Here is a 115343-nt window from a genome sequence, read left to right on the forward strand (position 1 = left end):
ACCCCCCAATTCCGCGCGCCCCCCCTTTTTTTTAAACCCCCCCCCCCGCCCCCCCCCGGGCGGGGGGGGCGCGGGGGGGGCCGGCGGCGGCAGCAACACCGCCGGTGCAGGCGGTGGCGGCGGTACCAACTCGGTCGGCGCAGCCACTGGCGGCGCTGGCGCGGGCGGTACCGGCGGCGCGGGCGGCGATGTGACCGTGAATGCGGGCACGTTCAATATGTCCAACACCATGAGCAATGTCGGCCAGTCGGCCGCGGGCATCATGGTCACGGCGCAGAACAGCGGCATCGCCTCGCTGGTGCAGCAGAGCGTCAACGTGCAGGCCAATCTGTCGGTCGGCAGATAAAAAGCTGCAAGCGGGATGCGCGCGCCTCCGGGGCGTGGCGCATCCCGTCATCGACAGGGGGTACGGTATGCAACTATTCAGTATGAGCTTGTGTGCGGCGCTGCTGGCGGCGCCGGCGATCGCTCCGATCGAGGAGCCGTCCGCGCGGCCTTTGCCGCCGCTGGTGCGGGACATCGTCATCACGGCGGCCGATCCCGCCGGTTTTGACGGCACGGCCGTGTCGGCCGACAGGCTGGCAGGCAAACGCGCCGGCACCGACACGGTGACCAGCGACATGCAGTTGAACGGCGCAGTCAGCGGCAATACGGCGGTTAATGTTTTCACCGGCGCCAATTCGATCAGTACCGGCTCGTTCAGCAACGCTTCCGGCCTGCCGGTGGCGATACAGAACTCCGGCGCCAATGTGCTGATCCAGAACGCCACCATCATCAACATCCAGATGCAATGAAAAAACTCGTCAGCGCCTTATTGGCTACCTCACTGGCCGCCGTGTGCGGCCAGGCTGGCGCGGTGGACTTGCCCGGCGTGACAGGCGGCAGCTATGCGCTGCATGTCACCAGCATGAAGGAAGCGCGCTTCCGTTCCACCGTGCGCCAGCAATTCGATTTCAGTTGCGGCTCGGCGGCGGTGGCAACGCTGCTGAGCTACCACTACGACACGCCGGTCAGCGAGCGCCAGGTGTTCGACGCCATGTACGCGCTTGGCGACCAGCAGAAAATCCGCCGCGAAGGCTTTTCGCTGCTGGACATGAAGCGCTACCTGGCGCAGCAGGGCTTTATCGCCGACGGCTATCAGCAGCCGCTGCAGAAGCTGGCCGAGGCCGGCTTCCCCGCCATCGTGCGGGTCGAGGAAAACGGCTACCGGCACTTCGTCGTCATCAAGGGCATGGACGACGGCCGCATCCTGCTGGGCGATCCGGCCGGCGGCACGCGCGCGATGACGCGCTCGGCCTTCGAAGCCATCTGGCAGGACCGGCTGCTGTTCGTCATTCACAACTGGCGCGGCCAGCCGCATTTCAACCAGGCGGCTGACTGGAGCGTCGCGCCGCGCGTGCCGCTGGGCGAGGCGATCAGCCGCGCCAGCCTGACCGACATCACGCTGCCGAAAAACGGCAACGGCAACTACTGAACGGAGGCGCCATGCGCATCGCTTTAATGATACTGCTGCTGGGCTTTGGCGCCGTGCATGCGGACCCGACCGACGGCTGGACCGCGGTCGATGATGCCCAGCTGGAACAAGCGCGCGGCGGCTATGACCTCGGCAATGGGCTGCTGGTCTCGCTAGGTGTCGAACGTTTGGTTTCGATCAATGGAACTGTTGTAGCAAACAGTAGTTTTGCGATCGCCGATGTGACAAAGTTGAGCGCTGCGGAAGCACAGATGGCCAGCGATGCGCTGGCCGCCGTGGTGGTGCAAAACGGCGCCGGCAATGCGATCGATCCGGTGCCCGCCATGCAGGGATTGGGCGCGCTGTTGATACAGAACAGCGTCAACGACCAGGCCATCCGCAGCCAGACCACGATCAGCACCACCGTCACTAACCTGGCGATGCTCAAGGCCGTCAATTTTGAAAGCATGTTGCGCGATTCCTTGAGTGGTGCGGTGGGCCCGAAATGAAACCTGCTGCGGAGGGTGGTAATGCGAAGTGCTCGATGGAGGATGAACGCGATGGCCGGCGCGATGGCCGGTCTTGCCTGCGTGATTGCGCAGGCCCAACAACAGGGAAGTGACGCGCGGCCGCCGGCGGTGGCGCCGCTGTTCGAACAGCCGGGCGTGCTGACGCCGCGCGGCAAGTTTGTCTTCGAGCCGTCGGCGCAGTTCGGCTATTCGTCGAGCAACCGCGTGGTGCTGGTCGGCTACACCATCATTCCAGCCCTGCTGATCGGGCTGGTCGATGTGCGCGAGGTCAAGCGCAACACGCTGACCGGCACGGCCAGCGTGCGCTACGGCCTGAGCAACCGCGCCGAGCTGGAACTGAAGGTGCCGTATGTGTACCGCAGCGATTCGACCGTCAGCCGCGAAATCTTTACCGGCACCGGCGTCGACAATGTGTTTGAAACCAGCGGCAAGGGCGTCGGCGACGCCGAAGTGGCGCTGCGCTACCAGCTCAACCAGGGGGCGGCCGACAAGCCGTATTATGTGGCGGGCTTGCGCGTCAAGTCGCGCACCGGCACCGATCCGTTCAGCGTCATCACCGATTGCAGCAAGCGCTGCGTCGGGCCGAACGCCACCGGCACCGGCCTGCCGCTGGAATTGCCGACCGGCTCGGGCTTCTATGCGATCCAGCCGAGCCTGACCTGGCTGTATTCCAGCGACCCGGCCATCCTGTTCGGCAGCGTCAGCTATCTGCACAACTTCAAGCGCAGCAACGTCAACCGCAAGGTGCTGAACGGCGAGTGGGAGCCGCTGGGCACGGTCGAGCCGGGCGACGTGGTCGGCTTCAACTTCGGCGTCGGCCTGGCGCTGAACGACAAGGCGCTGATGAGCTTTGGCTACGACCACAGCTCGGTCGCGCGCACGCGCCAGAACGGCTTGCCGGTGCCCGGCTCGGTGCGCACGCAACTGGGTACCTTGCTGTTGGGGTTCTCCTACCGCATCAACGACAAGCGCACGCTCAACGTCGCCGTGGGGGCGGGGCTGACGCGCGACACGCCCGACGTGCAGCTGTCGGTGCGCCTGCCGATGACTTTCTAGCGAGCGCCGGCCAAAAAGTTAATTTTGCGGTATCGTAGCGATTCTCATAATTCACAACAATAAGGGAAGCTATGATCACGACCAAATTGACCCGCTCGGCCGCGCTCTTCGCGGCCGTGGCCGCTGCGTGCTCGCTGGCGCAGGCCGCCGCGCCGATGGCCAAGTTCCAGGCGCCGGGATTTTACCGCACCACGCTGGGCGATTTCGAAGTCACCGTGCTGAACGACGGTACCCTGGATTTGCCGGTCAACAAGCTGCTGAAGCAGCCGCCGGCAAAGACCGACGCGGCGCTGGCCAAGGCGTTCGAGAAAAGCCCGATACAGACCTCGGTCAACGGCTTCCTGATCAATACCGGCAGCAAGCTGGTGCTGATCGACACCGGCGCGGCCAGCCTGTTCGGTCCGACGCTGGGGCAGTTGCTGGGCAATCTGAAGGCGTCCGGCTACAAGCCGGAGCAGGTCGACGAGATCTACATCAGCCACATGCACGGCGACCACGTCGGCGGCCTGGCGGCCAACGAGCAGCGGGTGTTTCCGAACGCCATCGTGCGCGCAGGCAAGCTGGACGCGGACTACTATCTGAACCAGGCCAACCTGGACAAGGCGCCGGCCGAGGCCAAGGATAATTTCCAGGGGCCGATGGTGTCGATCAATCCCTATGTCAAGGCGGGCAAGTTCCAGCCCATCGTCGCCAACAGCGAGCTGGTGCCTGGCATCAAGTCGTATTTCAACGGCGGCCATACGCCAGGGCACATCACCTACGTGATCGAGAGCAAGGGGCAGAAGCTGGTGCTGCTGGGCGATCTGCTGCACGTGCAGGCGGTGCAGTTTGACGATCCGGGCGTCGGCATCGAGTTCGACACCGACAGCAAGGTGGCGATTGCCGAGCGCAAGAAAGCGTTCGCCGCGGCGGCCACGGGCGGCTACCTGATCGGCGCGCCGCACCTGTCGTTCCCGGCGCTGGGCCATGTGCGCGCCAACGGCAAGGGCGGTTACGTGTTCGTGCCGGTCAATTACACGCAGCCGCGTTAATGAACAAGGGAGCCGAGGCTCCCTTGTTTCATTACGCCAGGGCAGGGTAGTCCGTGTAACCCTCTTCCGCCGGCGCGTAGAACGTTGCGGCGTTCCATGGGTTCAGCGGCGCGCCGGTCTGCAGGCGGCGCGGCAGGTCGGGATTGGAAATGAAATCCTTGCCGAAGGCGATGGCGTCGGCGGTGCCGGCTTCCAGCACCTGCTGCGCGGTCTGCTTGTCCATCTTTTCATTGGCGATGTAGACGCCGCCAAATTCCTTCTTCAGCAACGGGCCCAGGCTGTCTTCGCCGACGGCTTCGCGCGCGCAGATGAAAGCGATCTTGCGCTTGCCCAGTTCGCGCGCCACATAGCCGAAGGTTTCCGCCGGATTGGAATCGCCCATGTCGTGCGAATCGCGGCGCGGCGCCAGGTGCATGCCGACGCGGTTGGCGCCCCATACTTCGATGCAGGCATCGGTGACTTCCAGCATCAGGCGGGCGCGGTTTTCAATCGGGCCGCCGTAGTTGTCGCTGCGCTGGTTGGTTTTGTCCTGCAGGAATTGGTCCAGCAGATAGCCGTTGGCGCCGTGGATTTCCACGCCGTCGAAGCCGGCTTTCTTGGCGTTTTCCGCGCCTTGCTTGTAGGCGGCCACGATGCCGGCCAGCTCTTCGGTATCGAGCGCGCGCGGCACCGGGTAAGGGCGTTCCGGACGCAGCAGGCTGACATGGCCCTTGGCCGCGATCGCGCTGGCCGATACCGGCGCTTCGCCGTTCAGGAAGCTTGGATCGGAAATGCGGCCCACATGCCACAGCTGGGCGAAGATCACGCCGCCGGCCTTGTGCACGGCCGCGGTCACTTGCTTCCAGCCTTCGACCTGCTCGTCGGACCACAGGCCCGGGGTGTCGGCGTAGCCCACGCCCTGCGGCGTGACGGCGGTTGCTTCGCTCAGGATCAGGCCGGCGCTGGCGCGCTGCTCGTAGTACCTGGCCATCAAGGCGTTCGGCACGCGGGCGCCGCCGACTGCGCGGGCGCGGGTCAGGGGGGCCATGACGATGCGGTTTTTCAGCGTGATGTCGCCGATGGTGATCGGGTCGAAGAGATTTGCCATGATAAGTTTCCTATAGTGACATTTGATCGATGAAAGCCTGGATAAGGGCTTCATCGCGTTTAAAGTAATTCCACTGGCCGACGCGGTGCGAGGTGATCAGGCCGGCCTTGAGCAGGGTGGCCAGATGCGCCGACACGGTCGACTGCGACAGTTCGCAGCGGCGGTCGATCAGACCGGCGCACACGCCCAGGCTCAGCGGATGCTGCTGGTCGGCGAAATACACCTCGGGTTCCTTCAGCCACGCCAGGATCTGGCGCCGCATCGGGTTGGCGAGGGCTTTGTGTATAGCGTCTATGTCCATCTGCATGTAACGATATATAGATCGTGTTTTTCCGATTTCAATATCGTTATCTTACGATATAAAAGAAAAACGTGCTGGCGGCCGAAAAATCCTTTATGTTACGGGAACATTGTTTGAATCCTAACGAGGCTCATATGACCAGTCATTATCTGGATGTGGCGATCGGGCTGTCCTACACCTTCCTGGCGGTGAGCCTGCTGTGCAGCGCCACGCGCGAGGCGATCGCCTCGTTGTTCCAGACCCGCGCCAAGGTGCTGCTGGACGGCGTGCTGACGCTGCTGCACGAGCAGGGCGGCAAGCCGCGACTGCGCGGCATCGTGCCGTCGATCAAGCGTTTCCTGCGGCGCGACGACGGCTTCGGGCTGGCCCGGCTGGGCGCGCATTCGCTGTCGGCCGCCGTCATGACCCATCCCCTGATCACCGGCATGGCACAACAGGGACGCATGCCGTCGTATATTCCCTCGTCGATCTTTGCGCGCGCCTTTGTCTCCACGTTGACGACCAGGTACGGCAAGGCGCAAACGGCCGCCATCCTGCTGGCCAATGTCGGCAACGAAGGCTTGAGCCGCACCTTGCTGGCGATTATGGGCGAGGGGCCGGACGACCTGGCGGCGCTGGAGAATGCCGTGCGTATCTGGTATGAGACGGTTATGGAGCGCATCACCGGCTGGTACAAGCGGCGCTCGCAGTTCGTGCTGTTTTGCGTCGGGCTGTTTTATGCGTGCGCGATGAATATCGACGCGCTGGACCTGAGCCAGCGGCTATGGCGCGACGACGGCGCGTCGGCCAGGCTGGCGCAGCAGGGCGCGGACAGCGTCGCGGCCGGCCGCGTGACGCCGCCGCCTGCGGCGCCCGCCGGCGCGCCGCCCGCGGACCCGCTGGCCAAGGCCATGGAAGTCAAAAAAGATGTGCAGGCGGTACAGGCGTTGCCGATAGGCTGGCCGTCGCCGCGGTTTGAAGGCGCCGGCGGCAAGAGCGTGGGCGCCTTCCTGGCGGCGCTGGCGTTCGCGTTGATGGGCTGGATCGTCACCGCGTTCGCCTCGTCGCTGGGCGCGCCGTTCTGGTTCGACGGCATCGGCTGGCTGCTGGCCCTGCGCGGCACCGGCGCCAAGCCGCCCGCCGAAACCGCCCCGGTGGTGATCGAAGCGATCAAACTGCCGCCGCTGTCCGCCGGCAAACCGTCGGCTTAGGCGGCGAAGTGCAGGGCCAGGCCGATCAGGGCCGGCAGCGTCTGGATCAGCAGGATCGAGCGCTTGACGGTTAGTCCACCCCACACGCCGGCCACGGCCACGCAGCTCAGGCCGAACACCGTGAACGCGGAAGCGATCGCCGGAACCGGATGTACGAATCCCACCACCAGCGCGGCGACCAGGAAGCCGTTGTAGCAGCCCTGGTTGGACATGGCCGGCTGCACGATGTCGGCCTTTTCCTGGCTCAAGCCGAACACGCGACGGCCGCGCGTCTGGAACAGCACGGTTTCCAGTAAAACGATGTAGACGTGTATCAGTGCCACCAGGCCGGTGACAATCTGTGCCAGTAACTGCATGGGCGCTCCTCTTCTTGTAGTTGAAGGAACATTATCACCCATTTGTTGCTGATGATATAGTTTCGGCCCTGGAATGGAGACACTAATAATGACCTGGATTATCCTCATCCTGGCCGGCCTGCTGGAAGTGGCATGGGCGGTCGGACTCAAATATACCGACGGCTTCAGCAAGCTGGTGCCGACGGTGCTGACCTTGTCGGCGATGGCCGGCAGTGTCGGCCTGCTGGGCCTGGCGCTGCGCGCGCTGCCGCTGGGAACGGCCTACGCGATCTGGACCGGCATCGGCACCGTCGGCACAGTGATCTACGGCATCGCGGTGCTGAACGAACCGGCCGGCGTGCTGCGACTGGCCTGCATCGCGATGATCATCGGCGGCATCATCGGCCTGAAAGTATCGACCGTTTAAAAAGCCGGATTGGCGCGCGTCAGGTAATACCACTCGCTGTTGGCGCCGGCCGCGCTGTCGGGGAACAGGATGCGGCCGTCGAACTCGGCCAGCACCGGCGTGCCGTCCGCGCGGGTGCCGATCAGTTCGCCCTGCTTGACTGGATCAAAGCTGGACCATGGCTGGCTGAAGGCATCGTCCGCGTGCTGTTTGTCGTAGACGGCGGCCATGCTCAGCGCTTCCATGGCGTCGTCGGAGATCGGCTGCGGCTGCGGCGCGTCAATCAGGCCGAGGAAGGCCAGCGTATTGACGATCGCGCGGTAGCCCACTTCCGGCGCCTGCGGATCGGCGTGCTGGCCGCACTCCAGCGTCAGCGCGTAGCCGCCGGTGCTGCGCATGTATTCGGTGGTGCCCATGCCGTAGCGCAGCACGGTTTCAAGCTGGCTGTCGCCGCGCAGGCGGCGTTGCACGCCGGCGCCGTAGGTGCGCAGCCAGCCGTCGACAAACCTCCTGACCCCGAGCCGGCGCGCCATCGCGCGCTCCTGCTGCTCGTGCTTGAACGGTTCCAGCGGACCGTCGTTGTTGCGCGGGCCGACCATGACGAAGGGCTCGCTGGCGGCGTTGAACGAGTGCAGGTCCAGCAGCACGTCGTGCTGCGCCAATAGCGGACACAGCCAGTTGGCGATGCGGTCTTCGAAATCCTGCGGGTTCGCATTCGGGAACAGGTTGCGGTTCAGGTTGCGTTCGCCGGAGCGCTCGCCCTTGGCGTAGGCCAGCGGATTGGTGACCGGCACGAAGGTGACGCTGCCGCTGCGTATCAGCAGCCGGCCGCTGTCGAGCTCCTGCATCACGCGGCCGATGGCCTTGGTGCCGCAGGTCTCGTTGCCGTGCACGGCGCCGGTGACGATCAGCCGCGTGCCGGGCTGCTGGCCGCCGTATTGGATGGATTTGAATTGCAGCGTGCTGGCGTCGATCATGCGGATTCCGGTCTGTGGCAAAAGCCGCAGTGTAGCGCAACTTCCCCAAGGGCTAAGTTGCACCAGCGCGGTCCTGTAGACATCCGCGCCGGTACTATACATTGGGAAACTATAGGTATCAGATCTGCGGATCGTTCTGCACCTGTGGATCGTGCGAGAATTCGACGCCGTCTGCGTCCTTGAAATTCAGCGTGAACGCTACTGTGACCTTCGACGTATTGGCATCGCTGAACGTCAATTGCTTCCCGCTGATGCTGACGCTGGCGGCACTCAATTGGTCGTTGCCCAAAGTCTTGATCGTCATGCCGGTAAAGATAATGTCCTGGCCGTCGTCGTTGTAGATTTGATAGTTGATGACAGTATCTTGTTGCGTCACATATGGCGTTTCCGGGGCCGTGTGAACGTCATACGTGCCTTGTGTGGCAGCGGCCTTGACTTTCACCATGACGTTGATGAATTGCGTGGAGGCTTTGATTTTGCTCATGAGTTCGCTTTCTTTGCGGGGTGGGTGGAAAGATAGTACAGATAGGTTACATCTCGATACGGCATCGCTTCCAGCTGCTTTTTCACGGCGCCTACATGCTCGCTTTGATCCAGACAGGCATGGGCCTTGGCCCACGGTGCCAGCAGGTGGAAATCGGAACTGCCGCTTACCAGCGGGCGGAGCAGTGCACGTACTTCGGCGCAGGATTCTCGCGCTGAGGCATCGTCCTGTTGAGCGCGCAGATCGGCGTTCAACAACAGTGCGTCGTTGAGTGCATTCAGGAACACTTGTTCGGCCGGTACGGCGGTATGTAACTCCCGCAGTTTGTCCAGCGCTGGTTGCAGCACACTGGCGGCGGAACTGGTCTGGCCTTGCTGGAGCAATTGGGTTGCCTTGCGGAGTTGTACCACCGCGACCAGGGCCTGCAGATTAAGCCGCTTGGGCTCCAGCCGGCTCAACTCGGAGCTATGGATCTGCAGTTGCTCCAGTTGCGCCAGCGCCTGGGCCGGCGTGCGTTTCCGGGTGTCGGTGTCGAACATGCGCAGTTCGGCGATGTACAGATTGCGCTGCCAGTTTTTGTTACTTAAGTCTTTTGCCACGATGGTCCGCAGGAGCTCGTGAGCATTCTGGGCGGCATTGTAAGCGGCATCAAGCTGGCCGCGAGCCTGGAGCAGATCGGACTGATGCGACCATCCCGCAGCCAACTGGTTGACCCATGAGACGTCGTTCGGATAGGTGTCATGCAGCGTTTGCAACAGCGCCAAGCCGCGAACGTACAGAGCCTCCGCTTGCGGAAGTTTTCCTTGCTGCATTTCGGCACTGGCCAGCCAGGACAGGCTGTCGGCCAGGTCTGCGATGATTTGCTTGTCTTGGGGCTTTTGCGCGTGTGCCCGGCTTTTCAATTCCACAGAGAGCGCAAACTCGCTTGCGGCGCGCGCCACGTCACCGCGCCGCAAGGCTACTGTCCCGAGGCTGTTGTGGGCAAATGACTGTTCGATCCAGCTGTCGACATCGGCTGGAGCCGCTGCCGCTAGACGGTCGCTGTGATCTCGATACTCGCCGAAATAGCGCTGAGCTTGGTCCCAATCCTTCTGGTCCAAGTGGATCTGGCCCAGCCAGAACGCGTTTTCACCCGCGCTCTTGATCATGGCCAGGTCGGATGAATGGGTCTTTAGCTGTTGTTGCAGGATGGCGCGGCCCGCCAGCAGCGCTGTGGTGGCACCGGCTGGGTCGGCGCGCGCAATTCTCACCTCGGACAGCACCTGCAGCGATTTGGCGCGCTGTGCCAGCGCGGTATCGGTGTCGCCGGGCCTTGCCGGGTCGGACAGATATTTGAGCGCGCGGTTGCTGACGCTGTCGAGCAGGTCCAGCTTGCCCAGCGGGCGCAACTTGTCGACGAATTCTCCCAGCATGTAGCCCATCAGGCCCTCGGCCTCGGTGCGGTGCTGCTCGGCCGCCTGCTGTGCCGAGCGCGCCATCAGGAACAGGCCGCCGGCCAGCAGCGCCAGGCCGGCCATGACCACGGTGATCGTCAGCCGCAGCCGTTCGCCGCGCCGCACGCCCAGCAGCGAGGCGTGGACAAACGCCTGCTCCTGCGGCGTGAAGCTGAAGCCGGCCGTCTTCATCAATTGGCGCGCCTGGTTGGTCTGGGTGCCCGACGGCAGCAGCATGTCGCGCGCGCGGCCGCTGTCCTGCCAGCGCTTGGCCTGCGCGCTGATGCGGCTGCGCACTTGCAAGGTCTGCCGGTGTTCTTCGATCCATGCCACCACCCGCGGCCAGCGCCGCAGCAGCGCCTCGTGGGCGATGCCGAACGCCGGCGCGCCGCCTTGCAGATCGCTGACGAACAGATGGGCGTCGACCAGCGCCTGCACCAGCCTGGTCTCGGCATCGCTGCGCAGCGCCGACCATGGCACGCGGCGCGAGGTGACGGTGGCTTCGTCCTCGGCCACCAGCACCAGTTGCGACAGCACATGGGGCAGGGCGGCGATCTGCGCCGGGCCCAGTGCCGAGATCACCTGTTCGGCGCGGGCGCCGATCGCGCCTTCGAGTCCGCCCAACTGGTGGAAGCTGGCGTGGCTCAACTCACCGTCGGCCGAACGCAGGCGGTACAGCTCCTGCAGACAATATTGCAGCAGAGGCAGAGTGTCCGGGCCGGACCGCGCGGCGCTGATCAGCAGCTCGTCCAGGCTTTCGCCCCGCTCGTCGGTCGTGTAGCGCAGTTGCGCCACTTGCGCCGGGTGGCGGATGATCTGGGCGATGTCGACGCTGCCGGGCGGCGCCAGGTCGAAGTGGCCGCCGCGCAGCTTCAAGTTCATCAGCGCCGGGTAGGCGGACAGGTGCGGGTAGAAATCGTTGCGGCAGGCCAGCACCAGCAAAACGCAGCCGGAACGGGCCAGCTGGTCGAGCACATTGATGAACACGGCGCGCTCTTGCTCGCCCACGTGCGGCAGCCTGAACACGGCTTCGAAGCGGTCGATGAAGACCATCAGCTGGATGGCCGGCATTTGCTTTTGCAATTGCTCGATCACACCCGGCAGGTCTTGCGCCAGCCGCTGGGCCAGGGCCACCGCGCTGGTGTTTTCAAACAGTTGCCGGCCATCGAACTCGGCATCCAGCAGCACGCTGGCGAGGGTGTCGAGCAGGCCGGCCTGGCCCATGTCGGCGCAATCGAGCTGCAGATGGGCGCTGATCGCCAGACCGGCGTCGGCCGGAGCGGCGCCCGCCTTCAGCGCCGGGATCAAGCCGGCCTGCACCAGCGACGTCTTGCCGGCGCCGGACGGGCCGAGCACCAGCACCATCGCGCAGGCGGCCTGGGCCTGGGCGACCACCACCTGCACCAGCTGGTCGACGTTGAGCTTGCGGCCAAAGAAGATGGACGCGTGTTCTTCCTCGAATGCTTCCAACCCGCGGAACGGCGAGGCGTGCAGCCAGCTGCCGTTGCTGACGTCGTCGTCGTAGCTGAGTTCGGCCAGCAGGCGGTAGCCGCGCTTGCGGATGGTTTCGATATAGCGCGGTTCCACCGCCGAATCGTCCAGCGCGCGGCGCAGCTGGGTGATGATTTTGTGGATGGCGTTGTCGCTCGGCGCGACGTTGCCCCAGCACGCGTCCAGCAATGTTTCGGCGGAAATGACCACGTGCGGGTGGTGGCATAAATACAATAAAACATCCATGGCCCGCGGCTCCAGCTGCCGGTTGAGCTCACCGCAGCTGAGTGTATTGGTGGCGGGATCGACCCGCCACTGCCCGAAACGGAAGCTTTTGTGGTTCACACGCACCTTCTTCTGCTTAGAAATAGTACTTCGAAATCAATGACTTGGCCTTCGGAAGGTTTTCGGAAGGCCATTTCTATACTAAATGACTACAGTTGTTTCATAACTACACCTTTTGCAAATATTAACATTTTCGGGTGGAAACGCCACCCCCAACTTTGAGGAGCCGACATGGTTGTCCTGACTGGACTGAAAGCGCCGTTTGAACTGACGCAGCATGCAATTGCAATCAAGCAACAAGGGATAGATTTCGCCATCCGTTACTACAGTCACCATGCAGGCAAGAGCTTGTCGCTGGCCGAGGCGCGCTCGCTGACCGACGCCAGCATCCAGATCGGCGCGTTGTGGCAGGCCGGCGGCGACCATCTGAGCTATTTCAGCCGGGCGCAGGGATGCGCCGACGGCGCGGCCGCCTACCTGATGGCGCACTCGGTCATTACCCAACCGTCCGGTTCGGCGATCTACTTCGCGGTGGATTTCAACCCGGGCGACGAAGATATCGACGGCGCGGTGACCAGTTATTTCGAGGGCATCAACCAGGCGTTCCAGGCGGCCGGGCCGGGCGAGGCCAGCTACAAGATCGGCGTCTACGGCTCGGGCGCCTGCTGCCGGGCGATGACGGACCGGGGGCTGGCGGCGCTGAGCTGGCTGGCGCCGTCGGCCGAGTTCCATGGCTCGCGCGACTACGCCAACTACAACCTCAAGCAGCTGGCAGCCACCACCTTGCCGGTCGACGACGGCAAGCGCATCAGTGTCGACCTGGCACGCACGAACGACGGCTACCCGGCAGGCCTGTTCAGGGTGCTCTGATGATGACGATAGATTTCACCGAAAAGACATCGATGAAGACGGTCAAGCCTTGCAAGACCATTTTCCTGAACAATACGGGGCAGGATGTGGTGCTGAAATTCGTCACCGCGCCGGACATGCTGCTGGCCGCCTACACCATCAGCACCGGCATCAGCGCGGCGATCGACAGCATCCGGCTGGGTACCGTCGATTACTACTCCAGCCATGGCCACAACGTGGCGATCGCGGCGGAGAGCACGGCCGTGCTCAGCTTTGCCAACCGCGTTGTTACCATGTTGATATCGCCATGATTTGTTAAAATGGCGGCATGGATCCATCTTTAACGGGCCGCAACGCCGGCCTCGACACCCTGCGCGCGCTGGCCATTGTGCTGGTGTTCACCAATCACTACATATTGTTCGTCAGCGGCGGTCCGACCTTCGGCTGGTTCGGCGAGATCGGCTGGACCGGCGTCGACCTGTTCTTCGCGCTCAGCGGCTATCTGATCGGCAACCAGATCCTCGGCGGCATCCGCCGCCAGCAGGGGACGGGCGGCGAGTGCTTTTCGCTGGCACGGTTTTACGCGCGGCGGCTGCTGCGCACCTTGCCGAATTTTTATGTGGTGCTGGCGCTGTATGCCTTGTGGCCGTATTTTCGCGGCAACCTGGTGCTGCCGCCGCTATGGAAGTTCCTGACCTTTACGCAGAACATCGCGCTGGTTCCCGGCACCGCGTTCTCGCACGCATGGTCGCTGTGCGTCGAGGAACAGTTTTATTTCCTGCTGCCTGCCGTGGCGCTGGCGATCGCCGCCTGCCGCCGCTCGCTGCTGCTGGCGTGGCTGACAGTGGCCGGCGCGCTGCTGGCCGGCATGGCGATACGCAGCTATCTTTGGACTCACCATGTCGGCCCGGAGGAGCAGGGCGGCTTCAACTATTACACGCTGATCTATTATTCGTCGCTGTGCCGCTTCGATGAGCTGGTGGCGGGCGTGGCGCTGGCGCTGCTGAAAAACCATCACGCCGGCATCTGGACGCGCATCACCTCGTTCGGCAACTGGACGCTGGCCGCCGGCGCGGCGCTGCTGGCGCTGACCTGGACGCTGTTCCTCGAAGACCATTACGGCTATGCGATGACGGTCGTCGGCTATCCGATGCTGGGCCTGAGCTTTTCGCTGCTGCTGGTTGCTGCGCTCAGCCCCGGCTCGCTGCTGCAGCGGCTGCGGGTGCCGGGCGCCGCCAGCATCGCGCTGTGGTCGTACGCGATCTACCTGACGCACAAAACCTTGTGCGTGCTGCTGCGCGCGCCGTTGCAGGACGCGGGCTGGGGGCCGGATTCGTGGCAGGCCATCGTCCTGATGAGCGCCGCCAGCATCCTGGCCGGCTGGCTGCTGCACCTGCTGGTGGAGACGCCATTCATGAAGCTGCGCGACCGTTTCGTGCCGGGCAATTTCTCCCGGCCGGCGGCGCCGGCGGGGGCGGTCGCCTAGTTGAGTTCGATGACGTCGAACGGCGACTGCATCGATCCCAGGAAGGCCATCACGCTGCGCGCCCGTTCGGGCATTTCCTCGTGGCGGGTGGCGGCGATGGCCGCGCGCAGGCCGGGCACGACTTCGGTGATGTGCGGGCTGTCGTAGGCTGCCACCAGCAGCGCGGCCAGTTCGGTGGCGCGGCCGCGGTTGTTGCGCATGCGCTCCTCCAACATCGCCAGCAAGGCGCGCTGCATGCGCGGCGTGGGGTTGGTGATGTAGCCGAAGACCAGCGGCGTGTTGCCGATCGCCTCGCACAGCCTGCTTTCAATCTGATCCGGCTTGACGTCCGACGCGATGTCGAAATACGCGCCGTTCCAGCGCGTCCGTTCGTACGGATGGCCGGGCGGGAAGGAGTCGGCCGTCTCAAAGCCGAGGATGTGGCTGAGGTAGCGCAGCCATTTGATTAGTGTGGGCATCATGGCCACATTTTAGCCTGAGACGCTGTACTCTGCGGGGCCATGATGTGAGTCAACCGCCCCCAGCGTTGGATATATATGCTTGGACCAGCGGCAAACCGAGCCGTCCTTCAGCGGAGGAAATCATGTCATCCGATCTCTTGCAGTGGCCAGGTATCTATCGGCAAGACCAGAAATCGCGGAAGAATTACAAATTTGCGTGGAGCCGGTGATGGTCGATCGCTTTGCTTTGTTGATCACAGGGCTTTTTTGCGCTGTGCTGGCCTGGGCCTCCTGGCACTTTGCAGGAGAGTTAGCCAGCGGCGTCACGGTGTCTGTCCTGCTGATCGCTTACGCGGTCGACAATTTTCAACTTCGACGTCAACTACGCGGCCTGCTCGCTGACAGGGACAAGCGCGAGGCGCGGGAAAGGGAAGCTGGACTCAGGCGCTTAATGCGCTGCTTGCTTGCCGCGCGTGACAAGCGCAGGGGCGGTTAATACGGGAAAACAGCCCCGGGCGTCACGCGCCCGGCGGCTGTTGTAAAGCTTAAGCGTGGGCTTCCTCGCCCAGCTTGCCGGCGCGGAAGTCCTCGACGGCGGCGAAGATTTCAGCCTGCGTGTTCATCACGAACGGGCCGTACTGCGCGATTGGCTCGTTCAGCGGCTGGCCGGCGATCAGGATCAAGCGGCTGGCCTCGGAAGCATGCACGGTCACGCCATCGGCTCCCGGCGTGTTCGCCAGGATCGCCATGCGGCCCGACGCCACGTCCTTGTCGCCGATCTTCACCGAACCGCGATAGGTGAAGATGAAGGCGTTGTGACCTTCCGGCACCAACTGGCTGAAGCTGGCGCCTGCGGGCAGATGGATGTCGAGATAAATCGGCTCCGTCACTTCGCGCTGCACCGCGCCGGCCACGCCGTGGCTGTTGCCGGCGATGACTTTCACCGCCACGCCGTCGGCCGTGGTGTAGGCCGGCACGTCGGCGCCGTTGAAATCGCGGTACCACGGCGCGCGCATCTTGTCCTTGGCGGGCAGGTTCAGCCACAGCTGGAAGCCTTCCATCACGCCTTCTTCCTGCTCCGGCATTTCCGAATGGATCACGCCGCGGCCGGCGGTCATCCATTGCACGCCGCCGTTGGTCAGCAAGCCTTCGTTGCCGGCGCTGTCTTTGTGGCGCATGCGGCCTTCGAGCATGTAGGTCACCGTTTCAAAGCCGCGATGCGGATGGCTGGGGAAGCCGGCGATGTAGTCGTTGGCCTGGTCGCTGCCGAAATTATCCAGCATCAAAAATGGATCCAGACGGCGCTGCAGGGGCTGCGTCAACACGCGATTGATCTTGACGCCCGCGCCGTCCATGACGGCCTGGCCCTGGATGATGCGTTCTACGCTGCGTTCGTTTTTTACTTGATCAGTCATGACACTCTCCTATGTGGTTTGCTGCGCCGCCCGTCGGTTATACCAGAACGGCGTTGATTTCCGCTTCGGCCTGCGCTTGCGCCTTGGCCACTGCTTCCGGACCCATGCCCAGGCCTTCGGCAAAGATGTATTGCACGTCGGTCAGGCCCACGAAGCTCAGGAACATCTTGATGTGAGCCAGCTGGGTGTCGGTCGGACCATCGCGGTGCATGCCGCCACGCGACAGGGCGACGTAGACTTTTTTGCCGGTCAGCAGGCCAACCGGGCCGGTTGGACCGTACTTGAAGGTCACGCCGGCGCGGGCAATCGCGTCGAACCAGCTTTTCAGTTGGGCGGTGATGCCGAAGTTGTAGGTCGGTGCACCGATCACCACCACGTCTGCCGCTTGCACCTGGGCGATCAGCGCGTCGTCCAGCGCCACGCGGGCCGCTTGTTCGGCTGTGCGCTGGTCGGCCGGGGTGAATAGGGCCTGCAGCGTAGGTTCGTCGATCACCGGATGCGGATCGGCGGCCAGGTCGCGGCGGGTCAGGGCGGCGGTCGGGTGGGTGGCGCGCAGTTTGGCGACGATGGCGTCGGCCAGGCGGGTCGATTCGGAACCGGTGCTGCGGGCGCTGGAATTGATTTGCAGGATGTTCATGGTGTTGCTCCTTCGTGTCGGGTTGGTTGCTGCGATGGAGTAACTTTAGCAGTTCCAATTTCGATGCGGAAGGCGTTAAAATGGATAACATTAATCCACTGATGGAACAATGAGGGAGGAAATGCGTGGAAATCGATCCTGGCGACCTGCTGCTGTTTGCCCGCATCGTCGAATGCGGCAGCTTCAGCCTGGCGGCGCAGCGGGTGCAGCTGCCGAAATCGACGGTGTCACGCCGGATTTCGCTGCTGGAGGCGCACCTGGGCGAGCGCCTGCTCCAGCGCACCACGCGCAAGCTGGTGTTGACCGAGTTCGGCGCCAGCCTGCTGGAACATGCGCGCCGCGTGGCCGATGAAACCGAACTGGCCGGCGCGCTGGCGCAGCACCGGCAGGGCGCCCCCAGCGGCTTGCTGCGCGTGTCGATGCCGGCCGACTTCGCCAATATGGCGATGGGCACGGTGATGGCGCGCTTTCTCAACGACTATCCGCAGATCGCGCTGGAACTGGATTTGTCGCCGCGCCGGGTGGACCTGGTGGCGGAGAACTTCGACCTGGCCATCCGCATGGGCAATCTGCCGGACGATTCGTCTTTGGCCGCGCGCCGCGTCACGCTGAGCAAGATCGCGCTGTATGCCGCGCCAGCCTACACCTCGTTGCGCGGGCTGCCCGAGCATCCGGACGACCTGTTCAAGCACGATTTGCTGAGCCTGCCGCCGCGCCTGAACGGCCTGATACGCTGGAAGCTGTTGCGCGCCAAGACCGAATGGGAGCGCGAGCTGCCGGTGCGGCTGCTGGCCAATTCGCCGGAGTTGCTGGTGCGCATGGCCACCACGGGCGTGGGCATCGCCGCGTCGACGGAGATGTTTGCCAAGGAATACCTGGCGTCGGGGGAGTTGGTGCGGGTGCTGCCGGAATGGTCGTTCCCGACAGTGACGGGCTGGGCCGTGTTCCCGGGCCGCCGGCTGATGCCGGCCAAGACCCGGGTCTTTCTCGATATGCTGCAGGCCGCGTTTGACGACGGCATCACGCAGTTCGGCGGCGTGTAATTACTTCTTCAGGTTGGCCATCATCTCGCCGAGGCGCACCGGGCCGGCCGGTTGCCAGGCCGGGTTGAAGCCCAGCGTATCTTTCGGGAACAGCATGACGACGGTGGAGCCGAGCAGGAAGCGGCCCAGCTCCTCGCCTTTTTTCAGCACGATGTTCTGGTCGCCATACTGCCATTCGCAAATCTGCGGCGCGCGCGGCGGGTTGACCACGCCGTGCCAGACGGTGGCCATGCTGCCGACGATGGTGGCGCCCACCAGCGTCATGACGAACGGACCGTTGGCGGTGTCGAACACGCAGACCACGCGTTCGTTGCGGGCGAACAGGCCGGGTATGCCGCGCGCGGTGGTCGGGTTGACCGAGAACAGCTCGCCCGGGATATAGATCATGCGGGTCAGCTTGCCGTCGCAAGGCATGTGGATGCGGTGGTAGTCGCGCGGGCTCAGGTACAGGTTGGCGAAGCTGCCGTGCTGGAACTTGGCGGCCAGCGCGGCGTCGCCGCCGACCAGCGCGGTGGTGCTGAACTTGTGGCCCTTGGCCTGGAAGATCTGGTCGTCCTCGATGGCGCCGAACTGGCTGATGCGGCCGTCGACCGGACAGATGAAGTCGGCGTCGGCCAGCGGGCGGGCGTCCGGGCGCAGCGCGCGGGTGAAGAATTCGTTGAAGCTGGCGTAGTGGCTGATGTCGGGATCGAGCGCCTCGTCCATGTTGACGTCGTAGCGGCCGACAAACCAACGGATCAGGCGCGTGGTCATGGCCCCGCCCTTGGCGCCGGCAACGCGGCCGGCGAAGTTGGTCAACGCTCCCTTGGGAAGCAGGTATTGCGGCAGCACGGCAAGGCGAGACACGATAGGGGATCCTGGCAATTAACGATCGCGCATTATAGCGCCCACATTTATCTTTTCCTCCATGGCAGTTTATGAAATTGGGCTAAACAGCGCGCCGAACTTGTTTTTTTCTGAACATTTTAATAAACCAAGGCATAATGCAAACTCCCCTACTTGTCTGACAACTTGCCCCCTTTTGTACTGAGCCATGAAGCCACCACGCCTGACGCCGATCGCCGCCGCCGTTTTTTCCATCTGTTTCTCCGCCGCCGCGCATGCCGACGAGGCTCAGGCAGCCAAGGAGGCCGCGCCACCGGTCATGCAAAAGGTGGAGATCAAGGGCGCCGCCGCCAGCTATGACGCGCGCCGCGATGATACCGCTAGCAAGACCGTCGTCGGCAGCGAGGAAATCCAGAAATACGGCGACACCTCGGTCAACGACGTGCTCAAGCGCCTGCCCGGCATCACCGTCGGCGGCGCGGCCGGCCGCGGCGGCGGCGAGATCCGCATGCGCGGCCTCGGCAGCGGCTACACCCAGATCCTGATCAACGGCGAACGCGCGCCGGCCGGCTTCGCCATCGACAGCCTGGCGCCGGACGTCATCGAACGCATCGAGATCCTGCGCGCCGCCAGCGCCGAGTTCAGCACGCAGTCGATCGCCGGCACCATCAATATCGTGCTGAAGAAGGCGCTCAAGGCGGCCCAGCACGAGGTCAAGTTCAGCGAGAGCAAGGGCAGCAAGTTCAGCTCGCCGTCCGTCAGCCTGCAGATGTCGGACAAGGACGGCCGGATGTCGTATTCCTTCGGCGGCAACGCCTGGCGCTATATGTACAACCGCATGACGCCGTCGTTCGACACCGGCACCGACGCCGCCGGCATCCCCAACCTGGACCGCTCGGCCACCTCGCGCGACCAGGGCCGCTCGGACGGCTTCAACCTGTCGCCGCGCATCAACTGGACGCTGGACGGCGGCGATACGCTGACCTCGCAATCGTTCTTCAACCTGAACCAGTTCGCCGGCAACAGCCACCGCCGCATCACCACCGACCTCGGCGCGCCGCCGGACTACGACCGCGTCGACAGCACCTTCAGCAACCACAACGGTTTCGGCCGCACCGACCTGAACTGGGTGCACAAGCTGGCCGAGGGCGCCAAGCTGGATCTGAAGGCGGCCGTCAGCGAAAACCGCAACACCGCAGATTCCTTCCAGCTTGGCGGCAACAACGGCCTGCCGGCGACGCTGGCGCGCACCGTCGTGTCGGAAAGCAAGGAGACCGGCTTCAGCACCCAGGGCAAATATTCGACGCCGCTGACCTTCGGCTCCGCGCCGGCGGACGGGCAGGGCGAGGCGCCGACCGAGCACGCCCTGGCGCTGGGCTGGGATGCCGGCGTCACCCAGCGCGACGACGTCCGCAACCAGCGCGAAGCGCCGCTGCCGGGCAGTTCGCCGGTCAACACCGACGAGGGCTTCGGCGCCAAGGTCACGCGGCTGGCGCTGTTCGGCCAGGATGAATGGAATGTCACGCCGCTGTGGTCGGTCTATACCGGCCTGCGCTGGGAAGGCCTGGACACCCGCAGCGACGGCAACAACTTCGACGCGGTGAGCCAGCGCTCCAGCGTGCTCAGCCCGCTGATGCAGACCTTGATCAAGCTGCCGAACAAGAAGGACCAGGTGCGCCTGGCCCTGACGCGCACCTACAAGGCGCCGTCGACCGCCGCGCTGATACCGCGCAAGTTCACCTCGACCAACAACAGCCCGACCGAGCCCGACCGTCGCGGCAATCCGAACCTGAAGCCGGAGCTGGCGCTGGGCCTGGATGCGTCGATCGAGCATTACTGGGGCGAGGGCGGCCTGCTGAGCGCCAGCGCCTCGGTGCGCCGCATCGAAAACTACACCCACCAGGGCTTGCTGTATGAAGACCAGCGCTGGGTCTCGACCTCGATCAACGACGGCCGCGCCGAAACCCGCGGCATCGAACTGGAAGCCAAGTTCCCGATGCGCGCGCTGCTGGACACGGCGCCGGCGCTGGACCTGCGCGCCAGCGTCAGCCGCAACTGGTCGCGCGTGGAAAGCGTGCCCGGTCCGGACAACCGCCTCGACCAGCAAACGCCGATCAGCGCCACCCTGGGCGTGGACTACAAGAGCCCGAGCGGCGTGCTCAGCACCGGCAGCAATTTCAGCTTCCGCAACGGCGGCCTGGCCCGCCTGAGCGGCACCCAGGGCGGCTATTCGTCGGTGCGGCGCGACCTGGACGTGTATGCGCTGTGGAAGCTCGATCCGCAAAACAACCTGCGCGTGGCGGTGTCCAACCTGCTGGCCCAGGACTACACCACCGAAAGCCTGTACAGCGACGCCAACGGCACGCAGAACCGGATGTCCGTCGCCAGCGGCGAAACCCAGCTGCGGGTAACGGTAGAGAAGCGATTCTGAGGGTGGTATGATGCGGCGGTGAACTTATTTGCCGTGGGACTATCCTGAAAAAGCCTAAAGTTACCGAGATCATCCAGGTCGACGACGACAGTTTGCGTCTGGCGCTGGCCGAGGTGCGCGATTTGCAGCGCACCGTGGTCGTGCTGCGCTCCGAACTGGAGGCGGCGCACCAGGAACGCCAGCGCGAAGTGCAGGACGCGCTGTCGTCGGCGCACAGCGAATCGCAGCAGGTCAAGGCCACCGTGACCTCGTTGCGGACCACGCTGGAGCAGGCGCAGGCCGAGCGCGAACTGGCGGTCAAGGCCGCCACCGCCGCCGCCCAGGGCGAGATCGCCCAGTTGCGCGACACCGTTTCCGCCTTGCGCACCAGCCTGGAAAAACTGACGCAGGAAAAAATCGACGCGCTGCAGCAGGCCCATACCGCCCATCACGCCGAGATCGCCCAGTTGCACGAGACCATACGCGCGCTGCGCGACGAGCTGGAGGCTCGCGTATGAGCGCCAAGCCGACCATCCGCAGCGTGGGCGAAAAAGCGGCGAAGCCGGTCGCCATCCGCGCGGCGGCCAAGACCGCCGCCAACGGCAGCGACGCCGCCTCGGCCCAGGCCGTCGCCGGCGCGCAACGCAAGCGCCTGCGCCAGGTCGAGCTGCTGCTTGAAGTGTCGCGCCGCATGGCCGCCTACGACACGCTGGACGAAATCCTGACCGCGCTGGTCGAAGTCACCACCGAAGAGCTGGACGCCGAACGCGGCACCTTGTTCCTCAACGACGCCGAAACCGGCGAGCTGTTCTCGCGCGTCGCCCAGGGCAATATCCAGCGCGAAATCCGCTTCCTCAACCATACCGGTATCGCCGGCCACGTGTTCACCACGGGCGAAGCGGTGATGATCGCCGACGCCTACGCCGACGCCCGCTTCAACCGCTCGATCGACGAGCAGACCGGCTTCGTCACCCGCAACATCCTGTGCGTGCCGATCAAGACTTTCAAGGGCGAGATCATCGGCGTGTCGCAAACGCTGAACAAGCGGCGCGGCAAGTTCACCCGCGCCGACCTGCAGTTGCTGGAGGCGCTGACCACCCAGGGCACGCTGGCGCTGCAAAGCGCGCGCTTCCTGGAGAGCATGAAGAAGATCCGGCGCCAGGAGATGGAGTTCATCGACGTGGTGTCCGAGGTCACGGCCGACATCAAGCTCGGCTCGCTGCTGCAAAAGGTGATGGGCGAGGCCACGCGCCTGCTCAACGCCGAGCGCTCGACCCTGTTCCTGAACGACGAGAAAACCGGCGAGCTGTGGTCCGAGGTGGGGCAGGGCCTGGAGTCGCTGCAGATCCGCCTGCCGAACACGGCCGGTATCGCCGGCGCCGTCTTCACCTCCGGCAAGACCATCAACATCCCGTACGCCTACGCCGACCTGCGCTTCAACCCGGCGTTCGACAAGCGCACCGGCTATTTCACGCGCTCCATCCTATGCGTGCCGATCGTCAACAAGGCCGGCAAGATCATCGGCGTGACGCAGGTGCTCAACAAGCGCGGCGGGCCGTTCACCCATGAAGACGAATCGCGGCTGCGCGCGTTCACCGCGCAAATCTCGATCGCGCTGGAAAACGCCAAGCTGTTTGCCGACGTCCAGCAGATCAAGAACTACAACGAAGCGATGCTGGAGTCGATGTCGAACGGCGTGATCACGCTGGACAGCCAGGAAAAAATCGTCACCTGCAACGCCGCCGGCCTGCGCATCCTGCGCACCGACAGCGGCAGCATCGTCGGCAAGAGCGCCGCAGATTTCTTTGGCGCGGCCAACACCTGGGTGATGGACAAGCTGCACCATGTCGAGGAAAACCAGTCGGCCGAGCACCTGATGGACGCCGAACTGGCGGTCGAGGGCGAGACGCTGTCGGTCAACTTCAGCGTGCAGCCGCTGCTGTCGATGGAGAAGAAACGCATCGGCTGGATGCTGATGATCGAGGACATCTCCAGCGAGAAGCGGCTGCGCTCGACCATGTCGCGCTACATGGATCCCGGCATCGCCGACCAGATGGTGGCCAATGGCGCCGAAATGCTGGGCGGTAAAAACGTGCTGGCCACGGTGCTGTTCTCGGACATCCGCAGCTTCACCACCATCACCGAGCAGCTCGGCGCGCAGGGCACGGTGACCCTGCTGAACGAATACTTCACGATGATGGTCGATTGCATCCAGCGCGAAGAGGGCATGCTCGACAAGTTCATCGGCGACGCCATCATGGCCGCCTTCGGCATCCCGGTCGGCCACGACGACGACGCCGACCGCGCCGTGCGCAGCGCCATCGCGATGATGACCGAGCTGCGCGCCTGGAACCAGGTCCGCGTGCGCGAGGGCAAGCTGCCGGTGGAAATCGGCATCGGCCTGAATTCCGACCAGGTGGTGTCCGGCAATATCGGCTCCAAGAAGCGCATGGACTACACCATCATCGGCGACGGTGTGAACCTGGCGGCGCGGCTGGAATCGGCCTGCAAGCAGTACGGCGCGCACATCCTGATCAGCGAATTCACCTACCGCGCGCTGCGCGGCACCTACCGCATGCGCGAGGTGGACATCGTGGTGGTCAAGGGCAAGACGCAGCCCGTGTCGATCTACGAAGTGATGGATTACCACAGCGAGGAAAGCTATCCGCAGCTGATCGACGCCATGGGCCTGTTCCGCAACGGCCTGCAGAGTTACCGCAGGCGCAACTGGGCGGCCGCCAGCAAGCTGTTCGAGGAGGTGCTGGCGTTGAATCCGAACGACCAGGTCGCCATTCTCTACATCGACCGTTGCGCCCACATGGCCGACAACCCGCCGCCGGACGACTGGGACGGCACCTTCGTCATGGAATCCAAGTGAAGATACCGCGCAGTACGCTGGAGCAGTGGCAGGTGTTGCAGGCGATCGTGGAATGCGGCGGCTACGCGCAGGCTGCCGAGGCGCTGCACCGCAGCCAGTCGTCGGTCAGCTACATGGTGGCCAAGCTGCAGGAGCAGCTGGGCGTCGAGCTGCTGGAAATCGATGGCCGCCGCGCGCGCCTGACCAGGAACGGCGAAGCCTTGCTGAACAAGGCGCGTGAGCTGCTGGGCGACGCCTTCCAATTGGAGCAACTGGCCGGCAGCTTGGCCGAGGGCTGGGAGCCCCAGGTCAGCATCGCCGTCGACAGCCTGTTCCCGGTCGAGCTGCTGGTGCAGGTGCTGCGCGAGTTCGAGCCGTGGGCCAAGCATACGCGCGTCAACCTGGAGGAGACGGTGCTGTCCGGCTCCGAGGACGCGCTGATTGAAAAGCGCGTCGACATCGCCATCGCTAGCCGCATTCCATCGGGCTTCCTCGGCGATGCGCTGATGGATATCGAATTCATCGCCGTGGCCCATCCTTGCCACCCGCTGCATGCGCTGGGACGCGAGCTGGAGGTGGACGACCTGAGCCGCAACCTGCACATCGTCGTGCGCGACTCCGGCACCCTGAATCCGCGCGACCACGGCTGGCTCAACAGCAACCAGCGCTGGAGCGTCACCAGTCCGCACACGCGGATGGAAATGATCTGCAACGGCATCGGTTTCGGCTGGCTGGCCGAGCACAAGATCCGCAGCCAGCTGGAGCAGGGCTTGCTGAAGCCGCTGCCGCTGCGGGTCGGCCAGCGCCGCAAACTGTCGCTGTCGCTGGTGGTGGCCAATCCCGAGGTGGCCGGCCCGGCGACCTGCCGCCTGGCCAACCTGATCCGCAAGGTGGTGCACGAAGGCCCGCAGCCGCAGGCGCTCTGCGGTTGATCTGCGGTGAGAATTACGCGCACCTTCACTCATCGCCCACGCCGCAGCCTGCGCCGTGTCATCCGCCCGACCGTGCAATGGTTGCACCGCTGGCTGGGCCTGACCCTGGGATTGCTGCTGGTGCTGGCCGGCCTGAGCGGCAGCCTGCTGGTGTTCAACCATGAACTCGACGAGCGCCTCAATCCGCAGCTGTTCCACAACCGCGTGCCATGCGCGGCGCCGCTGGATGTGGCCGGCGCGGTCGCCAGCCTGCAGCGGCAATGGCCCCAAGCCAAGGTCGGCTCGGTCTACCTGCCATCCCACCCCGGCGCCAGCTACGGCCTGTATTTCAAGGCGCCCGGCGTCGGCGATGCCGAGGCGATGCTCGATTCCTGCAGCGGCGCCGTGCTGGGCAGCCGCAGCCGCGAGGAGTTCGGCCTCGATGCGCCGCGCCTGATGCCCAGCCTGCAGCGCTGGCACGCCAATCTGCTGCAGGGCAAGCCCGGCCGCGCCGCGCTCGGCTGGCTGGCGCTGGCCTGGGTCGCGCTGCTGGCGGCCGGCCTGCTGCTGGCATGGCCGACGCCGGCCCAGGGCTGGAAGCGGGCGCTGAACGTACGCTGGCGCCAGAACGCCTACCGCGCCAATTTCGACCTGCACCGCTCGGCCGGGCTGCTGGCGATCGTGCTGATGCTGGTGACGGCGGTGACCGGTTTCTACAACGGCCTGCCGGAACTGGCGCGCGCGCTGGTCGGCCAGGTGGCGCCGGTCAGCGCCGAGCACCGCGCCATCGCCTTGCCGGCGCTGGCCAAAGGCGAAGCCGGCATTTCGTGGAACGACGCCAAGGCCATCGCCGAGCAGCACCTGAGCGATGGCGCGATCCTGCTGGCGCTGAATCGCTTGCCCGACCGCGGCCTGTACCAGGTGCGTTTGCGCCGCGCCGACGACTGGCAGCGCACCGGCACGCTGCGCCTGCTGATTGATATCCGCAGCGGCGCGGTAATTGAAACAGTTAATCCTTTGGCCGGCCCGGCCGGCGACCGCTTCCTGGCCGCCTTATTCCCGCTGCATTCGGGCCAATTCGGCGCCGCGACCGGCCGCGCGGTAATGGTTGGCGCCGGTTTGCTGCCGGCCTTATTCTTTATTACCGGACTATCGACCTGGATAATGCGGCGCCGTCGTAAAACCGCCTGAACTGCGTTCCGATTGAACGACAGTTGTGGAAAATATTCATTTTTCTAGCTATATTGGTATTTATCACGACTATCTCTGGAGAATTTTCGTAAAGTTATGGTAAATTGCGGATATAAATTCTCACACATTGTCACAAGTGGTTTTTATTTAATCTAACCCGCCGATACGAAGGAAATAAGATGACGACTTACCAGGAATACAAAGCCAAGATCGCCGAGCTGGAAAATCTGGCCGAGAGCGCGCGAAAAAATGAAATCGCACAGGCCAAGGAAAAGGTTACCGCCATCATGCGTGAATACGGCCTGACCGTGGCGGACCTGGGCGGCGTGGCCAAGGTCAAGCCCGTTAAGACCCGTGCGCCGGTGCCGACCAAGTACCGTGACGATGCCACCGGCCAGACCTGGACCGGCCGTGGCCGCGCGCCAAAATGGCTGGAAGGCAAGGACAAAGCGCAGTATCTGATTAAGTAATTTCTCCGCAAAGCCGGGGCGCCAGGGTTTATATCGATTAAACCCGGCCCCGGCTTTTCTTTTTTCGGACGCCATCCATGATGAGTAGCCGCGCCGCAGTCTTATTCTCCGCTTTCGTCTCCGTATTCTCCGCGTTTGCGCCTGCCGCGCGCGCTGCTGACATATTATTAAGTCCGGACCGCGTATGGACCGGCGACGGCCAGCCGCATGCGAATTGGGCCGTGCTTATCGCGGGCGGCAAGATCGCGGCGGTCGGGCCCGCCGATAAAATGAATATCCCGGCCGGCGCCGAGCGTATCGGCCTGCCGGGCACCACGCTGATCCCCGGATTAATGGATTTGCACTCCCACGTGCTGCTGCATCCGTATAACGAGACCTCGTGGGACGACCAGGTGTTAAAGGAATCGGTGGAATACCGGACCTTGCTGGCCGGGCGCCATGCGGCCGCCACATTACAGGCCGGATTTACCACGCTGCGCGATTTGGGCACGGAAGGCGCGCTGTATGCGGATGTCGCGATTAAAAAGGCGATTGAAGACGGCATTATTCCCGGTCCGCGTTTATTCATCGCCACGCGCGCCATCGTCGCCACCGGCAGCTACGGCCCGTCGCCGCGCGGCTACCGCGCCGATGTCGATTTGCCGAAAGGAGCGCAGGAGGCCAGCGGCGTCGACGAGGTGACCCGCGCGGTGCGCGAGCAGGGCGCCCGCGGCGCCGACTGGATCAAGGTCTACGCCGACTACCGCAGCGGTGCCGACGGCAGCGCCCACGCGACCTTCTCGCAGGCCGAATTGAATGCGCTGGTGGCCGCCGCCCACGAATCGGGCCGCAAGGTTTCAGCGCATGCGAGCACTGACGAGGGCATGCGCCGCGCCACCTTGGCCGGGGTCGACAGCATCGAGCATGGCTACGGTGGCAGCGAGGCCACCTTCCGCCTGATGGCCGAGCGCCACGTCGCGTATTTCCCGACGCTGACGGCGCCGGAAGCGACCAGCGAATACTTCCAGAAGTACCAGCGCGGCGGTCCGCCGACGCCGTCCATGCAGGCTGCGGCGCGCGCCTTCCAGCTGGCGCGCAAGCTGGGCGTGACGATCGGTAACGGCAGCGACGTCGGCGTGTTTGCGCATGGAAGCAACGAGCGCGAGCTGGAGTGGATGGTCAGGCTGGGCATGACGCCGGTGGAGGCGCTGAAGGCCGCCACCGTGGTCAACGCGGCCGTGCTCGACAAGGCCGCATCGCTGGGCCAGATCCGCGACGGCTACCTGGCCGACGTGGTGGCGGTGCAGGGCGATCCCACGCAGGATATCGCGGCGCTGCGCAGCGTTGCTTTTGTGATGAAAGCAGGCGTGATTTATCGCCGTCCCTAGGTTTGCGGCAAGGATAGTGGCCGCCGTCTAATCCGATCTCGGCAATTTCATGCGATGATAGCGGAATGTCATCGATTCCGCTCTTTCCGCTCAATACCATCCTGTTCCCGGACGGGCATTTGCCATTGCAAGTGTTCGAAGTACGCTACCTCGACCTGATCAAGCGCTGCATCGCGCGCGGCGAGGAATTCGGCGTGGTGCCGCTGCTCGAAGGCAGCGAAACCCGCGTGCCGGACAAGCAGGAAACCCTGTCGGGCGCCGGCACCATGGCGCGCATCCTGGACTGGACCGCGCCGCTACCCGGCCTGCTGCAAATCTCCTGCGTCGGCACCACGCGCTTCCAGATCAAATCGGCCGAGCAGCTCAAGCACGGCCTGTGGATGGCGGAAGTCGACGAGGTGGCCGAGGACATGGTGGTGCCCGTGCCGAGCGAGCAGCAGGATGTCGCCAACGCGCTGGGCGCGCTGATACGGTCGCTGCAGAAGAAGCAGATCTCCACCGCCAACATGCCGCTGGCGCCGCCGTACCGGCTGGACGAAGCCGGCTGGGTGGCGAACCGCTGGTGCGAGCTGCTGCGGCTGGACCTGGAAGAGAAACAGCGCCTGCTGCTGCAGGAGAATCCCGTGCTGCGGCTGGAGCTGATCCAGGACGTGCTGAGCGAAAACGGCCTGCTGGATTGAACCGCGCATGTACTTGCCCGCCGCCTTTGCCGAAGACCGCCTTGAAGTCCGCCATGGCCTGATGCGCACCCGGCCGCTGGCCACCTTGATCCTGGCCGGCGCCGACGGCGTCACCGCCGACCTGATTCCGTTCATGCTGTACGCCGATGAAGGACCGAATGGCCTGGGCTTGTTGCGCGCCCACGTGGCCCGCGCCAATCCCTTGTGGCGCAAGCTGGAAGCTTCCCCGCAATGCCTGGTCGTGTTCCAGGGGCCGGAGGCCTACATCAGCCCGACCTGGTACGAAACCAAGCGCACCACGCACAAAGTGGTCCCGACCTGGAACTACGCGATGGTGCAGGCGCGCGGCGTGGGCCGCACTGTCGACGATCCGCTGTGGCTGCGCCGCCAGCTGGACGACCTGACCGCCTCGCAGGAAGGCCGCATGCCGCAGCCCTGGGCGCCGGCCGACGCGCCGGCCGACTTCCTGGCCGCGACCATGAAGGGCATCGTCGGCATCGAAATCCCGATCGACAGCCTGGTGGGCAAATGGAAGGTCAGCCAGAACCGCGGCGCGGAAGACCAGCGCGGCGTTGTCGAAGGCTTGAAGGACGGGGCCATGGCCGCATTGGTGGCCGAGCGCATCAAGCCGGACTAGCCGGCGTGGGGCTCGCTGTTTTCGTCCAGCGCATGCACGCGCAATGACCACATCACGCCGGCGGCCAGCAGCACCATGGCCGCCACCTCCAGCCCGCGCGGCAGCTGCTGCTTGTAGATAAAGCCGTACAACAGCGCGAACAGCGTCTCGAACAGGATCAGCTGGCCGGACAAGGTCAGCGGCACCTTGCGGCTGGCGACGTTCCACAGGTGATTGCCGATCACCGATGCGCCCAGTGCCAGCAGCGCGTTGACGATCCAGAACAGCGTCCAGTCACGCCCGCTGGCCACGGCGCCGGCGCCGGTCACGTCGGCATGGAACAGCGCCAGCGCGGCCAGCGCGATGGCCAGCGCGATCAAGCCGCTCGACACGCCGTACAAGGCCGACCACTCGCCGCTGCTGAAATGGGGATTGCGCTTCAGGTAACGCGCGTTGTCGACCGAATACCAGGTCCAGCACAGCAGCGCGCCGATGGCGCACAGCACGCCGACGATCTTGTCGAACAGCGGCGCGGCGTTGCCGGTGTCGTGGGTGAACACGTCGAGGTTGATGCAGGCGATGCCCGCCGCCACCAGCAGCAGCGGCAGCGTCAGCTGCTTGAGCGGCACCGAGCCGTGGTCCTTCTGGCCCATCAGCGTGACGGAGATCGGCAGCACGCCGATGATCAGCGAGGTCGCCGCCACGCCGGCAAACTTCACGCCCAGTGCGAGCAGCATGTAGTAGACGATGTTCCCGGCCAGCGCATGCTTGATCATCGCGATCACGTCGCCGCGGTCGAGGCGGCGCAGCAGCGCGGGCAGGCGCGGCGCCATCAGGCCGCCGGCGATCAGGCCGTAGGCGATGTAGCGGCCGCAGGCCATCTCCAGCGGCGTGAACGCCGTCAGCAGCTCGGGCACGATGAACACCATGCCCCACATAGCGCCCGCCAGCAAACCGCATAACACGCCATGCCACATGATGGAAATCCTTAGTCGAGAGTGCGTAGCCACAGCAGGCCGGCGACGGCGGCGATGTTCACCACCACGCTGGCCCAGTAGGCGATCCGGAACGACGGCTTGACGGTCTTGTGCCGCAGCCACCGTTGCGCCAGCCAGCCGCCGGGCCAGCCGCAGGCCAGGCCAAGCAGCAGCAAGGTGCGCTCGGGCGTGCGCTGGCGCTTGTGGATGGCGGCCGACTTGTCGACCGCGTAGGCGATAAAGCAGATGATGCTGGCGACGCCATAGACCGCCGCAAGCCACAGCGCCAGCTGCGGCAGGGCGTCCGGCGTCACCGGGTTCAGAAGTAGCTCAGGCCGAGGGCGGCCTTGACTTCGTCGGCCGTCCGCGCCGCCACTTCGCGCGCGTGCATCGTGCCTTCTTTCAGCATCTGCATGATGTAGCCCTTGTCCTGCGCCAGTTCCTCGCGGCGCGCGCGGATCGGCGCCAGCATCTCCTGCAGCACCAGTTCCAGGCGCTTCTTGACGATGGAGTCGCCCAGGCCGCCGCGCACGTAATGCGCCTTCATTTCCGCCAGCTTGTCTTGTTCAGGATCGAAGGCGTCCAGGTAGATGAAGGCGACGTTGCCTTCCAGATGGCCCGGGTCTTCCACGCGCAGGTGCAGCGGATCGGTATACACCTTTTTGACGGCGGCGGTGATTTCGGCCGCGGTGGCGCCCAGGTTGATCGTGTTGCCCAGCGATTTGCTCATCTTGGCCTTGCCGTCGGTGCCTGGCAGGCGGCCGATTTCCGGCACCAGCGCCTTGCACTCGACCAGCACTTCCTTGTTGGCGATGCGGTTGAAGCGGCGCACGATTTCGTTGGTCTGCTCGATCATCGGGATCTGGTCGTCGCCGACCGGCACGATGGACGCCTTGAACGCCGAGATGTCGGCCGCCTGCGAGGCAGGGTAGGTCAGGAAGCCCGCCGGGATGTCGCGCTCGAAGCCGCGCAGCGCGATCTCGGTCTTGACGGTCGGATTGCGTTCGAGGCGGGCCACGGTGACCAGGTTCAGGTAATAGAAGGTCAGCTCCGCCAGCTCCGGGATCTGCGACTGGATCAGGATGGTCGACTTGGCCGGGTCGATGCCGACGGCCAGGTAGTCCAGCGCCACTTCGACCACGTTGCGGCGCACCTTGTCGGTATCGTCCATATTGTCGGTCAGCGCCTGGGCATCGGCCAGCATGATGAACTGCTTGTATTCGTGCTGGTAGGCGACGCGGTTGCGCAGGCTGCCGACGAAGTGGCCAAGGTGCAGCGGGCCGGTGGGGCGGTCGCCGGTCAGGATGACGGTCGGTCCCTTCGGCGAGGCGGGGGCGGTGGAGATTACTTCGGACTGTTCGGTCATGCTCATCAGGGTTCCTTTACGTTGCCCCGGTCCGGCGCGACGAATATAAAAACGCCACCAGACGAGGGCGGCGTAGGTGGTGCAAAAGCAGCAAAAAACGTATGGTTGCAGTTCAGGGACGGTCTGTCAAGGTGCTGAGCGCCCGCAAGGCGGCGCGGCGGTTTCGGAACTAGATTGGTGATTCGGCGGTCTAAGCAAACGAGGGCTAAAATGAGCGATATTTTCGACGCGGTGACGTTTATGGATACGCTGATTGAAGGCGGCATGCCCGAGAAACAGGCCAAGGCGCTGGCGTCGGCGATGTTCCAGCTCATCGAAAGCCATCTGGTGACAAAAAACTATCTCGACATGCGCCTGGCGCAACTCAAGTCAGAATTGATACAGTGGGTGGTCGGTGTGATGCTCGTGCAGACCGGCGTCACGGCTGTCCTTTTCAAGCTCATGCATTAAACCCAACATTCGGTTAGTATGCTCCTTTCTGGGTGATCCCTTTCTGGAGCGGTTATGCGCGTACCTGCAGTTGCCTTGTTGGCCACATTGATAGCCACCGCCGCCTCGGCGCAAACGCCTCCGATGGCGCCCGACATCCCCGCCAAGTTCGAGCCCCAGATCCCCAACGCCGACTACATCAAGCGCGAAGTCATGATACCGATGCGCGACGGCGTCAAGCTGCACACCGTCCTCGTCATCCCCAAGGGCGCCCAGCACGCCCCCATGGTCCTGAGCCGCACACCCTACAACGCCAGCGGCCGCGTCACGCGCAACAACAGCCCGAGCATGCTGGCCACCGTCGGCCAGGGCGACGACGTGATGGCGGAGGCGGGCTACATCCGCGTCATCCAGGACGTGCGCGGAAAATACGGCTCCGAAGGCGACTACGTGATGACCCGTCCCCTCAAGGGGCCGCTCAACGACACCCGCACCGACCACTCCACAGACGCCTGGGATACCATCGACTGGCTGGTCAAGAACACGCCCGAGAGCAACGGCAAGGTCGGCATGATCGGTTCGTCCTACGACGGCTTCACCGTGCTGATGGCGCTGGTCGATCCGCACCCGGCGCTGAAGGTCGCGGTGCCGATGAGCCCCATGGTCGACGGCTGGCGCGGCGACGACTGGTTCCACAACGGCGCCTTCCGCCTGCCCAACCTGTCATATATCTCCGGCCAGACCACGGCCAAGGGCAGCGGCAAGCCGATGTCGACCGGCGTCTACGACGACTACGACGGCGTGCTGCGCGGCGGTTCCACCGCCGACTACGCCAGGCAGTTCGGCCTCGACCAGCTGAACTTCACGCGCAAGATATTCGAGCACCCGGCCTACGACAGCTACTGGCAGCACCAGGCGCTGGACAAGATCCTCGCCAAGCGCCAGCTGAAGGTGCCGACCATGACCGTGGTCGGCTACTGGGACCAGGAAGACATCTACGGCGCCTACGCCACCTACGCCGCCGTCGAACCGCAGGACACCGCCAACAACAAGAACTTCCTGGTGGTCGGCCCGTGGCGCCACAGCGGCGTCAATGCCGAAGGCTCCGGCCTGGGCGTGTTCAAGTTCACCGGCGACACCGCGCTGGAATTCCGCCGCGACGTGATGCAGCCTTTCCTCGATCAATACCTGAAGGACGGCGCGCCGGTGGCCGATACGCCGCCCGTGCTGTTCTACCAGACCGGCGTCAATCGCTGGCAGCGCCTGCAGCGCTGGCCGCTGGCCTGCGCCGAAGGCTGCCCGGCGCCGCTCAAGCCGATCTACCTGAAGCCTGATTTCAAATTGGACTTCGAGGCGCCCAAGGCCGGCGCCGCCTACGACGAATACGTGTCCGACCCGGCCAAGCCGGTGCCGTTCGTGCCGCGTCCCATCCATATGAACGACGCCAATGTCTGGCGCCCGTGGCTGGTCAGCGACCAGCGCGGCGTGTCGGACCGCACCGACGTGCTCAGTTACGTGACCGAGCCGCTGAAGGCCAGGCTGCAGATAGCCGGCGCGGCGATGGTCAACCTGTATGCCTCGACCACCGGCACCGACACCGACTGGGTGGTCAAGCTGATCGACGTCTATCCGGACGAGGTGCCGTCGCAGCCGGAACTGGGCGGCTACCAGCTGGGCATCGCGATGGACATCTTCCGTGGCCGCTACCGCAACAGCTTCGAGCATCCGGCGCCAATCACGCCGAACGCGGTCGAGAAGTACCGTTTCGCGCTGCCGAACGCCAATCACGTATTCCTGCCCGGCCACCGGGTGATGGTGCAGATCCAGTCCAGCTGGTTCCCGCTGTACGACCGCAATCCGCAGACCTACGTGCAGAACATCTTCTACGCCAAGCCGTCGGACTACCAGAAGGCCACGCTGCGCGTGTACCACGCCGGAGCGGAGAGCAGCGCGCTGGAACTGCCGGTGGTGGAAACGAAATAAACCGTTTGGTCAGTTCGCTGGGCGCGGACGCACGCTGTCGCTGAGCATGTCCGCGCGGAAGTAACGCAGATAGCCTTCCATCACCTGGTTGGACTTGCCGACCTTCTCCAGCATTTCGGTCAGCGTTTGCTGGTCCTCCGGCTTGAGCGCGTGCGACACGTAGGCGCCGCTCGCGCTCCAGGGCAGTTCGGGGATCGCCTCGAAGCGCAGTTTCTCCTGCATGCCGTGGACGCGCGGATCGCGGCGGATCGCGGCGGCCATCAGCGTCGGCCCCATGATGGTGACGTCGGCCGAGCCGGCGTTCAGCAGGCGCGCCACCGCCACCACGTCGACTTCGACGAACAGCCGGTTTTGCCGCGTCAGTTCGGCCATCAGCGCAGAGTAGGCCTCGCCGTAGTCGAAACCGCGCACCACCGCCACCCGCAACTCGCGCCGCTCCAGCAGGTTCTGCGCGCTGGTGATGGGCGCGCGGTTGCCGGCCATCGAGATCAGCATCGCGCGGTGGTTGATCATCGGAATAAAGGTGCCGTATTGGTCGCGCGATGCCGTGCGCGAGGCGGGCACCAGGATATCGGCCTGGCCCGCCTTGTACATCGCCACCTGGCGCGCGCGCGGCACCACGCTGAAGCTGAAGGAGCAGCCGTTTTTTGCGCTCAGGGCACGCAGCAGGTCCGGGTAGATGCCGCCGACTTGCGGCCCGTCGGTGATGACGCTGGCGCCGCTGGCCGACACCGGCACCGCGATCTCGCGCGTGCAGTGGTGGCCGCCGGCGCTGGCGGCGCGCGGCAGGACGCAGGCGGCCAGCGTCAGCGCGATCGCCGCCGCCAATTCGCTACCACGGCCGTTCATGGCTTGGACGCCCGCATGTGATGGGCGCCGAAGTAGCGCCGCGCCACCAGGATCGCCAGCGCCTGCATCGCCGCGCAGACGAAGAAAGTGCTGCCGATGCGCCAGTCGCCGGCCGGCAGGTGGCTGACCTTGCCGAGGATGGCGGTGCCGATCAGCGGCATGAAGATCACGCCCAGGCTGCTGATCGATTGCAGCGATCCCATCAACTCGCCCTGTTCGTTGGGCGGCGTCGCCTTGGAGATGATGCCCTGCAGCGCCGGGCCGACCGCGAACGACAGCACGTTACACAGGATCAGCACGTACATCATCCAGCCGTGCGTGGCCAGGCCGTAGAACAGATAGGTCAGGCCGCCGGAGCACAGCCCCAGCAGCGACAGGCGCACTTCGCCGAAGCGCTTGATCAGCAAGCCAAGCAGGCCGGCCTGCACCACGGCCGCCGTCAGGCCGACGCAGAACAGCGCGGCGCCGTTCTGGCCCGGCGTCCATTCGAAGCGGAAGGTGGTGTACAGCACCCAGGTGGTTTGCAGCATCATCTGCGCGCAGGTGACCAGCGCGAAGGTGACCACCAGGCCGCGGATGTCGGTGCGGCGCGCCAGCCGGAACAGCGCGGCCAGCGGATTGATCTTGCCCAGGCTGAACGGCGAGCGGCGCGATTGCGGCAGCGATTCCGGCACCACGAAATAGCCGTAGATGAAATTGGCCGCCGACAGCGCGCCCGCCACGTAGAACGGCAGGTGCAGGTTGACGCTGCCCAGCAGGCCGCCCAGCATCGGGCCGCAGATGAAGCCCAGGCCGAAGGCCGCGCCGACCTTGCCGAAGCTCTTGGCGCGGTTGTCCGGCGTCGAGATGTCGGACGCGTAGGCCGACGCCACCGACATGCTGGCCGACGACATGCCGCCGACCACGCGGCCGATGAACAGGCAGGCCAGGTTGGGCGCCCACGCGGTCGACAGGAAGTTGATGCACATGCCGGCCATCGAATACAGCAGCACCGGGCGGCGGCCGATGCGGTCGCTGATCGCCCCCAGCATCGGCATGAAGATGAACTGCATCAGGCCGAACACGGCGCTCATGATGCCGAACCAGTAGGCCTGGTTGTCGCGCGAGCCGGTGAATTCGCCGACCAGCACCGGCAGCACCGGCACGATCAGGCCGATGCCGAGCATATCGATGAAAACGCAGATCAGGATGAAATTGAGGTTGCCGGGAGCGGCGGCGGCGGTGGTGGCCTCCGGCGCGGCCGGAGCAGCGGAATCTGGTGTGGTCATGAGGGATTTGTAAAGTGTCAGGGCGCCGCCGGGCTGGCGGCCCATTCGGCGATGAAGCTGTCGCGGAAGGCGGTCAATTCATTGAGGCGGTTCTGCGCCAGGCGGCGTCCGGCCGCCGTTTGCATCTTGCCGGGCAGGGTGGCCAGCTTGGTGTCGATGTGGTCGAGCGCATAGGCCTTCTCGTCGAGATCGCGGTGCAGCGCCATCGGATCGTCGGCGTGCGCCAGCGCGGTGCCCATGCGGCCGGCCGTGTAAAACAGCCGCGCCAGGCCGACCGCGCCCAGCGCGTCGAGGCGGTCGGCGTCCTGCACGATCTTCGCTTCGATGGTTTCGGGACGGATGCCGGCGGAAAAACTGTGGCTTTCGATCGCGTGGGCGACGGCGGCCAGCTTGTTCGGCGGGAAATCGAGTCCGGCCAGCTGGCGGCTGGCCAGCAGCGCCGCCTTGCGCGAGGCCAGGTGGCGCTCGGGATCGTTCTTCGGCAGGTTGACCAGGTCGTGCAGGTAGCAGCCGGCCAGCACGATCAGCGCGTCCGCCTCGGGATAGTCGTCCAGCAGCAAGGTGGCGTTGCGCCAGACGCGGTGCAGGTGGTTGGTGTCGTGCGCCCCGTCAAGTCCGGAGGCTGCGCTGGCCAAGGCAACCAGGCGCGGGTGCCAGCTGTTCAGCAAGCTATTCATCGGTCTCCCGTCGTGTTTCGACTGTCTGTCCAGATGATACAGCCTGTCGACTCCCTTGTGCAGCCGAACTTAATGAGGGGTAAAAATTGTTTGCTGGACAAGTATAGTGGGATTGTGCAAAATACAATGACTTTTAACAATAAAAGGCCTGCCATGCGAATTGCCCCGGTGCTCGCAACGATGCTGTTCGGCTTATCCTGCTCCGGCGCGCTCGCGCTCGACGATACGCCGACCCACGCGCCGTACCTGCAGGCCAAAGGGGAGGACGGCCGGGCCGCCATCCGTCCCGCCGGTGCGGGCATCGGCGCCGGTGCGATCGTCGCCATAGCCGCCGGCAAGCGTGATGTCCGGCCCATCGCCACGCCGCGCGCGGCCGTGGCCGGCCCAGCTCCCACTCCGGTTCCTTCGCGTCCGGTCGCCGTGTCCTCCTCCATCATTGTCGAAAAGCCAATCTGGAAATTGCAATAACTCTATTTGTTGCTTGTACGTATTTATTTGGTGCGTTTGATCTTGACTTGCGGTAACATTGCTCATAGTCACTTTAGCAATGAAGGAAAAACCATGTCCAGCAACGTCAGCGAACTGCACGCAAATTCCCCGGCCAGCGAGTATCTGGCCTTCACCCTGGGTCAGGAAGAATACGGCATCGATATCCAGAAAGTCAGTGAAATCCGCAGCTACGAAACACCGACCCGCATCGCCAATGCGCCGGCCTTCGTCAAGGGCGTGGTCAACCTGCGCGGCATCATCGTGCCGATCGTCGACATGCGCATCAAGTTCAACCTCGGCACGCCGTCGTACGACCAGTTCACCGTGGTCATCATCCTCAACATCGGCCACCGCGTGGTCGGCATGGTGGTTGACCGCGTCTCCGACGTCACCACGCTGATGCCCGAGCAAATCAAGCCTGCGCCGGAAATCGGTTCGGCGCTGAACACTGACCATATCGTCGGCCTGGGCACCCTGGACGAACGCATGCTGATCCTGGTCGATATCGACAAGCTGATGTCCAGCGCCGACATGGGCCTGATCGAAAACACCGCGCTGGCGGCCTGACCGATGACGATGCTGGAGAATATCAGTATCGGCAAGCGCCTGACGTTGGGCTTTACCATTATCCTGGCCTTCGCCATGCTGATCACCGGTATCAGCGTGTGGCGGCTGCAGGGCGTGGCCGCGGCCACGCGCGACATGATGCAGGTGCCGCTGGCCAAGGAGCGCATGATCTCCGACTGGTATGGCAAGGTCGATAGCGGCATCCGCCGCACCACGGCCATCGCCCGCAGCAGCGATCCTGCGCTGGGCGCATTCTTCGCCGACGAATCCAAGGCTTCCTCCGCCATCTCTTCCGAACTGCAGAAAAAAGTCGAGGAACTGATCGTCGACGCCGACGAGAAGGCGCTGTTCGTGCGCATCGGCGAGCAGCGCAAGGTGTACCTGTCGTCGCGCGACCAGGTGGCCAAGCTGAAGGCGGCCGGTGATCTGGAACAGGCCGACAAGATCTTCGAGACCGTGTTCCGTCCGGGCGCCGCCAGCTACCAGGCGCTGATGATGGACCTGCTCAAGATGCAGCGCGCAAAGATCGACGCCACCGCTGCCCATATCGACGACATCGCCGCCAGCAGCCGCAAGCTGCTGTATGTGCTGGCCGCGCTGGTGCTGGCGTTCGGCGCCGTCAGTTCGTGGCTGCTGACCACCGGGATCACCGGTCCGCTGCGGCAGGCGGTAACGGCCGCGCGCCGCGTCGCCGGCGGCGACCTGACCGGCCATATCGACGACAGCGCGCGCGACGAAACGGGCCAGCTGCTGTCGGCGTTGAAGGACATGAACGCCAGCCTGCTGGGCATTGTCAACGAGGTGCGCAGCGGCACCGACCATATCACCACGTCGTCAAGCGAAATCGCCGCCGGCAACCAGGACCTGTCGCGCCGCACAGAGCAGCAGGCCGGCGCGCTGGAGGAAACCGCGTCGTCGATGGAGGAACTGACGTCAACCGTGAAGCACAACGCCGACAACGCGCGCCAGGCCAACCAGCTGGCGTCGTCCGCAGCGCAGGTCGCGGTCAAGGGTGGCGAAGTGGTGGCGCAGGTGGTCGACACCATGGATTCGATCAACCAGTCGTCGCGCAAGATCGTCGACATCATCGCTGTCATCGACGGTATCGCGTTCCAGACCAATATCCTGGCGCTGAACGCGGCGGTGGAAGCGGCACGCGCCGGCGAACAGGGGCGCGGTTTCGCGGTCGTGGCATCGGAAGTTCGCAACCTGGCGCAGCGCTCGGCATCGGCGGCGAAAGAGATCAAGGAACTGATCGGCGATTCGGTGGAGAAGGTCAACCAGGGCAGCAAGCTGGTGGCCGACGCCGGTACGACGATGGGCGAAATCGTCAGCAGCGTGCATCGCGTCAGCGACATGATCACCGAGATCACCGCCGCCAGCAACGAGCAGAGCGCGGGCATCAACGAGGTGTATCAAGCCATCGGCGCCATGGATGCTGTGACCCAGCAGAACGCGGCATTGGTCGAGCAGGCCGCCGCCGCCGCGGAGTCGATGCAGCAGCAGGCCGCGGCGCTGGCGCAGGCGGTCAGCGTATTCAAGGTCGGCAATGCGGCGATGCCGTTCCGGACTCACGCCCCGGCGCGCGTCGCGCCATCCCGTCCGGCGCTAAAAATCGCTCGCCGCGCCTAAGCGGTCGGCGCACACCGTCCGGTCTATCGCCTGCTGCGACAGGCGGTCCGCGTCACCGTTGCGGTGGCGCGGCACCCAGCGCAGGCTGACGGTGCCCATCGACTCCATCAGTTCCACCACCCGCGCGCGATGGGCTTCCAGCCCCTTGGCGCCGCCACCCGCGGCAATCGCCTGCGTGCTCAGGTTGACGTCGTTGACCACCACCTGGCTGTCGCCATAGACGACCAATCCTTGCGCGCCCGCCTGCGCGGCCGCTTCCAGCAAAGCCGTCAACGCCATGTATTCCGCTTCGCCGCTGTTGCCATGGCCCGAGCGGCGGCTGATCTCGATGCGTTCGCCGGCCGGTCCGCACAGCAGCGCGCCGATGCCGATCTGCCCCGGATTCGGATGCGCCGAGCCGTCGAACCAGCCCCGCCAGGATTCGGCGGAGGGTTGCATGCGCTGCTTGCGCAACGCCAGTTGTTGCGCCTTCTCTTCGATTTTCGCCACGCGCCGCTGCTCGTCGCGCTGACGCAAGGCAGAACGCTCGGCCAGCAAATGTGGCAGTCCCTGCGCGCCGGCGGCCTGCGTCAGCACCTGCAGCAGCGCATCCGATTCCGGCAATTGCGAACGGCCCGCCAAACGGCGAGCGGCCACGCGCTCGCCTTTGTAGGCGGCCGTGGCCAGTACTTCAAATCCGATATCGCCGTCGTTCATCGAACAGCCGCTCAATCGCGGCGCGGATTGTCGGGACGGCGGTCGTATCTGTTGGGCACACCGTCGCCGTCGCGGTCACGGTCGTAGCGGTTCGGCACACCGTCGTGGTCGCGGTCACCGCGTCCGTAGCCACGGTTGTCGTGGCGGTCGTATTTGTTGGGAATGCCGTCGTGATCGCGGTCGCCGTTCGGGCCGCGCTCCCAGCGCGCTTCCTCATGCCACCAGCGGCCCTCACGCTGCACCCAGCGCGGTTCCGTGTAGACGTAGCCGGGACGTTCGACGACCCAGGTGCCGCCTATCCATACATGGCGGTGGTCGCGCCAGTCCCAGTAACCCGGCGCCCAGACATAGCCGCGCCGTGGCGGCGGCACGCTTTCAAAACGTGGAGGCGGCGGGGCATTTCCGATCACCACGCTGACGCCGACTTGTGCTGACGCGATGGCCGGAGCGAATGCTGCCGCGCTCAGGGCGAGCATAGCGGCGGCGTAAAGAGTGTGCGAGCGCTTGATCATGATTTATCTCCTTGTGTGCGTCTTCCTGCAACGCTTGAACAAACTATAGCAAGCGGCACAAGGCGTTGCGCTGACTGATGCAACTTTTTACATATGACACAAACATGCGGATGTAGTGTGCGCTGGCGCACAAAGTCAGACAAGTTGGGATTGTAGCGCGGCTGGGCAGCCGGTGGCGAGGAGGGGTAGTGCGGGGCAGGCGGAAGATGAGCGGCTTCGCCTGTTACGCGGCAGGGCTGCTGTGCGTACAGGCGAAGTGCTTACGGGCGTTCAAATTTTGCTCGCTGCGGTGGAATCTGCCGCCAGCGCAGTTTTGCTTTCTTCGATCAACGATTGTTTTTTCTGTTCGGCGGTCATGCGCTTGGCGCTGACGACCACTACTTGCATGTTGCGTGCGGCGGCAGGCGCGGTGTAGCTGGCTTGCGCGGGCGCTTGCGTCGTTTCCGCATCGTCCAGCGAGTAGGTGGCGGCGCAGGCCAGGCCCAGGGTGACGACAAACAGGGCTTCGAAGTTTTTCAGGACGTTCATTTTGCTTCCTTTCGGTGGTGAGTGGTGTTTCGATGTGCTCACTTTATGCAAAGGCCCGTCTAGCCGCCACGGGATTGCGACGAGCCGCGCTTTTGACGGCGCGAAATGCAAATTGGCGCGATAAAGGGATGGCTTTTCGACCACGGAATGGCCGGGCAGGACGGTTTTCCGCGGCCCTCCGCTATGGATGGGCAGACACCGACCACCAGCGCGAGGGGCGTATGCCGCGATTCATCACAACCATCCTGCAAGCCTGGGCCGAGCGCCGCCGCGCGCGCCGCCGCCAGGCCAATTTGCGTGCCGGCGCCCGGGGCGCCAGCGATCCTCGCAGCCGCCCCGCGTTGCGCCTCGTGTCGCGAGGCCCCGCAGGCGCCGCGGAGCGCAGCGGTCATCGCGCCGTCTGGATCGCCATCGCCGGCGTCGGCCTGGTGGCGGGCGGGGGCGCGCTGATCGCCGGCCATGCCCGCCACCTTGCCGCCGCAACGGCCAATACGCCGCAAGCGGCCAACAGCGTGCGCGCGGCCAACGCCTATCAGTCCGTCCTGCCGGGCATTGCGTTCTCGGTGCCGTCGCAACCCGGCGTCAGCACCAGCACGCACGCCGGCGGCGCCTTGCTGGTGGCGGCCGGCATGCAGGCTGCGCCGCCGGTGCGCGTCGACCTGTGCAGCCAGATGCGCAGCCCGACCGACACCCGGCTGCTGCCGCTGCGGCTGGGCTACCGCTTCGACGACGTCCAGCGCTGGGTCAAGCGCAACCAGGAATCGAATGTGCAGATATCGCTGCGCAACGTGCTGCTGGTGGCCGATCGCGACGCCGGCGCGGATGCCATGCCCGAGGTGCAGATCGAAGGAACCGCCCGCGCCGACTTCAGCGATCCGCTCAGCGAGCCGCTGCAACTGAGCTGGCACGGCACGCAGGCTGTGCGCTGGATCAGCGACGCGGGCTTCGGTCAGGTCGAGCAGGGCGCCAGCGGCCAGGTGGCGTTGCGCCAGCAGGGATGGCTGGTATGGGGCACCGCGTCCGCGCTGCGCATCGAGCGCCGCGCCAACGTCATGTGCCCGCAAGCCGGCGAGTTGCTGGTGCAGATGTATCGCCAGGCGCCAGCCACCGCCGACTCGCAACCCTTGCCCGCGCTGGTGATCGCCTTTCCTGCGCGCGGCCGGGCGGTGAGTGCCTACCTGGCCCCCGGCGCCTACCAGGTGCCTGCCGCCGCGCCAGCCGCGCTGGAAGACCAGTCGCTGTTCGGCGACCTGCAGGACCAGGGCTTGCTGCGCCTGACCGCTGTCGGCGCCATCGAAGTGGCGCCGCGCGATCTGCCGCAATGGCAGGCAGCCGGCAGCGCCGACCGCGTCGGCGAATTGGACGACTGGAAGCAGGTCAAACCCGGCGCCGCCACGCAAAAACTCTTCAAGCGCCTGTACTATCAAGCTGACGGCGCCTACGTCCGCCAGCAAATCGATATCTACAACAGCGAACGCCGTCTGCTGGCCTGGCGCGTGAAAGCCCCGGCGGGCCTGGCGCTGGACTGGAGCGCCAGCACGGGCGGCAGCAGCGCCGGCAGCGCGCCGGCCATGGTCGCCACCACCAGCCAGATGCCGGTCGCCGCCTCGCGCCTGTTCGCCGCGCTGCCGCAAGGCTGGCAGCCGTGGACACGCGTTGCGCGCTGGCCGCAAGCCGGCGAAGTGCAGGGCGCGCGTCCGCTGGTCCATCTGAGTCTCGCGCTGCCGCGTGCCGCTGCGGGCGGCGAAGTGCTGCAGCTGATGCTGGCTGGTCGCCTGACCGGCGGCATCACCGGTGCCAGCGTCCAATTGGCAGCGGCCTGTACCGGCCGCGCCTGCGCCACGCCGGCCGACGTCCAGCAAATCGCACTGACACTGCAAGCCGGTGCCCGCAACGTGCAGCTCGACGTCCAGCCGCTGGACTTCACCACGCCAGAAGACCAGAAATACCGCCACCTGCGCGTGGTCAACGGCCGGCTGGCCTGGCAGGCGCTGGCTCCGGCCAACGGCGATGCCGCATCCGGCCTGCCACGCCCGGCCGCCGTATCGCCGGTCCAGCTGGAGGACCGCAACGGCAACCTGTTGTGGACCGACGGCGCACCCACACTGTCGGCGATCGATGCCGGGCTGGCGCCGCTGCTCGGCATCGGCAGCGATCATGTCAACAGCATCTCGGGCATGCTGGCGCGCCTGCCTGTCTCGGTCGCGACAACCTCGCAGGCATCCGCCAGCGCGGTCGGCGCCCGCCTGACGCTGGACTTGCCGTTGCAGGCGCTCAGCCAGCAGGTACTGGACTGCATCGGCATGCGGCGCGGCCGCTGGAACGGCAAGGACTGCAGTGGCGGCCATGCCGCGCCGGAAGGCCGCCACGCGGGCATGGTCATCCTCGACACGGAGACCGGCGACATCCTGGCCGCCGCCGGCGCCGGTGCGGGCGAAGTCAACACCGCCAACTGGAGCGAGGTGCGCGACTTCGATCGCACCAGTCCCGCACGCAGCCCGCTGCGCCTGCCGGCGCTGCAGCATGACGGCGGCGCGCACCAAAGCCCCGGCTCCACGTTCAAGGTGGTCAGCGCGCTGGGATTGGAAATGGCGGCGAAGAGCGATCCGCAAATCGATGCGCTACTGGGCGGCATGCCGCTGCCCGCCATCAACCGCCTGGCGCAGCAGCGCGGCTTCGGTTTCCAGACGGACGCCGCCAGCTATCCGCTCAATCCACGCCTGGCCCACATCACCAACTACCACGAGCAGAGCGTGGACCGGCGCGCGCAGGATGGCCGCCTCGGCCTGGCGCAGGCCCTTACCTACAGCATCAACACCTGGTTTGCCTGGTCCGGCGAGTTGAGCGACCATAGCCTGTTCGGCCGCGCCGACGGCGGCGCACCCGACCTGCAGGCGCTCGACGCCGATGCCCTTGATTCGGTGCGCCCCATCGTCGCCGCCGCGCATCGCCTCGGCTTCGAGCAGGCGCTGCGTCTCGACGGGGGGCTGCTGCCGGCCGATTTCACCTGGCGCAGCTGGGATGCGCTGCAAGCCACGCCGTCCCACCTCGATCCCATCCACACCCGCCACGAGTTGCGGCAAATGTCGATCGGCCTGCGCATGCAGACCACGCCGCTGCAGATGGCGCTGGCCGCCGCAGCGGTCGGGCAGGGCAAGGTGGTGCAACCGCGCATGCTGCTGACGCTGGGCCGCTCGGCCAGCACGGTGCCGGAGATGAAGCCGATCGGCATCCGGCTTGACCGCATCAAGGCCGGCATGAAGGGCGTGGTCGATGTCGGTACCGGCGCCGGCGCGTTCGGCGGCGCCGCGCTGGCCGGCGTGCGGCCCGGCCTATACGGCAAGACCGGCACCGCACCGAGCGGCGAGGACACCGCCACCGTCTGGTTCACCGGCTGGCTGGAGCCCGGCAGCCTGCCCGGCCAGACGCACCGGCTGGCGATGGCGGCCTTCGTCAGCCACTCGGAAGCGACCGGCGGCGAGCATGCGGCGCCGGTGCTGGCGGCGGTGTTGTCGACGCTGGCGGCGCAGAACCGCGAACAGAAGGGGAAATAGCCTTGTAAACGGGACAATGAAATCGCTCCGTTTGTGGCATGATTTTGAGGCGTCCGCCATAGCGCGCTTATTTTCGTTTTTCTATTATTGACAGGACTGTATGCGCTTGCCAGGAACCCGGTATCAGGAGCACGGCTGGGAACAAGTGCGCAAGCTGCTGGGACATTGCTCGTTACAGGCATTCCGGCAGCTTGAGATGCACCACGTGTCCGACCCCGGGCAGCATGCTCCGCTGCTCGATGCCTACACCGATGCGGTAGCCGCAGCCTTGCGCGCGGGCGCCCGTTCGGCGCGCGCCGAGGCGGAGGGCAATAGCTACGGCGACAGCGTCTACGAGCTGTCGCTCAGCCTGATGTTTGAATTGCAGGCGCAGCCGGCGTTCTGGCTGGCGTTCATGGCGGCCGTGGCCAGCGAGCATGCGCGCAGCGGCGCCTTCTGGCACGATGCCGCCGCCGAGGGCGTGATGCGCAAGAAGATCAACGACATGTACGCCAGCCTGCGCGACAAGGTCGACGCCGACAACTACATCGTCGCCACAGGGCGCGACTGCTCGCGGAACAAAATTTACACCTACCGGATGCTGGACACGGCCTACCGCGAGATCGCCGGCCTGTTCGCCGACTGGCGGCAGCACACGGCGCAGGTCGGCGCGATACTGGGGCGTCCGCTGGACGGCAGCCCGATCGAGGTGCGGCAGATGAAGACCATCGGCGGCTGCAAGGCCGAGTGGATCATTCGCTGGAGCGAGACGTTGGAGCGGTTCGGCGGCTCGCCGGGCCCGCTGCATACCAAATCCAAGCGCTTCGCCAGTCTGAAAAACAGTCCGGACAAGATCGCGGCGATGTTGACCGAAATCGGCGATTATGAGGAATTGTCGGCCAATATGGACCGTGCCGACGACTGGCAGGGCGAGGCCGGCGAAGCTGCCTTGTGGCTGGAAGACTACTGGCGCGTGATCGGCGAGTCCGAACAGCAGGAAGCGCAGGGCGGCTTGCAGGACGAGGACCGTCTGCTCGATGCACCCGCCACCGACGAATTCGACGTCGCCGCCGATGCTGAGAGCCTCGACGACGGCGCGCTGGCGGATGCGCCGCCGGCAAGCGCGGAACAGCTGGCGGTGGAGCAGTCGGTTGCCGGCGCGCTTTCCTTGCCCCCCCGCTATCTGGAATTGGCGCGGGCCGCGCAGGAGACAGGCAGCTGGACATTGCGCATCCTGCGGGACGAAACGCTGCCGATCCGGCTGGCCGTGTACCAGAAACTGCTGGGCGCGGCCGACGACACCTACCCGGACGCCTGGCTGGACCCGGCCACCGGCGAGCTGCCCACATTGCAGCAGCTGGCGGCCTTGGACCAGATTTCGATGCCGACGCTGCGCAAGCGCCGCAATGAAGCGATCGACAAGCTGTACGCGGCCAACACCAACACGGCGTTGGCGGCGAAATGAAGGAGAACGAATTGAAATCAGCACAAGATGAGCAAGACGCACGGCTGCGGGAGCGTATGCTGCTGGCGCGCGCCGCCCCGGGCGACCGCCTGATGCTGGCCGACGCCACGCTGCTGGCGGCGCTGGACGGCGGCCGGGTGCTGACACCGAACGAGCGGCAGGCGCTGGCGGCGTCGCCGTTGACGCTGCGCCGGTTCCGTCAACTGTCGCTGGAGCGTCGCGCCGGAGGGGCACAGTCTCAGTCTCAGTCGCAACCGCAGGCCGCCAACGATCCGGTATGGAGCGGCAGCAGCGGCATGCTGCGCGCGGCCTCCAGCGCGGTGGCGCTGGAATCGCTGGTGACCGACGATAACTGCTGGACGCTGCACTTCCTGCCGCAGGGGGCAGGCTGGCAGGTGATATTGAGCCTGTCGCCGGAAGCGCCGTTCGCGGCGCGCCTGCTGCGCGAGCAGGGTTTGCTGCGGGTGATAGACGGCGGCGGCGCCATCGTGCTGCAAGGACGGCTGGATGCCGACGGCGAGTGCGAACGCAGCTGGCCTTTCGCCATCGCGCCGGCGCAGCACTTCCAGCTGTACGGTGCGGGATTCGCCGTCGAACCGGTAGCGCCGTAGACCATGGGCTTATTTTCCCGGCGCCGCAAACCGGCCATCGATACCGATGGCCTGGGAGTCAACCTGATCGCGCTGCGGCTCGATCAGGGCGACGTTGCGCCGGCCCAGAGTACGGTGGTGATCTTCAACGCCGGCGGTCATGCGCGCCGCGCAGGCGCCGGCAAGGTGTCGTGCGAGCAGGGCGAGACGGTGTTCTGTTTTCATCCGGGACCGTACACGGTGGACTTGATCCCGTTCGCCGCCGCGCCGGAATGGGGCTTGCGCCTGCGCTTCGTGGTCGATTCGGCCAATCCGCGCGTGACGCAACAGCGCTTCGACCTGTATTTGTACAGCGAAGCGGCGGGACGCCTGCTGCTGGACGATTTCGCCGCCGCCGCACAGACGGCGTTGCAAACCGAGCTGGCACAGGGCGCACTCGATCTACCGCCATGCACGTCGGTGGAGGAATGGCACGCGTTTCGCGCCGGACTGAATCAACTGATGTACACGCGCTACGGCGTCACGGTGGACGATTGCGTGCCGGTTGACCTGGGTGAGCAAATCGACTTCGCCGAGGTGCTGAAAGCCCGCGCCGCCGCCGAAGCCGTCGCCCGCAAGGCCGCCGAAGCCGCCGCCCACACGGCCGCGCAAGCAGCTGCCGCCGGCGCCGCTACCGCAATGTCGGCCACCGTCACAATCCCAGCCGCGCCGAGCGACTTCGCAGCGCCCACCACCGATCACTCGCTGCCAGACCTGCCGGTCGCTGCCCCTGCCGGCCCTGCGGGCGCCACGCCGCAGGCCCCGCAGCAGGATGCCCGTGGCCTGCGCCGCCTGTTCATCGAACTGCCCGTCCTGAGCAGCGAACTGCGGCTTCTGACCCTGCCAGGTGGTTTGCCGGTCTTCCAGCAGCACCAATCCCTGCTGCTGCGCCTCGGTATGGCAGTCCTGAACGTGAACACGATGCCGGTCCTGGCCTGGGCCGCCCCCGACCAGCCGCTGGAGCCTGAGATACAAGTCCGGCGCACCAACCAAACCATGATCGCAGTGGCGGCGATGGACGAAGCCTGGTCCCTGCTGGCCCGCCTTCAGCTGGCCAGCCACGCGCAATGGCCGGCATTGCTGGACGAAGCGGACCGCATTTGCGCCAACCTGGAAACCGGCCTGGCGCTGCGCCGCGCCACGCATGCTCCCGAACCTGGCACTGGCATCGAGCGCAAGGAACCATCGCTATGAACACATTCTCCGCCAGCGTGGTGCCCACCAACGCCGAGTGCCGCTGCGTGCTGGCCGATGGCCGCGTCCTGACGATTACCGCCAGCCGCCGCCCGCGCGCCAACCGCGCCGACGTCAAATGCACGGCGCCCGGCGCGTCCGTCGCCGCACAGCGGATGCAGGAAGTCGTCCGCCTGGCGCGCCATACGGAGGCGCGTCTCGACAGCCGCGACCAGGTCGTACTCAGCATGGACATCGCCCCGGCCGCCACCGATCGTGATTGGGAACTGGCGGCCGTACTGGCGGACCGCATGGTGCGCGGCCTGTTCGAGCCCGATCCGGCAGCAAGAATCCACGCGCATGGCTGGTCCGACCACTGGCAGACCGGCCGCGTGCAGGGCGATCCTGTGCTGGCCGTTGCCCGCGCCTCGGCGCACCTGGCGGCCGAAGACAGCCTTATCGCGGGCGGCACGGCGCCCGGCGACAGCGCCAGCCGCAGCGTGCAGATATCCCATCTTGGCGCGCTGAGCGGCCATGCCGACCCGTCGGGCAGCGTTTCAACCGTGCGCGCCTGGTTCCCCCTGCACAGCGGCGGCGTCAACGACAGCCTGGCATGGGTGGAGGTCAGCGTGTTCCCGATCGACGGCGATGGCGCCGGCGCGGCTGAAGAAGACACCATCGCCGCGCCCGGCCTGGACCCGAGCGCCCAGCTGGAAGTGCGCCAGACGCTGGCGGCTGCCCGCCACTTCGACGGCAAGGGACTGGGCCGCTGGCGCAGCGTGGTGCGCTTCGGCCAGCCGCGCTTCCAGGGCGGCTCGTACCAGTTGGCGCTGGTGATGGCGGACCGACTCGCCAGAGGGCGCGAGTTCGTGCCGCGCGGCCGCATCATCGCCACCGGCTGCTCGAATGCCTGGCATGCGGGCCGCGTCGAGACGGTCGAGGGGCGCGAACCCAAGCTGGACTTGATATTGAAGCAAGTGAATGCAGGCGACCGGGTGCTGCTGCCCAGGGACTGGCAGGACCAACTGCCAGCCGGGTTCAGCGCCGCGTTGCGGCAGAAAGGCGCGAGCCTCGCCTGTATAGACCGTATCGGCATGATCTGATGATGGGTTGAATCGTGCGCAAGAATGAAATCGGGCCCGCCCTGCTAAAATCGGCACAAGCGAGGGCAGCCCGGAAGATGAATCGAAGAAGGAGTCTGACATGTTCCAAATGTTTGGTTTTGGCGGCGTTAAATGCCCGCGGTGCGAGCACAAAAACGACGACCAGTCGGGCTACTGCAAGCACTGCGGTTTGACCTTGGGCGCCCCGCGCAACGAACCCGTCCTGCGCGACAACCGCTGGATCCCGGGCGACGACGAACTGGCCGTCTACTTCGGCGTCAGCGCCTTGTCCGGCATCTTCACCAAGACGCTGCGGGTGCCCGCCACCGCGCGCGCTTACATCCTGCAAGCCGACAAGGCCACCGAGGTGCCTCAGGGCGAATATGAAATCGAAGGCTTCTTCACCCGCCTTAACCACCTGCTGCGCAGCCAGAGCGCCGAGATCCTGATCACCCGCAGCGCGGCGCTGCCGGTGGAGTTCTCGTTCAGCGACCTGCATACGTCCGAGCACCTGAAGGTGTCGGCGCGCTTCACGGTGTCCATCCGCATAGAGAACGTCCCCGCGTTCGCCCAGCATTTCATGACCGTGCCGGGTACGGTCAGCACGCTGCATCTGCACGATCTGCTGGAACCGTCGGTGCGCCAGCTGGCGGCCGAATTCGTCGGCGGCCGTTCGATGCGCGACATGGCGCACAACGCGGACCTGCGCTTGCAACTGGACGAACGCCTGCAGGCCGCGCTTAAACTGCGCCTGGCCAGCTACGGCCTGGCCGTCGACCGCGTGGAAACCGCGGCGCTGCGCCACGATAAGTTCGACCACAATCGCGAACGCATCGGCACCCTGTGGCTGGTGGCGGACGAGCGTCACGTACAGCTGGAACACGTCAAGCAGCTGGATCAGATCTACGACGAAGAGGAATGGCAGGCCATCTGGCGCGAAGAGCAGAAGATGCGTTCCGAGCTGCGTCGCGCCGAACTGCGCCAGGACGCCAGCGTCAACAAGGCCGAGCTGACGCTGAAGGAATCCGAGCGCATACAGGCGCTGCGCGCGCGCGAGATGGACCTCTACAGCCGCGTGATGGAATCGAAGACCCGCAAGGTCGCGCTGGACAAAGGCGCTGGGACCGTCCTGGCCGATCTGGAACATGAGCTGGCGAAGAACAAGTCCCACCGCGCCGGTGAGCAGGCCGACTGGGAGCATGTGCGCCACCTGGCCCAGATCAAGATGCGCACCGAACTGGAAGTGCTGCAGCAGACCGCCGCCGAGCAGCGCCAGTTGGCGCAACAGCGGTTGTCGCACCAGCTGCGCCAGCAGGCGATTGAAAACCAGATCGCGCAGGCGCTGCTGATCGAAGACGAATCGCACCGCCGCAACGAGCTGCTGGCCTTGCGCGAGCGCGAAAAGGCCGAGAAAGAGCGCGAGCTGCAGATCGAGGCCGAGGCGCACAACACGCGCATCCAGGGGCTGACCTTGGCCAGCGCCGCCCGCCGCCGCGAGGCGGAGCGGGTGCAGGAGTGGGAAGACCAGCTGCAACTGGCGCGCCAGCGCGAACTGCTGCGCGGCGATGCCGTCAAGGACGCGGCCAACGCCGTGCAAGTGGCCGAGATCAGCCAGAAGATCGAGGACTTGAAGCGCTCCGGCGCCCAGGCGGATGCAGTCGCCCAGTACGAAAAGCTGTTGCGCACCATCGAAGCGGATGGCATCCACGCGCGCCAGAACCAGGCGCAGAACAAACAGGCCATGCTGGACCAGCTCGAAGTCGAGGAACAGCGCCAGATCCTCAAGCAAAAAGAGCAGGAGGCCGCCTGGCAGCATGAACTGAAAAAACTGGAGCACGAGCGCGAGGAGAAGGCCGCCCGCTGGAGAGGCGAGTACGACGTGCTGTTGGCGCAGCAGTCGCATGAAATCACGCGCATTGAAACCATCGGCCGCTTGAGCGACAGCGCCAAAGTAGCCACCGCCGCCGCACCGAATGCCGAAGCGCTGACGCAGATAATGAAGTTGCAGATCCAGGGCGGTATGACGCCGGAGCAGATCCAGGCGCTGGCGCAGGTGGTGGCTGCCGAACATGGCGTGACGCCGGCCGAAGCGGCACGCCTTGCGCACGAGCGGGTGCTGGAGGAGCGCGGCCATCGCGACGTGGAAATGGACAAGGACCGCCGCCACCAGCTCGATCTGCTCAATCTGCAGAACGCGGCCAGCGCCAGTGCGCTGACCACGCAGAGCCAGTTGGGCGTGGGCGTGGCCCAGGCAGGCTCCGTACCGCCGCCCGCACCGGTGCCGGTCCGCTACTGCGCCAACGGCCATCCGACGCGGCCCGGCCATCCGTACGACAAATTCTGCGCCGAATGCGGCGTACCTTTAGGTTAAACAGCTTTTGGCAGGAACGGTTACACTTCGTTTAATGATGCAAACAGCAAGAGACAAGATCCGCGAATTGCGGGCCTTACATGATGACGGTCTGCTTAGCCTGCAGGAGTTCGACCGTCGCAAGAACGCCATCCTGGATGCGGAGTACGCGCCGCCGGGCGGCAGCGTCACGGCCTCGCCGTTGCAGGTGCGGCAGGGCACCGAACTGGGATTGATGTCCGGCCAGGAGATCGGCCCGCAGAACCGCCGCTACCGGCTGGAGCGCCTGATCGGCATGGGCGGCATGGGCCAGGTGTGGCAGGCGACCGACCTCGCCACGCACGCGGAACTGGGCCACAGCGAAATGGTGGCGCTGAAGATCCTGCCGCCGCAACTGACCCAAAGCGCCACCCACGCCAAGCTGCTGATCGAGGAAGCGACGCAGGCGCGCAAGCTGGCGCATGAAAACATCGTCCGCGTTTATGAATGGGCGCAGGACCCGGCCACGTCCAGCTATTTCATCATCATGGAATATCTGGAAGGCCAGGACCTCGACGCCTACCTGGCCGCGCAAGGCCCGCTGCCGCTGGAGGCGGTCTACCGCTTGCTGTCGCCGGTGGGCGATGCGCTGCAATATGCGTGGGACAAGCACAAGCTGGTTCACCGAGACCTCAAGCCAGGCAACGTGTTCCTGACCCAGCGCGGCGAAATCAAGCTGCTCGATTTCGGCATCGCTTCGCGCGCGCGCAGCGCCGGCAGCAGTCTCGGTTTGCAGACGCCGAATGCGGGCACCGTCGGTTACCGGACGCCGGAGGCGGGCACGCATCAGCGCCAGCCGTCGCCCAAGCTCGACGTCTACGCTGTCGCGGTGATGATCTATCAGCTGCTTGAAGGGCGCATGCCGTTCGACGACATGCGTCCGGCCGACTTCCATCCATCGCCTCCGCAGGGTTTGAATCCGGCCCAATGGAAGGTGCTGCAAAACGGCTTCGCCTACGCGCAGGAGCGCCGTCCCGTCTCGGTGAACGAACTGCTGGCCGAGTTGCATCGGGCCGCCGGACCAAGTGAGGAGGAACTGGCCGCGCAGACAAGGCAGGCGCAGGAACGTGAGCAGCAGAAAAAGGCGCAGCAGGAGCAGCAGCTGAAGGAACAGGCGTCGCAGGCCGCCGCCAAGGCCGCCCAGGCCGAGCAGGCGCGCGTCGCGGAACTGAAGCGGCAGGCGATGGCCGCCGAACTGGCGGCGCGCCGCCAGGCGGAAGCGGCGGCGGAAAAGGCCAGGCTCGATCAGCAGCGCCGCGCGATGGAAGCCAAGCAGCGCGCCGAAGCCGAAGCCGCCGCGCTGGCGCGCAAGCAGGCCTTGCGCGAGCAACTGCAGGCGCGGCGCGATGCCGATGCCAAGAAGGCCCGCGACGAACAGGAAGAGCAGCAGCGCAAGGCCGCGCAGCTGAAGGCCGAAGCTGCGTATCGCGCCGAGCAGGAGCGCCACCGCAAGCAGCAGGCGGAGCGCAACGCGGCCGAACTGGCGGCGCTGATGCCGACGCCGGGCAGCCCGGTGGCCGATCCGAAAGGCATACTGCGCGACCGCTTCGTCGACGGCACCGGTGTCGGTCCCGACCTGGTGCTGATCCCGACTGGCCGTTTCCAGATGGGCTCCCACGAACACGAACAGGCGCTGGCGATCAAGGCCGGCGCGCAGAAAAACTGGCTGGACCGCGAAATGCCGCAGCACTGGGTGGGCATCGAACATCCATTTGCCATGGGCCGTTTCCCGGTCACGGTCGGACAGTGGCGCCAGTTCGTGCGCGCGACCGGCTGGGAATCGCAGTCCGATACCGACTGGCGCGCTCCGGGCTTTGCGCAGAACGACGAGCATCCCGTGGTCGGCGTCAGCTGGATGGACGCGCAGCAGTACCTGCGCTGGTTGTCGGAAATGACCGGCCAGCTGTATCGCCTGCCGTCCGAATCGGAATGGGAATACGCCTGCCGCGCCGGCACCAAGACGGCATTCAGCTTCGGCGACACCATCTCCACCGAGCAGGCCAACTACGACGGCAACTACACCTACAACGGCAGCCGTCGCGGCACTTATCTGCAAGGCACCAACAAGGCCGGCATCTTCCAGCCCAATCCATGGGGCTTGTTCGACATGCACGGCAACGTGTGGGAATGGACGCAGGACGTGGTGCACGATAACTACGCCGGTGCGCCTGCGGACGGCAGCGCATGGGAAGAGGGCGGCGATCCGGTGCGGCGCATCCTGCGCGGCGGCTCGTGGCTGTACAACCCGCGTTACCTGCGCTCCGCGGTGCGAAACGGCTTTTCCGCAGTGCTGGCCAACGACATCGTCGGCTTCCGGGTGGCGCGCAAGCTCGTATAGAGTATACTTTCGCCTTCTTTTTAATACCTGGATCAAAACGATGAGCGCCTTGCCACCATGCCCGAAATGTAATTCCGAATTCACCTACGAAGACGGAGCCCAGCTGGTTTGCCCGGAATGCGCGCACGAATGGAGTGCCGCCGCGGGCGAGGCCGCCGAAGAGGGCGCCCGTGTCTACAAGGATTCCGTCGGCAACATCCTGCAGGACGGCGACACCGTCACCGTCATCAAGGACCTGAAACTGAAGGGCGGCGGCGGTACCGTCAAAGTCGGCACCAAGGTCAAGAACATCCGCCTGGTCGACAGCGACCACGATATCGACTGCAAGATCGACGGCTTCGGCGCGATGAGCCTGAAAACCGAGTTCGTTAAAAAAGTCGTGTAATCAGCCCAGCCGCTCCAGCGCGAAGTCCACGAAGCTGCGGACCTTGGCGCTGGGCCTGGACTCCGGCCGCCGCACGATGTGCAAAGGCCGCGACGGCAGTTCCCATCCGGCCAGCAGCCGCACCAGCGTTCCCTTTTCCAGCGCAGGTTCCATCAGCAGATCGGCCTGCGCCACCACGCCCATGCCGGCGATGGCCGCCGTCACCAGCGAGGCGCCGGTGTTGCTGACGAGGGAGCCCTGTGCCATTACCTCCACTTGTTCGTCGCCGCGCCGGAAGCGCCAGGTCGTGCTGGCTCCCGCAAACGCCAGGCAGTTGTGGCCGGCCAGTTCCGCTGGATGCGCAGGCGTGCCGCGCCGCCGCAGATACTCGGGGCTGGCGGCAACCAGCACATGGCCCGGTTTCAGGGCGCGCGCGATCAGGCCCGTGTCGGCCAGCGGGCCTGAACGGATCGCCACGTCGACGCCTTCCTCCACCATGTCGACCACCCGGTTGCTCAGCACCAGATCGATCTTCACCTGCGGGTACAAGGCCGCGTAGGCGCCGATGACGGGCGCCAGCCGGTGCTCGCCGTAGGTGGCGGGCGCCGAGATGCGCAGGCTGCCCTGCGGTTCCGCGCGCAGATGCTCGGCCACGCGGTCGGCCGCCTCCACGCCGGCCAGCACGTCGCGGCAGCGCTCCAGGTAGACCGCGCCGATTTCGGTCAGCGACTGCCTGCGCGTGGTGCGCTCGATCAGGCGCGCTCCAAGTTCCCGCTCCAGCGCCTGCACATGCTTGCCGACCATGACCGACGACATGTCCAGCGTTTGCGCGGCGGCGGCGAAGCTGGGCGCCGTGGCGGCCGCCACGAACACCTGCATGCTGCGGAGTTTGTCGCTCATATTCGGAATTAAAAGTTATGAGTATGCGAAATGTTAGCTCATTTATGCCTCGAATGCTTTGAATAATACTGGAGCCTCATTCAACAGCAAGGAGGTCATCATGGCAGCATATGCAATCGGATCGCTCACCCTGCGCAACTCGGATTGGGTGGCGGAATACAGCGCACACATGCCGGCGCTGGCGCAAAAACACGGCGGCAAGCCATTGGCCAAGGCCGCGCCGGTAGTCCTGGAGGGCGCGCCGGCGGTGCCTGAGACGCAGATCATCGTCGAGTTCCCGTCGATGGAACACGCCCAAGCCTGGTACGACGATCCGGCGCACGCGCCGCTGAAGAAACTGCGGCAGGGCGGCTCCGACTTTTCGATGGTGCTGGTGAACGGCCTGTAGAGCGATTGCAGGCATTTGGGGGAGGCGCAACCCGGCCAAACGGTGTAAATTGACGGTTTTGACAATACCGCTTTCGAGGAACACTGTATGACTATCAAAGTACTGCGCGACCAGTCGCTGCCGATGCGCCACATAGTCCATGTGCGCAACCACATCCTGTCGACCGATGGTTCAGTCGAGGAGGGCGGCAGCGATGCGGGTCCTTCGCCGCATGACCTGTACGATGCGGCGCTGAGCGCCTGCAAGGCCCTGACCGTGGTCTGGTACGCCAAGCGCAAGAACATCCCGCTGGAGCACGTGGAAGTGAGCATGGAACGCGACGCCAGCGAAGAGCGCCAGGGCACCTACCGCCTGGCCGCGACGCTGCACCTGACCGGCGACCTGTCCGAGACTCAGCGCGCGGAACTGCTGGCGGCCGCGCAGAAATGTCCGATCCACAAACTGATGACTTCCGTGACCACCGAAGTCACCACCGTGCTGGGATAAGATCATGACGATTTCGAATCTGCTCAAGGGCCATGAAAAAGATCTGGGCGGCGGCTTTGTCGTGCGCCGCTACCTGCCGTCTTCCGTCAAGCAGGCGGTGGGCCCGTTCATCTTCTTCGATCATTTCGGTCCGGTCGACGTGCCGCTGGACGCCGACCACGACGTGCGTCCGCATCCGCACATCGGCCTGTCCACCGTGACCTACCTGTTCGAGGGCGCGATGGATCACCGTGACAGCATCGGTTCGGTGCAGCGCATCGAGCCGGGCGCGATCAACTGGATGACCGCCGGCCGCGGCATCGTCCATTCCGAGCGTACGCCGAAGGACCTGGTCGGCAAGCCGCACCGCACGCACGGGCTGCAGCTGTGGGCCGCGCTGCCGCTGGCGCATGAAGAGGATGAACCGGGCTTCTGCCACACGCCGGCCGGCGATATTCCGGAGTTCAACGTCGACGGCGCGCGCGTACGGGTGCTGGTCGGCGCGGCCTTCGGCAAGACCTCGCCGGTCAAGACCTACAGCCAGACCTTGTACCTGGACGTGACGCTGAAAGCTGGCCACGAGCTGGCCCTGAGCAGCCTGCCGGCCGAAGCGGCGATCTATCCGATCAGCGGCGAACTGGCGATCGACGGCACGCCGCTGGCGCTGCACACCATGGCCTTGCTCGATACGGCCAGCACGCAGCTGGTCAAGGCCGATTCGGATGCGCAGTTCGTGGTGATCGGCGGCGAGCCGCTGGACGGCCACCGCTTCATGTCGTGGAACTTCGTCTCGTCGAGCAAGGAACGCATTGTCAAGGCCGGCGAGGATTGGGAAGCGCAGCGCTTCGACAAGGTGCCGGGCGAGACCGAGTTCATTCCGCTGCCGGCCAAAAAACCGCTGGCCTGACGCCAGGCGCTAGACGGAAGCGTCCTGCGTCGAATCGGCGGGAGCCTTCTCCTGCCGGTCGAGTGCCGTAATCGCCTGGCGCAGCACGCCGCGCAGGTTCTTGGCGGCGTCCGCATCGATGCGGCCCATGTCCAGATACAGGTCCAGGCCGTCGCTATGCTCGCTGAACACCTGCAGCGTGCTGCCGTCTTCGTCGAGCATGCCGTCGATCGCGTAAGGCACCACCTCGCGCGCGATGCCCTTCATGCTGACCGGCGCCAGCGCGTGGCCGGCCACGATGTCGCGCACCAGCGCATAGGTTTCGTAGCTGACGACGATGCCTCCGGCCGGCGCGATCGATTGCAGCCGCGCCGCCAGGTTTGCTTCCGCTCCGAGGATCGTATAGTCCATGCGGTCGTTGCTGCCGAAATTGCCCACATTGCAGAAGCCCGTGTTGACGCCCATGCGCACGCGGAACGGCGCTTCCACGCCCAGCTTGCGCCATTGGACGTTGAGCTTGGCCAGCGCATGCTGCATTTCGATCGCCATGCGCAGGCAGTTACGCGCGTCCTCCGCCGTCCCCCTGGTTTCAGGGTCGCCGAAGAACACCAGGATGGCGTCGCCGATGAACTTGTCGATGGTGCCTCCGTGGCGGATGGCGATGGTCGACATGGCGGTGAAATATTCGTTGATCAGTTCCGTCAGCGCTTCCGGTTGCAGTGATTCGGTCAGTTCGGTGAAGTCCTTGATGTCGGAGAAGAAGATGGTCAGTTTCTTGCGCTGCGTGTTCAGCGCCACGTCCATCTCGCCGCTGAAGATGCTCTTGTAGATTTGCGGCGACAGGTAGTGCGAGATCTTCATCGACACGGCGGCCAGGAAGTCGTTGGCGCCGGCCAGGTCGGCATTCATGCGCCGGATCACGGCGTTCTGGCGTCGTTGCAGCAGGATGAAGCCCAGCCCGGTGGCCGCCGCGAACAGGAAGTAGGCCAGGCTGTATTTGAAGGACCACAGGCTGGTGCTGACCTCGTCGTGTATCGTCACTTCCTGCAGGCCGCGCACGTCGCCGATCTTCCAGTCCTTTTTCATGCTGTCCGGGTGGTTGTTGTGACACTGAACGCAGGCTGCGCTCATCAGCACCGGCGCCACCAGGCGCACGCGCGTGTCGCTGCCGCTGGAACTGGCCAGTATGATGGGGGGCTGGTCCGGACGCGCGCGCAATGCCGTCAGCGAGTTCTTTTCGAATTCGTCGAGCGCGTGCGGTGCGCGGCCACGGAATGGAAAGTCCGAGATGAAGCGGTAGCTGACGTTGGACTGCCGGTCGGCGATGACGCGGCCCAGTTCCAGCGACAGCGTGGCGGGGATGGGAATCGCGCCGGGCACCGTCTCGTAGTTATGGATGACCTGCGTGTCCTTGCCGTGGTTGCCGAGAACGCGCCCGACTACGGCGCTGCTGTAGTAGCCGCGTATGCTGGCGATCATGGAGTTCAGGTCGACCGCCTGGCTGCGCAGGCGCGCGGCGGCGATATTCTGCATGTCGAGCCACACCGCGAGCGGCAGGCCCGCCAGCAGCAGGATCAGTGCCGCCAGCGCGATGCGCTCCCAGCGGCGGGTATGAAGACGGCTTGGTGCGCGCACGGTGATGCCTGTCTGGTTGTGATAATGTTGACGATATTATCACGAGGCAACACAAAAAATATAAAATTTACAATTATTTTAAGCGGTGGACATGGCGTTGGCAGCCAGCGTGCTATGCAAGTCGGTGGCGCCGGTGCGGATGATCCAGTGTTCCGGATATGGATCGCTGGCGAAGCGGTTGTGACGGGGGATGCGGCTCAGCTTATCGAGCGGCGTGGCCGGCGCCAGCGCGGTTTCCTTGCCGGTCAACTGATCCAGGTGCCAGAAGCCGCCGTCGCGATGCAGCAGCAGCGGCAGCGCGGCCGCGTGCGGCGCGGCGGCAAACTGCTTGAGCGGATAACCCGGATGCGTTTCCGGCATCAGCAGGTAGAAGCATTCGGCGTTGGCGCCGTGGTCGACGCGGTGCAGGATCACGCCGTGCGGCATGATGGCCGACACCGACAGCACCACGATGCCCTTGATGCTGGCACTGAGTTCGATGCGCATGCCGAGGCGCAGCGCGGTCGGCTTGTGCTTGCCCGGCCAGACGCCGTCCAGCAGCGTGCCGTAGCGCGACACGTCTTCGATTTCAAAGCCCTGGCCCGAGCGGCGTATCACCGCGTGGCGGCCGGACAGGCGGCGCGTGAGGCCGTTGGTGTCCTGGCCGTCGGCGCTGTAGTGGGTCAGCAGCACGTCCGATTCCGGATCGACCAGCTCGAAGCGGCCCAGCACACATTCTTCCATCGCGAACAGGCGGATCTGGCGCTGGGCGCCGGCTTCCGGCGCGGCGTTGACCAGGCAGGCCGCGCGGCTTGGGTGCGGATGCATGGCGGCGCCGACCGGCATGTCGATCTCGATCAGATCCTCATCCCAGGCGATGGTAGAGAAGCCCAGGTCGACCTTGCCGGCCGGGGCGTTCAGGTCCAGGTGCGCGATGCCGGCGTTGCGGGCGGTGACGTCGATGTCGAGGCTGTCGCCGCCTTGCGCGCTGACGCGGGCGATCGAGGCGTCATCGGCCATCACGCGCACGTTCTTGTGGGTGCTGAGGAAGATGCGGTGGATTTCGGTCAGCGTCGCATCCAGGCGCGGCACCAGGATGACGAAGGTGCACACCCATTTGCGCGACGCCAGTTCGGCATGCTGGCTAAGCAGCTCAATGCTGATCTGGTATTGGCCGTGCTCCTTGCCGCGCGACGAAAACTCGACGAACACCGGCCGCCATTCGCCATTGGTGGCGCGCACGAAGTGCTGGCGCGCCGCGCCGTTGGGGATCAGGTCCGATTGCAGTTGCAGCGTGAGCTGGGGCGCGCAGGCTTCCGGCATGCCGCGCAATTCCATCTTCAGCGTCTGGCGGCCTCCGGCGGCGCGCGGGTCGAAGCCGCTGATGTGCAGTTGCGGACGCTCGGACTGGGCCCGTTGCAGCGGGCGGGCGTAGGTTGACGGTGCGAGGTTGGTTGAAGCAGCAGGGCTGGCATCGAGCACCGTGCCGGGCTGGCCGGAACGGGTGCGGCGCACGGCACTCAGCAGGTCATAGCTGGAGGGCTCTGCTTGGGCGTGACCGCCTTCACAAGCTTGCGCTCCTGGCATGACCCAATAGGTGCAATGCGGGTGCTGGGCATTACTGCATTTTTTCATGGCTAACCGACCGATGGGATACCCGTCAGTTTATGCGGTTTACACTCTGTTTGGCAATCAAACGTACATCTGTTTGACTTATTTCCGGCCGATGGCGGGCACTGCGTGATCGACGCAACACCCGGTCGGCGCGCCGCGTCAAAAATGCGACGGTATTGATGCGGTGGGTAGTGCCGTTTCGTCAACGTTGTCATCGTGTGGCGCGGCGGCCGGCGACGCACAGCGCAGCACGATGGCGCTGAGATTGTCGATGTGGAGCTGGGGTGGCGGATGGTCGGCGTAATCATTGAACAACGCGTCCATGCCGGTGCCGGCGGAATGGCCGGGTTGGGCCAGCAGCGCCGGCCAGCGCGCGATCCATTCCAGCGGCCGGCCGCAGGACCAGAAGCCGTCGGTGGCGAGCAGGTAGGTGGCGTCCGGGCGCAGCGTCAGCGCGCGGCGGTCGGCCAGCTGGCGCAGGAAGGGCGGCAGGTTGGCCGGGCCGAGCGGCAGCAGTTCATTGTCGAGCACTTGCGGATTGGCGAAGGCGTTGCCGAGGATGTAGGCCTGCGAGATCTGCGAACGGTGCTCGCCGTGCACCTGCTGCCACCATTCCTGCTCGCCGAGCAGGCCGTGCATGGCGAAGGATGTGGCAGGCACGTGGTCGACCGTCAGCGGCCGCGCGCCGTCGGCGGTGATCTCATACAGCCGCGAGTCGCCGGCGTGGTACAGCATGGGCGCGGCGCCGGGCGGAATTTCCAGCAGCGTCAGCGTGGTGCCGGGACGACGGAAGCTGTCGTTGTCGCCGTGCTGGCGGAACTGGCTTTGCAGGCGGCGATGCAGGTCGTCGAGGCGGCTGTCGAGGTCTTGCTGAGTGCCGCAGGCGGGAATCAGCAGCAGGCCGGCGGCGACGGCTTCGGCGGCTTCGCGGCCGTGGCCGTGGCCGCCCATGCCGTCCATCACGGCCAGGCGCACGTGGCCGCGCGGCCAGTCGGTCAACTGCACGCTGTGCGGCACCTGGTTGTGCAGGAAGACGGCGCGGCCGGCGGCATCGATGACGAGCAGGTTGTCCTGGTTTTCCGGCACCTGCAGCTTGCTGATGCTGGCGCTGCTGCGGGCGGCGATGTCGAGGCCGGGGCCGAAGTCGAGCGGATCGGTAATTCTTGTCATCGGTGCTGGCGTCGTGACGCGGGATGCGAAAGGCCACAGCTTAGCCGAAAACAGGCTGGCGGCGGGAGAATGCGGAGCAGTGCGAGCCGGCGTCATTCACCGCTCCGGCGCAGCCACAGGCTGCTGACCCAGCCGGTGCTTTCGCGCCCGGCCACGCTGGCCTTGATTTGCCACCAGTCGCCGCGCTGTTCGCCGGTCGGCGTGACGACGGAGCCGGCCGGCACGATGACCAGCCGCGCCGCATGCACGCCGGCCGCGGTACGCAGGTTCAGGTCGCGGTGGACGGCGAACGGCTTGCCGGCGATGAGCGGCTCGCCGGCGTCGCGCGCCGCCGCTGCGATCGTAGCAGTGGCGGCAGTGGCGGGTTCGGTCGCGCCGGGGAGCGGTGCAGGTCCGGTTGCAGCCCTGCCGTGCGCCGCGTACAAAATCAGGCTGCCGAAGCCCCATGCGCCGACCACCATGATCAGCAATGCGCGGGCATTGGGACGGCGCCACCACTGGCGCGGCGTCAGGTAGGCGGCCAGGAACAGCGTGATCACCAGTCCCGCCGCGAACGCGCCCACCGCGTAGAGTTTAGCCGTTTCCATGCAGGCTCCCCGTGTGCTTACGCGTCGAAGCGCAGCACGTAGTGGCCGGCCACCAGGTGATGGCCATGCGGCAGCAGATACGGCACATCCGTGCTGGCGTCGCCGATGCTGGCGACGAATTCCAGCTTGTCGTCGAGGTGGTACAAGGCCTGCGTGGCGCTGAGCCGGCCGATCTTGTAGCCCTTGGCCGACGTCTCGAAGCTGAACGCGTTGCGCGACAGGCCGATGCGGTCCGCGCTGGCGGTGTTGGGGCCGTCGGCGCGCTTCATGAAGGCCGGCGAATCGAGCAGGCGCAGCGCGGCCAGCATCGGCGAATTGCGGCCGAAGGTAAAGCGCGCGCCGTTGGCGACGACGGCGCCGACCGGCCGCGCAAGGCAGACCACGGCGCGATAGCGGTCCGCCATTTGCGGCGCGGCGGGCAGCAGCCGGATCGCATGCGAATCCACCGGTGTGAAGGTGGCCGGGGCGCCTATGCGCTGGCGGCCGTCGGCGGTGCAGGCGTACAGCTCGTCGGCTGCATCGACGATGAAGCTGATCACCGGCGTGCCCTCGGCGGACAGCGCCAGCGAGCGGTTGAACGGCAGCTCCAGCGATTGCGCGCCGGTGTCGCGGTAACGGCTCAAGCGCGGCAACGCCAGCGCCACCAGGCTGACGCGCTGCTGCGACACCGGGGCGTAGGTGGCGTCGCTCTCGCCGAAGTTTTGGCCCGGCTTGTTCGCCGGCTTGTGGCTGACGGGGACTGCGGTCTGGTCCAGCGGAGCGCCGTCGATGCGGCTCTGCCAGACCGCCGGTTTGGCGGAACGGGCGGCGTCGCGCGTGGTGCCGGCGGCCGGAATGCTGATCGTATCACCGGCTGCGGCATGCGCCGGCGGCGTGGCGGCGGCAGCGGCTGTGCGGGCGATCTTGAGCAGCAGGCGCGGACTGCCGCCGGGTACTTCTCGCGTGGACTTGATGGTGTAGCAGCCGCTGCGCGGATCGAAGCGGCAATCGTAGGCGTCTTTCGGGCGCATCTGCACCACCGGCGGCGCATCCGGACCGTCGTTGATGACCAGGATGGCGCCGTCCGGACCGAACGGCCAGCCGCTGGCGACGAAGCTGGCTTCGCCGCCTTCGCCGCCGATCAGGGCCAGGCGCTGGTTGGGGTAAATCGGGCAGACCGGATGCCAGATGGCGCTGTCGCGCGACACGCTGACGTTGTACAGGATCTTTTCATCTGCGGCGGGCAGGTACACCGCATGACCGAACTTGACCTCGATTTCGCCCGGCGCCAGCGACGATGTGCCGACCACGTCATAGCGCACCTGGTCGCCGCCGAGCAGGTCGCCGAAGTCCTTCTGGTGCAGCGCCGTCAGCGTTTGCGCCAGGTCGCGGGCGCGTGCGCCGCGCGTGAGGTGGTAGTCGTCGTCGACTTCTTCTTGCGGCAGCATCAGCGTGACATGGGAGAAGCAGCGCGTGGCGGCGCGGCCTTTGTGTTCGCGCGGGCTGCGCTCCAGCAGGTCGCGCAGCAGCGGGCGGCGCGAAAACAGCGCCAGGCCCGGCGCCTGCCAGATCGCTTCCGCGTTGAAAACGTCGGGGATGCGGCCCAAAACCTGGTGTTGAACATAGATCGGCATGATTCATTCTCCTTCTAAAGATGGCGCGCTGATGGCACTAAACGCTAGCAGGGGGCAAAGGAAAAACAGCAAATGGCTGCCGCCGGCGGACAGGAAACTCATGGGCTGGCCCATGATGGGGAAGATCGCCAGGTTGGTGCCCCAGGACAGCAGGAAATGGCCCAGCACGAAGGCGCCGCCACCGCACAGCATGAAGTAGCGGAAGCGGCCTGACCATGCGTGGCGGAAGCCGCCCGCGCCGGCGCCGGCCTTGTAGGCGCGGGCTGCGCTGACGACGATGCCGGCCAGGAAGGCGGCTTGCGCCACCCACAGCAGCAGTCCGCCGGCCAGCCCGTGGCGGTTGAGGAAGAACGAGGCCGCGAAGTCGTCCTGCACGGCGGGGATGTGCACCGCGCTGCCGGCCGACATGCCCAGCGAGCGCAATCCCATCCAGTGGTCGGCGCCCAGCCAGCCGCCGTCCGCAATGGCGCGGGCGCCCAGCAGCAGCTGTTGTCCGGTGTGCGGGTGCTCGGCGGGATTGAGCCAGACCAGGAAGCGGTCGGCGTAGAAACCCCAGCGTATCAGGTCGTCCGTGCCGACGCAGCGCAGGTAGACGATGGCGCCCGCCGCCGTCAGCGCCATGACGATCAGCGCTGCGGCCAATTTGTGGTTGCGGGCGGCGACGGCGTAGGCAAAGGCCATGACGGTGCTCCAGACCAGCAGCAGGATCAGCGGCGAGAAGTCGTCCACCTGCACCAGCGACAGGCCGAGCAGGGCGACAAACAGCAGCGCGGGGGCGATCAGCTGCAGCCAGCGCGCGCCTTGTTCCGCCAGGCGCTGCGGCCCGCTGTGCCAGTTGAAGCGCAGCGCGAGGCAGTGGGCGGTGAGGGCGGTCAGGGCCAGCTTGGCCAGTTCGACCGGCTGCAGGTCGAAGACGCCGGTTTCGTCGCCCCATAGTACCTGTGCGGCCAGCGCGGCCAGCGCCACGGTGGCGAATGCGGCGAGCATCCATTCGATGCTGCGTTGCCGCAGGTGCGTTCCGCGCGCCGCCTGGCGTAGTGCCCAGAGGCGCAGCATGGCGCCGAGGCCGAGACCGATGGCCAGCAGCGCCGCGCTTTTCTGGTAGTAGCGCAGCCAGGACGATTCCGGCGCGCCGAGGCCGAGCTCCAGCTGCGCCAGCAGGCCAGCCGCCAGCAGCACGACGCTGGCGGCGGCCAGCAATGTCAGGCGGCCGGGAAGTGCAAGCCACAGCAGCAGCGAGCAGGCGGCCAGCAGCAGCGAACTGGCGGCGCTGGGCGCGTAACCGGCGCGCTGCGAGATCAGCGCGATGACGCCGGTGGCCAGCACGCAGCCGGCGGCTGGCAGCATGCCAAGGTTCGCCGCTCCGCCCCGCACTCGCACGGCGGTCCACGCGAGGCCGGCGGCGATGCAGGCAATGCTGGTTGCAAGTCCGATCCAGACCGCCTTCGCATGGCCATCGTCCCACAATGCGCGCTGCTGCCATTGCCAGCTGACTTGCTCCGGCAGTTTCAATTCCGGCCCACCGAACAGCTTGATGTGGCGGCTTGGCTTCAATGTGAGCCGATCGGCGTCGGCGTTGAGCTGAAAGCGCGTGTGGCCGACCACGATCGCATTCACACCGGCCAGCGCAGCCTCCTGTTTGCGCAGATCGCTTTGCACGCCGCCGTTCAGCACCAGCACCGCAGCGCGATCGCCATCCGGATTGCCGGCCGAGAGCTGCAAGCGTCCATTGCTGCGCGCCAGTTGCGCGGCGCCCGGCGTGACCTGGACCAGGCCAAGCCGATTATCGCAATACAGATTGCCGCCAAAGGACAGCGGACGAGAAATCGTCAACACGCCTGGTGCGTAGCGGTTCCAGAACGACAGCATCTTCGACGCCACATGCGACTGCGGGCAGTTGGCCTGTTGGCGTCCGTCGCGGTACAGCACGGCGCCGTCGTAGCGCCATTCGTGGCCGTCGCGGGAAAAGGTGACGCTGCCGGCATCTGCGGCCTGCACGTCGAACAGCGCGCTGTCGATCTGGAAGCGTTGCCCCGCCTGCAGAGGCACGCTGCCCATGCGCTGCTCGCCGGCGTCGCGCATCAAGACGACCTGGCGCGACGCGCTCAGGTTGCGCAGCATCCAACCGTCCTGTGCGTCGCGCCGCAACGACAGGTGATTGCGGTCCGCTTGCGGCGCCGCCAGTTCGTGCTGGCCCAGCACGATGCTTTCGCCAGGCGCCAGTTTGACGGTGATGGCGGCCGGCAGCCAGGCCTCGGGAGCGTGCAGCAAGGCCAGCGCCTGCAAGCCGCACAGCGCCGCCAGTATCGCGATGGTGGCCGCCAGGCCCGCGTTGCGTGCAGCGGCATCGCTCAGTGAGGCGAGGATATCTGCCACGGAGAAGGGCGTCCGCCGGGCCTGCGGCGTAGCGCGCGCGGTATTGGACGAAAAACGCAGCGAGATCGCCATCATGCCCCCTGTATGCCGCGCCAGCCGTTTTCGGCGGTCGGACGGTTCATGTTAAGAACAGGATCTGCGGTACCGAAAGTGCCGCGCACAGGCTTGACGCCCTGTATCGCATTGAGCATGCGGCTGATCTGGATCGCATGGCGCGGACGCTGGGCCGGATCGATATGCAGCAACGTTTGCAGCAACTCCAGTGCCGCGTCGCGCATGGATACGGGAATGGCGGCGGCGAATCGCGCTTCCTCCTCCGCCTGCAGCGCAGCAGGTATCGCTCCGCCATGCATCTGGCGCAGCAGGTCCGCGCCGGCGGTGTGATGCTCACGGTAGGCCTGCCCGCAATCGCTGCAGAACCGCAGCGGCAGTCCGCCGGTGACCAGGAAATAAAACATCGCCCCCAGCGAAAAATAGTCGCTGCGGGCGCCGGTGGCATACCCGCCGCCGTCCACAGGGAAGAACTGCTCCGGCGCCTGCCAGTTGGCGGTGCCTGCATACGAATGCGCCTGCAGGCTGCCCAGCTGGCGGTTGGTGCCGAAATCGGCCAGCTTGACGGCATTCAGATGCCGGTCCAGCAGCACGTTGGCAGGTTTCAGGTCGAGGTAGCGCCAGCCGTATTGATGCACCTTGGCCAGCGCCTGATTGATCTGGGCTATCCACCCCAGCACCCGCGGCAGCGGAACCGCCTCGCCACGACTTTTCAGCGCGACCATGTGCTTGCCCAGGTCCGTCGCCATCAGTTCCAGCGCCAGCACAGGCAGGCCTTCGTGCCAGCCGCTGTCGAGCAGGCGCACGATGTGACGCTCGTCCCATGGCTCCAGCGACTGTAAAAAAGCGATTTCATTGCTCGCGCTGGCGATCCAGCGTTCGCGCTGGGCCGGCAGCGCGCGCGCCATTTGCTCCTGGTTGATGAACTTGAGCGCCACGTCGCGGGTGGCGTGCGGGCCGCCGGCGCGCCAGATGATACCGTAGGCCGAACCGCCGATTTGCTCGCGCAGGCGATAGTGGCCCAGTTCCAAAGCGATGATTGCGTCTGCTGTCGTCATGATTTCCCCAGGCTTGCGCCGATGCTGCGTGCTAGCGGGGGGAGACGAAAAAAAAGCCCCTCGCGAAGGAAGGGCTTTTCGATGGTGCCGGGATTAGCGGCCGTAGTGACGGTGATGTTCCCAGCGGTCGCCGTAGTAGTCGCGGCGATATTCGCGGTAGTAAGGGCGCGGCTCAACATACACCACTTGTGGCGGCGGGGCGTAGTAGCGTGGCGGCGGTGCGTAATACACCGGGGCCGATTCGTAGTACACCGGTGCGGGCTGCGAGTACACGCGGGTCTCTACGTAGCGGCCACCGCGGCCACGGTCGTAATAACGGTCGTTGGTGTTGATGCTGTTGCCAACGGCCGCGCCAACCAGGCCGCCGACGATCGCGCCATCGCGGCCACCGGCGCTGTTGCCGATCGCGGCGCCGACCACAGCACCTGCCACCGTGTTGAAATCACGGTCGCCTGCGAAGGCCGACGTCGATACTGCTGCTGCGGCCAGTAACGCTACACCCAGAAATTTTTTGTTCAACATGGTATTTCCCCTTGCTGCGGCCCGGATCGGAATTAATCCGTTGGCCAGTGACTTCACTATAAATGTTCGGGAAAAAAGCGCCACGCCTTATACACATGCTTACAAAGCAGCCATTCTGGTAATGGCTTGTAACAATTAGCCTTTCGAGGCTTCCCACTCGGGGCGCAACAGGCTGAACACCTGCACGTCCCGGTATCTGCCGTTGATGAAAAAGCTCTGGCGCAGCGTGCCCTCGGGGCTGAAGCCGCATTTTTGCGCGACGCGGATCGATGCCACGTTCTCCGGCGCGGACAGCAGTTCCAGCCGGTGGTACTGGTGCACATTGAACAAGTAATCGACCAGCAGGCGGCAGGCCTCGGTGACGTAGCCGCGCCCGGACAGCTTGGGATCGAACAGCCGGTAGCCAAGTTCGCGCGCGACCGACGTGCGGCTCTTGAAATGCGTGATGACGCCGACGATGTGGTGCGCGTTGTCCTCGATGACAAACAGTTCGCTGTCGTCGGTGACGAAACCGTTCTGCGCGAACTCCTTGCGCAGCGTCTCCGGCGATTTGAAGTGGCTGGAAAAATAATCGCCGCGCGAGGGCAGGTCGTTGGCCAGCGCGATGAAGGTGTTCAGATCGGCGGTCAGCAGGTGGCGCACGGTGCAGATTTGACCTTTGAGCATGGCTTCCTTAAGGCAGTTTGTTCAAGCAGTTGAATTTTCATGGTAGTGCAACGGCCATGACAAATCAACATTGATGACAAGTTCCTCACGATGGGTTATCGTTTGGATCGCTCTTGTAATTCCCCCTACACATTATAGGAAACGCATGAAATCCGTCTTCAAGTCCCCGCTGTCCCTTACCTTGCTTGCCTCCTGCCTGCTGAGCGCCGGCGTGATCGCCGCGCCGGCCAACGATCCAGCGACGCTGGCGCAAATCCGCGACAGCGCGATGAAGGATGACTGGACCTACGAACGGCTGGCCGACCTGACCGATCTGGTCGGCCCGCGCCTGTCCGGCTCCGCGGGTGCGGCGGCGGCGGTGGAGCAGGTGGCCGCGGCGATGCGCAAGCTGGGCGCCAAGGTCACGCTGCAGCCGGTCAAGGTGCCGCATTGGGTGCGCGGCGCGGAGACGGCGGAACTGGTCGACTACGCGGGCCGTCCGGCCGGCATCTCGCAGAAGATCGTGCTGACGGCGCTGGGCGGTTCGGGCGCGACGCCCGCCGCCGGCCTGACCGCGCCGGTGCTGGTGGTGCACAGCGTGCAGGAGATGAAAGAGAAGGCGGCCCAGGTCAAGGGCAGCATCGTGCTGCTGGACGTGCCGTTCGACCAGGAGATGGCCGATCGCGGCCATGCCGGTCCGGCCTACGGCGTCGGTTCGGGCGCGCGCTTCCTGGGACCGAAAACGGCGGCGGAGCTGGGCGCGGCGGGAGCGCTGGTGCGCTCGGTCGGCGGCGCCAATTTCCGCATTCCGCACACCGGCGCCACCGGCGTGGTTGACGGCGCGCGCATTCCGGCCGCCGCCATCACTACCGAAGACGCGATGCTGCTGGACCGCCTGCTGGCACGCGGCCCGGTCAAGATGCACCTGACGCTGACGCCGCAAAACCTGCCGGAAGCGGACAGCTTCAACGTGATCGCCGACTGGCCGGGCACCGACAAGGCCGATGAAGTGGTGATCGTCTCCGGCCACCTCGATTCGTGGGACCTGGCCACCGGCGCGCACGACGACGGCACCGGCGTGACCGGCGCGATGGGCGTGATCGAGACGCTGAAAAAACTGGACCTGCATCCGCGCCGCACCATCCGCGTGATCGCCTGGATGAACGAGGAGAACGGCACCCGTGGCGGCCGCGCCTACTTCGACGCCAACAAGGACAAGCTGAACAAGCACTTCGCCGCGATCGAGTCCGACAGCGGCGGCGGCCGTCCGTTCGGCGTCGTCGGCAGCGTGACGCCGCCGATGGTGAAATACTTCGCGCCGCTGAAAGAGTCGCTGGCGCCGATCGGCGCCGGCATCTTCGAACGCCGCGACATCGCCGGCGCCGCCGATACCGGCCCGATGGAGCGCGCCGGCGTGCCGGTGTTCGAACCGCTGGTCGATTCGAGCTTCTACTTCAACTACCACCACACGCCAGCCGACACGCTGGACAAGGTGAACCCGCTGGAGCTGAAGCGCCACGTCGCCGTGATGACTTCGCTGACCTGGTTCCTGGCGAACATGGAGCAGCCTATCGGCCGCACCATCGGCGCCGGCGAAGAGTAATCTTCCTGCTGTGATCGCCGCGCATCCGTGCGCGGCGATGATGCCTCTTCATGATAGTCTGGCTACATCTCAAGGAGAGCATCATGGACAAGATCCACTACAAAGGATGGGAAATCGTGCCGACGGCGCTGCCGACCACCGACCGCCGCTGGACCGCCAGCTGCGACATCGAGCGGGCTGGTGTGGACGGGATTGAAGTGTTCGAAGGCGCGACCATGCAGTTCGTGCGCGACAACGAGGACGAAGCCATCGCCGCCGCCTGCGAAGAGGCGATCCGCCAGATCGACAACATCATCGCCAACCCGCTGGTGCGGCTGGCTTGAGGCGGGTTCAGGATAACGTGATGAGTTTGGCCGAGAGGCCAACCAGGAACAGGACCACGGTGATCTGGCTGCCGACGATCCAGCGAGTCAATGTACGCAGTTCCGACCGTAGCTCTTTGGTCTGGTCAACTTGCTCGGCAAACCGACGGTCCATATCTTGCCTTAATTCTGCAATTTGGCGTCCTTGCGCATCCAGTTTGCTTTGAATAAGTTCGGTATCGGCTTTTTGCCTACGCAGTTCGACCAACTGCGCCTCAACAAGCTTGAATCGATCATTCATGTCAACTCTCAATTCAGCGACCGCTGACACGGTGCTGTCGGATACCGCTTCCAGTTTTGCAAGACGCTCTTCCATCACGCAATACTCCCGCCGACCTGAATCCAGGTCAATAACGCGCTGACAAGGTGTTAGACCCATCTGGCCGCCTTTTGATCCATCTCAGCAGGCCGATTGTCGCCGCCGGTCTTATTTGCTAGTATGCAAGCCAATGAGATCATCCCGCTACCCAGAGCAAATCGCCTTGCTGCCGTACATCGGCAAATGGACCTTCATCGCCGGACTGATCGCCGTGCTCAGCGGCACCGCGTCCGCCTTGTTCCTGTTCGCGCTGGACCTGGCCACCAACTGGCGCGAGGCGCACCGCTGGATCATCTGGCTGCTGCCGCTGGCCGGCTTCGCGGTGGGCTGGATCTATCTCAAGCTCGGCAGCAGCGTCGAAGCGGGCAACAACCTGCTGATCGACGAAATCCACGATCCCCAAAAAGTCGTCCCGCTGCGCATGGCGCCGCTGGTGCTGGCCGGTACCGTGATCTCGCACCTGTTCGGCGCCTCGGTCGGGCGCGAAGGCACGGCGGTGCAGATGGGGGGCACGCTGGCCGACCAGCTCACGCACGTGTTCCGCCTGCGCCACGCCGAGCGCCGCATCCTGCTGATGGCTGGCATCAGCGCCGGCTTCGCCTCCGTGTTCGGCACGCCGCTGGCCGGCGCCATTTTCGGGCTGGAAGTGCTGGCCATCGGCCGCCTGCGCTACGACGCCATCTTCCCTTGCATGGTCGCGGCCATCGCCGCCGACCAGGTGGGCATGGCCTGGGGCGTGCATCACACGCATTACGCGATGAACGCGATGGTGCCGATCGGCCTGTTGAGCGTGGCCGCCGTGCTCGCGGCAGGCATCGTGTTCGGCCTGACGGGCATGCTGTTCGCCAAATCCACGCACGCCGCATCGGCCTTCATGAAGCGCCATGTGGCGTATGCGCCGCTGCGGCCACTGATCGGCGGCGTGGTGGTGGCGACGGCGGTATGGCTGGTCGGCACGCGCTACATCGGCCTTGGCATCCCGGTGATCGTCGAGTCGTTTGCGCAGCCGGTGGCGCCGTGGGATTTCTTCGGCAAGTTCGCCTTCACGGTCGCCTCGCTGGGCAGCGGCTTCAAGGGCGGCGAGGTCACGCCGCTGTTCTACATCGGCGCGACGCTGGGCAACGCGCTGGCGCCCTTGCTGCATCTGCCGTTCCCTCTGCTGGCGGGACTCGGCTTCGTCGCCGTGTTCGCGGGCGCGGCCAACACGCCGCTGGCCTCGACCATCATGGCGATCGAACTATTCGGCCCGCAGATCGGGCCTTACGCCGCGCTGGCATGCGTGGTGGCGTATCTGTTCTCCGGTCACGCGGGCATCTACCGCGCGCAAAAGATCGGCCAGTCCAAGCACCGCCTGCCGCCGGTGGCGCGCGACCGCGAGCGGCAAGACAAATCCTGACCGCACTGGCTAGCGCGAAGCCTCGTCCTGCGTGACGTCGATAGGCGCGACGGCCGGTGCAGGATGCCAGTCCTCCTTCGGGATCACGTGCGCCGTCGCCGGCTCCTGCGTGAAGTGCGGCGACGTGATCGCCACGCCGTACTCGTTGAATACGTCGATGATCTGCTGGTGCAGCTGGTTGAGCACCTCGGCGCGGCGGCGCGGCGTCTCCACCGTGGAATAAGCCACCAGCCGGTATTCCGGATAAAAGTCCGACAGCGCGATCTGCATGACATACGGCTTCGGCGTCGTCGCGATGTCTTCGGTGCGCGCGGCCGCCAGTTCCAGCATCGCATGCACCTGACGCCACGGCGTGTCGTAGCCGATGGTGACGGTGGTGTCGAGCACATAGCCGGTGCCGGCGTGGGCGCGCGAATAGTTCTTGCTGGTGTTGGACAGCACCCAGGCGTTGGGCATCGTGATCTCTTCACCGAGGCCGGTGCGCAGGCGCGTTTCGAACATGCCCACCTCGACCACCGTGCCTTCGGATTCGCCGATGCGCACGTACTCGCCTTTGCGCAGCGAGCGCGCATACATCAGGATCAAGCCGCTGGCACCCTGGCCGACGATGCTGGACGCGCCGATCGACACCATCAGGCCGACCAACACCGACACGCCCTGGAAGGCGGCCGTGTGTGCGCCCGGGAGGTAGGGATAGGCCATCGCCAGCGCGAACAGCCAGACCACCACGTTGAAGATGCGGCGGGTGGGCGTGGCGGTGTCGCGGTCCAGCCAGGCGATTTGCAGCTCGCCGCTCTCGACGCGCTTGAATACCGAGGACGCGGTCAGCATCACCATCCGCGCCAACGCGGCGATCACCGCTACCAGCACCAGTCCGGGCAGCGCTTCGATGATGCTGCCGGCGACGCCGGCGGCGACGTCGATCAGGTAATCCTGCAGCCGTTCGCCCCAGCTGCGCGAGTAGGGGACTTTGCCGAGCACGAAAGCGGCCCACAGATAGGTGGCCATCAGGCGCAGGCCCCAGATCAACAGGTTGACCAGGTGGCGCATGAAGGCCACGTAGTGTTCGATGTCGAGCACGCGCACGTTCTTGACGCGGATCTGGCCGAGACGGCGGCTGACGGCCTGCGTCGACCTCTTGCCGACCCAGCGATGCAGCAGGAACAAGCCGCGCAGTACCAAGCCGTACACCAGCGTGGCCAGCGCGCACAACGCGGCGGCGATCAGCAGGTAACGTGGACTGGCCTGTTCGCGACGCTCGGCCAGCGCCTTGGTCAACTGCGCGGCGCTCTCGCTGGCGACGCTGTCGGTGGTGTCGCCGGCCAGCGGGTTGATGTCGGCCGGCGTGACCAGGAACAGCAGGGCGCCGTCGAGCAGCACCTGCGTGCCTTCGCTGATCGGGCGGATCGAGGTTTGCTGCGCGCCGTTGCGGGCCAGCGCCGCGTCGAGCCGCTTGTGCGCGCCCTCGGCGCGGTCGGCGGGCGAAAAACCCGACAAGCCGGCGCGGAACACGAAGGTGGTACGGTTGGCGAAGACCAGCTTGGCCTGGACCGGTGCGGCCGCAGGCGCGAGGGCGGAAGCGGTGTTGTCGGCGGCACCCGCGCCGCATAGTGTCAATAACAGCAGGAGCAGGGCGGAGAGCAGGCGTCGGAAGATGGTCATGTTGAATCCGGCAGTATCGATGTTAGCAATCATGTCATGTTATCGGATTCAATAGTTGCCGGTATAGCAGTTATATACCGTTCGTGGCATAATGCCGGGCTGCGTAGCTCCGATGGTGAAATTGGTAGACACTGGAGACTTAAAATCTCCCGCCGCAAGGCGTGCCGGTTCGATTCCGGCTCGGAGCACCATTACCTCATCCGCAGACGTCCACGCACGTCACGGTTTTTCTCCTTCTCATAGGAGACATCGTGCGCATTCCCGCACCGCCACCACCTCACGCGCCGATCTGCCGCCGCGTGCATGTCGATGCGCCGCCCTAGTCCGCGGCGCTAGCAACCAAGCGCTATCAGGGCTCCGCCACGGATTTCGCAGTGCCGGTTCCTGCTCAACTTATGCCGTTGCGCTTCGCGGCAGGACGAGATAGATTTGCCGTGACAATTTGTGATTTTTTCATAGGGGCAAGCTGTTATGCTGCCCCGTAGACCAAGTCCGGCCAGGAAAGGACGGTCAGATCCGACAGACACGGAAGCCTGACTAAAAAAGATTGGAGTGGTTCAATGGCAGCAGATATTGAGATGATGCTCTTCCCATCCCAGGGAGCGTTTGCGCATTGGCTTGCAGCCCATCACGAGGGCTCTGACGGGGTGTGGCTGCAGCACTCGAAGAAAGGGGCCCCGGTCCCTAGCGTAAGCTATCAAGAGGCATTGGAAGTTGCGTTGTGCTTCGGCTGGATTGACGGCCAGAAGCGTTCGCTCGACCTCCATCACTATTTGCAGCGCTGGACACCGCGTCGCCCACGCAGTCTATGGTCCAAGGTCAATCGCGAGAAGGTGCTTAGGTATATTGAGGAGGGCAAGATGCAGCCGAGCGGCCTGGCTGAAATCGAGCGAGCGAAAAAAGATGGACGATGGGATGCAGCATACGAATCGGCTAGCATGGCGAGCGTGCCGCCCGAACTGCATGCCGCATTCGCTGACCACCCCGGGGCAGCCGAATTTTTCGCCACTCTCAATTCACAAAACCGCTATGCAGTGTTATTCCGGGTGCAGACAGCAATAAAGCCTGAGACCAAAGTACGCAAGGCACAGGAGTATGCAGCCATGCTGGCTCGGCATGAGACGCTTCAGCCGGTCATGGCGAAGAAGTTGAGGTGAGTAGAGCGTTGATGGCCATTTGCCACAGCGGTATTCTTAGTAACACATATTTCATTAATTAATTCACATGCAGATTGCAACGATTATTGGTTTGGCAGGTACGGTAACATGCGTAGGTCTCTTCATTAAACAAAAGAACTGGTTGCTCGCTACCGCTTTTGTTTTTTCTACGGCATATCTGATATTGGATAAGGTAATTCACATTCCGGTGGTGCCTTATTTTTTGGTTCCTTGGTTTGCATACTTGTTTTTTGCTCTTGTTGCGTATGAGATTTTTCGAACGGTTGTCCTCAAATAGTCTCGTGTCGGCTGTGGATTCTATCGGTCAACGCAACGCTCTAACCTAAAGCCGCGAAAATTTAGTGCGCGCACTGGCCAACGCATTTCTCGCCACGCTTAACAAGGATAGAAGTGAATCTATACATGATTAGAAGTCTCTTGACGATCTCCGCAATTTTCGGTCTCAGCCTACCGCTTGCCGCACTTTGTGCCAATAAAAGTCCAGATAAAATAACGTTGGAGAAGATGGTATGCCCGGCCTCAAGCATAAAGAATGCTGTGTGCATAAAAGCCATCGTTCCTGAAAAATACGATTTACCTCATAGTCGCCAAATTAGTTTGGATGTGGCCATCCTCAAAGCCGCCATTCCGGCCAGTCCGTCGCGATCGCTTTTTGTGCTCCAGGGTGGCCCAGGTCAAAGAACTACTTCGACGATAGAGGACGAATCTGAGGTTTGGAAAAAACTGGGACGGACGCATGACCTTGTATTTATCGATCAGAGAGGCACAGGCATTTCACCAGACCTCCATTGCGCGAACCCGGATGAAGACAAAAGTGTCTTGCTGAGAGATCTCTGGCCAGCCGAAAATCTCGCCGCATGCGCTAGACGCTTGTCCGGCACTGTCGATCTGACCCGGTATACGACGACCGAAGCCGCGCGCGACTTAAACAATATCCGGGCAGCTTTGTCTTACGATCAGATTGGTATAGTGGCCTATTCTTATGGAACCCGCTTGGCACAGGAATATCTTCGCCATTATGATAGTTCGGTGCGCGCGACATTGCTAATGGGCCCAGTGGCGCCAGGGACATATGTACCCGCCGGCCTTGCCAGCGAGGCTGAAATTTCTTTAACCCAAATATTAAACCGATGCAAAGCCGACAAAAAATGTTCGACCGCGTTTCCAGATGTCTTTGGTGACCTGGAAAAATTGAAGGCTATTCTCAACGGACGAGGTCTTGTTCTGCACAAAGGATCGAAAGGCCAGGCCAACGACGTGCATATTTCTTCCGGTGTTGTGGCGTCATATTTACGCATGTATCTTTACGCAGTATCAAGCGCGGCATCCTTGCCGCGATTGATACACACGCTTGCCAACGAAGACAAGAATCAAGAACAGCTCGCGTTGATTGTACAATGGCGCGAACAATTCGAAGATGCGGCGCCTTGGGGGTTGTACATGGCTATCACATGCAATGAGGATTTGCCTTTCATCGATGAGAAGAAAGAACGTGCCCTTGCCGCAGGTACCCTAGTCGGATCATTCCGCATCGATCAGCAGTTTGCCGCTTGCCGGAACTGGCCGCGGCGTCAGGTAAGTCCGGAATTTCATACCCCCGTCGATTCCGGCAAGCCGATCTTGCTACTTGCTGGCCAATTTGATCCGTCTACTCCCTCAAGCAACAGCGAACAAATTATCTCCCATATGCCGAATGGAAAATTAATCATTGTCCCCAACAGGTCGCACGCCATGTTTGAAGATTGGAACGCGTGCCTTGAAAAGGTAACGACCAATTTCCTGGAAAATGCAAATGCAAGAACAGTCGACACTGCCTGCGTGAACCGCCTCAGATTGCCGAATTTCGACATCGCACCCCTGTAGATTTTGATGCTTTCGATCTGATAAAGAAAGCGTCGTAATCGCGAAATGAATCGCCACGGAAATTTAGGAGGCTGGTTAGTGTGAGTCAGGCCGATTACCTTGATCCGTACAGAGCCGCACAGCACTGGTGCAAAAAATGACATAGTGCACCGCGCCTGTTCGGCGAACGCTGGGATTGGAGCTTGCAAGATGGCATACAGTTTGCATATGGCATTGCAACTCGTTTAACAGGTGACTCAAACAATGCCATCTCCCGTCGCGCGCCATCTCCATCTACTTTTGCTTGGTTTAGTCTTGGGCATCGCCACCGGCCCGGCCAGCCCCGCCGCACACGGGCCGCGCCCGGTGAAGGTCATGTTGATCAGCATGTTCGCGCAGGAGGCGGCGGTCTGGACCGACAAGCTCGGGCTGGATCAGGCGATTCCGGTGCCGGGGTTGTCGCCGGTCTATCCGGCGGTGCGCTGTAACAACGATGACGTCTGCCAGATGACTACCGACATGGGCAAGGCCAACGCCTCGGCCTCGGTGTCGGCGCTGGCGCACAGCGGTCTGTTCGACCTCAGGCAAACCTATTTCATCATCGCCGGGATCGCCGGCGTCGATCCGGCCCAGGGCACGACGGGCACTGCGGCATGGTCGCGTTATCTGGTGGATTCGGACCTGGCGTGGGAGTTGGATGCCCGCGAGCGCCCGGCCGGCTGGTCGACCGGCTATCTCGGCATCAACACCAAGACGCCCGGCGTCAAGCCGCCGCTCGGCTATGGCACCGAGGTGTACAAGCTTAACGACCGTTTGCTGGACAAGGCGCTGTCGTTGTCGCGTGGCGTGGCGCTGGCCGATTCCGCCGAGGCCAAGGTCTATCGCGCGCTTTACGCGGCCGCGCCCGGCAACCAGCCGCCGCAGGTCACGCAGTGCGATTCCATGACGGGCAATAACTGGTACCACGGCGATTTGCTCGGGCAGCGCGCGCGCGACTGGTTCAAGCTGCTCACCGACGGCCAGGGCACATATTGCATGAGCTCCCAGGAAGACAACGCAAGCTACACCGCGTTGAAGCGCGCCGCCGTCGCCGGTTTGCTGGACGACCAGCGCGTGGCGGTACTGCGCACAGCCTCCAACTTCGACCGTCCGCATCCGGGCCAGACGCCGCTGGCATCGTTGTCCGCCAAGTCAGGAGGCTTCACGATCGCGCTGCAGAACCTGTATCTGGCTGCCGCTCCGCTGGTGCGCGACATCGTCGAACATTGGCCGGACAGCAAACAGATCGACAGCGCTCCGGTTGCCGGGGTGACCGGCGGTGCGCCGTTGGCGCCGAAGGTAATGATCGTCAACATGTTCAGCGGCGAAGCCGCTCCCTTCATCAAGGCGCTGCGGCTGACGACGGGCTACAAGGTGCCGGGCTTGTCGCCGCGCTACCCCGAGGTGCTCTGCGACCGCGACAATATTTGCCAGGTCACCACCGACATGGGCTACAGCAACGCGGCCGCCACCATGAGCGCCTTGTTCTACGCCAGCAGTTTCGACCTGCGCAATACCTACTTCATCATTGCCGGCATCGCCGGCATCAATCCGAACCTGGGCACCGTCGGCTCGACCACCTGGGCCGACTACGCCATCGACTATTCGCTGGCGCACGAGATCGATGCCCGCGAAATGCCGGCGGGTTGGGCCTCGGGCTACTTCGGCATCGACACCGATTCGCCGTCCAGGAAGCCGGCGTTCCGCTATCGCACCGAGGTGTTCCAGCTCAACCGTCAACTGGTGACGCGCGCCTTCGACCTGTCCAAAAATGTCGCGCTGGGCGACTCGGATGCCGCGCGGACCTATCGCGCCGGCTTTACCAGCAGCCCAGCCAACCAGCCGCCGATGGTGCTGCGTTGCGATACCGTGTCGACCGACACCTGGTTCGGCGGCAGCGCGCTGGCGAGCCGGGCGCAAGCCTGGTCGTCGCTGCTTACCGATGGCAAGGCCTCATACTGCACCGCCCAGCAAGAGGACAATTCGACGCTCGAGGTGCTGAGGCGCGCCGACGCGGCCGGGAAGGCCGATTTCAAGCGGGTGCTGATCTTGCGCGCCGGCTCGGACGTGGACCGGCCGCATCGGGGGCAAACCAACAGCGATGTACTACTGAACTACACCCAGCAGGGCGGCTTCGAGCCGGCCGCCGCGAACCTGCTGCTGACCGCCCAGCCAGTCATCAAGGAGATTGTCGATCAATGGGGAGACTGGAAGAAGGGCGTCCCCGGGCGTTAAACGCTTCTGTCTTGCCAAGTTGATAGTGCCATGCTCTGCCGGATCGCTTAAAATTGTCATCTGCCGCTATACTTGGATGGCAAGGGCAGGTCCACGTCGCAGAGCGAGGTATTGTGAGGAACAACTTGGGTGATGAAAATACGCGGGGCTGGATGTTGAGCGGTGTCCGCCATTTCGCCGGCCTCCTTGTGGCCGCGGCTTCATTGCTGATGCCGCCGGTAATGGCGGCCACCTCCGGCGCCAGCGCCAGCGTCATGTTGGAAGAGCTCACCAGCACTGAATTGCGCAGCCGCATCGAGCACGGCGCGACCACGATCCTGATCCCCATCGGCGGCGTAGAGCAGAGCGGCCCCTACATCGCGCTCGGCAAGCACAACGTCCGCGCCGGCATCATCGCGGCCATGATTGCCCAGAAACTCGGCAATACGATGGTCGCGCCGGTGGTATCCTACGTGCCGGAAGGCGCGGTCAATCCACCGGCCGGTCACATGCGGTTTAGCGGCACCATTTCGATCCCGACCTCAGCTTTCGAGGCGCTGCTCGAGGGCGCGGCGGCGAGTTTTCGTCAGCACGGCTTTCGCGACATCATCTTCATCGGTGACCACGGCGGCTATCAGCAAAACGAAGTGAACGTGGCGCAAAAGCTGAACCGCGCCTGGGGCAAGGATGATCCCGCCCGCGCTCACGCGCTGCTCGAATATTACGATATCACCCAGACCGCGTTTGTCGACGATTTGAAAAAGCAAGGCTACAGCAGCGCCGAAATCGGCCTGCACGCTGGACTGAACGATGCTTCCCTGATGCTTGCCACCGCACCGTCGATGGTACGCGTCGAGGCGATGTCCCACGGTCCGAAGCCCGGGGTGGCCGATGGCGTGCGCGGCGACGCCACGCGCGCCACCGCTGAACTGGGACGGCTGGGCGTTCAACGCCAGGTCGACGCATCGGTCAACGCGATCAGAACGATCCTTAACGAACGCCACCACTAAGCGACCTGCCGCGCGGGCGCTGCATCGAATATAGGGACTGCATCATATGAAAGCTACCAAACATACTACCAACCCAGCCCGCACCGGGCGCCGCACCCAGCGCCTGGCCATCGCCGGCATGGGCATACTCGCGTTGTCGGTTGTGGGCCTGTGCAGCCAGTACGCCGGCGCCAAGGGGGCGGCCGCGGCCAGCGCACCGGCCCCGATGGGCGCCTATTCCCCCTTGCCCGGCATGCCGCCGTTGAGCGATCCGGGGAACGTCTACGGTGATACCGGGCCTGATCGCATGAGCGCGGTCGTCAAGGATCACCTGGCGCGCATCTATGTGCCCAATCTGCGGTCGAACGATGTTTATGTCATCGATCCGGAGACGCTCAAGGTGGTCGACAAGTTCAAGGTGGGCATCGGCCCGCAGCACGTCGTACCCGCCTACGATCTGCGGACGCTCTGGGTGGCCAACAACGCCGAACGTACCAAACTGGGTAGCCTGACGCCGATAGACCCGCTCAACGGCAAGCCGGGAGCGTCGGTGCCGGTGGAAGATCCATATAATATGTACTTCACACCGGACGGCAAATCAGCCATCGTGGTGGCCGAGGCGGTGCGTCGCCTGGACTTCCGCGATCCCAAGACCATGGCGCTGCAGTATTCGATCGAAACGCCGTCTTGCGGCGGCATCAACCACGCCGATTTTTCCAACGACGGCCGCTACGCCGTGTTCACCTGCGAGTTCGACGGCACCATCGCCAAGATCAACCTGGAGACGCGCAAGGTGGCCGGCTACCTGAAGCTCAAGATGCCGTCCTCGCGGTATTCCGAGGCGGCGTCCGCGGGGGCGCTTGCGTCTGAAATCTGCACCAGCAAAAAAGGTATGCCACAAGACATACGCATCTCGCCCGACGGTACAAAGTTCTACATAGCCGACATGGAAGCCGATGGCCTGCATGTTGTCGATGGCGCCTCGTTCAAGGAAGTCGGCTTCATTCCTACGGGCGTGGGCACGCACGGCATCTACCCCAGCCGGGATGGCAAGCGCCTGTATGTGGCTAACCGCGGCACCCACCGTATCCACGGCAAACGCAAGGGCAAGGGCAGCGTCAGCGTCGTCGATTTCGCTACCGACAAAGTGGTCGCCAACTGGTCCGTCCCTGGTGGCGGCAGTCCCGACATGGGTAACGTAAGTGTCGACGGCAAATATCTCTGGCTGTCTGGCCGTTTCGATGATGTGGTGTACCGCTTCGACACCGCCAGCGGCGACGTGCGGCAGGTCAAGGTCGGCCAGGAGCCGCATGGCCTGACCGTATGGCCACAACCTGGCAGGTACTCACTGGGCCACACCGGCAACTTGCGTTGAGCGGGGGATCACGCAAAAAACCGATGTGAGAATTAACGCATTTTTGTGGGCTAACAGGATGTTATGCTTCATTGGTGCCGCCCGGCCGTCATTACTCCTGATTCCCCATGCCTGCTTCGCTTCCCCGTATCGCCTCGGAGGACACGTCCTCCGCGTCGCCGTCTGGCTTGCCTTGCGGTGCGTTGGCCGACCTGGTAGACCGGCGCCGCTACCTCATCCTCACCCAGTGCTGGGTGACGGCGGTGGCGCTGCTGTTGTGGCTGGCGGTCCTGTCCGGGATGACGTCGCCCGCGTTGCTGCTGGGGCTGACGTTCGCCAACGGCATCGGCCTGGCCATGCGCTGGCCGGTGTTTGCCGCCATCGTGCCGGATCTGGTGCCGCGCGCGCAATTGCCGGCGGCGCTCGCGCTCAAAGGCGTATCCATGAACGCTTCGCGCATCATCGGTCCGCTGCTGGCCGGCGCGCTGATCGCGAGTGCCGGCACGGCCTGGGTCTTTGCGCTTAACGCCGTCCTGTCGACGATGGCCGCGCTGCTCATCATGCGCTGGCGCCATGCCCCTGTGCCGAGTCCGGCGCGCGCCGAGCGCCTGTCCGTTGCCATCCTGGCCGGCGTGCGCTTTGCCGTGCAGTCGGCGCCGCTGAAGGCGCTGCTCCTGCCCCGCTGGCGCGAGGCCATGTCGCGCGAGACGCTGGTGCTGCGCGGCGCCATGGTGCAGTCGGCCGCGATGTGCGGCGTGGCGTTTTCCACGCACGTCCTGGTTGCCGCCCCCATCATGTTCGTGGCAGGCATGGCCTGGATCGCGACCGCCAACGCGCTGATCGTCTCGGTGCAACTGAGCTTGCCCGACTGGGTGCGGGCGCGCGGCATGGCGATGTATCAGATGGCCATCATGGGCGCGAGCGCGGCCGGCGCCGCCTTGTGTGGCCAGGTCGCCGCGCTCGGCGGCCTGCGCACCAGTCTCTTATGCGCGGCCGCCTCCGGTGCGGCCGCCATGCTGCTGGCACACCGCTTCCGCACACCTCGATAACACATCTACGAAAGTCACCTCATGAGCAATAGCACTTACCCGCCAACCGCGGCGACCCTGTCACGCGGCCAGCGCGCCATGTGGTTTTTGTGGAATTTGAATCCCGACGGCGCGGAGTACGGCCTGCCCATGGCATGGACCATCCGCAGCCCGCTCGACGTCGCCGCGCTCGAAGCGTCGTTGCACGACCTGGTCCAGCGCCATCCGGTCCTGCGCACCAGCTACGCCGCGCCGCACGGCGAACTGGTGCAGCTGATCCACCCGCAGGGGCGGGCCGGCTTTCAGCGGATGGACGCCACGGGATGGGATGCGCAGCGGCTGCACGCGCGGCTGACCGAGGCGGCGCACCTGCCTTTCGACCTGAAGAACGGTCCGGTGTTCCGCTGCCACCTGTTTTCCCGTGGCGACGACGAGCATGTGCTGCTGCTCAACAGTCATCACATCGCGACGGACACCTGGTCTCTGATCATCATGATGGAGGAGCTGGGCGTGCTCTATCGCGCGCGGATAGCGGGGCAGGCGGCCGAGCTGGCGCCGGACGGGCTGTCGTACACCGACTATGTCGCCTGGCAGGATGAGCTGCTGGCGTCGCCGCGCGGCGAGGAACACTGGAGCTACTGGCAATCGCAACTGGCCGCCCCGGCCCATCTGGACCTGCCGACCGACCGTCCCCGTCCGCCGGTCCAGCGCCACGCCGGCGCCGGCCACGCGTTCCAGCTGAGCGAGGAGCTGACCCGGCAGGTACGCGCCCTGGCCAGGCAGGAGGACGTGACGTTCTACACGGTGCTGCTGGCGGCGTTCTACGCGGTGCTGTACCGCTACACCGGGCAGGACGACCTGGCCGTCGGCTCGCCGCGCTTCGGCCGCCCGCCGCAGGGCTACGAGCGCACCGTCGGTTATTTCGCCAGCCCGTGCGCGCTGCGCGTCCAGGTGGCCGGGGCGACCCCGTTCGCCCAGTTCCTGCATCAGGTGCGGGAGGTGCTGGTCGGCGCCAAGGATCACCAGGATTTCCCTTTCCCCTTGCTGGTGGAGCGCCTGGGGTTGGCGCGCGATCTGAGCCGCAGCCCGGTGTTCCAGGTCGCCTTCACCTACCAGAAGTCGCAGCTGTCCCACATGCAGGGCGTGGCGGCGGCGCGGATGGGCCTGGCCGGCGCCAGCCTGGACCTGTCGGGCCTGCGGCTCGACTCCTATCCGCTGGAACTGCGCAGCGTCAAGTTCGACCTCGACTTCGTGGTGGAGGAGGTGGACGGTTCGCTGCGCGGCGTGTGCTGGTACAACACCGATCTGTGGGACCCGGACAGCGTCGCGTATCTGGTCGAGCACTTCCAGACCCTGCTGCTCGGCGCCACCCACACGCCCGACGTCGCGCTGGACCGGTTGCCGATGCTGACGCCGCGCGAGCAGCACATCCGCGCCGAACACAACGCCACCGACGCCCCGTTCCCGCAAGCCTGTGCCCATCGCCGGTTCGAGCAGTGGGCGGTGCGCACGCCGTCGGCGCCGGCGCTGCGCTATGGCGGCGAAACGATGTCCTATGAGGAGCTCAACCGGCGCGCCAATCGCCTGGCACATCACTTGCGCGGGCTGGGCCTGCAGCGGGGACAACTGGTTGGCCTGAGCATGGAGCGCGGCCAGCCCGAACTGGTGATCGGCGTGCTGGCCATCCTGAAAGCCGGCGGCGCCTACCTGCCGCTGGATCCGGAGTATCCGCAAGACCGGCTGGCTTACATGCTGGACGACGCCGGCGTTGCCCTGCTGCTGACGCAGGCATCGCTGAGCGCGCGCTTGCCTGCGGGCGCCGCGCGGCTGGTGTGCGTCGACACCGACCAGGCCGGCATTGCGGATGCGCCGGACCACAATCCCCAGTCCAGCCCGGCGCCGACCGACCTGGCCTATGTGATTTACACGTCGGGCTCCACCGGACGTCCGAAAGGGGTCATGCTGGAGCATCAAGGCCTGTCGAATCTGGCGCACGCCATGATAGACGGCTTCCAGGTGGCGCCGGACAGCCGGGTGCTGCAATTCGCCTCGTTCAGCTTCGACGCCTCGGTCAGCGAGATATTCGTCGCGTTGTGCGCCGGCGCCAGCCTGTGCCTGGCGTCGAAGATGGACTTGATCCCGGGCCCCACGCTGGTTCATACCATCAACCATCATGGCGTCTCGGTGGTCACGCTGCCGCCGTCGGTGCTGGCGCTGCTGCAGCCGGCCGACCTGCCGACGCTGAAGACGGTGATCACGGCGGGCGAGGCCTGCAGCCTGGAACTGGTCAAGCGCTGGAGCGCCGGCTGCCGCTTCATCAATGCCTATGGTCCGACCGAGGCGACGGTGTGCGCCACGATGGCCGTGATGCAGCCGCAGGCGACGTGCGTGAGCATCGGCCGGCCGCTGGCCAACACCCGGCTGTATGTGCTGGACCCGCTGCTGCAGCCGGTGCCGCGCGGTGTCGCCGGCGAGTTGTATATCGCCGGCATCGGCCTGGCGCGCGGCTATCTCGGCCGTCCCGATCTCACCGCCGAGCGGTTTGTCGCCAATCCATTCGGCGCCCCCGGCGAACGCATGTACAAGACCGGCGACCTGGCCCGCTATCTGCAGGACGGCGGCCTGGAGTTCCTGGGCCGCCTCGACCATCAGGTCAAGATACGCGGCTTCCGCATCGAACTGGGCGAACTCGAAGCCGTCATCGGCGAGCATCCCGGCGTGCGCGACACGCTGGTGATGGCGCGGCGGGAAGCGAACAACGACCAGCGGCTGGTGGCCTACGTCATTGCCCGCGATGGCGCGGTCGTCACCGGCGCCGACCTGCGCGCCCACATGCAGGGCAAGCTGCCGGACTTCATGGTGCCGGCAGCGTTCCAGTTCCTCGATGCCTGGCCGATGACACCCAACGGCAAGATCGACCGGCGCGCGCTGCCGGCGCCCGCCCGCCGGCTCGCCGACGTCGGCATGGCGGCGCCACGCGACCAGCTGGAGCAGCAGATCGCGGCCATCTGGCAGCAGGTGCTGAACCTGGCCGCCGTGGGCATCGACGACAGCTTCTTCGACGTCGGCGGCCATTCGATGAGCATCGTGGAAGTCGAGGTGCTGCTGGAGGAGAACCTGGGCCTGACCGTGCCGACCATGGACCTGTTCCGCTTCCCGACCATCCGCGCGCTGGCCAATCACCTGCGCACCTCGCTGAGCCACGGAGAGGATCTGGATGCGCAGTCCCGCGAGCACCGCCCCACCGTGCCGCCAGCCACGTTCATCGCGCCGGCCGGCACCGAGATCGCCATTGTCGGCATGGCCGGCAAGTTTCCCGGCGCCGCCAACGTGGAGGAATTCTGGTGCAATCTGCGCGCCGGCACCGAGTCCATCACGGAACTGACGGAGCGGCAGTTGCTCGAAGCGGGCGTGGACCCGCAGCTGTTGCGCGAGCCGCGCTATGTCCGGCGCAAGGGCATCCTGGACGACGTGGCCTGTTTCGACGCGCCTTTCTTCGGCTATCCGCCGCGCGAGGCGCAGCTGATGGATCCGCAGCAGCGCCTGTTCCTGGAGCTGGGCTGGCAGGCATTGGAGCATGCCGGCTACGGCGGCGCGGCTGACTGCGGCCGCGTCGGCGTGGTCGGCGGTGTCGGACGGGCAGGGTATCTGCAGCATTTCCTCGACACCCGCCCCGAGTCCGCCGCCGAACTGTTCCAGACCACCATCCTGAACGAGAAGGATTTCCTGTCCACCCGCCTGGCCCATAAGCTGAACCTGCGCGGCCCCGCGCTGACGGTGCAGACGGCGTGTTCGACCTCGCTGGTGGCGGTGCACCTCGCCTGCCAGCAACTGCTGCAGGGCGACAGCGACATGGTGCTGGCCGGCGGCGTCTCGATCGAGGTGCCGCACGCGACCGGGTATCTCTACCAGGAAGGCCACATCCTGTCGCCGGACGGCCGCTGCCGGGCGTTCGACGCCGGCGCCGGCGGGACGGTGCGCGGCAGCGGCGGGGCGCTGGTTGTGCTCAAACGCTTGAGCGACGCGCAGCGCGACGGCGATACCGTCTGGGCCGTGATCAAGGGCTCGGCCATCAACAACGACGGCAACGGCAAGGTCGGCTTCACGGCGCCCAGCGTGGATGGTCAGGCCGACGTGATCGGGCAGGCGCTGCGCCGGGCCGGCGTCGATCCGCGCAGCATCGGCCTGGTCGAGGCGCATGGCACGGCCACGCCGCTGGGCGATCCGATCGAGGTCGCCGCGCTGACCCAGGCCTATCGCCTCTACACGGCCGACCGGGAATATTGTCTGCTGGGTTCGGCCAAGGCCCATGTCGGCCACCTCGACACGGCGGCCGGCGTCACCGGCTTGATCAAGGCGGTGCTGGCGCTGCACCACGGCGAAGTGCCGGCCATGCCCCATTTCCAGTCGCCCAACCCCAAGCTCGGGCTGGAGCGCAGTCCCTTCCGCATCAACACCGCGCTGGCGCCATGGCCGGTGTCGGCCGCGCCGCGCCGCGCGGCGGTAAGCTCGTTCGGCATCGGCGGCACCAACGCCCACGTCATCCTGGAGCAGGCGCCGCCGGCCCCGCCCACGGCGGGCGGGCTGCCGCATCAGCTGCTGACGCTGTCGGCGAAGTCCGCGACGGCGCTGGACGCGATGAGCCGCAACCTGGCGGACTATTTGCGCGAGCACCCCGGGGCCAACCTGGCCGATATCGCCTATACGCTGCAAGCCGGACGCGCGCCGCTGCCGCACCGGCGCGCCGTGGCGTGCGCCGATGCGGCCGGCGCGGCGGATGCGCTGGCGGCCACGCCCGCGCATCCCGCGTTGACGGCGATGCCGGACGGCGCCGCGCGGGTGGTGTTCCTGTTCCCCGGCCAGGGACTGCAACAAGTGAACATGGGGCGCGGCTTGTATGCGTCCCTGCCCGAATTCCGCGCCGAGGTGGATGCCTGCGCCGAGCTGCTGCAGCCGGTGCTGGGCCTCGATCTGCGCGCCGTGCTGTATCCCGCGCCGGAGGCCGGGGAAGACGCGGCGCGGCAGCTGGCGCAGACGGCGATCACGCAGCCGGCCATGTTCGTGGTGGAGTATGCGCTGGCCCGACAGCTCATGCACTGGGGCGTGCAGCCGCATGCCATGATGGGGCACAGCCTGGGCGAATACGTGGCGGCCTGCCTGGCCGGCGTCATGTCGCTGTCCGACGCGCTGAAGCTGGTCGCCGCGCGCGGCCAGCTGGTGCAGCGCCTGCCCGCCGGCGCGATGCTGGCGGTCGAGGCCACTCCCGCGCAGGTGCAGGCCTTCCTCGGCGCCGGGGTGGACCTGGCGGTGGTCAATGGCCCGCGCGCCTGCGTGCTGGCCGGAACCATGGAAGCGATCGACGCGCTGTCGGCCCCGCTGACGGAGGCCGGCCTGCGCAGCAAGCGCGTGCCCACCTCGCACGCTTTCCATTCCTCCATGCTCGACCCTGTCCTGGACCAGTTCAGGGCACGGCTGGGCGAAGTGGCGCTGCACGCGCCGCGGATTCCTTACATCACCAACGTGACGGGATCGTGGGTGACCGCGGAGCAGGCCACCGATCCCGATCATTGGGTACGGCATATGCGCCAGACCGTGTGCTTTGCCCAAGGGCTGGAGCTGCTGCTGGAGACGCCGGACGGCATCTACCTGGAAACCGGTCCGGGGCAGACCTTCAACGCCATTATCCAGCGCCATCCCAACAAGCAGAATGTGCGCTTTGCCGGCCCGACGCTGGCCGGCGCCACGGAGCCATCCGACTGCGCCGCTTTGCTGGCCGCTCTGGGGAGGCTCTGGTGCAACGGTGTCGCGCCAGATTGGCGGCGCCTGCACGACCACGGGGCGCGTCGCCGTATCGCCTTGCCGGCGTATCCGTTCGACCGCTATCGCTACTGGCCCGAGGCGCGACAGGCGACGACAGCGTCGGCCACGCGCTTCGAGGCCGTAACGCGCGCCGCGCCGGCATCCGCACCGGCGCCGCAATCTTCGTCCCCGCGCCAGTTCGCGCCGCGCGACGCGTTCGAACTGGAAGTGGGCAAGGTGTTCGCGGAGATATTGGGCCTGGACGGTCTCGCGCTTGATGATAATTTCTTCGAGCTCGGTGGCAGCTCCCTGTCTTCTCTGAGCGTCATTCTGAGCCTGGAACAGGCCTTCGATTGCAGCCTGTCCAGCGCGGTCCTGCTGGAACATCCTACGGTCGAAAGCCTGGCCCAGGCGCTGCGTTCCGGCCGCGCGTCGGGCGGTTCACGCCTGGTCGGCATGCGGACCGGCGGCAGCCGCGCGCCTCTGTTCTGCATCCACCCGTATGGCGGCCACACCATGGGCTACGTCGAGCTGACGCGTTGCCTTGGCGCCGATCAGCCGGTGTACGGAGTCCAGGCCCTTGGCTTGCAGGGAGAGGCGGCGCCGTTGGAGCGGATCGAGGACATGGCGGCGGACTATATTGCCTTGGTCAAGTCGCGCCAACCGGCGGGGCCCTACCATCTGGCCGGGCATTCGATGGGCGGATGCATCGCGTACGAGATGGCGCGGCAGCTGCGGCTGGCCGGAGAAGAGGTCGCCCTGCTGGCGCTGATCGACTCGCGCGCGCAAAATGCCAGCGCGCAGCCGCTCTATCGCAACGGTGCGTATGGCCAGCTGGCCGGCATGGACTGGCTCGATGACGACGCTGTGCTGCTTGGTATTCTGCTGCCGCGACTGTCCATGGATTGGGACAGCCTGCGCGACGTCGCGGCAGATGAGCAGTGGCTGCATGTGCTGGAGACGGCCACGCGGCAAGGACTGCTGCCGCCGCAGGCGGGCGTGGGGCAGGTGCGGCAGATGCTTGCCGTGACCAGGGCCAACGACACAGCACTGCGCGCTTACCAGCCGCCGTCCGGCGACACGCCAGTGCTGCTGTTCTGCGGCACCGAGGGTTTCGCCCAACAATTCGGCGAGCCGGAATTGGGGTGGCGCGAGCTGGTCCCGGACACGCTGGAGGTGGTGAACCTGCCGGGCACTCACCACACCATCATGTCGGGACCGGGCGTGGCGGCGATCGCGGAACGCCTGGCGGGAGCTCTGACGCGCGGCTGACAGCCACTCGCTGTTTTTTGTCTGGTATGACGACGCACAGAGCATCACCGCCAAGGCCGCGCTGATGAACACCCATGCGCTCGGCGGCACCGGCGTCTGGGCTATGAGGATGGCACTTTCTGGATGGCGGTAGCCGCTGGAGTGGGCAATGGTGGCGGCGGTACAACAGACGGCAACATCGCCACAACGGGCACCGGCTGCGTGTGGACTGCTAATACCACTTCGACCGCAAACACCAATAAAGCGGCAGCGACGGCTGTCAATGACGGCAATACCAGCACCAGCCTGACCCTCAACGGCGCGGGGGGAAGGCGGAACCCAGGAATGGGAGGCCGCAGGCGTCACCTTCGCGGCGGCTAAGACCATTTCGTCGGCCAAGTTCATCAGCGGCGCGATCGACACCTACGGCAACGAATATTTCGAGTCCGGTTTGAGTTTGCAGTACACAACGAACGGCTCGACTTGGGTAGACTCTGGGTGGGCGGTCAGCCCGGTCTATCCGAACAGCGCGTCGGCTGCCACTGATTTTTCTGTCGAGGAGTACTGCATGCGTTTGATGATTGCGTTTCTGCTGTCGGCGGGATTGTGCCGGACCGCGCCTGCCATGGCGGAGGATTTGTTTGTGGCTACGCCGCTGACAGCGGAACGCAGTTTCACCGCCGGCATAGAAGGACCGGCGGTGGACGCGGCAGGGAATATCTATGCGGTCAATTTCGGCCGCCAGCAGACCATTGGCATCGTCAGCCCGCAAGGCGTGGCGCGCGAGTTCGCCGTGCTGCCCGGCGCCTCGGTGCCCAATGGCCTGCGCTTCGATCGCCAGGGAGCGCTGTATGTGGCCGACTATGTCGGCCACAATGTTTTCCGCATCGCGCCGGGCACCGCCACGCCGCGGCTGTACGCGCACGAGGCGAAGATGGTCCAGCCGAACGACCTGGCCATCACGATGGATGGCGTGCTGTACGCCAGCGATCCTGACTGGGCCCACAATACCGGCCGCGTGTGGCGCATCGACCGTGACGGCAAGGTCACCCTGGCGGCGGATGGAATGGGTACCGCCAACGGGATTGAGGTGAGCCCGGACGGGCGCACCTTGTATGTGAATGAAAGCGTGCAGCGGAATATCTGGGCCTTCGCCATCGGCGCCGATGGAGCGCTGTCGGACAAGCGGTTGCTGCATCGCTTTGAAGATTTCGGCATGGACGGCATGCGCGTCGATGTCGACGGCAATTTGTACGTAAGCCGTTTTGGCAAGGGCACGGTGGTCAAGCTGGCGCCGGATGGCAAGCTGCTGAAGGAAATCCGCCTGCCGGGCGAGCGCCCCAGCAATCTATGCTTTGGTGGGCCGGACGGCCGCACCGTTTATGTGACCGAAGTCGAGCACCAGCAACTGCTTCAGTTCCGTGTTGACCGTCCGGGCCTGGAGTGGCAGCGGATACAGAGGCGCCAGTGACCAGGCCCGCGCGCGGCATGAGGAATAACCGGCCCTGTGTTTTCATTTTACGTTTGAGGTGAGTATGCGTTTACAAGTTCTTGTGTCATGTTGCTTGGGATTGATGGGGGCTGTACAGGCTCAGGAGATCGTGCCGCTGCCCGCGCACTTGCAGCGCAATGCCGGCGAGTTTGCGCTGACGTCCGCCACCCGCATCGTCGCCGACGGCATGGCGCAGGCCGAAGCACAAATGCTGCGCGATTACCTGCGGCCGGCCACCGGCTTTGAACTGCCCGTGAGCGCGCGCGACGGCGCCAATGCCATCCGTCTCAAACTGGACAAGAAACCAGGCTCGCCGGGCAAGGAGGGCTACCGCCTGGTCAGCGACGCACGCGGCGTGACCATCACCGCCGCCGATCCGGCAGGGCTGTTTTACGGCGTGCAGACGCTGCGCCAGATGCTGCCCGCCGATATTTACCGCAAGGCGGAGGTGCGCCGCCGCTGGCAACTGCCTGCCGTCAGCATCGAAGACCAGCCGCGCTTCGGCTGGCGCGGCAGCCATCTGGATACGGCGCGCCACTTCATGCCGAAGAGCTTTGTGCTCAAGCACATCGAGCTGCTGGCGCAGAACAAGATGAACGTGTTCCACTGGCACCTGACCGACGACCAGGGCTGGCGCATCGAGATCAAGCGCTTCCCGCTGCTGACGCAAGTGGGCGCATGGCGCAGCGAAACCCAGCTGACGCCGCGTCCCGGCGATCCCCCGGGCCTGCGCTACGACGGCCAGCCGCACGGCGGCTACTATACGCAGGAAGACATCCGCGAAGTGGTGGCGTATGCCGCCGCGCGCCACATCACGGTGGTGCCGGAGATCGAAATGCCGGGCCATGCGCTGGCCGCGATCGCCGCATATCCTGAACTGGGCAACCAGCCCGGCACGAAGCTGCCTGTCGGCCGCGAATGGGGCGTGATCACGCAGGTGTTCAGTCCAGAGGAAAACACGGTGCGCTTCCTGCAGCAGGTGATGGATGAAGTGCTGACGCTGTTCCCGGGCCAGTACATCCACGTTGGCGGCGACGAGTGCCCGAAAACCGAATGGGCGCATTCGCCGGCGGCGCTGGCACGCATGAAGACGCTGAAGCTGGTGTCTGCGTCCACCACGCTGGAAGACATCCAGCACTACAAGGACGCACAAGGCAAGCCGGCCGAGCATCCAGCCCTGCATCAGCTGCAAAGCTGGTTCATTGGGCAGATGGACGTCTACCTGGCGCAGCACGGCCGCCGCCTGATCGGCTGGGACGAAATCCTGGAAGGTGGTCTGGCGCAGGGCGCCACGGTGATGAGCTGGCGCGGCGAGGAGGGCGGCCTGAAAGCCGCCAACGCCGGCCATGACGTGGTGATGACGCCGGAGCGCGACACCTATCTCGATTACGCCCAGATCCCGGCCGACACGCCAGGCTACCGCGAGCCGCCGGGCGCGCGCGCGGTCAACACGCTGGACCACGTCTACGCCTACGAGCCGCTGCCTGCCTCCATGCCGCCTGAATTGGCCAAACATGTGCTGGGCAGCCAGGCGCAGTTGTGGACCGAATACATGAAGGGGCCGCGCGAGGTTGAATACATGGCATGGCCGCGTCTGCTGGCCATGGCTGAAGTACTATGGACGCCGAAGTCGCTCAAGGACTACGCCAAGTTCCAACAGCGCTTGCCATCCTCGTTGCAGCGCCTGGATGTGCAGGACGTGAATTACCGCACCGCTGACGGCCCACGCTGGCCACGTTGAAAGAGACCCATGTCTTCACAAAAAAACTATCAGATGTTTCTGGCCGTGGTCAGCGGCCTTGCAGGGCTGCTGTACGGGATTGATATCGGCATCATCGATCCGGCGCTACCTTACCTGAACCGCTCCACCAGCCTGTCGGAAGGCCAGCTGTCGATGGTGGTGGCGGCGGTGCTGGCCGGTTCGATTCTGGGATCGGTGGTGGCGGGCGCGTTGGCCGACTGGCTGGGGCGCAAGCCGATGATGGTGGTCAGCGCGCTGATGTTTGTCGGCAGCGTGGCGGTGATCTATCTGTCGCAGTCCTTCGTGCCGCTGATGCTGGGCCGTCTGCTGCAGGGCATGAGCGGCGGGGTCATCGCGGTGGTGGTGCCGCTGTATCTGGCCGAGTGCCTGCCCGCCGCCCAACGCGGGCGCGGAGTGGCGGTGTTCCAGTTCATGCTGACGGTCGGTATTGTGCTGGCGGCCTTTGTCGGCAACCACTATCTGGGCAACGCGGAACTGGAGATACAGGCCGCCGGTTCGGATCAACAGCGCATCGTGGCCGCGGCCGATCACGCCTGGCGCAGCATGTTCCTGACCGTGATGTATCCGGGCGCGCTGTTCTTCCTGGGCTGCTGCCTGGTGTCGGAATCGCCGCGCTGGCTGATACGCAACGGGCGGCCGGAGAAGGCGCGCGCCGCATTGGCGCGCCTGTTGCCGCCGGCGGTGGCCGAGACGGAGTTTGACGAGATCGGCAACGCGCTGGCGGTGGAACGGGCGCGGCCGAAAACGTCGCCCGTGGCTGCGGCGATGGAGATGTTGACCGAACGCCGTTATGTGCTGCCGTTTATCCTGGCCTGCATCATCCTCGGCTGCAACCAGGCGACGGGCATCAACTCGGTGTTGCAGTTCATGACCACCATTTTGCAAAAGGCCGGCCTGGATCCGGTGGCGGCGGCCGGCTACGGCACGGTGATCAAGATCCTCAATTCGGTGATGACGGTGGTGGCGATCGTGCTGGTCGAACGCAAGGGCAGGGTGTTCCTGCTGAAGCTGGGCACCGGCGGCATCATGGTGTCCCTATGCCTGCTGGCTTTGCTGTTCTACCGCTTCGAGTCGCAGCGCGTCGATGTGCGCGCGGAAGTGGCTGCGCTGGTCAAGGACAACCGTCTGGACTTCAACCTGGCGGATGCCCGCTGGGCCGGACAAGGGGCGGTGCAGCTCAGCATACTGTATCAGTACGGCGACCATCAGCAGGTGGCCGAGGCCTACACGCCGACCGAAGCATCGCAGGCGGTGTTGAAGCGCGCGGCCGACGTGGTGCAGGCGTTGCCGGCCGGGCAGCGCGCGCTGCTCGAACAGGCGCAGCTGGCATGGAGCGGACGCGGTGCGGCGGCCGCGGCGGAACCGGCGCAGCAGCTGATTGCGACGCTGCCGCCGGCGTCGCGTGAGGCGCTGAATGCGGCGCTGCGTGTGCATGCGGCCCAGCATGTGCAGGTGCAGGCTGCCGGCGCGGCTGCCGGGCAGGCGCCGCTGCGGATTCTGCGCGCCAGCGTCGGACCGACCCCAAGCCGCGCGACCGGCCTGCTGGCGGTCCTGTGCATTGCCGGCTTTATCGCCTTTTTCTCGATCGGACCGGGGGTGTGCGTCTGGCTGGCGCTGTCGGAGCTCATGCCCACGCGGATACGTTCGGTGGGCATGGGCGTGGCGCTGCTGATCAACCAGGGCACCGGCACGCTGATCGCAGGTGCTTTCCTGCCTATCGTCGGGAACTACGGCTTCCACGTGATGTTCCTGTTCTGGACCGCCTGCACGGTGGTGTACTTCGTGACCGCCGCATTCTTCCTTCCCGAGACCAAGGGCAAGTCGCTGGAAGAAATCGAGCGGTTGTTCGCGCGCCCCTGACCAGGGGGCATGGCACGCTGGATGTGGCGATTGACGGACATCAAAGAGAGGCAGGAAACGCTGCGAATTCAGCTGCGGATCAAGGTGTATAACTTCCTTTTTTGTTCGCTAAAGGGTGATCATGACTACCGAAAATCTACCCGATAGAAATATCGCTATCGTCTGCCAGGGCGGCGGCAGCCATGCCGCCTACGCCGCCGGCGCGCTGCAAATGCTGCTGCCGGAACTGGGTGAAAATGGACCGTTGCGCCTGGTCGGCATCAGCGGCACTTCCGGCGGTGCCATCTGCGCGCTGCTGGGCTGGTACGGCAACCTGGAGGGCGGTCCCGCCACCGCACAGCGCAAGCTCGAACGGTTCTGGCTGTCCAACTGCGCGCAGCTTCCCGGGGAAAAGCTGTGGAACGACTGCGCCATCCAGGGCGCCGAGTCGTTACCCTATGAAATCCTGTTCAGTCCCTACCAATGGCCGATGGAGGCCAGCCTGTACCTGCTCACCAGCCTGTGGCCGACGCTGGCCTCCTACCCGACGCCGCTCGACTGGTCGCCCTACCAGCTGTGGGGACGGGGCGAATACTTCCAGCTCGACGAGTTGATCAAGCCGCACGTGGATTTCGAGCTGATCGCCGCGCTCGGCGCCCTGTGCAGCATTCCCGACTACATCGCACGCTGGAAGGCGACCGACCTGCACGCCCTGATCTATGACGAGGCCGAGGCCGGCACAGCGCCCCACCGCGCGCGCAAGCACCGGTTGGAAGACCTGATCCGCGACGGCCTGGCCCAGCCCGACAATATCCGCCGCCTGATGGACCGCAACCGCTTTGCCGCCAATGCGCCGCTGCGGAAGGCGCTGGGCGACTGGCAGGCGCCGCCGGTGGACTTCGGCAATCCGGATTCGATCGACGACCTCAACGATGATGTCAGCCGCATGATGGTGAACATCCCGCAACTGCTGCTGGGCGCCGTCGATGTCGGCAATGGCGAATTCGTTGCCTTCAGCAGCCAGCGGGCGCTCAAGGAGAACGGTATTTCCCTGAACGCGGTGCTGGCTTCGGCGGCCCTGCCGTGGCTGTTCAAGGCGGTCGAGATCGAGAGTCAAAGCGAGGACGGTGAAGCCCGCGTCGACAAATACTGGGACGGGCTGTTCTCGCAAAACCCGCCGATCAAGAATTTCATTTCCGGCAGCAAGAACAAGCGCAAGCCGGACGAGTTTTGGGTGGTGCAGATCAATCCGGTCGGCACCGACGTCGAGAAACTCAAGTCGGACATCTGGGATCGCCGCAATGAACTGTCCGGCAACCTGTCGTTGAACCAGGAAATCTTCTTTATCAGCGCGATCAACAAGCGCATCGAGGTCGAGGCCAACATGGCGCCGAAACCCAAGCCGGGCGGTGATCCGGCCGAGGCCGAGGCCGACAAGCATGTGATCGTTCACCGCATCATCATGGACGGCGAGGCGGTCGAGCGCAAGTCGGGCAAGACCCTGGGCGCGCTGTCCAAGTTCGACCGCGACGCCGTGCTGGGCCAGGCCCTGCGCGAGGACGGGCGCGAACAGGCCCGCCGCTTCCTGCTGATGCGCGCCACCATGCTGCGCCTGTGCGATGACCTGGAGCGGCCCGAGTACGATACCATCTCGGCCAATTCAGCCGGCACGCTGGCCGCGCTCAGGCGCATGCGCAGCAGCGATGGCGGCGGCAAGCTGCGCCTGATCGTCGACGAGACCGTCATGCCGTCGACGGCGCGTGACGGACAGGATGGTACGCGCCACCATGCGCTGGCACGCTGGCATGCCAGCGGCGGCTACAACGGCAAGTCGCTCGACGTGGAAGGGGAAACGGAATTCGACTTCCTGCAGAATGGCCAGCTGTCGATCCAGGTGAAGGAAATCCGCATCGCGTCGATCGACGAGACGCCGCCGCCCAAGCAGCCGGCGCAGCAGCGCGCGGGCGCCGCGCAGCGGCCCGGATTGCTGCACTGAGGTCTACAGCGCCGGCCACAGCTTTCTGCCCAGGGCCGCCTCGAAGACGGCCAGTTGCCGGCGGTCGTCGATCAGATAGTCGGCCAGCATGATGTCGTGCGAGACGATGCGGTCTTCCAGCAGCGGCGGCACCTTGCTGCGCAAATGGTCCAGCGCCAGCCGCGTGCCTTGTCCCAGCTCCATGCCGGGATAGAAATACAGCCCCTGGCCGGCCGTGATGTATTCGATCGCCAGCACCTTCTGCACGTTGTTCAGTATCCGCAGCAGGTTCAGCGTGGCCGGCGTGCCCAGCGACAGGTGGTCCTCCTGTTGCGCCGAGGTGATGTAGTTGTCCAGCACCATGGGCTGGGCCAGCATCTTGTTTTCCGCGACCAGCGAGGCCGCCGCGTACTGGACGATCATCAGGCCGGAATTGACGCCGCTCTCGGCTATCAGGAACGGTGGCAGGCCGCTGACATGCGGGTTGACCAGGCGGTCGACGCGGCGCTCGGCCACGCCGCCCAGCTCCGCCACCGCCATCGACAGCGTGGTGGCGGTCATCGCCATCGCCTCGCCGTGCGGATTGGCTTGCGAGAGCACGCGGTAGTTGTGCTGGTCGCCGAACACCAGCGGGTTGTCGTTGGCCGATTGCAGCTCGATGTTGATCTGCCGTTCGGCGTGGGCGATCTGCTCGCGCGCGGCGCCGTGGATCTGCGGCATGGAGCGCAGGCTCAGCGCATCCTGGGTGCGGATGCCCTGGCCGCCGCGCAGCACCGCGCTGTCGGCCAGCAGCGCGCGCAGATTGGCGGCCACATGGATTTGTCCGGGATACGGCTTTTGCAGCATCGCCTCGGCGTCGAAGGCGCTCATCTGGCCGCGCAGGGCCTCGAAACTCATGGCGCCGATCACGTCGGCCCAGCACGCCAGCCGCTTGGCGTGGTCCAGCGCCAGGCACAGCAGGCCGGTCATGCAGGGCAGGCCGTTGACCAGGCTCAGGCCGTCCTTGGCCGCCAGCGCCACCGGCGCCAGTCCGGCCTTCGTCAGCGCCGCGCCGGCGGGCATGGTCTGCCCGCGGAAGCGGACGTCGCCCAGGCCGATCAGCGTCAGGCCGACGTGGGCCATGTGCGTCAGGTAGCCCACCGAGCCCTGCATGGGCACGACGGGCGTCAGCCCCAGGTTCAGGAAGTCCAGCAATTGCCGCACCACGTGCGCGCTGATGCCGGAATGGCCGCGGCTGTAGTTGATGATTTGCGCGCACATGATGGCGCGCGTTTCGACCACGCCCAGCGTGGCGCCCAAGCCGCAGGCATGGCTCTTGAGGGTGCGCCGCGACAGCTCGGCCAGTTGCTCGCCGCCGAGCACGACTTCGGACAGGGCGCCCAGGCCGGTGTTGATGCCGTAGGCCTTGACGCCGTCGGCGACGATGCGCTCGACGATCAGGCGCGCGTCGTCGATGCGCCGCCACAGGGCGGCGCTCAGTTCGAGCCGGGCGCCGTGGGCGACGCGGACCACGTCGTCGTAGCGGGCCGGGGCCGCTTCGTCGAGAATGATGGTTGTTGTCTGCATGGCGGTCATCCCACCCGGGCCGGCAGCGCAGCCGCATGGCCGCGCTTTTCGACGAATTTGCGCACATAGTCGTCCGCCGGCGTACTCAGGATCTCGTCCGGCGTGCCCACCTGCACCAGCCTGCCGTCGCGCAGGATGGCGATGTGGTCGCCCAGCTTGAGCGCCTCGTCCAGGTCGTGGGTGATGAAGATGATGGTCTTGTGCAGCGTGGTCTGCAGCGACAGCAGCTGGTCCTGCATGTCGTCGCGGATCAGCGGATCGAGGGCGCTGAAGGCCTCGTCCATCAGCAGCACGTCGGTGTCGGCCGCCAGCGCGCGCGCCAGGCCCACGCGCTGGCGCATGCCGCCGGACAGCTCGTCGGGGTATTTATCCTCATAGCCCTTCAGGCCGACGCGCGCCAGCCAGGCGGCGGCCTTGGCGCGGGCCTGCGGCTTCGGCTCGCCGCGCGTCAGCAGCGCGAAGGCGGCGTTGTCGAGCACCGTCTGGTGCGGCATCAGGCCGAAACCCTGGAACACCATGCTGATGCGGCTGCGCCGCAGTTCGCGCAACTCGCCCTCGGACATCGACACCACATCGCGGCCGTCGATCAGGATCTCGCCGGCGCTGGGATCGATCAGGCGGTTGAAGTGGCGCACCAGCGTCGACTTGCCGGAGCCGGACAGGCCCATGATGACGAAGATCTCGCCGGCCTGGATGTCCAGCGACACGCCGCTGAGGCCGACGTTGCAGCCGGTCTGGGCCAGCACGTCTGCCTTGCTGGCGCCGTCGTTAAGCAACTGCAACCCCTGCCGCCAGCGCGTACCGAAGATCTTGCAGACGTTCTTGACTTGGATTTTGTAGGGCTTCATGGTTTGGCCTTGTCTGCTTGCGTCATGCGCTGACGGCGATCTCTGCCGTAGCCCTGGGTGATGCGGTCCATCACGATCGCCAGGATGACGATGGCGATGCCGGCCTGCAGGCCCTTGCCGATGTTGACGGTCTGTATGCCTTCGAGCACGTCCTCGCCCAGGCCGCGCGCGCCTATCATGGAGGCGATCACGACCATGCCCAGCGCCATCATGATGGTCTGGTTCAGGCCGGCCATGATGCTGGGCCGCGCCAGCGGCAGCTGCACCGTGATCAGCAGTTGCCAGCGGGTGGTGCCGAAGGAGCGGGCGGCCTCGGTCAGCTCGCCGCTGACCTGGCGGATGCCGAGGTCGGTCAGCCGTATCAGCGGCGGCGTGGCGTAGATGATGGTGGCCAGGATGGCCGGCACCTTGCCCAGCCCGAACAGCATCAGCACCGGCACCAGGTAGACGAAGCTGGGCATGGTCTGCATCACGTCCAGCAGCGGCATCAGCAGCCGGCGCAGGCCGTCGCTGCGGGCGCTGAGGATGCCCAGCGGCACGGCCAGCAACACCGCGATCAGCGTGGCGACCAGCACCAGCGCCAGAGTCTGGATCAACTGGTCCCACAGGCCGAGACAGCCCACCAGCAGCACGCAGGCGGTGTAGCCGGCGGCGTGGCCCCAGCGCCGCGTGGCGTGCAGGCTGAGCAGGAATACGCCGGCCAGCACCAGCCACCAGGGCAGGGCGCGCAGGGCGCCTTCGAACGGCACCAGCACATGGCGCAGCAGCCAGATCGAACCGTCGTGGAAGGCGTCGCCGAAGCGGCTGTTGATGACGTCGACCGTCTCGTTGATCGGCTCGACCAGGGAAATATTAAGCGCCTCGGGGAACGATGGCATGTCTAACCTCACTTAAGCGTGGAACTGATTTTGGCCGCGATATCGGCCGGCATCCAGGCCTGCCAGATGGCGGGCTGGCGCTTGAGGAACAGCTGGGCCAGCGCCGTCGCCTCCAGTTTTTTGGCCTCGCGCTCGGCCAGCAGGGCGTTGATCAGATCGACCGGCACGTTCATCCGCTCGAACAGCGCGGTCAGCGCCGGGTCGGCATCGTGGAAGGCGCGCGACACGCCCACCCGCAGCCGGTTGGGCGGATTGACGGTGCCGCAGGGGCGGCTGTTGTTCTGCGCGGTCAGCGTGTCCCAGCAGGCCTGCGAAAAGGCCGGTTCCTCCAGCCGGATGAATTTGTAGCGGCCCATCATCGCGGTCGGGCTCCAGTAGTAGAACAGCACCGGGCGGCCGCGCTGGACCGCCGAGGCGATCGCCGCGTCCAGCGCCGGCCCGGTGCCGGGACGGAAGTTGACGTAGCTGGCGTTCATGCCGTAGGCCTTGAGCTTTTGCGTGTTCACGCCCTGGCAGGTCCAGCCGGTCGGGCAGTTCAGGAAGCGGCCCTTGTCCGGCTCCTCGTCGTCCATGAACACGTCCTTGTAGCGCGCCAGGTCGGCCACCGAGCGCAGGCCGGGCGCCGCCGCCTTGATGCCGCGCCTGGCGTCGCCCTTGACCACGTACTCGGGCACATACCAGCCCTCGGACGAGTCCTTGATGATATCGCCCACCGCCACCACCTTGCCGGCCTTGGCGGCGTCGTTCCAGGCGGTGCTGCGGCCTATCCATTCCTCGGCGAAGACCTGGATGTCGTTGCGCGCCAGCGCCAGTTCCATCGCGATGCTGGTGCCGGGCAGGACGTCGGTCTTGCAACCGTAGCCCTGCTCGAGCACGTAGCGCATCACTTCGGTCAGGAAGCGCGCGCTCTCCCAGTTCAGTCCGGCGAAATTGACGGTCTTGCCGCCGGCGCACCAGCTCGAGGCCGGCGCCGCTGTTGCGGCAGCGGCAGCCGGCGCCGCAGCGGCCAGCGCCGCGCCGGCCAGCACCGCGGCGGCGATATCGCGATATGTTTTCATCAATGCCTCATCCACCAATGCCCGCCATCAGAAACGCGCCTTGACGCGCACGCCCACGGTGCGCGGCCGGGCCATGTAGATGGTGTCGCCGGGCTGCAGGCCGTTCGGATCGCGGGTCACGTCGACCACCTTGGTGCGGTTGTTCAGGTTGGTGCCGAACAGGCCGAACTCGTATTTGCCCGACTTGTAGGACAGCGCCGCGTTCAGCATACTCGACGATGGGATTTCCGCATAGTTGCTGCCGGTCGGCGCGAAGTCCGTGTACGAGTTGCCGCGATAGGAATAGGTCGCGGCGATGCCCACCTCGTCGCTGTTGGCCAGCGGCACCGTATAGTTGAACGACAGGCTGGCGGTCAGGCGCGGCGCGTACGGCGTGCGGGTGCCGGCCGGCGCCGATTGCGCCTCGAGCGGCGTGATGATGGCGGTCTTGGCCTTGGCGTCGGTGTAGGCCGCGTTGAAGCCCAGGCTCATGCGGCGCGCCAGCTTGACCATCGATTCGATTTCCAGACCCTGGCTGCGGATCTTGCCGGCGTTCTGCGTGTAGTAGTAGGAGCAGGGCAGGTAGTTGGCGACCTGTACTTTTTCCCAGTCGATCAGGAAGGCCGCCACGTTCAGGCTCACGCGCTGGTTGAGGAAGGTGTTTTTCGAACCCAGCTCATAGCTCCACAACTGGTCCGGGCCGAAGCTGGCCGGCGCCTGGATGCCGCACAAGGTTTGCGGCACCGGCTGGTTGTTGCCGCCGTAGCGGAAGCCCTTGCCGGCCTGGGCGTAGAGCAGGTGCTCGGGGTCCAGGTGGTAGGCGGCGGCGAAGCGCGGATTGCCGCCGCGCGCGCTGGCCTTGCTGCTGACGACGTTGGGCGTGCCGACCGGCGCATCGACCGTGGCCGCAGGCGTGTTGCCGTAGTAGCCGGTGAAGCGCAGCTTGAAGTCCTCGGACTCGGTGAACAGGCGCACGCCGGCCGTCAGGTCCAGCTTGTCCCACAGCGTGTAGGTCGCTTCGGCGAACAGCGCGGCCTGGCGCGAGCGCGACTCCTGGGTGCCGGAGAACTGGTCGTCCTTGTTGAAGGCCAGGTCGTTGACCAGCGAGCTGTAGCCGGGGAAACCGTAGGCGGCCGCGTAGCGCGCGTCCATGCCCGGGGTCGGCTCGTCCTCCCAGAAATCGCGCTTGCCGCTTTCGAGGAACAGGCCGCCGGTCCATTTCAGCGGGCCGGCGTCGGTCGAGTTGAGGCGGAATTCCTGGGCGAAGTCCTGCAGCTTGTTGGCGATCGTGTAGTCGGCCTGGATCAGGCTCTGGCCGGGGAAGATGAAGGCGGTGGTGTTGTATTCGTCCGATTTCTTGTACAGCGTCTTGCGGTGCACGAAGGTGGTCGACGACACCAGTTCCGCCCGGGCCAGCTTGTAGTTGACGGCCAGGTTGTACAGCTGCATGTCGTCCTTGGTCTTCTGCTCCGTCATGGCGCTGGTGGTGAACGGCGCCAGGCCGCTGAAGGCGCCGTTCAGGCCGCCGTCCATCGAGGAGGCGGTGATGCTGGCGTCCACCGTCAGGTCGGGCGAGGCCTGCAGGCGCATGGCCACGCGGCCCTGGTCGGTGTGGCTGTCGTTGGTGCGCTTGCCGTTCAGGACGTTCTTGACGTAGCCGCTGTCCTCGCCGGTGTAGCCGGTCACGCGCAGGCCCAGCACGCCTTCCTTGACGGGAACGTTGACCATGCCGCGCAGGTTGCCGTTGTTGCCGCCGTTGCCGGAGGTGCTGGAGCCGACCGCCTCGAACGAGCCGAACATCGAATCGGTATCGGGTTTTTGCGTGATCTGGCGTATCGTGCCGGCCATGGCGCCGGCGCCGTACAAGGTGCCCTGCGGCCCGCGCAGCACTTCGATGCGCTCCAGGTCCAGCACCTTGAGGTCGGGATTGCCGGACTTGAGCGTGACGGGCATGTCGTCGACGTACACCGCCACCAGCGAGGCGTCGGCGATTTCCGACGGCGTGATGCCGCGCACGACCAGGCCGCGCATGGTGATGTTGTTGACGCCGGGACCTTGCTCCTGCATGTCCACCGACGGTGCGAGGCGGGCGATGTCCGCCAGTCCGGACAGGCCGAACTTGGCCAGGCTTTCCGGCTTGATGGCGGTCAGCGCCATCGGCACCTGCTGGATTTCCTCGGCGCGGGCCGAGCGCGAAGCGGTCACCTCGATGCGCTCGATCTGGTCGGCGCGGTCGGCGGCCGGGGCGGCGGCACTGGCTGGCGCCGGCGCCTGCGTTTGCCCGGAAACGATGGCGCTGGCCGAAACCATCGCCAACGCACTCAACCCCATCAGTTTGTTCCCCATTTTGTCTTTCCTTCGTCTGGTCTGGATAGCTACATGAAATTGCACCATCACATGGCGGCGTGGCACCAAAATGGAGCGCCACTATGCCTTGCGGAGGCGAACTGAATTGCACTTGGCGACACATTGTCTATACATGCTAACTGCTGTTGTCTATACAATTAGCTGCGACAAACGTACAGAGCAGGATGCGTGCCAGGTATTCAAGGTCAACGGGGTGCGATAGCACGAGCTGACTGACTTGCCGTTTTGCCCGGTAAGGCAGGCCGGCGTCAGGTTGTTGCAGGGTGAAGCAAGGCTAACATTGCTATCCAGAGTTGTATAGACAATTTAATGATTGCAAGCTGCTTGTTGTATTTACGTCAGCCTGACTCGAGGGCAACGGGCAGCATGCTGCCGGCCGGCCGATGCGTCTGGCCGGCTGCCCCAGTGCGACGATGAACGCATGGTCTTATGGATTGGTGCCGGGATCCGCGGCATCGATGATGCCGGTTAGCGCGTCCGCGATGGTCTTGTCGTCGGCCACCGAGGGATGCCAATGGCAGCCGGTGAACGTCAGGCCGTTCACCGGGATGAACGCGACCCGGCTTTCGCCCGCCGCCTTCAGCCTGGCCACGACTGTTTTGAGTTCGGCCTGGATTTCTCCGTTGGCGCCATCGGTGGCCCAGAGAATAAAACGGGCCTGCGGATTGCGGGCGCGCAGCCCAAGGACGAATTCGACATACGCGGCCTCGTAATCGGCATGCAAGGCTTCCCTGGAGGCCCACTTTTCGCCCGGGTGGAGCGCGGTGGAAAAGTCATTGGTGCCGAGCGAGATGACGATCCACTTCGGTTGCCATGCGGCGGCGGTGTCGCGCTGGGCGTGGTCGAACAGGACATAGGGGTAGGCGGCGGGCAGCGTGTCGCCGGCGCCGCCGTCGAAGTTGCGTACCACGCCGCGGCCGGAAATGGCGTGGACCCGGTAGTCCGCGTTGTAGCGACGCGCCGTCAGCGCGCCGTAGCCCTGGCTGTTGTCGGTTTGCGCCCAGACCTGGTCCTGATTGCAGTCGCGCGTCGGCGAGATATTGCCGTAGCCGACAGTGTGGGAGTCGCCGATAAATTCGATCTGACGCGTGCGGCGCGCCATCGGCAAGGGCTGCGCGCCGTCGGGCAAGGCGAAGCCGCCGAACAGCCTGGGGCCGGACTGGTTCTCGCTGACCGATTCAATACGCACCGTATGCGCACCCGGGGCCAGTCCCCCGATCCGGTACCAGCCCGGCGCCGGCTTGACCATGTCCTCCAGCCGCGCCGAGTCGACCAGCACGTGCAGGATGACCTCACCCGGTTCGACCTTGAAATACAGTTCCCGGCCTTCGAATGCGGCCTCGAAGTAGATGCCGGGCCATTGATAGCGGTAGCCTGCGCCCTCGGGCGAGACGCGCCCGCTCACCGACGCCGGCAGCGCATGCAGGGAGGGTGGCGAGGGCGCGGCGACGATGGCGACCGGCGCCGGAGCGGCATGGGCGGCGCCCGCGATCAAGGCGCTCGCGAGCGCCATTGCGATAGGTGTTCTCATGCCTGATGCCTTATTCGAACTGGATGCGGGTGATGTAGTAGGCGCTGTAGGGGTTGGCCAGTCCCTGCACGCAGATGCCGTCGATGGTCTTGCCCTCGACGCCGAGATCCTTGAGCGGCACCTCGACCAAGGCCCAGGTCTTCGCCTTGGCGACGATCTGGAAATTCGACTCGACGGGCTTGCCGTCCACCATGGCCTTGATCAGCAGCGCCTGGCCGCCGTTCGTCCCGCCGTTGATGCTGAAGGTCAGCTTGCTCAAGCCTTGCGTGGAGAAGGCGTCGTGGTGCAGGGCCAGGGCGCTCCAGGGATCGCCCTCGACCTTGATCGGCTTGGCGCCGCCGGCCGGCACGGCCAATTGGACCTTGGCCCAGCTCCAGTTCTGCCAGCCGTTTTGCAGCCCATCGTCGTAGGCGACGAGCGTCTGGGCCAGCGCCGCGCCGCTGGCGAGGAACGCAATCTGGGCGATCGCCATGGCGATGGCGGCTTTTTTAAATTTTCTCATTCATGGTCTCCTTATGATGTGGCGACTATCTTGTCGCGTTGAACCCCCAGCCTTCATTATTATATTGTCCAAGCCGCTTTCGCCGGTCAAACGATGCGGCAAAATGGCCGCGAATTTAGCGCTTACGCATTAAACACCGCCCGCTTGGTGAATTTCGTAATTGAGATGTCTGCGCGCCGGGCTCAGAATGACGGCAGAAAAACTATTTCACGAGACATGAAGACGACACGACGCAGTTTTATGGTGTCCATGGGCCTAGCCATGGCGTTTCCAGGGTTGGCTGGAGCCAGGGTGCAAGCCGATACGCGCGACGCGCAGGAGCGTCTGTCGCTGTGGTACGACCAGGCGGCCGGGCCGTGGGTGGAAGCGCTGCCGGTCGGGAATGGCCGCCTTGGCGCCATGAGTTTCGGCCGTGTCGCCCAGGAGCGCGTTCAGCTCAACGAGGACACGCTGTTTGCCGGCGGTCCCTATGATCCCAACAATCCCCGTTCGCTGGAGGCGCTGCCGCGGGTGCGCGCCTTGATAGACCAGGGCAAATATGCGGAAGCGGCGGAGCTGATCGACGCGTCCATGATGGGCATGCCGAAGACGCAGATGCCATACGGCGCCGCCGGCGACCTGCTGCTCGACTTCGACGGGCTGTCCGGCGCCGGCGATTATCGCCGCTGGCTCGATCTCGACAGCGCCGTCTGCGGCACCCGCTTCACCAACGGCAAAGTGCAGTACCGCCGCGAGGTCTTCGCCAGCCAGCCGGACCAGGTGATCGCGATACGCCTGACCTCCACCGGGGGCGCGATGAATTTCGATGTCGGCTACCGCCATCCCGGCGAAGTCGGTTACGGCGCCACCGATTACACCGGCGGCAAGACCGCCGCCGCTGCCGCGCCGGTGCCGTGGGGCCACCGTGAACCGCTGCGCGCGGAGCTGCGGCCGGAAGGCCTATCCCTGCGTTCGGACGGCGCCGACGCATTGCTGATTGAAGGCCGCAATATCGGCGCCGCCGGCGTCGCGGCGGCGCTGCGCTACGCGGTGCGGGTGAAGGCGCTCGGCGACGGCAGGATCGCTGTGCGGGGCGACCGCATCGAGGTGCGCGGCGCCAGCACGGTCACGCTGCTGGTCGCGGCGGCCACCAGCCATGTCAGTTTCGCCGACGTGGGCGGAGACCCGGTATCGCTGGTGCGCAAACACAGCGAAGCCGCCGCCGCAAAGCCCTATGCGCGGCTGCGCGGCGCGCACGTTCAAGCGCACCAGGCGCTATTTCGCAGGTTGTCGCTGCGCATAGGTTCCGGCGAGGCCGACGCAAGGCCGACCAACCAGCGCATCGCCGTGGCGGAAAAGCAGGCCGACCCCGCGCTGGCGGCGCTGTACGTGCAATACGGCCGCTATCTGCTGCTGTCCTCGTCGCGGCCCGGCAGCCAGCCGGCCAACCTGCAGGGCCTGTGGAACGAGGGCACCAATCCGCCATGGGGCAGCAAGTACACCATCAACATCAACACGCAGATGAACTACTGGCCGGCGGAATCGGCCAATCTGGGGGAATGCGTGGAACCGCTGTTGCGCATGGTCGAGGATCTGGCGGTGACCGGCGCCGTCACCGCGCGCAAGGGGTATGGCGCGCGCGGCTGGGTGGCGCACCACAATACCGATCTGTGGCGCGCTACCGCGCCCATCGACGGTCCGCTGTGGGGCATGTGGCCGTGCGGCGGCGCGTGGCTGTGCCAGGCCTTGTGGGATCACTACGACTACCACCGGGACGAAGCCTGGCTGCGCCGCATCTATCCGCTGCTGAAGGGGGCGTCGCTGTTCTTTGTCGATGCGCTGGTCGAGGATCCGCAGGGCAGGGGATTGGTGACCTCGCCTTCGATCTCGCCGGAGAACCAGCACCATCACGGCGTGGCCACCTGCGCCGGCCCGGCCATGGACCGCCAGATCATCCGCGACCTGTTCGGCTGGACGCTGCAGGCGCACGCGCTGCTCAAGGACAGCGACGCCGCCTTCGCCGCCGAAGTCCAAGCCAGGCGCGCGCGCCTGCCGGCCGACCGCATCGGCGCGCAGGGGCAGCTACAGGAATGGCTGGAGGACTGGGACGCCGGCGCGCCGGAGCAGCAGCATCGCCACGTGTCGCACCTGTACGGCGTTTATCCGAGCGGGCAAATCAACGTGCGCGACACGCCGGACCTGATCGCCGCGGCCAAGGTCACGCTCAACACGCGCGGCGACAAATCCACCGGCTGGGCCACCGCGTGGCGGCTGGCGCTGTGGGCCCGGATGGGCGAGGGCGAACGCGCCTACGGCATCTTGCAAGGCCTGCTTGGACCGGAACGCACCTATCCCAACATGTTCGACGCCCATCCGCCATTCCAGATCGACGGCAATTTTGGCGGCGCGGCTGGCATTCTTGAGATGCTGGTGCAATCGTGGGGAGGCGAGATCCGCCTGCTGGCGGCGTTGCCCAAGGCGTGGCCGGACGGTGCGCTGCATGGCGTCCGGGTGCGCGGCGGCGTGGAGCTCGACCTGGACTGGTCGCAAGGCCGTCTGCGCCAGCTGCGGCTGCGCGGCCAGGCGCACCAGCGGCTTAAAATCCGCTACGGCGAACGTCTGAGCGAGATCACGCTGGATGCCCAAGGGCGCGCAAGGTTGACGGGCTAAACCCACAGCATCAGCGTGTTGGCGACCGCCTGCATGGCCGGCACGCAGCGGGCGATCGCTTCCTTGCGGCTGCCGTGGCTGGCCGCCATCGATGTCGACAGCGCGCCCACCACGTCGCCGACGCGGTTCTTGACCGGCACCGAGATGCCGCGCAGCCCCATCTCGTACTGGTTCTCGGTCGAGCCGAAACCGTCTTCGCGTATCGCGACGATCTCGCGGAACAGCTGGTCCTTGTCGGTCACCGTCAGGTGGGTGTAGGCGATCAGCGTGATCCGGTCCAGGTAGGCGTGCAGCGCGTCGTCGCTGAGTGAGGACAGCAGCACCCGGCCGGCGGTCGAGGTGTAGGCCGGCAGCCGCATGCCGGGATCGAAGCCGGCCAGCAGGATGCGCGGCGCGTTGACGCGGCTGACATAGACCACGTCGTCGCCGTCGAGCAGCGAATAATTGGTCGATTCCTGCAGCTGGTTGGTCAGCCTTTGCAGATAGGGCACCACGGCGCGCGGCAGGCGTGCCGAATCAACATAGGCGTGGCCGATGCTGAGCACACTGGGGCGCAGCCAGAACGTGCGGCCGTCGGTGGCCGCCATGCCCAGGTGGACCAGCGTCAGCAGATAACGCCGCGCCGCCGTGCGGCTCAGCGCCACCTTTTCGCCCAGCTCGGTCGGCGTCAGCCGCACCGATTCGTGGTCGAAGGCGCGTATCACCTCCAGTCCCTTGATCAGGCCCTCGATCTGGTCGCGTTTGGCGACCACCACATCCTGCAAAGCACTCTTCTTCATCGCCAGCCCCTTTGTTTGCGCGATTATCGCGCAATTTGCGCGTTCAACGCAATATTCACCGTTTTGCGGGCTGTTTTTCGACGCCCGGCTTTTCTACACTGGCCTCATTCAATCAGGCGAGGATCACCATGACGGCACATGAACACAACCCGGAACCGCACAATCCGCTCGGCATAGACGGCATCGAGTTCGTCGAATATGCCAGCGCGCAGCCGCTGGCGTTCGGCGCGCTGCTGGAGCAGTTCGGCTTCGTGGCCACCGCCCGCCACCGCTCGCGCGAGGTGACGCTGTACCGCCAGGGCGGCATGAACGTGATCGTCAACGCCGACCCGCGCGCCTTGCCGCAATCGGGCACCGATCCGCAGTCGACCGTCGTCAGCGCCATCGCGCTGCGGGTGCGCGACGCCGATGCCGCCTACCGCCACGCGATCGAGCTGGGCGCCTGGGCGATCCAGACCCGCGCCGGCGTGATGGAACTGAACATACCGGGCGTGCACGGCGCCGGCGACTCCATCCTGTATTTCGTCGACCGCTTCCGCGACTTTTCGATCTACGACGTCGACTTCAAGCCGATACCCAACGCACCCGCCAACCCGCCGGCGCTGGCCGGCCTGCATTTCTTCGGCGTGGTGCAAGCCATCGGCGCCGGCCGCGCGCCCGAGTGGATCGACTTCTACCAGCAGCTGATGGACTTCCGGGTGCTGCCGGAAGGGCGCTACTTCGGCGTGGTGCCGAAAGGGACGCTGCTGGAGAGCCCGTGCCACGGCTTCTACCTGCAACTGGTCGAGCCGCCCGAAGGCGCGGCCGGCCTGCAATGGGGCGAGCAGCTGATACGGGTGGGCTTCGGCGCGCCGGACGTGCTGGCGGCGGTGCGCGCGCTGCAGCAAAGGGGCATCGTGTTCATCGACCGCGCACCGGCGCAGTCCAACGAACGCGGCGCATTGACACAACTGTACAAGGGTGGCGTCAGCTTCGAGCTGGTCGTCAGCCACCTGGAGAAGAACCATGATTGAGATTTCCGGCACTACGCGCATTTTCCCCGTGATCGGCTGGCCGGTCGAGCAGGTCAAGGCGCCGGCGCTGTTCAACGCCTATTTCCAGCGCCACGGCATCGATGCACGGGTGGTGCCGCTGAAGGTGCCGCCCGAGTCCTACACCGCCGCCGTGCGGCTGCTGATGTCCTTTCCCAACGTGGGCGGCATCTTCGTCTCCATCCCGCACAAGCCGATGAGCGTCGGCGCGGTGGACCTGCCCAGCCCGTGCGCGCTGCTGGCCGGCGCCTGCAACGCCATCTACAAGGACGGGCAGGGCCGGATACTGGGCGACCTGATCGACGGCGTGGGCTTCATCCGCGCCCTCGACCGCACCTGCGGCGCCGCGCCGCTGGACTGGGCCGCGTCGCGCGCGCTGGTGGTCGGCAGCGGCGGCGTCGGTTGCGCGGTGGCCTATGCGCTGGCCGAGCGCGGCATCGGCGAGGTGGCCCTCTACGATACCCGGGACGACCAGGCGCAGGCCTTGCGGCAGCGCCTGCGCCTGGCCTTTCCCGGCACGCGGATCGGGATCGCGCCGCCGGCCGCCGCCGGCTTCGACCTGGTGGTCAACTCGACGCCGCTCGGCATGCACGCCGACGATCCGCTGCCGATCGATCTGCGCGGCGTGTCGCCGCACTGCATCGTGGCCGATTGCGGCATGAAGATAGAGATGAGCCGCCTGCTGCGCCAGGCGCAGGAACTGGGCTGCCGCATCCAGAAGGGCAAGGAGATGCTGATCGAGCAGGCGCCCCTGTACCTGGAGCTGTTCGGCTGGCCCGGCGTGTCGTCCGACGCCTTCCGCGCGCTGGAGGCCCTGTGAACCTCTCCAACTTCGGCATGGACAGCATCACCCTGGCCGGTCCGCTGGAAGCGAAGCTGCGCGCCTCGCGCGCGGCGGGCTTCAGCCAGATCATGTTGTGGGCGCGCGACCTGGCCGGCCATCCGGGCGGGCTGGACGAGGCGGTGCGCGTGGTGAAAGCCAGCGGCGTGCGCGTGACCGGCATCCAGGTGATGCGCGACTACGAGGGCCTGGACGGCGCGCTGCACGAATACAAGCTCGATATCGCGCGCCAGATGCTGCTGGTGTGCCGGGCTGTGAGCGCGCCGCTGCTGATGGTCTGCTCCAGCACCTCCAGCCACGCCAGCGGCGACATGCGCCTGATCGCGCGCCATCTGGCCAAGCTGGCCACGCTGGCGGTGCCGCTGGGCGTGCGGGTGGGCTACGAGGCGCTGTCCTGGGGCCGCCATGTCAACCAGTACGAGCAGTCGTGGGAGGCGGTGGAACTGGCCGACCACGCCAACCTGGGCGTGGTGATCGACTCCTTCCACATGCTGGCCGACCAGGCCTGCCTGGATGGGCTGGAGGACATCCCTAGCCACAAGATCGCCATGGTGCAGCTGTCCGACTTCATGTGGCGCGACATCCGCAGCGCCGAGGAGCGGCTGGAGACGGCGCGCCATCTGCGCGTGTTCCCCGGCGAGGGCGCGCACTCGGGTGAGCTGACCGACCTGCTGCGCCGGCTCGACCGCGGCGGCTATCGCGGCGACTACAGCTTCGAGGTGTTCAACGACGACTACCTGCAGCTGGCGCCGGAGATCGTCGGCCAGCGCGCCCACCGCGCCGCCAAATGGGTCACCGACCAGGTGTTGCGCCGCAGCCTGGAAGTGCGGCGCACGACCGCCGCCCATCCGACCATGGCCTAGGAGCGACGACGATGCGACCTCCAGGCCAGACCGTGATGGTGTTGAACGGTCCCAATCTGAATCTGCTCGGCCAGCGCGAGCCGGCCGTGTACGGCGCGGCCACGCTGGCCGACGTCGAGCGCCTGTGCGCCGCCGCCTGCGAGCGGCACGGCTACGCGCTGGACTTCCGCCAGTCCAACCACGAGGGCGTGCTGGTCGACGCCATCCATGCGGCCGGCGCGGCGCAGGCGCAGGGCACGCTGGCCGGCGTGGTGTTCAACGCCGGCGCCTATACCCACACCTCGGTGGCGCTGCACGACGCCATCAAGGGCGCGGATGTACGGGTGATCGAACTGCACATCTCCAACGTCCATGCGCGCGAACCGTTCCGCCATCACTCGTGGCTGTCGCCGGTGGCGCAGGGCGTGATGGCCGGCTTCGGCGTGCGCGGCTACGCGCTGGCGATCGCCGCGCTGGCCGAGGATTAAGAAAAAAACGAAGCCCCTCGCTTCGCGGCAGTACCGGGGGAACCACAACCATATGAAGTGAATAAAACGGAGACAGAATGAAGAAGCAAGCAATCGCGCTGGCCTGCATGGCGACATGGCAGGCTGCCGCCCAGGCGCAGTCCAACGTCACCATCTACGGCAACTTCGACGAGTACCTGGGCTATATCCGCAGCAGCAGCGGCGGCCATATCACGGGCCTGAACGACGGCGCCGTGCTGCGCAGCCGTCTCGGCTTCCGAGGCACGGAGGATGTGGGCGGCGGCTACAAGGTCAAGTTCGCGCTGGAGCAAGGCATCAACGCCGACACCGGCACCGGCGCCGACAGCACCCGCCTGTTCGACCGCCAGGCCTGGGTCGGCATCGAGGCGCCCAGCGGCGAATACCGCATCGGCCGCCAGAACACGGAGATCTTCCTGATCGGCGGCGCCATCGACTACACCGAGCGCACCACCTTCGGCTCGCTGTTCAACACCTTCGGCATTCCCTCGCGCTACGACAACGACCTGTCCTACCGCTCGCCGCGGCTGGCCGGGGCGCAGCTGGTGCTGCATTATGCGCTGCCGGAAAACGGCGGCGCCACGCGCGGCAACAGCCCGATCTACCAGCTGGCGCTGGACTACCGCAACGGCCCGTACCGCGCCGGCTATGCGGGCCTGCAGGCAAGCCCCAACAGCGTCACCGCCACGGTGCGCGACAAGGTGGTGTATCACAACGTCTACGCCGACTACCAGTACGGCAGCGGCACCATCTATCTGGCCGCGGCGCGCAGCAACAATTCCACCTCCAGCGCCAACGGCCTGAATGCCGGCGTCATTCTCAACAACGTCAGCAATCCGAACAACTTCTTCGCCGGCACCGACCGCAACGCGGCCCGCTACTACAACTTCTACCAGTTGTCGGCCGACTACCGCGTCAGCAGCGCGCTGAGGATAGGCGCCCTGTACGGCATCATCAAGGACACCTCCGGCGGCAATGCCGGCGCGCGTGGCGCCAACGCGGGCGCCTACTACGAGCTGTCCAAACGCACCACGCTGTACGGCTTCGCCAGCGTGATGCAGAACCAGGCCAACGCCGGCTTCCGCTTCAGCGGTTCGGCCGGACCGTCGGCCAACCTGGCGGGCGCCGACATCAACGGCAAACATCTGACCGGCCTGCAGGCCGGCATCCTGCACAAGTTTTAATCCAACTACAATAATCAACTGGAGGACGACATGACAACAGCAACAGCAAAACGAGGCAAGGCGGCAGCCGGCGCCGCGGTGGAACCGCCACGATCGCCGCGCAAGGCCGCCTTTGCCAGCTGGATCGGCAGCGCGGTCGAGTACTACGATTTCTTCATCTATGGCACGGCGGCGGCACTGGTGTTCGGCAAAATCTTCTTCCCCGCCTTCGACCCGGCGGCGGCGACGGTGGCCGCCTTCGCCACCTTCGGCGTCGGCTACGTCACGCGGCCGATAGGCGCGGTGCTGTTGGGCCATATCGGCGACCGCTACGGCCGCAAGCGGGTGCTGACCTTCACCCTGCTGCTGATGGGGATTTCCACCTTCCTGGTCGGCCTGCTGCCGACCTACGGCCAGGTCGGCATCGCCGCGCCCATCATGCTGGTGGCGCTGCGCATGCTGCAAGGCTTGTCGGCCGCCGGCGAGCAGGCCGGCGCCAACTCGATGACGCTGGAGCACGCGCCAGCCCACCGGCGCGCCTTCTTCACCAGCTTCACGCTGAGCGGCACGCAGGCCGGCCTGATCCTGGCGACGCTGGTGTTCCTGCCGCTGTCCGCGCTGCCGGAGGAGCAGCTGCTGTCCTGGGGTTGGCGCATTCCCTTCTTCCTGAGCGCGATCGTGGTGGCTGTCGGCATCTGGGTGCGCCGCACCTTGCCGGAAACGCCGGCCTTCGCCGAAGAGTCCAGCCACCAGCCCAGCCGCATGCCGGTGGCGCTGCTGTTCCGCGAGCACAAGGCCAATCTGCTGCGGGTGATCTTCGCCGCGCTGGTGTCGGTGGTGAGCACGATCTTCAGCGTCTTCACGCTGTCGTACGCGGTCAACACCATGCACATACCGCGCACCACCATGCTGACGGTGCTGGTGCTGGCCAACGTGCTGGCGCTGGGGGCGATCCCGATGTTCGCCGCGCTGTCGGACCGTATCGGCCGCAAGCCGGTGTTCATCTTCGGCGCGCTGGGATCGGCGGCGTTGATCTGGCCCTATATGTGGAGCATCAGCACCGTCAACCTGCCGCTGGTGTTCATCTTCGGCCTGCTGCTGTCGGGCGTGGTGTACAGCGCCGCCAACGGCGTCTGGCCGTCGCTGTACGGCGAGATGTTCAGTACCCGCGTGCGTTTGTCGGGCATGGCGATCGGCACCCAGATCGGCTTCGCGCTGGGCGGCTTCGCGCCGACCATCAGCGCCTCGATCCTGCAGCCGGGGCCGGGGGGCTGGATACCGGTGGCCGCTTTCGTGACGGCCACCAGCGTGGTGGCGGCGATCTCGGTGGCGACGGCGCGCGAGACCTACAAGGTGCCGATGCATGAATTAGGCCAGGCCGCCTGACTTGACCTCGCCTTGCTTCCGATGTCAGACTTAAGCCTGCCCAAAGAACCGACAGGAAAATATGAAGTCACTGATATCCGGGCTGAAGCTCATTGGCGCGATTTCGGCACTGGTGGCGGCGCAGGCCGGCGCCGCCACCCTGATTGCGCCCGGCGACAGCCATCTGCTGTACACCGGCCGGGTGGACTGGCGCAATGCCGCCGCCCCCGTGTTGACCTGGCCGGGATCGAGCGTCGAAGCCCGGTTCACCGGCAGCTCCCTGGCGGTGCGGCTGGACGACCAGCTTGGCCACAATTTCTTCAGCGTTTACCTCGACGGGAATCTGGAGCGCCCGGTGGTGCTGCAGGCGGACAAGGGCGAACGCTCGTACGTGGTGGCCACCGGCCTGGCGCCCGGTCCGCATTTCTTCCTGCTGACCAAGCGTACCGAAGGCGAGGAGGGCGGCACCACTTTCGCAGGCCTGGAACTGGCCGACGGCGGCACGCTGCTGGCGCCACCGCCGCGCAAGCAGCGCAAGATCGAATTCTTCGGCGACTCGATCACCAGCGGCATGGGCGACGAATCGCCCGACGACGGCCCCGATCATCTGGCGAAGGACAAGAACAACTTCCTGTCCTTCGCGGGGATCACCGCACGCAACCTCGATGCGGAAGCGCACTTCATCTCGCAAAGCGGTATCGGCGTGATGATCAGCTGGTTCCCCTTCACCATGCCGGTCTATTTCGACCAGTTGAACGGCGCGGGCAAGAACGATTCCAAATGGGATTTCAGTTCATGGACACCGGACGTGGTGGTCATCAACCTGCTGCAGAACGACAAATGGCTGATCGACCGGGAGAAGAAACTGACCCCGGCGCCGGACGACGCCGAGCGCGTGCAGCGCTACCGCGCCTTCGTGCAGGAGATCCGCAAGCGCTATCCGCGTGCCTATATCGTTTGCGCGCTGGGCAGCATGGACGCCACGCAGCCGGGGTCGAAGTGGCCCGATGTCGTACGCTCGGCCGTCGCGCAGATCGAGCGCGATACCGGCGACGCCAGGATCGCGACGCTGATGTTTCCCTTCACCGGCTATCAGGGGCATCCGCGCGTGAAGCAGAACCGGGCCAATGCCGCCTTGCTGACGGCGTTCATCCGGCAAAAGCTCGGCTGGTAGCGTGATGCCGGCGGCAAGCATGTCTCAGCCGCCCACCAGCAACCCGCC

Annotated in this window: 98 protein-coding genes, 1 tRNA gene and 3 pseudogenes (1 of these 102 running past the window's edge); 62 read left to right on the top strand and 40 right to left on the bottom strand. The window is 65.4% G+C overall.

Features of this window, described 5'->3' with window-relative positions; all coding sequences use genetic code 11:
- The 6 genes and pseudogenes from ACCD07_RS15955 to ACCD07_RS15980 all read left to right on the top strand — a co-directional run.
- Nucleotides 1–346 (top strand): annotated as a pseudogene (locus ACCD07_RS15955) (hypothetical protein); the annotation flags it as partial.
- 67 nt (nt 347–413) lie between these two features.
- Nucleotides 414–794, top strand: a complete 381-nt coding sequence (locus ACCD07_RS15960) for a hypothetical protein (RefSeq protein WP_176650144.1) — start codon at nt 414–416, stop codon at nt 792–794.
- Nucleotides 791–1474, top strand: coding sequence for a C39 family peptidase (locus ACCD07_RS15965; protein ID WP_176650145.1), 684 nt, complete (start codon nt 791–793; stop codon nt 1472–1474). The genes ACCD07_RS15960 and ACCD07_RS15965 overlap by 4 nt, the downstream gene beginning before the upstream one ends.
- A gap of 11 nt (nt 1475–1485) precedes the next feature.
- Nucleotides 1486–1962, top strand: coding sequence for a hypothetical protein (locus ACCD07_RS15970; protein WP_176650146.1), 477 nt, complete (start codon nt 1486–1488; stop codon nt 1960–1962).
- A 42-nt stretch (nt 1963–2004) separates the two neighbouring features.
- Nucleotides 2005–3039, top strand: a complete 1035-nt coding sequence (locus ACCD07_RS15975; protein ID WP_413447903.1) for an acetate kinase — start codon at nt 2005–2007, stop codon at nt 3037–3039.
- A gap of 71 nt (nt 3040–3110) precedes the next feature.
- Nucleotides 3111–4070 carry an MBL fold metallo-hydrolase gene (locus tag ACCD07_RS15980; protein WP_353404820.1) on the top strand — a complete coding sequence of 320 codons (960 nt, stop codon included), beginning with the start codon at nt 3111–3113 and terminating at the stop codon, nt 4068–4070.
- Nucleotides 4071–4101: 31 nt separating this feature from the next.
- On the opposite strand, the gene ACCD07_RS15985 is transcribed toward ACCD07_RS15980, so the two are convergent.
- Both ACCD07_RS15985 and ACCD07_RS15990 read right to left on the bottom strand, forming a co-directional pair.
- Entirely contained in the window at nt 4102–5157 is a 1056-nt protein-coding gene (locus ACCD07_RS15985) for an alkene reductase (protein WP_176650149.1), read from the bottom strand.
- 10 nt (nt 5158–5167) lie between these two features.
- A complete protein-coding gene (locus tag ACCD07_RS15990) occupies nt 5168–5464 on the bottom strand; it encodes an ArsR/SmtB family transcription factor (protein WP_353404823.1) in 297 nt (98 codons plus the stop codon).
- 128 nt (nt 5465–5592) lie between these two features.
- Here ACCD07_RS15990 and ACCD07_RS15995 point away from each other — a divergent pair, with 128 nt between their 5' ends.
- On the top strand, nt 5593–6648 hold the full coding sequence (locus ACCD07_RS15995; protein WP_413447904.1) for a hypothetical protein: 1056 nt from the start codon (nt 5593–5595) through the stop codon (nt 6646–6648).
- Here ACCD07_RS15995 and ACCD07_RS16000 read toward each other — a convergent pair.
- Nucleotides 6645–7004, bottom strand: a complete 360-nt coding sequence (locus ACCD07_RS16000; protein ID WP_413447905.1) for a DUF1304 domain-containing protein — start codon at nt 7002–7004, stop codon at nt 6645–6647. The two genes, ACCD07_RS15995 and ACCD07_RS16000, sit on opposite strands and share 4 nt — an antisense overlap.
- 88 nt (nt 7005–7092) lie before the next feature.
- Here ACCD07_RS16000 and sugE point away from each other — a divergent pair, with 88 nt between their 5' ends.
- A complete protein-coding gene (gene sugE, locus ACCD07_RS16005; protein WP_176650153.1) occupies nt 7093–7410 on the top strand; it encodes a quaternary ammonium compound efflux SMR transporter SugE in 318 nt (105 codons plus the stop codon).
- Here sugE and ACCD07_RS16010 read toward each other — a convergent pair.
- The 3 genes from ACCD07_RS16010 to ACCD07_RS16020 form a co-directional block, all read right to left on the bottom strand.
- Nucleotides 7407–8366, bottom strand: a complete 960-nt coding sequence (locus ACCD07_RS16010; protein ID WP_413447906.1) for a succinylglutamate desuccinylase/aspartoacylase family protein — start codon at nt 8364–8366, stop codon at nt 7407–7409. The genes sugE and ACCD07_RS16010 overlap by 4 nt on opposite strands.
- Before the next feature lie 118 nt (nt 8367–8484).
- Nucleotides 8485–8850 carry a hypothetical protein gene (locus tag ACCD07_RS16015; RefSeq protein WP_413447907.1) on the bottom strand — a complete coding sequence of 122 codons (366 nt, stop codon included), beginning with the start codon at nt 8848–8850 and terminating at the stop codon, nt 8485–8487.
- A complete protein-coding gene (locus ACCD07_RS16020; RefSeq protein ID WP_413447908.1) occupies nt 8847–12119 on the bottom strand; it encodes a winged helix-turn-helix domain-containing protein in 3273 nt (1090 codons plus the stop codon). Before ACCD07_RS16020 ends, ACCD07_RS16015 begins: the two co-directional genes overlap by 4 nt.
- Nucleotides 12120–12290: 171 nt before the next feature.
- Here ACCD07_RS16020 and ACCD07_RS16025 point away from each other — a divergent pair, with 171 nt between their 5' ends.
- Genes ACCD07_RS16025 through ACCD07_RS16035 form a run of 3 tightly spaced genes read left to right on the top strand, consistent with a single transcriptional unit; the run spans nt 12291 to nt 14394 of the window.
- Nucleotides 12291–12929 (top strand): DUF1906 domain-containing protein, encoded by a 639-nt coding sequence (locus ACCD07_RS16025; protein ID WP_413447909.1) that lies wholly within the window; start codon nt 12291–12293, stop codon nt 12927–12929.
- A complete protein-coding gene (locus ACCD07_RS16030) occupies nt 12929–13219 on the top strand; it encodes a hypothetical protein (RefSeq protein ID WP_176650158.1) in 291 nt (96 codons plus the stop codon). The genes ACCD07_RS16025 and ACCD07_RS16030 overlap by 1 nt, the downstream gene beginning before the upstream one ends.
- Nucleotides 13220–13236: 17 nt before the next feature.
- Nucleotides 13237–14394, top strand: a complete 1158-nt coding sequence (locus ACCD07_RS16035; RefSeq protein ID WP_413447910.1) for an acyltransferase family protein — start codon at nt 13237–13239, stop codon at nt 14392–14394.
- Here ACCD07_RS16035 and ACCD07_RS16040 read toward each other — a convergent pair.
- The gene (locus ACCD07_RS16040; RefSeq protein WP_353404832.1) at nt 14391–14855 is read right to left on the bottom strand and encodes a hypothetical protein; all 465 of its coding nucleotides are present in this window, start codon (nt 14853–14855) and stop codon (nt 14391–14393) included. The genes ACCD07_RS16035 and ACCD07_RS16040 overlap by 4 nt on opposite strands.
- Nucleotides 14856–14934: 79 nt before the next feature.
- Here ACCD07_RS16040 and ACCD07_RS16045 point away from each other — a divergent pair, with 79 nt between their 5' ends.
- A complete protein-coding gene (locus tag ACCD07_RS16045) occupies nt 14935–15330 on the top strand; it encodes a hypothetical protein (protein ID WP_413447911.1) in 396 nt (131 codons plus the stop codon).
- Between the two features lie 49 nt (nt 15331–15379).
- Here the strand turns inward: ACCD07_RS16045 and ACCD07_RS16050 are convergent, their stop codons facing one another.
- Both ACCD07_RS16050 and ACCD07_RS16055 read right to left on the bottom strand, forming a co-directional pair.
- Nucleotides 15380–16249, bottom strand: a complete 870-nt coding sequence (locus tag ACCD07_RS16050) for a pirin family protein (RefSeq protein WP_413447912.1) — start codon at nt 16247–16249, stop codon at nt 15380–15382.
- Nucleotides 16250–16286: 37 nt separating this feature from the next.
- The gene (locus ACCD07_RS16055; RefSeq protein ID WP_353404836.1) at nt 16287–16886 is read right to left on the bottom strand and encodes an FMN-dependent NADH-azoreductase; all 600 of its coding nucleotides are present in this window, start codon (nt 16884–16886) and stop codon (nt 16287–16289) included.
- Nucleotides 16887–17011: 125 nt separating this feature from the next.
- On the opposite strand from ACCD07_RS16055, the gene ACCD07_RS16060 reads away from it, so the two are divergent.
- Nucleotides 17012–17929: a LysR family transcriptional regulator gene (locus ACCD07_RS16060; protein WP_413447913.1), complete on the top strand. Its 918-nt coding sequence runs from the start codon at nt 17012–17014 to the stop codon at nt 17927–17929.
- Here the strand turns inward: ACCD07_RS16060 and asd are convergent, their stop codons facing one another.
- Nucleotides 17930–18778, bottom strand: a complete 849-nt coding sequence (gene asd / locus ACCD07_RS16065; RefSeq protein ID WP_176651203.1) for an archaetidylserine decarboxylase — start codon at nt 18776–18778, stop codon at nt 17930–17932.
- 184 nt (nt 18779–18962) lie between these two features.
- Between asd and ACCD07_RS16070 the strand changes: the two genes are divergently transcribed.
- The 9 genes from ACCD07_RS16070 to ACCD07_RS16110 all read left to right on the top strand — a co-directional run bounded on the left by ACCD07_RS16070 (nt 18963) and on the right by ACCD07_RS16110 (nt 29277).
- Nucleotides 18963–21185: a TonB-dependent receptor plug domain-containing protein gene (locus ACCD07_RS16070; RefSeq protein ID WP_413447914.1), complete on the top strand. Its 2223-nt coding sequence runs from the start codon at nt 18963–18965 to the stop codon at nt 21183–21185.
- 92 nt (nt 21186–21277) lie between these two features.
- Nucleotides 21278–21682: a hypothetical protein gene (locus ACCD07_RS16075; RefSeq protein ID WP_413447915.1), complete on the top strand. Its 405-nt coding sequence runs from the start codon at nt 21278–21280 to the stop codon at nt 21680–21682.
- On the top strand, nt 21679–24042 hold the full coding sequence (locus ACCD07_RS16080; RefSeq protein ID WP_353404840.1) for a GAF domain-containing protein: 2364 nt from the start codon (nt 21679–21681) through the stop codon (nt 24040–24042). Before ACCD07_RS16075 ends, ACCD07_RS16080 begins: the two co-directional genes overlap by 4 nt.
- Nucleotides 24039–24953, top strand: a complete 915-nt coding sequence (locus tag ACCD07_RS16085) for a LysR family transcriptional regulator (RefSeq protein WP_176650168.1) — start codon at nt 24039–24041, stop codon at nt 24951–24953. The genes ACCD07_RS16080 and ACCD07_RS16085 overlap by 4 nt, the downstream gene beginning before the upstream one ends.
- A gap of 6 nt (nt 24954–24959) precedes the next feature.
- Nucleotides 24960–26123 carry a PepSY-associated TM helix domain-containing protein gene (locus ACCD07_RS16090; RefSeq protein WP_413447916.1) on the top strand — a complete coding sequence of 388 codons (1164 nt, stop codon included), beginning with the start codon at nt 24960–24962 and terminating at the stop codon, nt 26121–26123.
- Between the two features lie 179 nt (nt 26124–26302).
- Nucleotides 26303–26593: an H-NS family nucleoid-associated regulatory protein gene (locus tag ACCD07_RS16095; RefSeq protein ID WP_176650170.1), complete on the top strand. Its 291-nt coding sequence runs from the start codon at nt 26303–26305 to the stop codon at nt 26591–26593.
- 221 nt (nt 26594–26814) lie between these two features.
- Nucleotides 26815–27960, top strand: coding sequence for an amidohydrolase family protein (locus tag ACCD07_RS16100; RefSeq protein WP_413447917.1), 1146 nt, complete (start codon nt 26815–26817; stop codon nt 27958–27960).
- A 65-nt stretch (nt 27961–28025) separates the two neighbouring features.
- Nucleotides 28026–28640 carry an LON peptidase substrate-binding domain-containing protein gene (locus ACCD07_RS16105; RefSeq protein WP_176650171.1) on the top strand — a complete coding sequence of 205 codons (615 nt, stop codon included), beginning with the start codon at nt 28026–28028 and terminating at the stop codon, nt 28638–28640.
- A 7-nt stretch (nt 28641–28647) separates the two neighbouring features.
- Nucleotides 28648–29277, top strand: a complete 630-nt coding sequence (locus ACCD07_RS16110; protein WP_413447918.1) for an FMN-binding negative transcriptional regulator — start codon at nt 28648–28650, stop codon at nt 29275–29277.
- Here the strand turns inward: ACCD07_RS16110 and ACCD07_RS16115 are convergent.
- From ACCD07_RS16115 to trpS, 3 genes are read right to left on the bottom strand one after another with little or no spacing between them, the layout of a single operon-like run.
- Nucleotides 29274–30233 (bottom strand): DMT family transporter, encoded by a 960-nt coding sequence (locus ACCD07_RS16115; RefSeq protein WP_413447919.1) that lies wholly within the window; start codon nt 30231–30233, stop codon nt 29274–29276. The genes ACCD07_RS16110 and ACCD07_RS16115 overlap by 4 nt on opposite strands.
- An 11-nt stretch (nt 30234–30244) precedes the next feature.
- Nucleotides 30245–30547, bottom strand: coding sequence for a DUF1294 domain-containing protein (locus ACCD07_RS16120; protein WP_413447920.1), 303 nt, complete (start codon nt 30545–30547; stop codon nt 30245–30247).
- A gap of 5 nt (nt 30548–30552) precedes the next feature.
- Entirely contained in the window at nt 30553–31605 is a 1053-nt protein-coding gene (trpS, locus tag ACCD07_RS16125) for a tryptophan--tRNA ligase (RefSeq protein WP_176650175.1), read from the bottom strand.
- 204 nt (nt 31606–31809) lie between these two features.
- Between trpS and ACCD07_RS16130 the strand changes: the two genes are divergently transcribed.
- Both ACCD07_RS16130 and ACCD07_RS16135 read left to right on the top strand, forming a co-directional pair.
- Nucleotides 31810–32049, top strand: a complete 240-nt coding sequence (locus ACCD07_RS16130) for a hypothetical protein (RefSeq protein WP_176650176.1) — start codon at nt 31810–31812, stop codon at nt 32047–32049.
- Nucleotides 32050–32103: 54 nt separating this feature from the next.
- Nucleotides 32104–34011 carry a CocE/NonD family hydrolase gene (locus ACCD07_RS16135; RefSeq protein WP_413447921.1) on the top strand — a complete coding sequence of 636 codons (1908 nt, stop codon included), beginning with the start codon at nt 32104–32106 and terminating at the stop codon, nt 34009–34011.
- A 9-nt stretch (nt 34012–34020) separates the two neighbouring features.
- Here the strand turns inward: ACCD07_RS16135 and ACCD07_RS16140 are convergent, their stop codons facing one another.
- From ACCD07_RS16140 to ACCD07_RS16150, 3 genes are read right to left on the bottom strand one after another with little or no spacing between them, the layout of a single operon-like run.
- On the bottom strand, nt 34021–34860 hold the full coding sequence (locus ACCD07_RS16140; protein ID WP_413447922.1) for a substrate-binding periplasmic protein: 840 nt from the start codon (nt 34858–34860) through the stop codon (nt 34021–34023).
- Nucleotides 34857–36128, bottom strand: coding sequence for a TCR/Tet family MFS transporter (locus ACCD07_RS16145; protein WP_413447923.1), 1272 nt, complete (start codon nt 36126–36128; stop codon nt 34857–34859). Before ACCD07_RS16145 ends, ACCD07_RS16140 begins: the two co-directional genes overlap by 4 nt.
- Before the next feature lie 17 nt (nt 36129–36145).
- Nucleotides 36146–36805 (bottom strand): HD domain-containing protein, encoded by a 660-nt coding sequence (locus tag ACCD07_RS16150; RefSeq protein WP_176650180.1) that lies wholly within the window; start codon nt 36803–36805, stop codon nt 36146–36148.
- A gap of 126 nt (nt 36806–36931) precedes the next feature.
- Between ACCD07_RS16150 and ACCD07_RS16155 the strand changes: the two genes are divergently transcribed.
- From ACCD07_RS16155 to ACCD07_RS16165, 3 genes are all read left to right on the top strand, one after another.
- A complete protein-coding gene (locus tag ACCD07_RS16155) occupies nt 36932–37273 on the top strand; it encodes a hypothetical protein (protein WP_413447924.1) in 342 nt (113 codons plus the stop codon).
- A 93-nt stretch (nt 37274–37366) separates the two neighbouring features.
- The gene (locus ACCD07_RS16160) at nt 37367–37861 is read left to right on the top strand and encodes a chemotaxis protein CheW (protein ID WP_176650182.1); all 495 of its coding nucleotides are present in this window, start codon (nt 37367–37369) and stop codon (nt 37859–37861) included.
- Between the two features lie 3 nt (nt 37862–37864).
- Nucleotides 37865–39493: a methyl-accepting chemotaxis protein gene (locus tag ACCD07_RS16165; protein ID WP_353404850.1), complete on the top strand. Its 1629-nt coding sequence runs from the start codon at nt 37865–37867 to the stop codon at nt 39491–39493.
- On the opposite strand, the gene ACCD07_RS16170 is transcribed toward ACCD07_RS16165, so the two are convergent.
- From ACCD07_RS16170 to ACCD07_RS16180, 3 genes are all read right to left on the bottom strand, one after another.
- Complete coding sequence (locus tag ACCD07_RS16170; RefSeq protein ID WP_413447925.1) at nt 39470–40189, bottom strand: reverse transcriptase-like protein; 720 nt, start codon at nt 40187–40189, stop codon at nt 39470–39472. The genes ACCD07_RS16165 and ACCD07_RS16170 overlap by 24 nt on opposite strands.
- 11 nt (nt 40190–40200) lie before the next feature.
- Entirely contained in the window at nt 40201–40665 is a 465-nt protein-coding gene (locus ACCD07_RS16175; RefSeq protein ID WP_413447926.1) for a YXWGXW repeat-containing protein, read from the bottom strand.
- Nucleotides 40666–40971: 306 nt separating this feature from the next.
- Nucleotides 40972–41229, bottom strand: coding sequence for a hypothetical protein (locus tag ACCD07_RS16180; protein WP_413447927.1), 258 nt, complete (start codon nt 41227–41229; stop codon nt 40972–40974).
- A 221-nt stretch (nt 41230–41450) separates the two neighbouring features.
- Here ACCD07_RS16180 and ACCD07_RS16185 point away from each other — a divergent pair, with 221 nt between their 5' ends.
- From ACCD07_RS16185 to ACCD07_RS16220, 8 genes are all read left to right on the top strand, one after another.
- Nucleotides 41451–44783: a penicillin-binding transpeptidase domain-containing protein gene (locus ACCD07_RS16185; RefSeq protein ID WP_413447928.1), complete on the top strand. Its 3333-nt coding sequence runs from the start codon at nt 41451–41453 to the stop codon at nt 44781–44783.
- 100 nt (nt 44784–44883) lie between these two features.
- Complete coding sequence (locus ACCD07_RS16190; RefSeq protein ID WP_413447929.1) at nt 44884–46227, top strand: hypothetical protein; 1344 nt, start codon at nt 44884–44886, stop codon at nt 46225–46227.
- 11 nt (nt 46228–46238) lie between these two features.
- Nucleotides 46239–46838 carry a hypothetical protein gene (locus ACCD07_RS16195; protein ID WP_413447930.1) on the top strand — a complete coding sequence of 200 codons (600 nt, stop codon included), beginning with the start codon at nt 46239–46241 and terminating at the stop codon, nt 46836–46838.
- A gap of 3 nt (nt 46839–46841) precedes the next feature.
- Nucleotides 46842–48050 carry a hypothetical protein gene (locus ACCD07_RS16200; RefSeq protein WP_413447931.1) on the top strand — a complete coding sequence of 403 codons (1209 nt, stop codon included), beginning with the start codon at nt 46842–46844 and terminating at the stop codon, nt 48048–48050.
- Complete coding sequence (locus ACCD07_RS16205) at nt 48047–49132, top strand: hypothetical protein (protein ID WP_413447932.1); 1086 nt, start codon at nt 48047–48049, stop codon at nt 49130–49132. Before ACCD07_RS16200 ends, ACCD07_RS16205 begins: the two co-directional genes overlap by 4 nt.
- A 100-nt stretch (nt 49133–49232) precedes the next feature.
- Nucleotides 49233–51503, top strand: coding sequence for a hypothetical protein (locus ACCD07_RS16210; protein ID WP_413447933.1), 2271 nt, complete (start codon nt 49233–49235; stop codon nt 51501–51503).
- 34 nt (nt 51504–51537) lie between these two features.
- Nucleotides 51538–53859, top strand: a complete 2322-nt coding sequence (locus tag ACCD07_RS16215) for an SUMF1/EgtB/PvdO family nonheme iron enzyme (protein ID WP_413447934.1) — start codon at nt 51538–51540, stop codon at nt 53857–53859.
- Between the two features lie 40 nt (nt 53860–53899).
- Entirely contained in the window at nt 53900–54244 is a 345-nt protein-coding gene (locus ACCD07_RS16220) for a zinc ribbon domain-containing protein YjdM (protein WP_176650194.1), read from the top strand.
- Here ACCD07_RS16220 and ACCD07_RS16225 read toward each other — a convergent pair whose 3' ends face one another.
- Nucleotides 54245–55123, bottom strand: a complete 879-nt coding sequence (locus ACCD07_RS16225; RefSeq protein ID WP_413447935.1) for a LysR substrate-binding domain-containing protein — start codon at nt 55121–55123, stop codon at nt 54245–54247.
- Between the two features lie 100 nt (nt 55124–55223).
- On the opposite strand from ACCD07_RS16225, the gene ACCD07_RS16230 reads away from it, so the two are divergent.
- The 3 genes from ACCD07_RS16230 (at nt 55224) to ACCD07_RS16240 (ending at nt 56883) form a co-directional block, all read left to right on the top strand.
- The gene (locus tag ACCD07_RS16230) at nt 55224–55511 is read left to right on the top strand and encodes a DUF1330 domain-containing protein (RefSeq protein ID WP_176650196.1); all 288 of its coding nucleotides are present in this window, start codon (nt 55224–55226) and stop codon (nt 55509–55511) included.
- A gap of 87 nt (nt 55512–55598) precedes the next feature.
- Nucleotides 55599–55997 (top strand): OsmC family protein, encoded by a 399-nt coding sequence (locus ACCD07_RS16235; RefSeq protein ID WP_176650197.1) that lies wholly within the window; start codon nt 55599–55601, stop codon nt 55995–55997.
- A 4-nt stretch (nt 55998–56001) separates the two neighbouring features.
- Nucleotides 56002–56883 carry a pirin family protein gene (locus tag ACCD07_RS16240; RefSeq protein ID WP_413447936.1) on the top strand — a complete coding sequence of 294 codons (882 nt, stop codon included), beginning with the start codon at nt 56002–56004 and terminating at the stop codon, nt 56881–56883.
- 9 nt (nt 56884–56892) lie between these two features.
- Here the strand turns inward: ACCD07_RS16240 and ACCD07_RS16245 are convergent, their stop codons facing one another.
- From ACCD07_RS16245 to ACCD07_RS16285, 9 genes are all read right to left on the bottom strand, one after another.
- Nucleotides 56893–58497, bottom strand: coding sequence for an adenylate/guanylate cyclase domain-containing protein (locus ACCD07_RS16245; protein WP_218087692.1), 1605 nt, complete (start codon nt 58495–58497; stop codon nt 56893–56895).
- A gap of 78 nt (nt 58498–58575) precedes the next feature.
- Nucleotides 58576–60063 carry an FHA domain-containing protein gene (locus ACCD07_RS16250; protein ID WP_413447937.1) on the bottom strand — a complete coding sequence of 496 codons (1488 nt, stop codon included), beginning with the start codon at nt 60061–60063 and terminating at the stop codon, nt 58576–58578.
- Between the two features lie 186 nt (nt 60064–60249).
- Nucleotides 60250–61260: a PP2C family protein-serine/threonine phosphatase gene (locus tag ACCD07_RS16255; RefSeq protein ID WP_413447938.1), complete on the bottom strand. Its 1011-nt coding sequence runs from the start codon at nt 61258–61260 to the stop codon at nt 60250–60252.
- Between the two features lie 92 nt (nt 61261–61352).
- Nucleotides 61353–61847: an SH3 domain-containing protein gene (locus ACCD07_RS16260; protein ID WP_413447939.1), complete on the bottom strand. Its 495-nt coding sequence runs from the start codon at nt 61845–61847 to the stop codon at nt 61353–61355.
- A gap of 17 nt (nt 61848–61864) precedes the next feature.
- Nucleotides 61865–63460, bottom strand: coding sequence for a hypothetical protein (locus ACCD07_RS16265; protein WP_413447940.1), 1596 nt, complete (start codon nt 63458–63460; stop codon nt 61865–61867).
- 3 nt (nt 63461–63463) lie between these two features.
- The gene (locus tag ACCD07_RS16270) at nt 63464–65911 is read right to left on the bottom strand and encodes an FtsW/RodA/SpoVE family cell cycle protein (RefSeq protein ID WP_413447941.1); all 2448 of its coding nucleotides are present in this window, start codon (nt 65909–65911) and stop codon (nt 63464–63466) included.
- Nucleotides 65908–66945: a serine/threonine-protein kinase gene (locus ACCD07_RS16275; protein WP_176650203.1), complete on the bottom strand. Its 1038-nt coding sequence runs from the start codon at nt 66943–66945 to the stop codon at nt 65908–65910. The genes ACCD07_RS16270 and ACCD07_RS16275 overlap by 4 nt, the downstream gene beginning before the upstream one ends.
- A 93-nt stretch (nt 66946–67038) precedes the next feature.
- On the bottom strand, nt 67039–67467 hold the full coding sequence (locus ACCD07_RS16280) for a glycine zipper domain-containing protein (protein WP_176650204.1): 429 nt from the start codon (nt 67465–67467) through the stop codon (nt 67039–67041).
- 135 nt (nt 67468–67602) lie between these two features.
- Nucleotides 67603–68133, bottom strand: coding sequence for a GNAT family N-acetyltransferase (locus ACCD07_RS16285; RefSeq protein ID WP_413447942.1), 531 nt, complete (start codon nt 68131–68133; stop codon nt 67603–67605).
- Nucleotides 68134–68278: 145 nt separating this feature from the next.
- Between ACCD07_RS16285 and ACCD07_RS16290 the strand changes: the two genes are divergently transcribed.
- Nucleotides 68279–69715, top strand: a complete 1437-nt coding sequence (locus ACCD07_RS16290) for a M20/M25/M40 family metallo-hydrolase (RefSeq protein WP_176650206.1) — start codon at nt 68279–68281, stop codon at nt 69713–69715.
- 83 nt (nt 69716–69798) lie between these two features.
- Nucleotides 69799–70038, top strand: a complete 240-nt coding sequence (locus ACCD07_RS16295) for a hypothetical protein (protein WP_176650207.1) — start codon at nt 69799–69801, stop codon at nt 70036–70038.
- Nucleotides 70039–70045: 7 nt separating this feature from the next.
- Here ACCD07_RS16295 and ACCD07_RS16300 read toward each other — a convergent pair whose 3' ends face one another.
- Nucleotides 70046–70393 carry a hypothetical protein gene (locus ACCD07_RS16300; RefSeq protein ID WP_176650208.1) on the bottom strand — a complete coding sequence of 116 codons (348 nt, stop codon included), beginning with the start codon at nt 70391–70393 and terminating at the stop codon, nt 70046–70048.
- A 133-nt stretch (nt 70394–70526) separates the two neighbouring features.
- Between ACCD07_RS16300 and ACCD07_RS16305 the strand changes: the two genes are divergently transcribed.
- The gene (locus tag ACCD07_RS16305) at nt 70527–71792 is read left to right on the top strand and encodes a voltage-gated chloride channel family protein (RefSeq protein ID WP_413447943.1); all 1266 of its coding nucleotides are present in this window, start codon (nt 70527–70529) and stop codon (nt 71790–71792) included.
- A gap of 9 nt (nt 71793–71801) precedes the next feature.
- Here ACCD07_RS16305 and ACCD07_RS16310 read toward each other — a convergent pair whose 3' ends face one another.
- Complete coding sequence (locus ACCD07_RS16310; protein WP_413447944.1) at nt 71802–73454, bottom strand: mechanosensitive ion channel family protein; 1653 nt, start codon at nt 73452–73454, stop codon at nt 71802–71804.
- A 106-nt stretch (nt 73455–73560) separates the two neighbouring features.
- On the opposite strand from ACCD07_RS16310, the gene ACCD07_RS16315 reads away from it, so the two are divergent.
- The 13 genes and pseudogenes from ACCD07_RS16315 (at nt 73561) to ACCD07_RS16375 (ending at nt 96237) form a co-directional block, all read left to right on the top strand.
- Nucleotides 73561–73645 (top strand) — tRNA-Leu (locus ACCD07_RS16315).
- 369 nt (nt 73646–74014) lie between these two features.
- Nucleotides 74015–74611 (top strand): YdeI/OmpD-associated family protein, encoded by a 597-nt coding sequence (locus tag ACCD07_RS16320; RefSeq protein ID WP_176650221.1) that lies wholly within the window; start codon nt 74015–74017, stop codon nt 74609–74611.
- Between the two features lie 438 nt (nt 74612–75049).
- Nucleotides 75050–76495 carry an alpha/beta fold hydrolase gene (locus ACCD07_RS16325; protein WP_413447945.1) on the top strand — a complete coding sequence of 482 codons (1446 nt, stop codon included), beginning with the start codon at nt 75050–75052 and terminating at the stop codon, nt 76493–76495.
- Between the two features lie 243 nt (nt 76496–76738).
- A pseudogene (locus ACCD07_RS16330) lies at nt 76739–77743 on the top strand (purine-nucleoside phosphorylase); the annotation flags it as partial.
- Nucleotides 77744–77815: 72 nt separating this feature from the next.
- Nucleotides 77816–78748: pseudogene (locus ACCD07_RS16335) on the top strand (purine-nucleoside phosphorylase); the annotation flags it as partial.
- Between the two features lie 125 nt (nt 78749–78873).
- Nucleotides 78874–79737 carry a creatininase family protein gene (locus ACCD07_RS16340; RefSeq protein ID WP_413447946.1) on the top strand — a complete coding sequence of 288 codons (864 nt, stop codon included), beginning with the start codon at nt 78874–78876 and terminating at the stop codon, nt 79735–79737.
- A gap of 46 nt (nt 79738–79783) precedes the next feature.
- On the top strand, nt 79784–81091 hold the full coding sequence (locus tag ACCD07_RS16345; RefSeq protein ID WP_413447947.1) for a beta-propeller fold lactonase family protein: 1308 nt from the start codon (nt 79784–79786) through the stop codon (nt 81089–81091).
- 107 nt (nt 81092–81198) lie between these two features.
- A complete protein-coding gene (locus tag ACCD07_RS16350; RefSeq protein ID WP_413447948.1) occupies nt 81199–82119 on the top strand; it encodes an MFS transporter in 921 nt (306 codons plus the stop codon).
- Between the two features lie 21 nt (nt 82120–82140).
- Nucleotides 82141–89169, top strand: coding sequence for an amino acid adenylation domain-containing protein (locus ACCD07_RS16355; protein ID WP_413447949.1), 7029 nt, complete (start codon nt 82141–82143; stop codon nt 89167–89169).
- 547 nt (nt 89170–89716) lie between these two features.
- Nucleotides 89717–90619, top strand: a complete 903-nt coding sequence (locus ACCD07_RS16360; RefSeq protein WP_413447950.1) for an SMP-30/gluconolactonase/LRE family protein — start codon at nt 89717–89719, stop codon at nt 90617–90619.
- 103 nt (nt 90620–90722) lie between these two features.
- A complete protein-coding gene (locus ACCD07_RS16365; protein WP_413447951.1) occupies nt 90723–92381 on the top strand; it encodes a beta-N-acetylhexosaminidase in 1659 nt (552 codons plus the stop codon).
- Nucleotides 92382–92390: 9 nt separating this feature from the next.
- Nucleotides 92391–94262 carry an MFS transporter gene (locus ACCD07_RS16370; protein ID WP_413447952.1) on the top strand — a complete coding sequence of 624 codons (1872 nt, stop codon included), beginning with the start codon at nt 92391–92393 and terminating at the stop codon, nt 94260–94262.
- A 121-nt stretch (nt 94263–94383) separates the two neighbouring features.
- A complete protein-coding gene (locus tag ACCD07_RS16375) occupies nt 94384–96237 on the top strand; it encodes a patatin-like phospholipase family protein (protein WP_176650232.1) in 1854 nt (617 codons plus the stop codon).
- Nucleotides 96238–96240: 3 nt separating this feature from the next.
- On the opposite strand, the gene ACCD07_RS16380 is transcribed toward ACCD07_RS16375, so the two are convergent.
- The 7 genes from ACCD07_RS16380 to ACCD07_RS16410 form a co-directional block, all read right to left on the bottom strand.
- A complete protein-coding gene (locus ACCD07_RS16380; RefSeq protein WP_176650233.1) occupies nt 96241–97782 on the bottom strand; it encodes an HAL/PAL/TAL family ammonia-lyase in 1542 nt (513 codons plus the stop codon).
- Between the two features lie 5 nt (nt 97783–97787).
- The gene (locus tag ACCD07_RS16385) at nt 97788–98630 is read right to left on the bottom strand and encodes a quaternary amine ABC transporter ATP-binding protein (RefSeq protein WP_413447953.1); all 843 of its coding nucleotides are present in this window, start codon (nt 98628–98630) and stop codon (nt 97788–97790) included.
- A complete protein-coding gene (locus tag ACCD07_RS16390) occupies nt 98627–99508 on the bottom strand; it encodes an ABC transporter permease (protein WP_176650235.1) in 882 nt (293 codons plus the stop codon). The genes ACCD07_RS16385 and ACCD07_RS16390 overlap by 4 nt, the downstream gene beginning before the upstream one ends.
- A gap of 8 nt (nt 99509–99516) precedes the next feature.
- Complete coding sequence (locus ACCD07_RS16395) at nt 99517–100566, bottom strand: ABC transporter substrate-binding protein (RefSeq protein ID WP_176650236.1); 1050 nt, start codon at nt 100564–100566, stop codon at nt 99517–99519.
- Between the two features lie 27 nt (nt 100567–100593).
- Nucleotides 100594–102891, bottom strand: coding sequence for a TonB-dependent receptor domain-containing protein (locus ACCD07_RS16400; RefSeq protein WP_176650237.1), 2298 nt, complete (start codon nt 102889–102891; stop codon nt 100594–100596).
- A 448-nt stretch (nt 102892–103339) separates the two neighbouring features.
- Nucleotides 103340–104443: a GDSL-type esterase/lipase family protein gene (locus tag ACCD07_RS16405; RefSeq protein WP_413447954.1), complete on the bottom strand. Its 1104-nt coding sequence runs from the start codon at nt 104441–104443 to the stop codon at nt 103340–103342.
- Nucleotides 104444–104453: 10 nt separating this feature from the next.
- Nucleotides 104454–104945 (bottom strand): hypothetical protein, encoded by a 492-nt coding sequence (locus ACCD07_RS16410; RefSeq protein WP_413447955.1) that lies wholly within the window; start codon nt 104943–104945, stop codon nt 104454–104456.
- Nucleotides 104946–105236: 291 nt separating this feature from the next.
- Between ACCD07_RS16410 and ACCD07_RS16415 the strand changes: the two genes are divergently transcribed.
- The gene (locus tag ACCD07_RS16415; RefSeq protein WP_413447956.1) at nt 105237–107594 is read left to right on the top strand and encodes a glycosyl hydrolase family 95 catalytic domain-containing protein; all 2358 of its coding nucleotides are present in this window, start codon (nt 105237–105239) and stop codon (nt 107592–107594) included.
- Here ACCD07_RS16415 and ACCD07_RS16420 read toward each other — a convergent pair.
- Entirely contained in the window at nt 107591–108373 is a 783-nt protein-coding gene (locus ACCD07_RS16420; protein WP_176650241.1) for an IclR family transcriptional regulator C-terminal domain-containing protein, read from the bottom strand. The genes ACCD07_RS16415 and ACCD07_RS16420 overlap by 4 nt on opposite strands.
- Before the next feature lie 128 nt (nt 108374–108501).
- Between ACCD07_RS16420 and ACCD07_RS16425 the strand changes: the two genes are divergently transcribed.
- The 7 genes from ACCD07_RS16425 to ACCD07_RS16455 all read left to right on the top strand — a co-directional run bounded on the left by ACCD07_RS16425 (nt 108502) and on the right by ACCD07_RS16455 (nt 115295).
- Nucleotides 108502–109386 carry a 4-hydroxyphenylpyruvate dioxygenase gene (locus ACCD07_RS16425; RefSeq protein ID WP_176650242.1) on the top strand — a complete coding sequence of 295 codons (885 nt, stop codon included), beginning with the start codon at nt 108502–108504 and terminating at the stop codon, nt 109384–109386.
- Nucleotides 109379–110224 (top strand): shikimate dehydrogenase family protein, encoded by an 846-nt coding sequence (locus ACCD07_RS16430; protein ID WP_176650243.1) that lies wholly within the window; start codon nt 109379–109381, stop codon nt 110222–110224. The genes ACCD07_RS16425 and ACCD07_RS16430 overlap by 8 nt, the downstream gene beginning before the upstream one ends.
- On the top strand, nt 110221–111108 hold the full coding sequence (locus ACCD07_RS16435) for a sugar phosphate isomerase/epimerase family protein (RefSeq protein WP_413447957.1): 888 nt from the start codon (nt 110221–110223) through the stop codon (nt 111106–111108). The genes ACCD07_RS16430 and ACCD07_RS16435 overlap by 4 nt, the downstream gene beginning before the upstream one ends.
- Before the next feature lie 11 nt (nt 111109–111119).
- Nucleotides 111120–111575: a type II 3-dehydroquinate dehydratase gene (aroQ, locus tag ACCD07_RS16440; RefSeq protein ID WP_413447958.1), complete on the top strand. Its 456-nt coding sequence runs from the start codon at nt 111120–111122 to the stop codon at nt 111573–111575.
- 77 nt (nt 111576–111652) lie between these two features.
- Nucleotides 111653–112777 carry a porin gene (locus ACCD07_RS16445; RefSeq protein WP_413447959.1) on the top strand — a complete coding sequence of 375 codons (1125 nt, stop codon included), beginning with the start codon at nt 111653–111655 and terminating at the stop codon, nt 112775–112777.
- A gap of 30 nt (nt 112778–112807) precedes the next feature.
- A complete protein-coding gene (locus ACCD07_RS16450; RefSeq protein WP_176650247.1) occupies nt 112808–114142 on the top strand; it encodes an MFS transporter in 1335 nt (444 codons plus the stop codon).
- A 61-nt stretch (nt 114143–114203) separates the two neighbouring features.
- Nucleotides 114204–115295 carry an SGNH/GDSL hydrolase family protein gene (locus ACCD07_RS16455; protein WP_413447960.1) on the top strand — a complete coding sequence of 364 codons (1092 nt, stop codon included), beginning with the start codon at nt 114204–114206 and terminating at the stop codon, nt 115293–115295.
- Between the two features lie 24 nt (nt 115296–115319).
- Here ACCD07_RS16455 and ACCD07_RS16460 read toward each other — a convergent pair whose 3' ends face one another.
- Nucleotides 115320–115343: the 3' portion of a feruloyl-CoA synthase gene (locus tag ACCD07_RS16460; protein WP_413447961.1), read on the bottom strand. The gene runs 1848 nt beyond the window's last position; the window shows 24 of its 1872 coding nt (coding positions 1849–1872); the start codon falls outside the window, past its right edge; the stop codon is at nt 115320–115322.

It is taken from the genome of Duganella sp. Dugasp56 (assembly GCF_047304105.1).
GTDB lineage: Bacteria > Pseudomonadota > Gammaproteobacteria > Burkholderiales > Burkholderiaceae_D > Rugamonas > Rugamonas hordei.

Excerpts from the sequence above, each read along its gene's own strand:
- ACCD07_RS15960 (WP_176650144.1), top strand. The coding sequence starts at position 414 with ATGCAACTATTCAGTATGAGCTTGTGTGCGGCGCTGCTGGCGGCGCCG.
- ACCD07_RS15965 (WP_176650145.1), top strand. The coding sequence starts at position 791 with ATGAAAAAACTCGTCAGCGCCTTATTGGCTACCTCACTGGCCGCCGTG.
- ACCD07_RS15970 (WP_176650146.1), top strand. The coding sequence starts at position 1,486 with ATGCGCATCGCTTTAATGATACTGCTGCTGGGCTTTGGCGCCGTGCAT.
- ACCD07_RS15975 (WP_413447903.1), top strand. The coding sequence starts at position 2,005 with ATGAACGCGATGGCCGGCGCGATGGCCGGTCTTGCCTGCGTGATTGCG.
- ACCD07_RS15980 (WP_353404820.1), top strand. The coding sequence starts at position 3,111 with ATGATCACGACCAAATTGACCCGCTCGGCCGCGCTCTTCGCGGCCGTG.
- ACCD07_RS15985 (WP_176650149.1), bottom strand. The coding sequence starts at position 5,157 with ATGGCAAATCTCTTCGACCCGATCACCATCGGCGACATCACGCTGAAA.
- ACCD07_RS15990 (WP_353404823.1), bottom strand. The coding sequence starts at position 5,464 with ATGCAGATGGACATAGACGCTATACACAAAGCCCTCGCCAACCCGATG.
- ACCD07_RS15995 (WP_413447904.1), top strand. The coding sequence starts at position 5,593 with ATGACCAGTCATTATCTGGATGTGGCGATCGGGCTGTCCTACACCTTC.
- ACCD07_RS16000 (WP_413447905.1), bottom strand. The coding sequence starts at position 7,004 with ATGCAGTTACTGGCACAGATTGTCACCGGCCTGGTGGCACTGATACAC.
- sugE (WP_176650153.1), top strand. The coding sequence starts at position 7,093 with ATGACCTGGATTATCCTCATCCTGGCCGGCCTGCTGGAAGTGGCATGG.
- ACCD07_RS16010 (WP_413447906.1), bottom strand. The coding sequence starts at position 8,366 with ATGATCGACGCCAGCACGCTGCAATTCAAATCCATCCAATACGGCGGC.
- ACCD07_RS16015 (WP_413447907.1), bottom strand. The coding sequence starts at position 8,850 with ATGAGCAAAATCAAAGCCTCCACGCAATTCATCAACGTCATGGTGAAA.
- ACCD07_RS16025 (WP_413447909.1), top strand. The coding sequence starts at position 12,291 with ATGGTTGTCCTGACTGGACTGAAAGCGCCGTTTGAACTGACGCAGCAT.
- ACCD07_RS16030 (WP_176650158.1), top strand. The coding sequence starts at position 12,929 with ATGATGACGATAGATTTCACCGAAAAGACATCGATGAAGACGGTCAAG.
- ACCD07_RS16035 (WP_413447910.1), top strand. The coding sequence starts at position 13,237 with ATGGATCCATCTTTAACGGGCCGCAACGCCGGCCTCGACACCCTGCGC.
- ACCD07_RS16040 (WP_353404832.1), bottom strand. The coding sequence starts at position 14,855 with ATGATGCCCACACTAATCAAATGGCTGCGCTACCTCAGCCACATCCTC.
- ACCD07_RS16050 (WP_413447912.1), bottom strand. The coding sequence starts at position 16,249 with ATGACTGATCAAGTAAAAAACGAACGCAGCGTAGAACGCATCATCCAG.
- ACCD07_RS16055 (WP_353404836.1), bottom strand. The coding sequence starts at position 16,886 with ATGAACATCCTGCAAATCAATTCCAGCGCCCGCAGCACCGGTTCCGAA.
- ACCD07_RS16070 (WP_413447914.1), top strand. The coding sequence starts at position 18,963 with ATGAAGCCACCACGCCTGACGCCGATCGCCGCCGCCGTTTTTTCCATC.
- ACCD07_RS16080 (WP_353404840.1), top strand. The coding sequence starts at position 21,679 with ATGAGCGCCAAGCCGACCATCCGCAGCGTGGGCGAAAAAGCGGCGAAG.
- ACCD07_RS16095 (WP_176650170.1), top strand. The coding sequence starts at position 26,303 with ATGACGACTTACCAGGAATACAAAGCCAAGATCGCCGAGCTGGAAAAT.
- ACCD07_RS16105 (WP_176650171.1), top strand. The coding sequence starts at position 28,026 with ATGTCATCGATTCCGCTCTTTCCGCTCAATACCATCCTGTTCCCGGAC.
- ACCD07_RS16110 (WP_413447918.1), top strand. The coding sequence starts at position 28,648 with ATGTACTTGCCCGCCGCCTTTGCCGAAGACCGCCTTGAAGTCCGCCAT.
- ACCD07_RS16115 (WP_413447919.1), bottom strand. The coding sequence starts at position 30,233 with ATGTGGCATGGCGTGTTATGCGGTTTGCTGGCGGGCGCTATGTGGGGC.
- trpS (WP_176650175.1), bottom strand. The coding sequence starts at position 31,605 with ATGAGCATGACCGAACAGTCCGAAGTAATCTCCACCGCCCCCGCCTCG.
- ACCD07_RS16130 (WP_176650176.1), top strand. The coding sequence starts at position 31,810 with ATGAGCGATATTTTCGACGCGGTGACGTTTATGGATACGCTGATTGAA.
- ACCD07_RS16135 (WP_413447921.1), top strand. The coding sequence starts at position 32,104 with ATGCGCGTACCTGCAGTTGCCTTGTTGGCCACATTGATAGCCACCGCC.
- ACCD07_RS16140 (WP_413447922.1), bottom strand. The coding sequence starts at position 34,860 with ATGAACGGCCGTGGTAGCGAATTGGCGGCGGCGATCGCGCTGACGCTG.
- ACCD07_RS16145 (WP_413447923.1), bottom strand. The coding sequence starts at position 36,128 with ATGACCACACCAGATTCCGCTGCTCCGGCCGCGCCGGAGGCCACCACC.
- ACCD07_RS16150 (WP_176650180.1), bottom strand. The coding sequence starts at position 36,805 with ATGAATAGCTTGCTGAACAGCTGGCACCCGCGCCTGGTTGCCTTGGCC.
- ACCD07_RS16155 (WP_413447924.1), top strand. The coding sequence starts at position 36,932 with ATGACTTTTAACAATAAAAGGCCTGCCATGCGAATTGCCCCGGTGCTC.
- ACCD07_RS16160 (WP_176650182.1), top strand. The coding sequence starts at position 37,367 with ATGTCCAGCAACGTCAGCGAACTGCACGCAAATTCCCCGGCCAGCGAG.
- ACCD07_RS16165 (WP_353404850.1), top strand. The coding sequence starts at position 37,865 with ATGACGATGCTGGAGAATATCAGTATCGGCAAGCGCCTGACGTTGGGC.
- ACCD07_RS16170 (WP_413447925.1), bottom strand. The coding sequence starts at position 40,189 with ATGAACGACGGCGATATCGGATTTGAAGTACTGGCCACGGCCGCCTAC.
- ACCD07_RS16175 (WP_413447926.1), bottom strand. The coding sequence starts at position 40,665 with ATGCTCGCCCTGAGCGCGGCAGCATTCGCTCCGGCCATCGCGTCAGCA.
- ACCD07_RS16180 (WP_413447927.1), bottom strand. The coding sequence starts at position 41,229 with ATGAACGTCCTGAAAAACTTCGAAGCCCTGTTTGTCGTCACCCTGGGC.
- ACCD07_RS16185 (WP_413447928.1), top strand. The coding sequence starts at position 41,451 with ATGCCGCGATTCATCACAACCATCCTGCAAGCCTGGGCCGAGCGCCGC.
- ACCD07_RS16190 (WP_413447929.1), top strand. The coding sequence starts at position 44,884 with ATGCGCTTGCCAGGAACCCGGTATCAGGAGCACGGCTGGGAACAAGTG.
- ACCD07_RS16200 (WP_413447931.1), top strand. The coding sequence starts at position 46,842 with ATGGGCTTATTTTCCCGGCGCCGCAAACCGGCCATCGATACCGATGGC.
- ACCD07_RS16205 (WP_413447932.1), top strand. The coding sequence starts at position 48,047 with ATGAACACATTCTCCGCCAGCGTGGTGCCCACCAACGCCGAGTGCCGC.
- ACCD07_RS16210 (WP_413447933.1), top strand. The coding sequence starts at position 49,233 with ATGTTCCAAATGTTTGGTTTTGGCGGCGTTAAATGCCCGCGGTGCGAG.
- ACCD07_RS16215 (WP_413447934.1), top strand. The coding sequence starts at position 51,538 with ATGATGCAAACAGCAAGAGACAAGATCCGCGAATTGCGGGCCTTACAT.
- ACCD07_RS16220 (WP_176650194.1), top strand. The coding sequence starts at position 53,900 with ATGAGCGCCTTGCCACCATGCCCGAAATGTAATTCCGAATTCACCTAC.
- ACCD07_RS16225 (WP_413447935.1), bottom strand. The coding sequence starts at position 55,123 with ATGAGCGACAAACTCCGCAGCATGCAGGTGTTCGTGGCGGCCGCCACG.
- ACCD07_RS16230 (WP_176650196.1), top strand. The coding sequence starts at position 55,224 with ATGGCAGCATATGCAATCGGATCGCTCACCCTGCGCAACTCGGATTGG.
- ACCD07_RS16235 (WP_176650197.1), top strand. The coding sequence starts at position 55,599 with ATGACTATCAAAGTACTGCGCGACCAGTCGCTGCCGATGCGCCACATA.
- ACCD07_RS16240 (WP_413447936.1), top strand. The coding sequence starts at position 56,002 with ATGACGATTTCGAATCTGCTCAAGGGCCATGAAAAAGATCTGGGCGGC.
- ACCD07_RS16250 (WP_413447937.1), bottom strand. The coding sequence starts at position 60,063 with ATGCCAGGAGCGCAAGCTTGTGAAGGCGGTCACGCCCAAGCAGAGCCC.
- ACCD07_RS16255 (WP_413447938.1), bottom strand. The coding sequence starts at position 61,260 with ATGACAAGAATTACCGATCCGCTCGACTTCGGCCCCGGCCTCGACATC.
- ACCD07_RS16260 (WP_413447939.1), bottom strand. The coding sequence starts at position 61,847 with ATGGAAACGGCTAAACTCTACGCGGTGGGCGCGTTCGCGGCGGGACTG.
- ACCD07_RS16265 (WP_413447940.1), bottom strand. The coding sequence starts at position 63,460 with ATGCCGATCTATGTTCAACACCAGGTTTTGGGCCGCATCCCCGACGTT.
- ACCD07_RS16270 (WP_413447941.1), bottom strand. The coding sequence starts at position 65,911 with ATGATGGCGATCTCGCTGCGTTTTTCGTCCAATACCGCGCGCGCTACG.
- ACCD07_RS16275 (WP_176650203.1), bottom strand. The coding sequence starts at position 66,945 with ATGACGACAGCAGACGCAATCATCGCTTTGGAACTGGGCCACTATCGC.
- ACCD07_RS16280 (WP_176650204.1), bottom strand. The coding sequence starts at position 67,467 with ATGTTGAACAAAAAATTTCTGGGTGTAGCGTTACTGGCCGCAGCAGCA.
- ACCD07_RS16285 (WP_413447942.1), bottom strand. The coding sequence starts at position 68,133 with ATGCTCAAAGGTCAAATCTGCACCGTGCGCCACCTGCTGACCGCCGAT.
- ACCD07_RS16290 (WP_176650206.1), top strand. The coding sequence starts at position 68,279 with ATGAAATCCGTCTTCAAGTCCCCGCTGTCCCTTACCTTGCTTGCCTCC.
- ACCD07_RS16295 (WP_176650207.1), top strand. The coding sequence starts at position 69,799 with ATGGACAAGATCCACTACAAAGGATGGGAAATCGTGCCGACGGCGCTG.
- ACCD07_RS16300 (WP_176650208.1), bottom strand. The coding sequence starts at position 70,393 with ATGGAAGAGCGTCTTGCAAAACTGGAAGCGGTATCCGACAGCACCGTG.
- ACCD07_RS16305 (WP_413447943.1), top strand. The coding sequence starts at position 70,527 with ATGAGATCATCCCGCTACCCAGAGCAAATCGCCTTGCTGCCGTACATC.
- ACCD07_RS16310 (WP_413447944.1), bottom strand. The coding sequence starts at position 73,454 with ATGACCATCTTCCGACGCCTGCTCTCCGCCCTGCTCCTGCTGTTATTG.
- ACCD07_RS16320 (WP_176650221.1), top strand. The coding sequence starts at position 74,015 with ATGGCAGCAGATATTGAGATGATGCTCTTCCCATCCCAGGGAGCGTTT.
- ACCD07_RS16345 (WP_413447947.1), top strand. The coding sequence starts at position 79,784 with ATGAAAGCTACCAAACATACTACCAACCCAGCCCGCACCGGGCGCCGC.
- ACCD07_RS16350 (WP_413447948.1), top strand. The coding sequence starts at position 81,199 with ATGCCTGCTTCGCTTCCCCGTATCGCCTCGGAGGACACGTCCTCCGCG.
- ACCD07_RS16355 (WP_413447949.1), top strand. The coding sequence starts at position 82,141 with ATGAGCAATAGCACTTACCCGCCAACCGCGGCGACCCTGTCACGCGGC.
- ACCD07_RS16360 (WP_413447950.1), top strand. The coding sequence starts at position 89,717 with ATGCGTTTGATGATTGCGTTTCTGCTGTCGGCGGGATTGTGCCGGACC.
- ACCD07_RS16365 (WP_413447951.1), top strand. The coding sequence starts at position 90,723 with ATGGGGGCTGTACAGGCTCAGGAGATCGTGCCGCTGCCCGCGCACTTG.
- ACCD07_RS16370 (WP_413447952.1), top strand. The coding sequence starts at position 92,391 with ATGTCTTCACAAAAAAACTATCAGATGTTTCTGGCCGTGGTCAGCGGC.
- ACCD07_RS16375 (WP_176650232.1), top strand. The coding sequence starts at position 94,384 with ATGACTACCGAAAATCTACCCGATAGAAATATCGCTATCGTCTGCCAG.
- ACCD07_RS16380 (WP_176650233.1), bottom strand. The coding sequence starts at position 97,782 with ATGCAGACAACAACCATCATTCTCGACGAAGCGGCCCCGGCCCGCTAC.
- ACCD07_RS16385 (WP_413447953.1), bottom strand. The coding sequence starts at position 98,630 with ATGAAGCCCTACAAAATCCAAGTCAAGAACGTCTGCAAGATCTTCGGT.
- ACCD07_RS16390 (WP_176650235.1), bottom strand. The coding sequence starts at position 99,508 with ATGCCATCGTTCCCCGAGGCGCTTAATATTTCCCTGGTCGAGCCGATC.
- ACCD07_RS16395 (WP_176650236.1), bottom strand. The coding sequence starts at position 100,566 with ATGAAAACATATCGCGATATCGCCGCCGCGGTGCTGGCCGGCGCGGCG.
- ACCD07_RS16400 (WP_176650237.1), bottom strand. The coding sequence starts at position 102,891 with ATGGGGAACAAACTGATGGGGTTGAGTGCGTTGGCGATGGTTTCGGCC.
- ACCD07_RS16405 (WP_413447954.1), bottom strand. The coding sequence starts at position 104,443 with ATGAGAACACCTATCGCAATGGCGCTCGCGAGCGCCTTGATCGCGGGC.
- ACCD07_RS16410 (WP_413447955.1), bottom strand. The coding sequence starts at position 104,945 with ATGAGAAAATTTAAAAAAGCCGCCATCGCCATGGCGATCGCCCAGATT.
- ACCD07_RS16420 (WP_176650241.1), bottom strand. The coding sequence starts at position 108,373 with ATGAAGAAGAGTGCTTTGCAGGATGTGGTGGTCGCCAAACGCGACCAG.
- ACCD07_RS16425 (WP_176650242.1), top strand. The coding sequence starts at position 108,502 with ATGACGGCACATGAACACAACCCGGAACCGCACAATCCGCTCGGCATA.
- ACCD07_RS16430 (WP_176650243.1), top strand. The coding sequence starts at position 109,379 with ATGATTGAGATTTCCGGCACTACGCGCATTTTCCCCGTGATCGGCTGG.
- aroQ (WP_413447958.1), top strand. The coding sequence starts at position 111,120 with ATGCGACCTCCAGGCCAGACCGTGATGGTGTTGAACGGTCCCAATCTG.
- ACCD07_RS16445 (WP_413447959.1), top strand. The coding sequence starts at position 111,653 with ATGAAGAAGCAAGCAATCGCGCTGGCCTGCATGGCGACATGGCAGGCT.
- ACCD07_RS16450 (WP_176650247.1), top strand. The coding sequence starts at position 112,808 with ATGACAACAGCAACAGCAAAACGAGGCAAGGCGGCAGCCGGCGCCGCG.
- ACCD07_RS16455 (WP_413447960.1), top strand. The coding sequence starts at position 114,204 with ATGAAGTCACTGATATCCGGGCTGAAGCTCATTGGCGCGATTTCGGCA.